The sequence below is a fragment of the Variovorax pasteuri genome (assembly GCF_051216435.1).
Lineage (GTDB): Bacteria > Pseudomonadota > Gammaproteobacteria > Burkholderiales > Burkholderiaceae_C > Variovorax.
Genome location: NZ_JBPJZS010000008.1, coordinates 1 through 110,169, shown reverse-complemented (window position 1 = coordinate 110,169; position 110,169 = coordinate 1). Strand labels below are relative to the sequence as shown.

Below are 110,169 nucleotides of genomic sequence, written 5' to 3'. Positions count from 1 at the left end.
TGGGCGACGAGGCCCGCAGCATCTTCCTTTGCATCGCGCCGTACTACCTGCTGCGCACCTACACCATCCACCACGAGATGGTGCTGTCGCTGAAGACCTCGATGGGCTCGCTCGGCCGCTGGGCGCTGCTGGAGGTGGCGCTGCGCTTCCTCTCGTACGCCGTGGTGATCGTGCTGTTTCCCGGCAAGCCGCACTACGTGTTCCTGCTGGCCTGCGTGTCCGACTTCGTGCTGTACGAGACGCGCATGCGCCTTGTGTTCGGCTTCTTTCCCATTCAACGCCTGCTGCGCGCGAGGTCACTCAAGTGAAAATTCTTCTCTACTCGATGAACTTCACTCCCGAGCTGGCCGGCATCGGCAAGTACTCGGGAGAAATGGCGCAGTGGCTGCACGCGCGCGGGCACGACGTGCGCGTGATCGCCGCGCCGCCCTTCTTTCCGCAGTGGTCGGTGTTCGACGGCTACTCGGCCTGGCGCTACCGCAAGACGGTGTGGAACGGCATCACGGTGTGGCGCGCGCCCACCTGGGTGCCGAAGAAGCCGCGCACGCTGGCGCGCATGGCGCACCTGTTCTCGTTCATGCTGTCGAGCATTCCGCTGCTGTTCGCGCAGATGCGCTGGAAGCCCGACGTGGTGTTCGTGGTGGAGCCGCCGCTGTTCTGCGCGCCCTCGGTGCTGTTCTTCTCCAAGATGGCGGGCATCAAGTCGTGGCTGCACATCCAGGACTACGAGGTGGACGCCGCCTTCGGCCTGGGTTTGCTCAGCGGCGAGCGGGTGCAGCGCTTCGCGCGCTCGGCCGAGCACTGGCTGCTGGGCAAGTTCAGCCGGGTGTCCACCATTTCCGCCGCCATGGTCGACAAGGCCCGCGGCAAGGGCGTGGCCGACAGCCGCGTGGTGCTGTTTCCCAACTGGGTGGATGTGAAGTCCATCCACCCCACGCCGGCCAACACCTCGCCCGACGGCTACCGCGCCGCGCTGGGCATTCCGCAGGACGCGGTGGTGGTGCTGTATTCGGGCAGCCTGGGCAGCAAGCAGGGCATCGAACTGCTGGCCGAGGCGGCGCAGTTGCTGGCGTGCTCGCACGACATCCACTTCGTGTTCTGCGGCAACGGCCCGAGCCGCGAGTCGCTGAAGGACGCGTGCGTGCGCCTGGCCAACGTGCACTTCCTCGACCTGCAGCCGGCCGAGCGGCTCAACGAGCTGCTGGGCATGGCCGACATCCACGTGCTGCCGCAGCGCGCCGACGCCGCCGACCTCGTCATGCCCTCCAAGCTGGGCGGCATGCTGGCCAGCGGGCGCGCCGTGATCGTCACCGCGCATGCCGGCACCGAGCTGAGCAACGTGGTGTCGGGCCGCGGCATGGTGGTGCCGCCCGGCGACGCGGCGGCGCTGGCCGACGCCATCGAGCAGCTCGCCATGTCGCGCCAGACGCGCGAGGAAATGGGCGCGGCGGGCCGGCGTTTCGCCGAGTCCGCACTTGACCAGGACGCCATCCTGCAGCGGCTCGAACGCGAGCTGCAGCGCTGCGTGGCCGTCGGCTGACCCACCCCAACTCCTGGAGCACCGACCATGCGCCTTCGCGACAAGATCCTGGTAACCGGCGGCGCCGGCTTCATCGGCAGCCACACCTGCGTGGCGCTGATCGAGGCGGGCTACCAGCCGGTGGTACTCGACTCGCTCGTCAACAGCGACGCGCGTTCGCTGCAGCGGGTGGCCTGCATCACCGGCGTGGCGCCGCTGCTGGTGCGCGGCGACGTGCGCGACACGGCCCTGCTCGGCCGCGTGCTCGCGGACCCGGCGATCCGCGCGGTGGTGCACCTCGCGGGCCTGAAGGCAGTGGGCGAATCGGTGGCCGACCCGGTGAGCTACTACGACGTCAACCTGGCCGGCACGCTGACGCTGGTGCAGGCCATGGCGCGCGCCGGCGTGCGCACGCTGGTGTTCTCTTCGTCCGCCACGGTCTACGGCGACGCGCAGCACTCCCCCATTCCAGAGAGCGCGCCTTGCGCTGCCGTCAACCCCTACGGCCGCACCAAGGCCATGGTGGAAAGCGTGCTGGCCGACCTGGCCCACGCCGACCCGCGCTGGGGCGTGGCCTGCCTGCGCTACTTCAACCCCGTGGGCGCGCATGAAAGCGGCCTGCTCGGCGAGCGCCCGCACGGCCCGCCCGCCAACCTCATGCCCTACATCTCGCAGGTGGCCGTGGGCGAGCGCGACTACCTGCTGGTGCACGGCACCGACTACGACACCGTCGACGGCACCGGTGTGCGCGACTACGTGCACGTGATGGACGTGGCCGAAGGCCATGTGGCGGCACTGCGCCACGCCGTGCACAGCCCGGGCCTGCTGACGAGCAACCTCGGCACCGGCCGCGGCGCCTCCGTGCTGGAGGTGGTCGCCGCGTTCGAACGCGCAAGCGGCCGGCGCATCGCCATGCGCCTGGGCCCGCGCCGCGCCGGCGACGCACCGTCCTACTGGGCCGACGCGCGGGGCGCGCGCGAGGTGCTCGGCTGGCACGCACAGCGCGACCTCGACCAGATGTGCGCCGACAGCTGGCGCTGGCAGGCCACCAACCCGCACGGCTTCGACGACCCGGTGCCGCCGCAGATACAGCCCGCCTGGGCACCCGATGCCGGGGCCGTCCCCGTCTTCGCCGCGGACATGCCGCGCTTCCATACATCCAACCTGGGGCACTCCAATGTCTGACAACGCATCGCAATCCTTTGGTGAGCAGACCGACGGTCGTTCGGGGTATCCGCCAGGCATCCTGCCGCCGGCGGCGCCCCTGTGGCCCGGCTTCCTGACCGGACAGCAGGACTCGCCCGTGCGCGTGCTGCTGGTCGACGACGACGAGTTCATGCGCCGAGTGATCGCGCAGGAACTGCTGTCGGACCTGCGCATCCAGCTCGAAGGCCAGGCCGGCACCCTGCGCGACGGGCGCCGGCTGATCGCCACCCACGAGTTCGACGTGCTCATGGTCGACCTGCGGCTGGGCGACGGCACCGGCTTCGACCTGATCCGCGAGGCCCGCAAGCTCAACAGCACCGCCGAGGTCATCGTCATCACCGCGCTGGAGGACGAAGCCCACGTGCTGCAGGCCTTCGAGCTCGGAGCCACCGGCTACCTGCTGAAGGACGCGTGGCTGCAGAGCTTTGCGCAGGCCGTGCTGCAGGTGGTGAACGGCGGCGCGGCCATCACGCCGCGGCTGGCGCGCCGGCTGCTTGCACGGCTGAGCCACCGGCCCGGCGGCGCGCCGCCCTCGGCGGAGGCGCCCCAGCGCGAGGCCACGCTCACGGCGCGCGAATGCGAGGTGCTGCGCTTCGTGGCACGCGGCCATGTCACCGAGGAAATCGGCACCCAGCTGGGCATTTCGGGGCAGACCGTCAACGCCCACATCAAGAACATCTACAAGAAATTGCACGTGCATTCGCGCGCGCAGGCCGTGAGCTATGCGGCGTACTCCGGGCTGATCTGAGCACGTCTCCTTCCCCTACACCCACACCCCCGTACTTCCACAGCAGGCGACCATGAACAACACCCCCATCCACCCCGTGGTTCTTTGCGGCGGCAGCGGCACGCGCCTGTGGCCGTTGTCCCGCAAGGCGCTGCCCAAGCAGTTCGCGCCGCTCATCGGCGGCAAGAGCCTGCTGCAGATGACGCTGGAGCGCCTGAGCGCGCTGAACCCCGACATCACCTGCATCGCGGCGGAAGACCACCGCTTCATGGTGAAGGAAACGGTCGAGGCGGCGCACACCACGGGCCGGCAGATCCTGGAGCCGGTGGCGCGCAACACGGCCGCGGCCATGGCCTGCGCCGCGCTGCTGGCCTCGCCGCAAGACCTGCTGCTGTTCGCGCCGTCGGACCACCACATCCCCGATGCGGCGCTGTTCGCGCGCACCGTGCGCGCCGGCGTCGATGCGGCGCTGGCCGGAAAAATCGTCACCTTCGGCGTGGTGCCGAGTTTTCCGAGCACGGCCTACGGCTACATCGAGGCCGGCCAGCCGTCGGGCGACGGGCGCAGCCAGGCCGTGGTGCGCTTCGTGGAAAAGCCCACCGCCGACGTCGCGCAAACCCTGCTGCTGCATGGCGGCTACAGCTGGAACGCGGGCATTTTCCTGGTGCAGGCGCGCACGCTGATCGCGGCGCTGCGCGGGCATTCGCCCGACATCCTGCTCGCCTGCGAGCGCGCCACGGCGGCGGTGTCCACCGACGGCAGCTTCCTGCGGCTGGACAGCGCGGCCTTCCAGGCCTGCCGCAGCGACAGCATCGACTACGCCGTGCTCGAAAAGCACAAGGACATTGCCGTGGTGAAGTTCGAAGGCATGTGGAGCGACGTCGGCAGCTGGAACGCGGTGGCCACGCTGCACGCGGCCGACGAGTCGGGCAACCGCCTGAGCGGCAAGGCCCGCGCGCTGAACTCGCGCAACACCTTCATCCATGCGCCGCACCGCCAGGTGGTGGCGCTGGGCACCGACGGCCTGATCATCGTGGACACCCCCGACGCCGTGCTGGTGGCCGGCGCGGGCTGCGCCGAGCAGGTGGCCGACGTGGTGCGCAAGCTCTCGCTGGACGGCTGCGCCGAGGCGACCGAACACCGCCGCGTGGTGCGGCCCTGGGGCGCGTACGACAGCGTGGACAACGGCGAGCGCTTCCAGGTCAAGCGCCTGACCGTCAAGCCCGGCGCCAAGCTGTCGCTGCAGATGCACCACCACCGCGCCGAACACTGGATCGTGGTGCAGGGCACGGCCAGGGCCACCTGCGACGGCGTGGTGACGCTGGTGCGCGAGAACGAATCGATCTACCTGCCCTCGGGCGCCGTGCACCGGCTGGAGAACCCGGGCAAGACGACGCTGGAGGTCATCGAGGTGCAGACCGGCGGCTACCTGGGCGAGGACGACATCGTGCGCTTCGACGACACCTATGGGCGCTGCGCGCCGGTGCACACGCTGGCGGATGTGGCGCCGCTTGTGGCGCCACATGTGGCGGCGGTGGCACCCGCCGGGTCGGCGGGTTCAGGGGCGAATGCGGTGCTGCATGCGCCCCTGGAGCACTGAGCCTCGGGTTCGCCCTGGGCCGATCAGGCGCCGCCTGGCCCCATCGACCGCACGGCCTCGTCCCAGGCCTCGAGCAGCTCGGGGCGGCGAAGCCGCTTCGCCGCCTGCCGCAGGTGCGGGTGGTTCGCCAGGCGCGTGAGCAGTTGCAGCTTCTGGCGGGGCGTGAGGCCGCTGGCCAGGATCGGCGCCAGCCACTGCCGGGCCGCCTCCGCCGCCGTGTCGCGGACCACCTTGGCCGCGCCCGCGACCTGAAGGCCCAGTTCGTTGCAGAACGCCTGCAGCCGCGCGGGGCTCAGGATGGCGTCTTCATGCTGCTTTCCGGCGCTCGGTGCGAGCCGCAGCGCATGGCCGCGGGCTCCGTTGTAGAGCACGGTCGCGGTGATGTCGTAGGCCGGCGCGAGCTCGGCGTGGTGCCGGTCGCGGTAGAGCAGCCCGATGTTCTTCAGGTGCATGTCGGCATTGCCGAGCAGCTCGTTGACCTCGATGCGGCGCAGCAGTTCGTGCACCGCCGCCTCTGCGCATTCGGGCAGGCTCAGCAGCACCGCTGCAATCGCCAGGTAGGACTCGGTGTACTTCTGCTCCGGCGGCACGCCGAAGACCTGCGCGAAGTCTTCGAAGTGGACCTTGGCGCGCCGGTCGGCCACGTCGCGGTCGAAGCGGGTCACGGCCAGGAACTGGCCGTCCACCTCGTCGCCCAGGTCGTAGCGGTGCGGTGCGGCCAGCGCCGACATGGGCACCAGCTCGAAGCTGCACACATCGACCCCGGCCAGCCCCGCCAGCGTCATGGCCAGGTTCTCGAGCTGCGGCATGCGCGCGTACTCGGACGACGGCAGCTTGGCGATGATGGCGGCGTCGCCCTGGGACGTGCGGCCCACGAAGCGGCCCTCGGCGTTCTTGTTGACGCCGATCTTGGGCTGCACGCCAGAGATCGACAGCGCGTCCTGGAACGGCTCGGCCCACACCGAGGCCTCGAGCGCGTCCTGGTTCTGCGTGACCAGGCGCTGCAGCGTGGCACGCGAGATGTCTTCCCACTCCGCGGTGACCGCGCCCGGCATGTTCTTGCCGCAGGCCGCGATCATGCCCATGTGGTCCAGCGGATCGATGTCGGCCTCCTCGGCCACGAAGCGGCGGAACACGCCTTCGGGCAGCAGGTTCTGGAAGAACGGCGGCAGCTGGTAGTCGCCCTTGCCGCCCAGCACCGTGTTGAATTCGGGCCGGGTCACGTCGAGCCAGAACGATTGCTGCTGCGCCGGGTCGGCCGCGCGCATGGACTCCGAGAGCACATCGGCGTCGTCCCACGCAAGCCGGGCGTAGCTCTCGTCGGCGACGAAACGCATGACGGGCGGCGAGGCGGGCTGCGCGTACTTGAACAGGCAGCCGATGCGCCGGCCGTACAGCTTGATCACGAGAACGGGCACGTTCATGGGCGGCCCTTTCGCGCGGCGGGAGCCGCAGCGCCCTCCTTCAGGCTGGCCAGCCGCCGCTGCACCGCCGACAGCACATGCGACGAAGTGCCAGCGGGCGCCACGGGCACGGCGCCGGCCTTGCCCGGAGGCGAAGCCGCATCGGAAAGGTCGAGTTCCGGGAGCCCGCGCTTGAGCGCCCTGGGCACGGTCGCCAGATCGAGCTGCAGCACCTCCATCACGGCCAGAAGGGTCGACACCTGCACGTCGTTGCCCTTGAACAGCCGGTAGACGGCCTGGCGGCTGACGCCGGCCTGCTCGGTGAGCTGCTGGCGCGTCAAACCGCTGGCGAGCCGGGCGGCTTCCAGGCGTTGCGCGAGTTCGAGGGAGGTGCTCATGGCGTTGCGTATTCAGTCTTTGTATGAATAACTTATCGTATTTGCAACAATCAAGCAAGTTGCGTATTCGATAAGTTATTGGAACTTTATCGTATTCGATACAAGGAGACCAAAAGACGTTGCGCACGCCGGTCAGCGGATCTTCAGCACCGCGCTCAAACGCTCGACCAGCACACTCACCTTCGCCAGCGACTGCCGGCTGCGCAGCCACACCAGGCTGAGCGGAAGTCCGTCGGTCGACGCCTCGGGCAGCAACTCGACCAACGCGCCGCTGGCCAATTCATCCGTGATGAGCCACGTGGCCAGTTGCCCGATGCCCCAGCCCGCCGTCACGGCCGACGCCAATGCCTCGCCATGCCCCACCACCAGCCGTGCGTCGACCGCGCGCTGCTCGACGGGCTGGCCCGGCGTGGAGAACAGCCACGGGCTGATGCGGCCGTCGCCCCGGCCGTACACGACCAGGTCGTGCCCGGCCAGATCGTCCAGGCTCGCAGGCGTGCCGCGCGCGGCCAGGTACGAGGGCGCCGCACAGAAGATCAGCCGCTCCAGCCCGAGTTGCCTGTAGCCCAGCGCCGCCGCCGCGGGCACCGGGCCGCCGATGCGCACGGCAATGTCGACGTTGTCTTCCGCCAGGTCCACGAACCGGTCGGAGAACGACAGGTGCGGGCGCAGCTGGGCATAGCGCTCCACCATCGGGCGCAGCAAGGGAAGCACCCGCAGCCGCCCGAACGAGACCGGCAGCTCGAGCCGGATCTTGCCCGCGGGCTCGCTCTGGCGCTCGGTCGCCAGCACGATCTCGGCCGCCTCGAGCTCGCCGAGCACCATCGCGCAGGTCTGGTAATAGACCTTGCCGGCCTCGGTGAGCGCGAGGCTGCGCGTGGTGCGCTCGAACAGCCGCGCGCCCAGGCGTTGCTCCAGCCGCGCCACGCCCTTGCTGACGGCCGAGGCGGTCAGGTGCAGCCGCTGCGCCGCACCCACGAAACTGCCCGCGTCGGCGGTGCAGACGAAGGCTTCGATGCCCTTGAGGCGTTCGGTGGGGTTCATGGGCTTTATTCAGGAATCTGAGGAAGTAATAGCTGGAAATCTTATCGCCAACGATCTCTTCCATCGCGAATAAGCTCAGGGTTTACCAGAACCCGCATGCCGATACAGCCCTCCTCCCCTTCCCTCGGCCCATCGCCGCAGCGCACCGGCGCGGCCGCCCAGAAAGCGGGCGGCATGCTGTCGATCGTGATCCTGGCCATCGCGGCCTTCGTGATCGTGTCGACCGAATTCCTGATCGTCGGTCTGCTGCCGGCCATGGCGGCCGACCTCGGCGTGTCGGTGCCGCTGGCCGGCCAGCTGGTCACGCTGTTCGCGTTCACCGTGATGCTGTTCGGCCCGCCGCTCACCCTGCTGCTGTCGCACCTGGACCGCAAGCGGCTGTTCATCGCGATCATTGGGGTCTTCGCCTTCGCCAACGCGCTGGCGGCGATGGCGCCGAACCTGTGGGTGCTCGGCATCGCGCGCTTCATTCCCGCGCTGCTGCTGCCGGTGTTCTGGGGCACGGCGAGCGAAACGGCCACGCGGCTGGTGAAGCCGGCCATGGCCGGCACGGCGGTCGCCCGGGTCTACCTGGGCATCACGGCGGCGTTGCTCTTCGGCATTCCCCTTGGCACGCTGGCCGCGGGCACCATCGGCTGGCGCGGCGCGTTCTGGGCCTTTGCGCTGCTCTCGCTGCTGACGGCCGTGTTGCTGGCCGCCTGCATGCCGGCGCAGGCCCGGCCCGAGCGCATGCGCATCGGCCAGCAGATGCGCATCCTGCGGGAGCCTGCGTTCCAGTGGCATGTGGCGCTGTCGGTGGTCGTGTTCACGGCCATGTTCACCGCCTACACCTACCTGGCCGAAACCCTCGAGAAGCGCGCGGGCGTCGCCCCGGCGCAGGTGGGCTGGTGGCTGATGGCTTTCGGCGCGGTGGGCCTGGTGGGCAATGCGCTGGCCGGAAAGATGATGGACCGCTCGCCCTTGCGCGCGACCGTCTTCTTCACCGTGCTGCTGGGGCTGGGCATGGCGGGTGCGGCCGCAGCGGCGGGCGGCACCTTCGTCTGGCTGGTCGTGGCCCTGGCGGCATGGGGCATTGCGTACACCGCGCTGTTTCCGGTCAACCAGGTGCGCGTGATGAAGGCCGCACCCCAGGCGCAGGCCTTCGCGGGAACCATGAACGTGTCGGCCGCCAACGCGGGCATCGGCCTGGGCGCGGTCGTCGGCGGCCTGGCGATCCGGCACCTGGGGCTGGCCAGCCTGGGCTACGCGGCGGCGGGCATTGCCGCACTGGCTGTGCTCATGGCGCTGGCGACGGGCCGCATGGCGCGGCGGGAGCGGGCTTCAACCGCGCGCTGAGTCGACGGCCGGTGGCGGGCCGCTTCACCACCCGTGGAACCGCCCCCAGGTCTGCAGCCCGCCGTCCTCAGAGAGCGCGTGGTACTCCGGAAACTGCGCTCCCGTCGCGCACGCATGGTTCGGCAAGATGCGCAGCCGCGTGCCGATCGGAAAGCGCGCGGCAATGTCCGTGTCCGCCGCAGCCTCGTGCGACAGGATGCCGTGCTCCTGGTTCGCTCCGCTGAGCACATAGCCTGGCAGCACCGCACCGTCGAGCGTGCACACCTGCCCGTAGCCGAAGTCGCGCTTCTGCTTCTGCGTGCCCCGGTCGCGGCTCATGGCCATCCAGCCGGCATCGACGATGGCCCAGCCCTTCTCGGCCTGGTGGCCGATCACGGTGGTGAGCACGCTCAGGGCCACGTCTTCTTCGGTGCACACGCCCACGTTGCGCATCACGAGGTCGAAGAACACGTACACGCCCGCGCGCACCTCCGTCACGCCTTCGAGCGCCTCGGCCATCAGCGCGGTGGGCGTGGAGCCCACGCTGACCACGGGGCATGGCAGGCCCGCATCGCGCAGCCGTTGCGCGGCGAGCACGCAGCCCGCGCGCTCCTGCTCGGCCATGGCGCGCAGGGCTTCGGGCGTGTCGAGCTCGTAGCTGGAGCCGGCGTGCGTCATCACGCCGCCCAGGCGCATGCCGCCCTCGTGCAGGGCGCGCGCGACGTCGAGCAGCGCGTCTTCTTCCGGCCGGATGCCGGAGCGGTGCCCGTCGGTGTCGACCTCGATCAGCACCTCGAACACCTCGCCGTTCGCGCGGCCGAACGCGGCGATGGCGCGGGCCGACTCGACGCCGTCCGTGATGATGACCAGCGCGCAGCCGCGCCGGCGCAGTTCCATCGCATGCGGCAGCCGGTGCGGCGCCATGCCGACGGCGTAGAGGATGTCGGTGAAGCCGCCGGCAAAGAACTGCTCGGCCTCCTTCAGCGTGGACACGGTGATCCCCTGCGCGCCCGCCTCGCGCTGCGCCTTGGCCACGTCGATGCACTTGGTGGTCTTCACATGCGGGCGAAAGCGCACGCCCAGCGCGTTCATGCGCTGCTGCATGCGTTCGATGTTGCGCTGCATGCGCGTGCGCTCGATGAGCGCAGCGGGGGTGTCGAGGGTCTCTAGGGTGTTCATGAAGTCGTCCATCAGTCCAGGTACTCGCCCTTGGCCTTGAGCGCGGGCACATCGTCGCGCAAGCCGCGCGCAATGAGCGCCGACACGGCCGCGGGCTGCAGCGCATCGGCGCTGGGCAGGTCCACGCCCACGGCCTGCATCTGCTTGCGGAATTCTGGGTCGGCGGCGGCGCCGGCCAGCGCGGCGCGCAGCTTCTGCAGCGCGGGCTCGGGCGTGCCGCGCGGCGCGAAGACGGCGTTCCAGGCGCGCACGTCGAGCGCGAAGCCCGCCTCGGCGGCCGTGCCCACGTTCGGCAGCTGCGGCAGCCGCGTGGAAGCCAGCACGGCCAGCGCCTTGATCTTGCCGCCGGCCACCTGCGGCAGCGCGGTGGTGGTCTGGTCGCACATGAAGTCGGTCTGCCCGCCCATCAGGTCGTTCATGGCCGGGGCCACGCCCTTGTAGGGAATGTGGGCCACGTTCTGCTTCAGCGACGACAGCAGCAGCACGCAGCCGTAGTGCGAGATCGACCCCACGCCCGCGCTGCCGAACGAGGCCTTCGCCTTGTTCGTGCCCAGCCAGGCAACGAATTCCTTCAGGTTGCTGGCCGGCAGGTCGGCGCGCGCCAGCAGCAGCATGGGCGCCGAACCCGCGAGGCCCACGGGCACGAAGTCGGTCTCGGGGTTGTAGGGCAGCTTCTTGTACAGCGCCACGTTGGCCACGTGCGTGCCGATGGTGCCGAAGCCCAGCGTGTAGCCGTCGGGCGCGGCCTTCACCACCTTGGTGAGGCCGATGGTGCCGCCCGCGCCCGCCACGTTCTCGATGATGACGGCCTGCCCCAGCTGCTTGCCCATGTGCAGCGCGAAGCCGCGCGCCAGCGCGTCGCTCGGGCCGCCCGGCGGGAAGGGAACGATCAACGTCACGGGGTGCTGCGGGAAGGCATTGGGCTGCGCCAATACCGGCGCGTGCAACGCAAGCGCGGCCGTCAGCGCGAGCAGGCCGCGTAGAAGCGCGGCCCGCTTCAAGCCTTGCTCCCGAACGACTGCAGCCACGGCAGCGCCGGTGCGAGCGTGTCGCCTTGCAGCTCGGGCGACGGCGCGCCCTGCGGCAGCGACAGGCCCACGCGGTTGTGCCAGTAGGTGCGCAGGCCGACCGCCGAGGTGCCGAACATGTCGTAGCCCGAACCGGCGACGAAGGCCGCGTCCGCGGCTTTCACGCCCAGTTGGTCGAGCGCCATTTGGTAGGGGCGCGGGTCGGGCTTGTAGAAGCCGGCCTCCTCCGAGGTGACGACCACGTCCCAGTCGATGTCCAGCCGCGCCGCCGCCAGGTGGCCGAGCCGCTTCGAGCAGTTGGTGACCACCGCCAGCTTGCAGTGCGGCTTGAGCGCCAGCAGCAGTGCGCGGGCGCCGTCCCACACGGGCAGCGTGTGCCACCGGGCTTCGAGCGCGTCGGGCGCCGAATCGGCCATGCCGGTGTTGCGCGCGGCGTCTTTCACCAACTGCTCGTAGGGCACGTAGGCGCCGCAGCCGTAGGTCAGGCGCAGGTACTCGGCGCGCCAGGCGCGGCCTTTCTCTTCGGAGCCGGCGGCGGCGTTCCACACGGTCCAGGAATCGAGCAGCGCGGTGAGCAGGTCGAACAGCACGGCGCGGGGGTATGACGCGTGGCTGTGCGGGCGGTCTTGCATGGCGGTGGGTGTGTGCATGAGCACGGACTGTACGTTTCAAGACCCTGGTTGTGCTTCAATGCGCGCTCATCAATCGTTAAGCACAAGTTAATGATCCAGATCGAAGACATGCAGCTTGCGGCGGCCCTGCTGCGCGAGCCTTCTCTCAGCGCCGCGGCCCGTGCGCTCGACGTCACGCCGCCCGCGCTGTCGATGCGGCTGCGCAAGCTGGAGGCCACGCTGGGCCTCTCGCTGGCCAGCCGCACCTCGCGGCGCCTGGCCCTCACGCCCGAGGGCGAACGCTTCGCGCGCGAAGCCGCCGCGCTGCTCGGCCAGATCGAAGGCCTGCGCGAATCGATGCAGCGCGACGACCAGCGCCTGACCGGCACGCTGCGCATCGCCGCGCCCTTCGGCTACGGCCGGCAGTACATCGCGCCGATGCTGGTGCGCTTCGCCCGCCTGCACCCCGGCCTGCACATGCAGCTGGACCTGCGCGAAACACCCTGGCCCGACCGGCACGACGCCGATGCGGTGATCCACATCGGCGCGGTGCGCGACTCGTCATGGGTGGCGCGCACGCTGAGCGCCAACGAGCGCTGGCTGTGCGCCAGCTCCGAGTACCTGCGGTTGCACGGCACGCCCCGCGCCCCGCGCGACGTGATGGGGCACGACTGCATCTGCATCCGCGAGAACGACGAAGACGTGACGCTGTGGCACCTGCGTGCGGTGAAAGCCAAGGCGGCTGTCCGTTCGGCCAGAGGCGCCGGCCAAGCCACGGCCAAACGCGCGGCCGCCCGGGAGACGCTGCGCATCGCGCCCGCCTACGTGACCAACGACGGCGCCGTGGCCCGCCAGTGGGCCGAGCAAGGCATGGGCCTGGTGCTGCGCTCCGAATGGGACGCGGCCGACGCGGTGGCGCGCGGCACGCTGGTGCGCGTGCTGGCCGACTGGCAGTTCGACAGTGCCCCGGTCACGCTGCTGGTTCCCAGCCGCAAGGGCCGCACGGCGCGCGTGCAGGCCGTGGTCGCATTCCTGGTCGAGAGCTTCGGCGCCGCCGAAAAGTAGCTGCGCGCATATCCATAGCCGGATTCATTCGTTGTTGGCGCGGGGAGGCGCGCCAACACTGCGGGCTTCCAATATTCCCGGTGGAGAAGCTCCGATGAACGTTCCCTTCGATCACTTGCCGCCCTCGCGCCGCAACGTGCCGCAGGCCGCTGGCAGCCGCGTGCCGCTGGACGTGCCCGCATGACCACAGCCGAACAGGTGCTTGATGCGCCCTTGGGCCGGCACACCGAGGCGCCGACCGCGCCACGCCCGCAACGCGCACCCGCTGCCTCTCCCCAGGCCGCAGACAACGTCGTGCTGCGCCCCGCCACCCGCACCGGCATCTGGGCCACCGGCCTGATCGCCTCCGCTGCATGGCTCGCGCTGGGCCTGCTCACGCTGCTGTGGCCGAACAAGGCGGTCGGTTTCAGCGACTGGGCCTTCACCGAAGAATTCGGCATTGCCACGCTGGTGGTGGCGGCCCTGCTGCTGGCCATCGGCCTGCTCGGTTCGCGCGCGGGCAAGGTGACGCAAACGCTGCGCCCGGCCGGCCAATGGCTGGTCGCGCTGGCCGTGGCGTTCGCCGTGTGGGAGGCCGCCACCGCCAAGCTCGGCGTGCTGCCCTCGCCCTTCTTCGCGCCGCCGCAGAGCCTGATCGACGTGGTCAACGAAGACTGGCAGCGCCTGGGCCTGTCGACCGCGCATTCGCTGCGCCTGCTGGCCAACGGCTTCGTGCTGGGGGCGCTGGTCGGCTTCGTCACCGGCGTGCTGATCGGCTGGTCGCGCATCGCGGGGTACTGGGTGCATCCGCTGCTGCGCTTCCTGGGGCCGGTGCCCGCCTCGGCCCTGCTGCCGCTGGCCTTTTTCTTCGCACCGTCGAGCTACGTGGCGGCCGTGTTCCTGGTGGCGCTGGCCACCTTCTTCCCGGTGGCGGTGCTCACCTGGTCGGGCGTGGCCTCGGTCAACAAGAGCTACTACGACGTGGCGCGCACGCTGGGCGCGTCGGAGCGCTTCCTGGTGCTGCGCGTGGCTGTTCCGGCCGCCCTGCCGCAGGTGTTCGTCGGCCTGTTCATGGGCCTGGGCGCCTCGTTCTCGGTGCTGATCACGGCCGAGATGATGGGCGTGAAAGCGGGCTTGGGCTGGTACCTGCAGTGGGCCCAGGGCTGGGCCGCCTACGCCAACATGTACGCGGCGCTGCTCGTCATGGCCGCGTTGTGCTCGGGCCTGATCACGTTGCTGTTCAAGGTGCGCGACCGCGTGCTGTCGTGGCAGAAAGGAACCGTCAAATGGTGAACGCCGTGCTTCCCCCCGCGCCTGCGCCGACCGCCACCGCGGCAACCGCCGTCCAAGGCGCCCACATCGACATTCGCGGCGTCAGCCACTGGTTCGAGGTGTCCGGCGGCGTGCTGCAGGTGCTCGACGGCATCGACCTGCAGGTGCAGCCCGGCGAGTTCGTGGCGCTGCTGGGGCCCAGTGGCTGCGGCAAGTCGACGCTGCTGCGCCTGGTGGCCGGGCTGGAGCCCGCCACCACCGGCACCATCACGCAGGACGGCCAGACCATCACCCGCCCCGACCCGTCGCGCATCGTCGTGTTCCAGGATCCGACGCTCTACCCCTGGCGCAGCGTGTGGGACAACGTGGCGCTGGGCCTGCAGGCGCGCGGCGTGCTCAAGGCGCAGCGCGGCCGTGTCGACGAGGCGCTCAAGCGCGTGGGCCTGACAGATTTCGCCAAGGCATTCCCGCACCACCTGTCGGGCGGCATGGCGCAGCGCGTGGCGCTGGCGCGTGCCTTGGTGAACGACCCGCAACTGCTGGTGCTCGACGAGCCGCTGGGCAAGCTCGACTCGCTCACCCGCATCGCCATGCAGAGCGAGCTGGTCAACCTGTGGCAGCGCGCGGGCTTCTCGGCGCTGCTGGTGACGCACGACGTGGAAGAGGCACTGTTCCTGGCCAACCGCGTGATCGTGCTGAGCGACCGGCCGGCGCGCATTGCGGCGGAGATCGTGGTCGACCTGCCCTACCCGCGCCACCGCGGCGACGCGCGCCTGGCTGCGCTTCGGCACGAGGCGCTGAAGCACCTCGGGCTCGACGCCACCTGGTGAGATGAGCGGCGTTCCCGAGGCCGATTGGCTCAACCTGCTGATCGGCCTGCTGCAGGGGGCGCAACTGCAACTGCTGCGCGTGCTCGATGCGCTGGGCCTGGTCGTGCAGGCGCACGGCCAGCCGGCCTGGCCGTGGGCGCACCGGCTGTCGGGCGAGAACCTGCTGATCGACCTGGGCCAGGCGCGCCGGCTCGGCATCACAGTCGTGGTGCTTGCCGCGGCCTTGCTTGTGTTGCTGCTCGCGCTCGTCTGGCGTCGCCGTCGCCTGTGGCTGGTGGCGCTGACCACGCTGCTCGTGGTGCTCGCGCCCTGGCCCGAGGCCCACGTGGTGCTGGTGACCGCGTACCCGACGAGTTTTCAGCAATCGCCAACAGGCTTCACCGCCGCCAGCATCGAAAGGGGCCGCACGCTGTATGCCGCGCAGTGCGCGGCCTGCCACGGCACCGACGGCAAGGGCCAGGGGCCGCTGGCGTCCGCGCAGCCCGTGTGGCCGCCCAACCTGGCCGGCCCGCTGCTGTGGCGGCGCGCCGACGGCGACGTGCTGTGGCACGTGCTGAACGGCGTGCGCGACCGGCGCGGCGCCCTCACCATGCCCGGCTTCGGCGCCACCTTGCGCGACGCGGACGCCTGGGCGCTGATCGATTTCATGAAGGCCCAGGGCGCCGGTGAAAGCCTGCGCGCCGCCGGCCTCTGGACCCAGCCCATCGGGCCGCCCGACGTGGCCGTGCAGTGCAAGGGCAAGCCGCCACGCATGCTGAGCAGTTGGCGCGGTCAGCGCCTGCGCATCGTGGCGGCCGGCGGCGAGCCGCCGCTTGAAGACCCGCGCATGGTCACCGTGTTCCTGCAGCCGAACGCGCGGGCCGGCGATGCGCAAGCCGGCGATTGCGTGGCCGACGCGCCGGCCGCGTGGTCGGCTTTCTCGCTCATCGCCGCCACCGACAGGCTCGCCGGCACCCAGCTCATCGTCGACCGCGACGGCTGGCTGCGCGCGCGCGGCCAGCCCGGAACACGCGGCAAGAACGAATGGAGCGACGACGACCTGCTGTGCCGCACCGACTCACCGGCGCGCGTCGATTCAAAACCCCTGCCCCTGCCGCCCGATGGACTCGGCGCACTCATCGCCCGCATGGACGCCGAGCCGGTGCGCTTCGTCAAGGGCGGGTTCGTGCACTGAGGCGCGCAAAGGCAGCGACAGGACTACGATGTTTTCCGGGCCCCCGGGCCCATCAACCCTGAAGGAGACCCCTCTCATGTCCAACCACGTCTACAAGACCCTCGAACTCACCGGCTCTTCACCCACCGGCATCGAAGACGCCGTGCAGACCGCGATTGCCAAGGCGCACGAAACGGTGCGCAACATCCAGTGGTTCACCGTCACCGAGACGCGCGGGCATGTGGTCGAAGGCAAGGTGGCGCACTGGCAGGTGTCTCTGAAGATCGGGTTCACGCTGGAGTGAGAGACGCAGGCGGCCGGACCTGAAGCCGGTCGGTGCGGTTCACCTCGACAGGACGATCTTGTTCGGCGACAGCCCGGCCGCCACTGTCAGCCCCGCCTGTGGATTCAGCACGCCAGACACCGCATCGATGCTGTAGATCGACACGTTGTTGTCCGTGTTGTCGGCCACATAGGCGAACTTGCCGCTCGCCTCTATCGCGACCGAGGCGGGACGATTGCCTGTAGGGATGGTCGGCGTCACCGCCGGCGTCAGCGCACCGGTCGAGGCGTTCAAGCTGTAGGCCGACACATTGCGGCTGTCCAGGTTCGCCACATAGGCAAAGCGCCCCTTCGGATCCACGGTGATGCTGAAGGGGGCGCCACCTGTCGCTGGCGGTGTGGTTGCGACCGGTGCCAGCGCACCCGACACGGGGTCGATGGTGTACGCCACGACGTTCCGGCTGCCCTGGTTCATCACGTAGGCGAAGCGACCCGACGGGTCCACCGCAATGTCGTGAGGCCCCGACCCGGTTGCCACCGTGGGAGCAGCCGCCATGGGACTCAACGCGCCCGATGCAGCATCGATGTTGAAGGCCGACACGGTGGCATCGTTGATGTTCACCACATAGGCAAAGCGGCCCGTGGGGTCCAGGGCAATGCCATAGGGCGAGCTGCCGGTCGCCACGGCCGGCACCGCCATGGGACTCAGCGCCCCCGTATCGGCGTCGATGTTGAAAGCCAGCACGCTGTTGCCCGCCAGGTTCACGAAGTAGGCGAAGCGGCCGGTGGGGTCCACGGCCATTCCCGCCGAAGTGCCTCCCGTTGCCACGCCCGGCGCGGCAATGGCACGCAGGTCGCCCGTGTTGCGGTCGATGGCGTATGCCGTCACCCCGTTGCCCGAAGTGCTCGACACATAGACGAAGCGGCCCGAGGGGTCGACGGTCATGGCGTACGGCTGCGGCACCGACAGCGTTGCGCCCGGCCGCAGCGCGCCGGTCGTCGAATCGATGGCATAGGCGGACACGCTGTCGCCGTTGCCGTTCGACACATAGGCGAAGCGCGAAGGAGGCTCGGCGCAGACGACCTGCACGTCGCTCACCGCGGCGGCCGCGATCGTTCCGCTGCTGTTGTCCACGGTGCAGACGCGCGTCAGGATCTTCGGCTGTGCCTTGATCGACACCGCATAGCTCGCACCGCCGGCCAGCGGCGTCGCAAAGCTGAAGCGGCCATCGGCGGCAATGGGCAGGTCGTCGCCTGCTTTGTTCTGCAGTACCAGGCCGGTGCCCAGCAGGCCACTGACCGTGCCGGTGACCGCATAGCTCGGTGCCGGGGTTTCCGGCGGCGTGGCCGGTGCAGGTGTTTCCGGCGTGGCCGGTGTCGCCGGTGAGGGCTGCGCGGCTTCAGGGGCAGGCGAAGGTGTGGCGGACGAGGCGAAACCCGGGAAGAACCCAGACCCGCCGCTCCCTCCTCCTCCACCGCACGCGCCAAGCGCAAGCGTGACGGTTGCGGCCAGGAGGTGGGCGCTCCAGGAACGCGAGGGCAACGCCGGCGAGCGGCGCGAAAAGTCAGAAAGCTGGGGCATTGGAATGGTCGAAGAACGAAACGCCTCATGGCGAGCGCGCAGACTATCCACGGACGGCCTTCAAATCCATCCCCGAGAACAAGTAGATCGCTACGGGGGGCGACCGGCCCACCGCCGCCCAACTCGACGCCCCGGCCCGTGAATCAGCGCGCCAGCAACTGGTTGAGCTTCTGCTGCGCGTATTCCTCGTTCGTGGTGCCGTCCGGTGCCTTGGCGCCCCAGAAATCGGCGTTCCACTTGATGGCCTTCTTCTCCACTTCGGGGCTGTTGGTCCAGTAGTCGCGCAGCTTGGGGTCGGCCGCCGCATACACGCGCGGCGACGGCAGCGCCACGCTGGTGGCCTCGGCCACGCGGGCGGCGCGCTCGGCGTCCAGGCGGTACGACAGCAGCTTGAGGGCGGCGTCGTGATGCGGCGCGTCCTTCGGGATCGAGAAGAAGTCGTAGTAGGTAAAGGCCTGGTCCCAGGTCAGCTCCAGCGGCGCGTTGGCGTCTTCCTTCTTCAGGCGCGCCACCGGGCCGGTGTACGACAGGCAGGCAGAAGCTTCACCGTCGAGCAGCAGTTGCGGCGCCTGCGAATTGGTCAGCCACCACTTGACCACGTGCGGCTTGATCTCCGCGATCTTGCGCAGCGCGCGGTCGAAATCCACCGGGTAGATCTTGTCGGCCGGCACGCCGTCGGCCAGCAGCGCCGACTCGAACACGAAGCGCGACCACTGCGGCAGGCAGCGCTTGCCCGGAAAGTCCTTCACGTTCCAGAAGTCGGCCCAGGTCCTGGGGTACTTCTTCGACGGGAACGCTTCCTTGTTGTAGACCAGCGCCACGCCGATCACCTGCAGCGCCACGCCCTTGGGCCGCACGGCCTCCTTGGGCAGCGACGCCACGGTCTTCTGCGCCTCGGGCGAGAGTTTCCTGTAGTCGATCTCGGCCAGGTAGGGGTCGAGCTGGCGCACCTCCTGGTCGAAGATGAAGCTCAGGTCCCACTCGGTGCGCCTGGCCTCCACCTGCGCCTTGACGCGCGGGCCGCCGCGCGCCTCCTGCACGGTCAGCACCTTGATGCCGGTGTCCTTGGTGAAGGGGTCGTACACCAGGCGGCGCAGGTTCTCGCCGTAGGTGCCGCCCGGGTCCTGCGTGACGACTTCCTTGGCCTGGCTCCAGGCCGGGCCGACGCCGCAGGCGCTGCCCAAGGCGATCGCCAGGGCAAGCAGGGTCTGCAACCGGCGGGGATTCGATGGCTTCATGCGGATGCTTTCTTTCTTCGGATGACAAAAGGAAATGGGAAGGCGAAGGCGCTCGGCGCCTCAACTGCGCTGGCGCGCGGCCCAGGCCGAACGCGCGAGGAACAGGCCGACAACGATCAGCGCCACCTCGAAGGTGGCCACCACCGCCGGCACGGGGTCGAGCTTGTAATTGACGTTGCCCCACAGCCGCAGCGGCAGCGTGGTCATGCGCGCGCCGCTCAGGAACATGGACAGCACGAGGTCGTCGAACGAATGCAGGAACGCGAAGAACGACGCCGCCAGCACGCCCGGACGAATGGCCGGCAGCGTGACGAACCAGAACACCCGCAGCGGCGACGCACCGTGCACGGCCGCGGCCTGCTCCTGCCGCAGGTCCACCGCCTGCAGGCTGGCCGCGACGATCACCAGCACCAGCGGAATGCCGCCGATGGCATGCGCCGCCGCCAGCCCGGGAATGCTGCCCGCGAGACCGGCGCGAAGGAACAGGCTGTACAGCGACAGGCCGAGCACCACGCCCGGCACGATCAGCGGGCTGACGAGGAAGGTCATCCATGCCGTCTTGCCCGGCAGTGACGAGCGCACCAGGCCGAACGCGGCCGCCGTGCCGAGCACCACCGAGATGACGGTGGCCAGCAGCCCGACCGCCACCGAGGTGCCCAGCGAGGACATCCACACCGGGTCGGACAGGAACTTCTCGTACCAGCGCAGCGAATACGCGGGCGGCGGAAAGCGCATGTAGGCCGAGTCGCTGAACGAGATGAGCGCGGCCATGGCGATGGGCAGCAGCAAGGTCAGGAAGGCCACGGCCGCCAGCGCGCCCGACACTCCCCGCCCGAGCCACGCCGGCACCGCGCCGAGCGCGCGCAGCAGCGGCCAGCCGAACAGGTCGGCGGCGCGGTCGAGCACGGCGCGCCGCCATGAAGCGACGGCGCCTTGCGTTGCTCCACGGCTGGGCCTGCTCGCCCGCTGCCCGCCCCAGATGAACTCCAGCCCCAGAAAGCGCGCCGCCACCGCGACCACCAGCAAGGTCACCGCCAGCAGCACGGCGGCCAGCGATTGCAAAAAACCGCCGCTCGCCAGAAAGTCCGCCTGCTGCGTGATGTGCATCGCGAACATCTGGTCGGCCGGACCGCCGAGCAGCGACGGCGTGATGAAGAAGCCCAGCGCCGAGATGAACACCAGCAGCACGCCCGCCAGCAGCCCCGGCAGCGTCTGCGGGAACAGCACGCGCCAGAACACCGCCAGCGGCCCTGCCCCGCTGGCCGTGCCCGCGCGCTGCACCAGCGGATCGATGCGCGCCAGGCTGCCGCCCACGGTGAGCACCATCAGCGGCAGCAGCACCGCGCCGATGGAGATGAGCACCGACGCGCGGTTGAAGATGAGCGGCAGCGGCGCTTCGACGATGCCGAGCCCGACCAGCAACTTGTTGAGGGGCCCGTTGCGCCCGAGCAGCACCATCCACGAGTAGGTGCGGATCAGCACCGAAATGAAGTACGGCAGCACCACGGCGGCCGTCAGCACCAGCTTCCAGCTGCCGCGTGCGCGGTGGATGAGCAGCGCGGTCGGGTAGCCGAACAGCGCGCACAGCGCCGCCACCGCCGCCGCGATGCCGAAGGTGCGCACCAGCGACTCCCAGTACAGCGGCACCTCGAACACGCGGGCGTAGTACGAGAGTCCGGCCTCTCCCGCCACGCTCAGGTGGAGCAGGTCGGCCAGCGGCAGCACGTAGAAGAAGGCGAAGAACAGCAACGCGGGCGCGAGCAGCCACGCAGGGTTGCGCAGGTTGACGCGGGCCGTCCAGCGCGGGCCCGCGCTCGCGGCTGCAGTGCTCACGCCAGCACCCATGCATCGCCGGCCTGCCAGGCCAGGTGCACGGTTTCTCCGATGGCGGGCGGGCGAGCGTTGCGCGGGTCGAGGCAACGCACCTGCACCTTGCCGCCACCGGGCAAGGCGGCGTCGATGCGCAGGATCTCGCCGAGGAACACGGTCGATTCCACCGTGGCCGCCAATGCGCCCGCAGTGCCAGGGGTCACCAGAGACACGCGCTCCGGCCGCACCAGCACCTTCACCTGCCGGCTCGCGGCCAACGGTGTGCCGCCATGCCTTGCCTCGAAGCTGTGGGCTTCGCCGGCCTGCAGCACAGCCGCACCGCCTTCCACGCGCAGCACCCGTGCATCGAGCACATTCGACTCGCCCACGAAGCGCGCCACGAACTCGTTGCCGGGCTCGCGGTACAGCGCACCCGGTGTGCCAACCTGCACGATGCGCCCCTTGTCCAGCACGGCGATGCGATCGCTCAGCGCCAGCGCCTCGCCCTGGTCGTGGGTGACGAAGACGATGGTGGTGCCCAGCGTGCGGTGCAGCGCGCGAATCTCGATCTGGATGGCCTCGCGCAGCCGCCGGTCGAGCGCGCTCAGCGGTTCGTCCATCAGCACCACGCGCGGGCGGCGCACGATGGCGCGCGCAATGGCCACGCGCTGCTGCTGTCCGCCGCTGAGCTGCGCGGGCAGCCGCCCGGCGTACTCGCCCAGGTGCAGCAGCTCCAATGTTTCGCCGATGCGGCGCGCGCTCTGGTCGCGGCCCAGGCCCGCCATGCGCAGCGGAAAGCCGACGTTCTGCGCCACCGTCATGTGCGGAAACAGCGCGTAGTGCTGGAACACCATGCCGAAGCCGCGCTTGTGCGGCGGCACGCCGCGCAGCGAGCGGCCGTCCACCAGGATGTCGCCCTCGTCCACCGCCGCGAAGCCCGCAATGGCGCCCAGCAGCGTGGTCTTGCCGCTGCCGCTCGGGCCGAGCAGCGTGACGAATTCGCCGGGCTCGATCTGCAGGTCGACGTTGTCCACCGCGGTGAAGCGGCCGAAGCGGCGGCTCAGGCCGCGAATGGCGATGCGGCTGCCGATGGATGAAGACGACGCGGCGCTGCGCACACCGGCTGGGGCGCGCAGGGCGTGCGCGCCCAGGGGAATGTCGGTGCCGATGGAACTCATGGAAGAACAGGCTCGGCAAGGGGCTGGCCCTGCACCACGCGGCCGCCGGCCAGGGTCGGCTCGGCCAGACCGAGGCCGGACTGGCGGCGGTCGAGGGAATTCGAGGAGGTCATGCGGGTATCCGGAGAGCGAGGAAATAAAGCGGTGTGACAGCAGCCGTCAGCCGTAGCCGTACGGGTTGGGCACGTCGCCGGCCAGCAGCCATGCACCGATGCTCTGGTGCCGGTAGTCCAGCGGGTCGTGCAGCGTGTGCACGCGCACGTTGCGCCAGTAGCGGTCGAAGCCGTGGCGCGACGCGGTGGCGCGCGCGCCGATCAGCTCGAAGATCTGCGAGGTCACGTGCAGCGCGGTGCGCGCCGCCTGCGTGCGGGCCGAGGCCACGTCGATGGCGAGCGCTGCGCGCTCTTCGGCGGTCAATTCGGCGCCGCGCTCCCAGGCCTGCTGGAAGCGCGCGCTGGTGTGGTTCGACAGCGCCGTGGCGGCCTGCAGGCCGGACCACATTTCGCCGGCGCGCAGTTGCAGCATCCGGTCGTCCTGCGAGCGCTCCACGCCGGCCTGCGGCCAGGGCTGGGTCTGCGTGCGCAGGTGGTCGATGGCCGCGCGCAATGCGCCCAGCGCGTTGCCCAGGTAGATCTCGGTGAGCACGACCTGACCGATGAGATTGCGCAGGGTGGCGCGCGCGCTCGAGGCCACGCCGGGCGGGCCGAGCACTTCGTCGTGCGCAATGCGCACATGGTCGAAGGACACGCTGCCGCTGTCGGTCTGGCGCTGGCCCATGTTGTCCCAGTCGTCGTTCACGCGGATGCCCGCGCGCGACGTAGGCACCACGGCGAACACGCGGTCGGTGGGCTCGGGGCCGAGCACGACCGACACGTTGAGCACGTCGGAATCCGTGGCGCCGGAGCAGAAGGCCTTCACGCCGTCGATGTCCAGCCCGTCGGGCGTGCGCACGGCGTTCAGGCGCGTGTCGCGCGCGTTCACGGCGTTGCCCCAGAACCAGCGGTGTTCCACCGCCTGGCCCAGGTAGCGGGCCTGCTGTGCCTCGGAGCCGAACAGCAGCACGCTCGCCACCTGCAGGTGCTGGAAGCCGAAGAGGTGTGCCAGCGAACTGTCGGCCTGTGCCAGGCGACGCAGGATGCGAAAGATCAGCGGCCACGCCGCCTGTTGTCCACCGTGCGCGGAAGGAATGGCCAGCGTCAGCAGGCCGCTCTGGCGCAGCAGCTGGCGCTCGGCCCGTGCGGTGCCGCCGGCACGGTCGCGTTCCGCCGCGGTGGCGGCCAGCGATTCTGCAAGCGCGTTGACCGCGGAGGTGAATTCACCGAAGTCTTCGGCGAACGGGTCCGACGAAGCAGCGAAAGACAAGGGGGAGGAAGGCAGAGATGACAAGGCGATTCCGGCAAGCCGCAGAGGGAGCGAGGAAGCCGCTCGACGATGAAGCCACGGAGTCTAGAAACGGAAGTGCTCACCCGGAACGAAGAAAAGCGCATGAACAAATGCGAACTTCGTTGCGGCCGGGCGTGCGCGCCCGGCCGCCTTGCGATGCGCTCAGGTCGCGGGTGCGTTTTCCTGCGGCTCGCCCAGCGACAGCATCAGACGGTTGGCCCAGTTGAAGAACGCCGCGCCATGGATCACGTCGGCAATCGCCAGGTCGTCCAGGCCCTGCGCGCGCAGGCTGTCGATGTGCGTGCCGTCGAAGGTCGAAGGCGTGGACGACAGCGCGACCGACGCGGCGACGATCGCGTTCCAGCGCTCGCCCAGTTCGGCCAACTCGCCGTTCACGGCATTCACGCCTTCGTCGAGCAGCCGCTGCACATCGTCGGTGCGGTGCGAGAAATGCGAGGCGAAGCGCGCATGCACCGACGCGCAGTAGATGCACCCGTTGTAGCGCGAGGCCGCGGCGGCCGACAGCTCGCGCTCGGCGCGCGGCAGGCCGGCCTCGGGGTTGTAGAAGATGTCCTTGTCGGTGCGCGTGCGCGCGCCCAGGATGTCGGGGTCGCGCGCCAGCAGGCGGAAGTACGGCGACTTGGCACGCGCGGCGTCCACCAGGCCCGCGAAGTGGCGTTCTGTCAGCTCGGCCTCGGGCAGCGGCGCCAGCCAGGGCAGCCATTCGAGCTGCGCCTGCGTGAAGGCCGTGGGGTGCGTGTTGCCGGCGTGGGTCAGGGTCGATTCGGTCGTCATGGGGTTCAATCGATGTGGACTGCGGGACGTTGTGACAGCGCCTTCAAACCGGTGACGACACGGATCTGGAACGCGAGGAAGGCGACAAGCTGCGACAGGGTCACGATCTCGGTGCTGCGCCAGCCGGCATCGAGCAAGGTCTGCAACGCGGCAGGGCTCGCATCGCGCGGATGAAAGACCAGCAGGTGCGCATGCACCAAGGCCGCCGAGAGCCGGGCGCCGAGCACTTCACGGTGCGCATCGCTCACCTTGTACGACGGGCCTGCCGTGTCTTCGGCGCTGAGCCGGCCGGCCGGATAGCGGCCATAGGGCCCTTGCGTGGCACCGAGCTTCACCTCGGCGGCAATGGCATCGGCCACGCCGGCGCGTGCGCCCTGCCCGGCCAATTGCTCGGCGTAGAAACGCGCCACGTCGGCCTGGCCATGCAGGCCGGTCACGAAGACAGCAACCGCGAACCGGTCCGCAATGTCGAAATGCCCGAACACCGGCGGCGTGGGCGCGAACAGCGACAGGTAGCTCTGCTGGGCGTTGATGCGCGCCTGCTCGCGCTGCACGCGAAGCTGGTCGATGGCATCGCCGGGCGCGATGCCGACCAGCTGGTCGATCACGTCGGGAACGGGAATGGATGCAACGGCGTTCATGCGGTCTCGAGGAGTGAAACGGGTTGGGGGTCTGCCGCCTTTGCAGCCCCGGGCACCCAGCCCAGGGCCGGCGCGACCACGGTGGCGGTCAGTTCGATGGAGCGCAGGATCGCGGCGTGCGGCGGATCGACCGAGTGCACCTGGCACACCAGGTCGGTCACCCGCGCGAGCGTGCTGTCGGCGCGCAGCGAGGCGATCACCTCGTCGGGGGAGCCGACGTGCACGTCGTACGCGGCAATCAGTTGTTCGAGCGTGGCGTCGGGCCCGGCGCGGTCCGCGAGGCCCGCCTGTCCGGACGCGGCGAAGCGCGCGGCCGAGCGGCGCAGGCCGATGTCGGCCAGGCGCAGCGCTTCTTGCCGGGTGTCGGCCACGAACACGCTGCGCGAGCCCACGATGCGCGGTGCCCTGCCGGCCGGCAGCGCGGCCAGGTAGGCATCGACGATCGGGTTCTGGATGTCGGCGAGCGTGGCGTCGAGCGCATCGACGGGGCGCGGCTGGGTGCGCGACAGCATCAGCCCGTCGCCCGCCTGCCCGGCCCGCGTGCCGCCGCCCACCGAGAAGGTGGCTTGCCAGATGCGCTCGAGCAGCTGCGAGCCCGCGGGGTACAGCGTGTCGCCGCCGGCGAGCGGCCGGCCGGCCCAGGCGGCGCGCACCGCGTCGAGCTGCCGCGCGAAGAGCGCCGAGCGGTCGTTGCCGTCGAGCCCGAAGGCCGCGAACGATTCGGGCGTGCCGCCCGTGCCCACGCCCACGTCGAGCCGGCCGCCCGAGAGCAGGTCGAGCACGATGGCGTCCTCGGCCACGCGCACCGCGTTCTCCAGCGGCAGCGTGACGATGCCGGTGCCCAGGCGGATGCGCCGCGTGCGCGAGGCCACGTACGAAAGAAACACGAACGGCGACGGCAGGCCGCCTTCGTGTTCATGGAAATGATGCTGCGCGACCCAGGCGGAATCGAAGCCGAAGGCCTCGGCATGGGCGATCTGCGCGGCCACGAGGCGGTAGCGCTCGGCCGCGCTGGTGTCGTCGAGCAGGCGGCTGAAGAAGCCGAGGCGCAAGGGAGGTCGTTGGATGGCGGACAAGGTGCGGCGCAAAGCGAAGGAAAGCGCCGATTGGGCGTGCAACGCCGCGCATGCGGAACGCCGGATTTCGCGTTTGTTTATCCGTTTTTCGTTGCCCCGGCCTCGGGGTGCCGGTACGCCGGCCGGTGTCCGGCGACGCGGCTGCCCGGCCGCCTGGCGTTTGCGGGTACTGGTACATTTCCCCGGCCTCAGAAACCAAAGGGATATCGGTGTCACTCGCAGCGGCCTTGGCCGGTCTTTCCATCCTCGTCATCGGGGACAGCCACCTCGCACAACCCAGCTACCTGATGTCGTCGCTGCATGACGAACTGCAGCGCCAGGGCGCGCAGGTGCATTCGATCGGCGTGTGCGGCGTGCTGCCCTACGACTGGACCGTGTCCAAGCCCGGCACCTGCGGCAGCGCGGAGCGCATCGGCAACCGCGCGCCCACCACCAGCAGCACCGGCCGGACCACGGCGGTGGCGCAGCTCGTGAAGGCGGAGCACCCCGACCTGGTGCTGGTCGTGCTCGGAGACACCATGGCGGCCTACAAGCAGCCCGACTTTCCGATGAACTGGGTGTGGCAGCAGGTGAGCACGCTCACCGGCGCCATCGCCGCAACGGGCACCCGCTGCGCGTGGGTCGGCCCCGCCTGGGGACAGGAAGGCGGCAAGTACGGCAAGACCTATGCGCGCGCCGAGCTCATGAGCCGCTTCCTCGCGACCAACGTGGGGCCCTGCACGTACATCGATTCGCTGGAGATGTCCACGCGCGGCCAGTGGCCGACCGTTGACGGGCAGCACTTCAGCTCGAACGGCTACCGCGCCTGGGGCAACGGCATCGCCAAGGCGGTGATGCGGCTGCCGCTGCCGAACGCCAACGCTGCCGGCGCTGCGCGCCCATGAGCCGCGGGCCCCGCCTGCCGCTGCTGGCCGCCTTGTGCGCCTTGCTGCCCTTCGCGTCCGGTGCGGCGGCGCCCCGGCTGTACGACACAGGCCCCTCGCAAGACCTCGCGCTGGTGCGCTTCGTCAACGCGGGCACGCAGCCGCTCACGGTGCAAAGCGGCGGTGCCGGCAAGGCCAGCCTCGCCGTGCAGCCCTCGGCCCCCGTCACCGACTACCTGCCCGCGCGCTCCGACGCGCCCGTCACCGGCCAATGGCAGCTCGGCGGCAAGAAGCTGCCCATCTCGCTGCGCTTGACTGCCGGTGGCTCTGCATCGGCGGTGGCATGGCCCGAGGCCGACGGCACCCTGGCCGGTGCGAGTTTCACGGAAGCGCCCGCGCAGTTCGACCCGCTGCGGGCCTCCCTGGCCTTCTACAACGCCGACGCGCGCTGCACCGCGGGCCTGCTGGCCGCCAGCCAGGCTGGCGCGGCCATCTTCGAGAACCAGGCTGCGCTTGCCAGCGCGCGCCGCGCCGTCAACCCGGTGAAGCTGGTGGTGCAGGCCACCTGCAACGGCCGTGCGGTGGAGGGCACGGTGGACCTGGGCTCGCTGCAGGCCGGCCAGCGCTACAGCGTCTTTCTTGTTCCCGCCGGCAAGGATAGCCGGCTGATGGGCCTGCAGGACCGCGTGGCGCGCTGACCGGCCGTGGTCTTTGCGTCGCTCGAGTTCCTCTCGGTCTTCTTTCCGGCGTTCCTGCTGCTGTATGCGCTGACGCCGGCGCGCGCGAAAAACACCTTGCTGCTGCTGGCCAGCTGGCTGTTCTACGGATGGTGGAGCCCGCTGTTCCTGCTGCTCTTCATGGGCCTGACGGCGCTGGCCTGGGCGGGCGGGCTGCTCGTGGAGCGGGCCGGGCCGCATCGCAAGGCGGCAATGGTCGGGCTGATTGCCCTCAACCTGGGCGTGCTCGCGTGGTTCAAGTACGCCAACATCGTGGTCGAGACCTTCAGCGCGGCCCTTGTGCACACAGGCGCCATGCCCATCGAATGGCAGCGCATCGCCCTGCCCATCGGGCTGTCGTTCACCGTGCTGCAGGCGATTTCGTACTTCGTCGACATCTACCGCGGCAAGTTTCCGGCCGAGCGCCGCCCCATCGATTTCGCGACCTACCTGGCGATGTTCGGCCACCTGGTCGCGGGGCCGATCATTCGCTACGACTGGATCCGCCAGCGGCTCGCGCACCGGTCGATGCGGTGGTCGGGCTTTGCCAAGGGCGCGCGCCGCTTCATGATCGGCATGGCGATGAAGGTGCTGGTGGCGGACACGCTCGCGCCGGTGGTCGAGCAGGTGTTCGCGTCGGCGCAGCCCAGCTTCGTCGATGCATGGCTGGGCTGCCTGGCCTACACGCTGCAGCTGTTCTTCGACTTCGCGGGCTACAGCGCGATGGCGATCGGCATCGGGGCGATGCTGGGGTTTCGCTTTCCGGAGAACTTCCACGCGCCGTACCTCGCGCGCAACGTCGCCGACTTCTGGCGCCGCTGGCACATCTCGCTGTCGTCGTGGCTGCGCGACTACCTCTATGTGCCGCTGGGCGGCAGCCGGCGCGGCAACGGCCGCACGGTGGCGAACCTGATGCTCACCATGGGCATCGGCGGGCTCTGGCACGGCGCGGACAGCTGGAACTTCCTGTACTGGGGGCTGGCCCATGGCGCGGCGCTGAGCGTGGTGCACCTGTGGCGCGGCCGCGGGCCGCACCTGCCCGCGCCGCTGGCGCATGCCGCCACGCTGCTGTTCGTGATGCTCGGCTGGACGCTGTTCCGCTCGCCCGACCTCGCGACGGCGGGCGCCATGCTGGGCGGGCAGTTCGGGCTGCACGGCATGGCGCTGGGCCCGGCGCTGTCGAACATGCTGCGCGCGCCGGTGGTGCTGGCCTATGTGCTGGGCATCGCGTGGGTCGTGGCCCCGGCGCTCGTCACGCGTCGCCGCCCGGCGGGCAGCGTGCGCGCCGTGGCGGCCACGTTCCTGCCCGTCGCCGGGTTCCTGTTGTCGCTGGCGCTGGTGGCGAGCCGCGGCACGGTGCCCTTCCTTTATTTCCAGTTCTGACGATGGCGCGCCCTTCCCGACCCTCCGGACGTTTGCGAGCCTTCCTGCGCTGGACCAGCGCAGCGATGCTGCTCGCGGCGCTGGGCGCAGCCTTCGTCGCAACCTGGCCGAACATGGGCGGCGTTCTGCACCGCGTGAACGCCTCGCTGCTCGACGACGCCGCCGCCCGCCGCGAACTGACCCGCACGCTCGTGACCACGCCGCTCACCGACGCCCTCGCGCGCTGGCAGCGCCAGGCCAACTGGCTGGTGCTGCGAGACCTGGGGCCGGAGGTGAAACGGGGCGACGACAACTGGCTGTTCCTGGACGAGGAACTGCGGGTTCACCGCGATCGCGCGGCCCACGCGGCGGTGCGCGCCAAGGCGGTGTCGGACATCGCCCGCGCCCTCGACCGCAGGCACATCGCGCTGCTCGTGGTCGTGGTGCCGGACAAGAGCCGCATCGAAAGCGCGCACCTCGGCGCGCTGCCCCGCCCGAGCGAGCTGGACGCCCGGGTGCGCGACTGGACCGCGAAGCTGCAGGCCTCGGGCGTCGAAGCGCTCGACCTGTCGCCCGTGCTGGCGGGTGCGTCGCCCTCGCCTTTCCTGCGCACCGACACGCACTGGAGCGAGCACGGCAGCTGGCTCGCCGCGCATGCCGTGGCACAGCGCCTGCAAGGCATGCATGCCCTCGAAGGCGACCCCGTTCCCTCGGTCGTCATGTCGCGTCAGAGCCATACAGCCTGGGGCGACCTGGTGCACCTGGCCGGCATCGACGGCCTGCCCGCGTCGCTGCGGCCCGCGCCCGATACCGACACGCAGTCGGTGGTGGAAACACGCAACGACAGCACCGACCTGTTCGGCGCCGCGGCGGTGCCGTCCACGGTGCTGATCGGCACGTCGTTTTCGAGGCGAGGCAACTTTCTGCCGTTCCTGCAGCTGGCCAGCCGCGCGCTGGCGGCCGACTTCGCGGTGGACGGCGGCGACTTCGCGGGCGCCGCGCAGCGCTACTTCGCGAGCGAGGCCTTCGTGAAGAACCCGCCGCGCACCGTCGTCTGGGAAGTACCCGAGCGCGCCATCGAAGCGCCCGTCGGCGACACCGAAGCGCGCTGGCTGCGCCGGCTTTTCACACCGCGGTGATGCCGTGCTGAAGCCGCGCTGAAGCCGGCTACCGCAGGTAGCCCAGGTCCCGCACGTCGGAGCGCACCGCCGCGCGGTCTCCGCCGTGCAGCGGCAGGCTCACCAGCAGTTCGAGCCGGCGCCGCAGCGAATACAGCAGCTGGACCGCGTCGTGCGCGAGCTTCCCGGGGTCGTCGCCGGCGGCCACGTCCGGGTAGGCCCACAGCGCGGCGTCGGGCTGGCCGGGCCATGGGGGCTGGCGCGCCTCGGTGGCCGCGTCCAGCGTGATGATGAAGTCCGCCTTGGGGCTGCTCGAACGCGCCAGCTCATCCCAGCTGCGGGGTGCGTGAACGGGAACCGGAATGCCCGCGCTGTGCAAGGCGCCGAGGGCTGCGGGATGAAACTCCTGCCTCACATGGCCGGGCTGCCCGCAGGAAGATGCCGAGAACCGCTTCGGGTCGAGGTGCGAGAGACACGCTTCGGCAAGGATGCTGCGCAATGAATTTCGCCGGGAGACGAAGATCACGCCTATACGTTTTTGCATGGAAGCTTCACTATAGCCAAGCCCGGTGTGTTCGTCATGACAGACGCCACCATTCGCCGAGGGACGTGCCGGCCTGCACAGCGCCGGCCGAACGGTGCAGACTTGGGGGATGGACAAGCATTTTCTGAATCCGCTTTTCGCGCCCGCTTCCGTCGTGGCCTTCGTCGGCCATGCCGACGATCCGGCCGGCCAGACGCCCGCAGGCCGCACCCTGCGCGAGGCCTTTCGCGCCGACCGCTTCAACGGCACCCTTCGCTTCCTGGACGTGCGCACCAAGGGCACGCTGGAGGAACTCTCGCAGACCCATGCTGACCTGGCGCTGATCGCGCTGGCACCGCGCGACGTGGCGGCCGCGCTGGAAATTGCGGGCCGCATCGGCTGCACCGCGGCGGTGGTCATCTCCAGCGGCATCGGCGCCGACCAGGCGGCACAGTGGCGCAAGATCGCGCGGCGCGAAGGCGTGCACCTGCTGGGACCGAATTCGCTGGGGTTTCAGCGCCCCCTGCTGCACCTGAACGCCAGCGTGGCCGGACCGCTGGCCAAGTCCGGGCCGCTGGCGCTGGTGTCGCAATCGGGCGCGCTCACAGCCTCCATGCTCGACTGGGCGCGCCAGAACGGCGTGGGCTTCTCAAGCGTGGTGTCGCTCGGGCCGCACACCTCGGTCGACATTGCGCAGGTGCTCGACTTCCTGGCCAACGACCGGGACACGCACAGCATCATCCTGTACCTCGAAGGCATCGACGACGCGCGCCGCTTCATGAGCGCGCTGCGCTCGGCCTCGCATGCCAAGCCGGTGGTGGTGCTCAAGGCCGGGCGCAAGCCCGCGGGCAACGAGGCCGCGCAAACGCACAGCGCCGCCATCGTGGGCAGCGACGACGTGTTCGACTCGGCCCTGCGCCGCGCGGGCGCGGTGCGGGTGCGCTCCTTCGTCGAGCTGTTCTCCGCCGCCAAGTGCCTGGCCTCGCGCTACCGGCCGGTGGGCAAGCGGCTGGCCGTGGTCACCAACGGCGGCGGGCCGGGCGTGCTGGCGGCCGACTGGATCAACGAGATCGGGCTCGACCTGGGCAAGCTCTCCGCGCCCGCGCAGAAGCTGCTGCTGCCCACCCTGCCGCCGCTGGCGTCTCTCGCCGACCTGATCGACCTGTCGGAAGACGCCCTGCCCGCGCACTACCGTGCCGCCATCGACGCGGCCTCGGCCGACAGCCAGGTCGACGGCGTGCTCGCCATCTTCTCGCCCAAGCCCGGCGCCGATGCGGGCGCGGTGGCCAAGGCGCTGGCCGACATTCCGCGGCCCATGAACAAGCCGCTGCTGGCGTGCTGGATGGGCGACTCGTCGGTGGGCCAGGCGCGCGCCGTGCTGGCCGACGCGACCATCCCCAGCTTTCGCACGCCGGAGGCCGCGGTGGGCGCCTTCGGCAACATCGCGGCCTTCTACCAGAACCAGCAGTTGCTGCAGCAGACGCCCCCGCCGCTGTCGGCGCTGGCCAAGCCCGACATCGAAGGTGCGCGCCTGCTGATCGAAAGCGTGCTGGCCGAGCGGCGCAATGTGCTCACGGAGATGGAGTCGAAGACGCTGCTGTCGTCGTTCCACATTCCCATCACGCGCACGCTGCTCGCGCGCAGCGCCAACGAGGCCATGATGATCGCCACGCAGCTGGGCTTTCCGGTGGCGCTGAAGATCGATTCGCCCGACATCGCGCACAAGTCCGACGTGGAAGGCGTGGCGCTCAACGTGCTGAACGGCACCGGCGCGCGCGACACCTTCATCGAGATGATGGAGCGCGTGGCACGGCTCGCGCCCGATGCGCGCATCAACGGCGTGACCGTGCAGAAGATGGTGCGCGCGCGGCGCGGGCGCGAGATCTACGTGGGCATGGTGACCGATGAACCCTTCGGCCCGGTCATCGTGTTCGGCGCGGGCGGCACCATGATCGAGCTGCTGAACGACCGCGCCATGGAGCTGCCGCCGCTCAACCAGTTTTTGGCGCGCCGGCTCATCGAGCGTTCGCGCGTGGCGCAGACGCTGGGCGAATGGCGCGGCGCCCATGCGGTGGACATGGAGGCGCTCGAGGACGTGCTGCTGCGCGTGTCGGAAATGGTGTGCGAGCTGCCCGAGCTGCGCGAGATGGACATCAACCCCATCATCGTGGACGAGAACGGCGCCGTGTCGGTCGATGCGCGCATCGTGGTGGCCAGCAGCACGCAGGCGGTGGCGGGCAACACGGGTTATGCGGGCGGTTCCGGGAGCTCGGGCAACGGTTACCAGCACCTGGCCATCATGCCGTACCCCGCGCGCTACCGGCGCGAGTGGCCGATGTCGGGCGGCGGCACCTACATCGTGCGGCCGGTGCATCCGAACGACGCGCAGATGCTGCAGGCGCTGGTGCAGGGCCTGTCGCCCGAGAGCCGGTGGTTTCGCTTCGTCTCGCGTTTCCACGAGCTGCCGCCGTCGATGCTGTCGCGCTTCACGCTGATCGACTACGACCGCGAGATGGCGCTGGTGGCCGTGGTGCTGGAGCGCAGCGTGTCGCCCGAGGGCACGGTGCTGGAAAGCGAACGCATCGTGGGCGTGTCGCGCTACATCACCAACCCCGACCAGACCAGCTGCGAGTTCTCGCTGGTGGTGGCCGACGAGTTCAGCGGCAAGGGCATCGGCTCGCGGCTGATGGAAAGCATCATCGACGTGGCGCGCGACAAGGGCCTGGCCGAGATGGACGGCCTGGTGCTGGCCACCAACCCCGACATGCTGAAGCTGGTGCGCAGGCTGGGGTTCACGGTGAAGTCCTTTGCGGAAGACCCGGACTTCAAGCTCGTGACCTACATGCTGTAGGGCGTCAGGCCCCGGGCATTCCGTCGCTGCCGCTGCCGCACAGGACCACGGCGATCTTCTCGTCGTCGCGCCGCGCGAAGCAGCGCCGGCTCACGGCTGCCAGCGCGGTGGCCGCGCCCAGCTCGATGGCCAGGCCCGCGTGCTGCCAGGCCGAACGCGCCGCGTCCTCGATGACCTCTTCGTCGACCAGCACGATGTCGTCGACGTAGCGCTCGATCAGCTCGAAGTTCAAGGGTTCGGTCGAACGCGCGGCCAGGATGGGCACGCGCGTCTTCACGTTCTCCAGCTTCACGATGCGGCCTTGCTGGCGGCAGGTGTGCAGCGTGGGGCACCCTGCGGCTTCCACGCCGATGACACGGATCGAGGGCTTGAGCAGCTTAGCTGCCTGTGCAATGCCCGCGAGCAGGCCGCCGCCGCCGATCGACACGACCAGCGTCTCGACCTCGGGCCATTCGTCGATGATCTCGAGCGCGGTCGTGCCCTGCCCGATCACCACGTCGCGGTCCGCATACGGGTGCAGCAGCGCGCCGCCGTGTTCGGCTACGTTGGCGCCGGCGGCATCCCAGCTCTGGTCCCAGAAATCGCCGTGCACGGTGAGCCTGGCGCCGTGGCTCTCGATGCGCGCGCGCGTGATCGGCGTGCTGGTGTTCATCACGAACACGTTGGCCGGCAGGCCCAGCGTCTTGCCGACGTACGCCACGGCCGCGCCGAAGTTGCCGCCGGACGCGGTGGCCAGGCCCTGCCTGCGCACCTCGTCGGACAGGTTCAGCACGCGATTGAATGCGCCGCGCGCCTTGAACGAGCCGGTGACCTGGTGGCACTCGGCCTTGAATCGCACCTGCGCCGCGCCGCCCGGCACCCAGGGGTGGGCGGCGACCAGCGGCGTCCGACGGATGTAGGGCTTCACGCGGGCATGCGCCGCGCGGTAGTCGTCGAGGGTGATGGGCATCGTGGTTTCGTTCATGCGGTGGCACCTTGCTCGTCCTCGACCAGCACGCACAGGTTGTTGCCCTGCTTCACGATGCCGAAGGTGCGTTGCGAGTACACCGTGCCGCCCTTGGCAAAGCGCACTTCGCGCGGCACGAGCGTGGGTTCGGTCAACAGGTGCAGGTAGCCCGCGACCTCGCCGGCCTCGACCGTGTCGCCCAGTGCGTGCAGCGGCTCGAAGTAGCCGTCGCCCGGTGACAGCAGGTTGCCGCCATGGGGCACGATGTGCACGCGGCGGCTCGGCGGCGGTGCGTCGGGCAGCGCGCCCGGCACCACGCCCAGCCGCGCGAGCACGCGCGCCAGGCATTCGCGCGTGCGCTTCACGCCCTGGGGCGACACGCTGCCGTTCTCGCCCATTTCGGCCGCGATGGCCGCCAGGCCCAGGTGCGCCGCGGCGCCGCAGCTGGTGCGTGGATCGCCCATGTTGTCGGTGATGACGGTGAACTTCGCGCCGAACCAGCGCGCCATGTCCTCGGCGCGCTCGCGCACCGCGGGCGCCAGTGCCGGCGTGACCACGACCTGCGCGCTCTCTTCGATGAACAGCGAGCTGCCGCCCGCATGCAGGTCCACATAGGCGTCGCACCTGGGAAACAGCACGTCGTGGATGAAAGCGGCAATCTGCTCCGTCGGCGTGCCGAACGGGTTTCCGGGGAACACCCGCGCGAGGTTCTTGCCGTCCAGCGGGCTCACGCGCGAGGCCGCGCGCAGTGCCGGCGCATTGGCCGCCGGCATCAGGATCAGGCGGCCCTTCACCTGCGAGGCGTCGAGCGAGCGGATCAGCTCGTTGATGACGATCGGGCCTTCGTACTCGTCGCCGTGGATGGCGCCAGTGACCAGCACGGTCGGGCCGTTGCCGTCCCCGATGACGGCGAGCGGCAATGCCACCGCGCCCCATGCATCGTCATGCCCCGAATGCGGCAGCCACGCATGGCCGACCTGCTTGCCATGGCGCGCCCAGTCAATGTCCGTGAAAACGGTGGAGGGACGCTGCGGGCTCACTTCACGTCCTTCTGTTCGTCCTTGAACCACTTCAGGCGCAGCGCGGCCAGGCTGCCGTCGGCGGCCTTGGCGTCGATGATCCTGTTCATCTCCGCCAGCAGCGCGGTTTCGCTCGGCTGCACGGCCATGTAGGCGGGGCTGATGCGGATCAGCGACTTCATCTCGATGCCCTTGGCCGGGTTCTCGTCGGCCACCTTCTGCGCGATGAAGTTGTTCTCCGCGAAGAGCAGCGCCTGGCCCGACAGGAACGCCGAGATGGTCGAGGCCGTGTCTTCCAGGCGGATCAGCTTGGCACCGGGCGCCAGTTCGCTCAGCGACAGGTCGGGCGTGGAGCCCTTGGGCACCGCGACGGTCTGGCCCGCGAGGTCGGCCAGCTTGGCGAACTTGGGGCTGCCCTTGCCGCCGTACACGCCCAGGTACACCGCAGCGTAGGGCTTGGAGAAGGCCACCTGCTTCGCGCGCTCGGGCGAGCTGCCCAGCGCCGCGATCACCACGTCGACCTTGTTGGACAGCAGGTACGGAATGCGGTTGGCGCCGGTCACCTGTTGCAGGTCGAGCTTCACGCCCAGGGCCTTGGCCACGTTCTCGGCCAGTTCGACGTCCAGGCCCGTGGGCTTGCCTGCCCCGTCCGTGAAGCCCCAGGGAGCGGCGTCGATGGTGGTGGCGATGCGGATCGTGCCCTTGGCCTTGATGTCCGCGAGCTTGTCGGCGTGCGCGAGCAGGGGCGCGGCGCAGACCAGTGCGGCGGCGAACAGGGTTTTCATCTTGAACATGGAAGCTCCTTGAAGGCAAAAAACGAAGACGTGGGGGAAGGTGAAAGAAGCCGGCCCGGCCTAGACGACCGACTGGACGAACTGCTGGAATTCGGGGGTCTGCGGGCTGCCGAACATGCGCTCGGGCGTGCCGCGCTCCCAGATGCGGCCCTGGTTCATGAAGAGCACCTCGGAGGCGACGCGGCGCGCAAAGGCCATCTCGTGCGTGACGACCATCATGGTCATGCCGTCGCGCGCCAGGTCCTCCATCACGCGCAGCACCTCGCCGACCAGCTCGGGGTCGAGCGCGGAGGTGGCTTCGTCGAACAGCATGAGCTGCGGCGACATGGCCAGCGCCCGCGCGATGGCCACGCGCTGCTGCTGTCCGCCCGACAGCTGCGAAGGCATGGCGTCGAGCTTGTGGCCCAGGCCCACGCGCTCCAGCATGCGCATGGCGAGCTCGCGCGCCTCGCCCTTGGCGATCTTCTGCGTCAGCACCGGCGCCAGCGTCACGTTGGCGGCGGCCGACAGGTGCGGAAACAGGTTGAAGCTCTGGAACACCATGCCGACGCGGCGGCGCAGCAGCGCCAGGTCGGTATCGGGCGAATGCACGTCGACGCCGTCGACCACGATGCGCCCCGCGCCGATAGTTTCCAGCCCGTTCACGCAGCGCAGCAAGGTGCTCTTGCCCGAGCCGCTGCGACCCACGAGCGCCACGATGTCGCCCTTGGCGACTTGCGTGGACACGCCGCGCAGCACATGGTTGTCGCCAAAGTGCTTTTCGACCGAATCAATGAGCACGAGCGACATTCATGCGTCCTTCCAGTGAGAGTGCCAGGCGTGCCAGCGGGTAGCAGATGGCGAAGTAGCACAGGGCCACGCCGCAGAAGACAGGCAGGTGCGCGAGCGTGGAACCCGCGACGATCTGGCCCGAGCGCGTGAGCTCCACCAGCCCGACGAGCGCGGCCAGCGACGTGTTCTTGATGAGCTGCACCAGGTAGCTCACGGTCGGCCCCAGTGCCACGCGAAAGGCCTGCGGCCACACCACGTGCCGCATGGCGTGCCAGCGGCGCAGGCCCACGCAGGAAGCGGCTTCCCACTGGCCCTTGGGCACCGATTCGATGGCGCCGCGCCAGATTTCGCCGAGGAAGGCACCGGCCGACAGCGAGAACGCAGCGGCCGCGGCCGCGAAGGCATTGATCTCGATGCCCAGCAGCATCGGCACCCCGAAGTACAGCAGGAACAGCACGCCCAGCAGCGGCGTGCCCTGCACCAGCTCCACATAGATGCGCGCCAGCACGCGCAGCCACCGCAGGCGCGAGGTGCGCGCCACCGCCACGCCGAGCGCGATGACGCTGCCGATGACGAAGGCGGTCAATGCGAGGGCCGCGGTCCAGCGGATCGCGCCGAGGATGAGCCAGAAATCGGCTATGGACAGTCCGCGCATCTCAGTTCTCCTTGCCGAACAGGCGACGCTGCACGAAGCCCAGCAGCACGCGCAGGGCCTGCACCGAGACGAAGTACATCGCGCAGATGACCAGGTAGACCTCGAAGCTGCGGAAGGTGCGCGAGTCGATGAAGCTGCCGGCATGGAAGATGTCTTCCACGCCGATCTGCGAGATGAGGCTGGTGCCGATCAGCGTGAGCACCATCTGGCTGGCCAGCGACGGAAACACGTTGCGCAACGCCGGCACGAACAGCACGTGCACGAGCACCTGCCGGGGCCGCAGCCCGAGGGCCGCGCCGGCTTCCGACAGCCCGCGCGGCACCGACAGCAGCCCCGAGCGGAATACCTCGACCATGTAGGCGCCGCAGTACAGCGCCAGCGAGATGACGCCCGCCACCGGCGCATCCAGCCGGATGCCCAGGTTGGGCAGCCCGAAGTAGATGAGAAAGAGCTGCACCAGCGCGGGCGTGTTGCGGAAGAACTCCACGTACACCCGTGTCACGCCGCGCAGCGGCTTGCCGCCATAGATCAGCGCCAGCGAGCCCGCCACGCCGATGGCCATGCCCAGCACGATGCTCGAGGCCGCGTAGCCCAGGGTGTGCAGGAGGCCTTCCACCAGTTGCCCGGTGTAGGGCGCGAGCGCTTCGAACTGGAACTGGTAGGCCATGGCTCAGTCCACTTCCAGGATGGCCTCGACCTCGACGGTCTGGTGGCCCGGCAGCGACCCCGCGCCGATGGCCGAGCGCGCGCCCCGCCCCACTTCGTCGCCGAACACCTCGACGAACAGGTCGGAGCAGCCGTTGATGACCTGCGGGTGGTGCGCAAAGCCCGGCGACGCGTTCACGAAGGCCAGCAGCTTCACCACGCTGCGCACGCGCCTCAGGTCGCCCAGCGCTGCCTTGGCCACGGCCAGCAGGTTCAGCCCGGTGAGGCGCGCATGGACGTAGGCCGCCTCGATGCTCACTTCTTCGCCGACGCGGCCCACATGCAGGTGCCCGTCGGCTTCCAGCGGGCCTTGCCCCGAGAGGTACAGCAACGGGCCGGAGCGGCGCCAGGCCACGAAGTTGGCAACGGGCGCCGGAGCGGGCGGCAGGGTCAGGCCGAGCGCGGCGAGCCGCTCTTCGGGGCCGAGGCCCGTGGCGGGCGTTGCCGTGTTGGAATCCAGGATCATTGAGAACACATCACCTCGGCGCTGCGGGGGCAGCTCCGGGTCAACCTTTCGACGAAAATCAACCGACTCGGAAGGATTGGTCAACCAATCCTGAACCAGACAACGCAGCCTTGTGTGACTGCGTAATGAATTCATTCTAAGATTCCTAATTGTGATTGGTCAACCATTTTGGCGAACTCTACAACCATGAGTGCAAAGCCTCTTTCGCAGCCTCGGGCGGCGTTGCAGCCGCCGCAACCCCTGCAGCCGCTGATCGAGGTGACCGACCTCTCGGGCCGCATCGCCGCGCAGGACAAGGCGACCGCCTCGAAGGTCTACCGCGCCATCCTCCAGTCGATTCGCGACGGCGTGCTCAAGCCTGGCGACAAGCTGCCCAACGAGCGCGACCTGTCGGAGCAATTCAAGACCTCGCGCAGCACCGTGCGCCATGCGCTCGCCATGATGAGCGCCCAGGGCCTGCTGGAACGCAAGGTCGGCAGCGGCACCTTCCTGGCCGAAGGCCTGATGCAACTGCTCAGCGAGTCCGACCTCCCCGTGGCCGCGCACCACCGCGACGTGCCGACGTACACCGAGATCCTCGAAGGCCGGCTGCTGTTCGAGCCGGCCATGATGGCGCTGTCCGCCCAGCGCGCCGATGCCGAAGACTTCGCGCTCATGCGCCACCACCTGGGCGTGGTACGCGACGCCGACCAGTGGCTGCAGTTCAAGGAAGGCATCTACGGCGTGCACCAGGCGATCTTTCGCGCCACGCGCAACCGCTTCCTGATGCAGGTGTTCGACGCCGTGGTGGCCGACCGGCGCGCGGTGCAGTACGACGGGCGCTCCAACCTCAACGGCCCGGTGGGCGCCGTCGTGCGCGAGCAGACGCTGCGCGAGCTCACGGCCATCGTCGACGCCATCGAGGCGCGCGACGCCAAGGCGGCAACGGGCCTGGCGGACGCGTACTTCACACGCATCCTCGCGTCCCTGAGCGTGTACGGCTGAGGGCCCCGGCATTCCGATGATCCGTACGATTCTCCGCATCTGCGGCCGCGCCGTGCTGTCGCTGGCCGTGCTGCTGACCTCGCTGTGGGCCTGCCTTGCGCTCTGGTACCAATTGCCCGGCCCCGTCGCCGTGAAGGTCGGCGCAGGCGTGCTGTGGGCTGCCTTCGGCCTGGCCGCCATCGCGCTGCTGTGGCGCGGCCGGGCCCCGCGCGCCCTGCTCTCCTACGCCGTCGGCTTTGCGCTGCTGCTGGGCTGGTGGGGCACCATCCTGCCGTCGCAGAACCGCGTGTGGGCCGACGATGTGGCGCGGCAGGTGAGCTCGCGCGTCGACGGCAGCGTGGTCACCCTGGACAACGTGCGCAACTTCGACTGGCGCAGCGACACCGACTACACCGCACGCTGGGAAACGCGCCGCTACGACCTCGACCGCCTGCGCTCGGTGGACGTGGCGCTGTCCTACTGGACCGGCCCCGCCATCGCCCACACGCTGGTGTCCTTCGGCTTCGACGACGGCCGGTTCCTGACCTTCTCCATCGAGATCCGCAAGGAACGCGGCGAGAGTTTCTCGTCCATCGGCGGCTTCTTCAAGCAGTTCGAGACCAGCCTGGTGGCGGCCGACGAGCACGACATCGTTCGCGTTCGAACCAACGTGCGCGGCGAAGACGTCTACATGTACCGCGTGCGCCTGCCGCAGGCGGAAATGCGCTCGCTGTTCCTGGCCTACCTGGACGAAGGCGCGTCGCTGGTGCGCGCGCCCAGCTTCTACAACACGCTCACCGCCAACTGCACCACCATCGTGTACGCCCTGGCAAAACGCATCGTGCCCGGCCTGCCGATGGACTACCGCCTGCTGGCGTCGGGCTACCTGCCCGACTACCTCTACGACGTGGGCGGCCTCACGCCGGGCTACAGCCTGGAGGCGCTGCGCAAGGCCGGCCGCGTCACCGACCGTGCCATCGCCGCCGACAAGGCGCCGGCCGCGAACTTCTCGCAGGCGATCCGCCAGGGGTTGCCCGGCGCAGCTGCCGACCCCAAGGCCACGCCATGAACCCCGTGCGCGCCTTCTCGCTGCCAGCGCTGGTGTGCGCCGCCGTGCTGCTGGCCGGCTGCGCGGGCGTGAAGGTGGGCTCCATCTCGCCGGCCGAGTACCTTGCGCAGCGCCGCGGCGACGTGCTCACCACCGGCACGCTCAGCACCTCGGCGCAGGAGGTGCTGCGCGTGATCGGCACCGACGCCGACCTCTGCCGCAAGGACGGCCCGGCCTGCCGCAACGCGCTGGCCGGCTCGCCCGGCCTGAGCGACGAGCAACGCCTGTCGGCCCTGTCGGAAGTGTGGCTGCAGGTGGCGCTGGCCGCGGACAAGGGCGGCACCGCGGCCGCGCCCGCATCGGCCGACGCCGCCATCGAGGCCTGGCTCGAAACCGCCCGCCACGCCTACGCCTACCTGTTCTTCACGGCCCGCAAGCCGCGCGACCGTGCGTTCGAAGACCGCCAGACGCAGGTGCGCGACTACTACAACTACGCGGTGCAGCAGGCCATCACCGGGCTGTACCGCAGCTACCAGCGCGCCGGCGCTCCCGGCCCTGCGGGCTCTCCGGGCTCCAACGACCCCACGCAGCCGCAGGTGCCGCAGGTCGGCAACTGGCACATCGGCACCGACATGACGGCCATGCGCCTGCCCGCCGACGCGGCCCTGCCCGACGAGCTGATTCCCGCCGCATCGCTGACCTTCTCGGGCCTGCGCAACACCTACCGGCGCGACGGCTTCGGGGCCGAGCTGGTGGCGGCCGCCAGCAAGCGGACCTACGAAGAGCAGAAGGCGCCGGCCGACGCGAACGACAGGCGCCCGCCCCCGCCGCCCTACCGCGAAACCCCGTTCCCCGCCGTTACCGCGCTGCTGCTGTTCGACGGCAACACGCTGGACGAGATCCTGCACACGCGAACGCTGCGCATCGCGGCCTACGACCCGTACCGCACCGCCACCCTGCAGCTGGCCGGGCAGGAGGTGCCGCTGGCGGCCAACTTCACCTCGGGCTACGGCCTGTGGCTGGCCCGCTCCGACTTCGCGCTGCAGGCGCTGCGCAGCCTGTTCGGCAGCCCCGACGGGCTCACGCAGCCGCGCATCTACCTGATGCAGCCCTACGACCCCGACCGCCGCACCATCGTCATGCTGCACGGCCTGGCCAGCAGCCCCGAGGCGTGGATCAACGTGGCCAACGAGGTGCTGGGCGACGAGACGCTGCGCCGCCACTACCAGGTCTGGCAGGTGTACTACCCGACCAACGCGCCGCTGCCGCTGAACAACCTGGCGATCCGCCAGGCGCTGGAGCAGACGCTCGCGCACTTCGACCCCACGGGCAAGGCCGTGGCCTCGAACGGCATCACGCTGATCGGCCACAGCATGGGCGGCGTGCTGTCGCGGCTCATGGTGTCCTCGTCGGAGGACAGGCTGTGGGACGCCCTGCTCGACAGCTACCCCATGAAGGCGGCGCAGCAGGAGCGCGTGGAGGCGCGGCTGTCGCCCTACCTGCGCTTCGAGCCCTTGCCGCAGGTGAGCGACGCCATCTTCATCGCCGCGCCGCACCGCGGCACGCCGTTCGCCAACAACCGCATCGCGCGCTGGGTGGCCAACCTCATCACGCTGCCCGTCACCATGCTGGGCCAGCTGGGCGACATCTCGCGCGAGCTGATCCGCATCGCGCCCGGCAAGCAGGAAACCGGGCCGCTGCGCATTCCCAACAGCATCGACAACCTGAGCGACCGCGACCCCTTCGTGCGGCTGTCGTCGGGGCTGCCGATGAACCCGCGCGTGCGCTTTCATTCGATCATCGGCAACGACACGCCGGGCCTGGCGCAGGCGCTCTCGAGCGACGGCATCGTTCCCTACGAAAGCGCGCACCTGGACGGCGCCGCGTCGGAGCTGGTGATTGCGTCGCCGCACAGCGTGCAGGAGAACCCGCTGGCGATCCTGGAGATTCGCCGCATCCTGCGCGAGCAGCTGGGTTCGCAGGCCGCGCCGGCGCGCTGAGCGCCAGCGTGCCGGCACGCATCGACTAACATCCTGCCCGCGGTCCAAGCCGCGCCCGGGCCCGCGGGAAGGGTTGAACCCACTTGGCTTCCTTGTGACGATCCACCGCCTTTTGTGCAGCCGGATTTGCGGGTCATCGGCGTCTGATGCACGGAGGTTTTCATGAAGCGCATTCCCGCCCGGCCCGACATCGGCCACCTGAAGAAACAAGCCAAGGAACTGCTGGCGCTTTACCGCAGCCACGACCCCGCGGCCCTCGCCCGCTTTCGCGATGCCCTGCCGGCAGCGGTGGGCAAGAACCCCATCGCCATCGCAGCCCTTGGCCTGCGCCTGCACGACGCACAGTCTTGCGTGGCGCGCGAACACGGCTTCGCGTCGTGGGCCGACCTGCAGGGCTTCGTGCTCGCGCGCAGGGCGCAGGCAGACGACCCGGCCCGCGCGGTGCTGCACTGGCTGCGCCTCGTGTATGCGGGCGACATCGCCGGCGGCAACCACCGCGCGCGGCCTGCAGTGGCGGCGCGCATGCTCGAAGACGACCCGGCCCTGCCCGGCAGCGACCCCTGGCTGGCCTGCGCGATCGGCGACGAGGCCGCGCTGCGCCGGGCCACCGCGCAGGACCCCGGCTGGATACACCGCGCGGGCGGCCCGCTGAACCTGCCGCCGCTCGTGGCCGTGACGCACTCGGGCCTGCTGCGCCTGCCGGGCTTTCGCGATCGCCTGCGTGCGTGTGCCCGTTACCTGCTCGAGGCCGGCGCCGATGCCAACCAGTCGGCCGGCAACCGCTGGCCGCCGGCCTCGCTGGCCGCGCCGTCCGACATCGAACGCCTCAGCGCGCTGTACGGTGCCGCCGGCCAGAACCACGACCCTGTGCTCACGCAGCAGCTGCTCGGCGCGGGCGCCGACCCGAACGACGGCGAGTCGCTCTATCACTCGCTGGCGCAGCCTGCTTGCACACGGTTGCTGCTGCAGGCCGGCGCGCGTGTCACCGGCTCGAATGCGCTGTACCGCGAGCTCGACTTCGACGACGCAGCCACGCTGCGGCTGCTGCTCGCGCACGGCGGCGACGCGAACGAGCCGGCGCCGGGTCCACCGTCTTCGGACTGGGGCACGCCGCTGTTGTGGGCAATTCGCCGCCGCCGCTCGCCTGCGCACATCGAGGCCTTGCTGGCCGCGGGCGCCGATCCGGCCGCCACCCTGCCGGACGGCACGCCCGCCCGCCTGGTGGCCCTGCGCTTCGGCCTGACCGAGGTGGCGCGGCTGCTGGAGTCCGCGGTCGGCGACCACACACCGCTGCCGCCAGACGAAGCCTTCGTCGCCGCCTGCGCGCGCGCCGACGAAGCGGCGGCGCGGCAAATCCAGGCGCAACACCCCGGCCTGATCGCCACGCTAGGCGACGCCCGCCTGAAGCTGCTGCCTGAGCTGGCGGCCCAGGGCTGCGGCGACGCGGTGAAGACGATGGTCGCGCTCGGCTGGCCGCTCGAAGTACGCGGCGGCGACATCGACGGCTCGGCGCTGAACCAGGCGGTGTTCCGCGGCAATGCGGCGCTCGCGCGCTTCCTGCTTGAACACGGCGCCGACTGGCGCACGCTGCATGGCTTCGACGATGACGCCCGCGGCACGCTGTCGTGGGCATCGCTGAACGAGCCTGAGCTAGAGGGCGACTGGCTCGGCTGCGCGCAGGCGCTCGTGGCGCATGGCATGCCGGGCGCGCGGCCGGACCCGCAGGCGCCCGACAGCGTGCTCGTCGGCGGCCAGCGCTACTGGTTCTCCGAAGAGGTCACGGACTTCCTGCTCGGCGTGTCCCCGGTGCAGGGCTGATCCAAAAAAAAGCGGGCCCCAGGGGGCCCGCCAAAGATCGCCGATCGCGCGGCGCGAACGCTGCGCGATGCCGACCCACCTCGAACTCAACCTCCTCCTCGGTTCAAAGCGCCCGCCAGCCCAGCTCCGGCGCAATGCGCCCGGACAGGTCGGTCAATATCTGTTCGTAGTCCTCGCCGCTGAAGTTGTAGGGCAACTCCACGCGCAGTTCTTCCACGTGCGGCAGCACCGGGTCTTGCCGCAGGCGCTCCAGGATCTCGTCCGACGTGCCCACCAGGTCGCCCGCGAACAGCGTGCGGCGCTCGCCCTGCGGCGCCAGCGTGCGCTCGACACGGCCGGCCGCGAAGGCGCGGTAGCGCTTGCGCGTGGCGGCGTCGGCGCCGTCCAGCGGCACGATCACGCGGCCCAGCGCCACCCTGCCCTTGTGCGCACCGGTCTCGCTGGCGCGGTAGCGCTCGACAAGACCCAGCTGCGCCGCCAGGAAGTCGTCGGTGGTCTCGCCCGACAGCACGTTGCCCTGCAGCAGGTGGAAGCCGTTGCGCCCCGCCCACTCGGCCGAACGCAGCGAGCCGCCGCCGTACCAGAGCCGGTTGGCCAGGCCCGGTGCATGCGGCTGCACCTGCGGACGCACGCGCCCGCCGGCCGACTCGATGAAGGTTGCTTCGTCGCCCAGCGGCGTGGGCGCCAGGTTGGCCTTCAGCCGGCCGACGCGCTTGTGCGTGTAGTCGACGGTGTTCGGTGCCGTGTCGTAGAAGCGGCTTCCCAGCAGCGCGCCATGCAGCGGCACGCCCGCGCTCAGCCCCACCTGCAGCCGGCCGCGCGCCAGGATGTCGACCGTGGCCAGGTCTTCGGCGAGGCGAAACGGGTTCTCGTAGCCCATCTGGATCACGGCCGCGCCCAGCTCGATGCGGCGCGTGCGCTGCGTCGCGGCGGCCAGAAAGGTCGCGGCCGACGACACGCCGCGCTCCAGGTGGCGCTGGCGCACCCACGCTCCGTTGAAGCCCAGCTTCTCGCCGAACTCGAACAGTTTCAGCGCGGCTTCGAGGCCCGCGAAGGGGTCGGCCTCGGCGAAATTGCCGGGCGTGAGGAAGGCGAGATGACGGATGCTCACGGCGCAAACTTCGGCAGGCCCGGCGGGTTGGTCTCCGACCTGGGCAGCGCCTCTTCCGCGAGGCTCCAGCGCGCGAGCGTCTTGCCGTAGGTGCCGTTGCGAATCAGGTTGTTGGCCGCCGTGGTCAGCGCCACGGCCAGGCCGCTGCCCTTGCGCGTGGCAATGGCCACGTCGGACTTCAGCGGCCAGCCCGCGTTCACCGTGCCGACCAGGCGGATCTGCCCGTTCTTCGCGGCCTCGTAGGCCTGCGGTGCATTGGGGTTGAAGTTGGCGTCGACCCGCCGGGTGACCACCGCCAGCGTGCGTGTCACATCGTCGTCGTAGTACTGGAGCGTGGCGGGCTTCAGCCCGGCCGCCGCGTTCTGCCGGTTCCATTCGAGCAGGATGCGTTCCTGGTTCGTGCCCGCGCCGGTCGTCAGCTTCAGGCCCGCGATGTCCTTCGGCTCCTGAATGCGCTTGATGGGGCTGTCGGCCTTCACGTAGAAGCCGTGCAGGCCCAGGCGGTAGGTCGAGAAGTCGAACTTCTCCTTGCGCTGCTCGGTCACGCCCACGTTGGAGATCACCGCGTCGTACTTGCCCGAGCTCAGGCCCAGCGGCCAGTCGGCCCAGGCGATGGGCTGCAGGTCGAGCTTCAGGCCCAGGGCGTCGGCCACGAGCAGCGCGAAGTCGGCGTCGAAGCCGACCACCGTCTTCGCGTCGGTGGCGTAGGTCGAGATGGGCGGCGCGAACGGCGCGATGGCGATGGTGAGCACGCCCTCTTTCACGAACTTGAAGTTCGGCGGAATCGCGTTCACGGCCTCGGCGTCCTTGGCCGCGCGTGGCCGGCCCTGCTGCTCGGGGCTGAAGTCGAATTTGTCGGCGGCGTGCGCCGCACCGGTGAAGAGCGCGAGCGCCACGAGGCTGCGCGAGATCCACGCGCCGGGTGTGTTCCTGAAGGTCATGGTCATCAGTTCTTCGGCAGGCCGGGCGGGTTGGTGCGCGAGGTCTGGATGGCCTCGGAGTCCAGGTTCCAGCGCGCGAGCGCCTTGGCGTAGTTGCCGTTCCTGATCTGCGTGTTCAGCGCCAGCGTCACGGCCTCGGCAATGCCCGAGCCCTTGCGCGAGGTGACGGCGATTTCGGCGTCCAGCGGCCAGCCGCCCGAGAACACGCCCGCCAGCCGCGTCTTGCCGTCGCGCGCCTCGTAGGCCGCAATGGCATTCGGCCCCACGTAGGCATCGGCGCGGCCCGACTGGATGGCCAGGCGCTGCACCACATCGTCGTCGTAGTACTGGATCTCCACCGGCTTCAGCCCGGCCGCCAGGTTCTGCTTGTTCCAGCGCAGCACGATCTGCTCCTGGTTGGTGCTGGCCTGCACGATGAGCTTCAGCCCTGCGATGTCCTTCGGCTCCTTGACGGCGCCCAGCTTGCTGTCGGACTTCACGTAGACGCCGATCTGGTCGTTGCGGTAGGTCGAGAAGTCGAACTTCTCCTTGCGCTCTTCCGTCACGGTCACGTTGGACACCACCACGTCGAACTTGCCCGACTGCAGGCCCAGCGGCCAGTCGGCCCAGGCGGTGGACACCAGCTCGAGCTTGCGCCCCAGGCTGTCGGCCACCAGTTGCGCGACATCGGGCGCGTTGCCCACGGGTGTCTTCGTATCGGTGGCGTAGGCAGCGAACGGCAGGCGCCCGGTGGTCGTGCCGACGACGAGCACGCCCTCCTTCTGGAACTTGAAGCCCTTGGCGAGCGCGACGGCCTCGTCGATCTTCTGCGCGCGCGGCCGGCCGGCCTGTTCCGGGCTCAGGTCGGGCGCCGGCTGCGCGGAGGCGGCCAGCGGCACCAGCAGCGCAGCCAGGGAAACGGACCAAAGAGCGGACAGGATGTTTCGTCGGTAGGTCATGAAGTGCGATGCAGTGAAAAGAAAAGACATGAAAGATCAAAGAACCTTGGCCAGGAACTCGGCCGTGCGCGCATGCACCGGCGCGTTGAACACCTGCTCGGGCGTGCCGGTCTCCAGGATGCGGCCGCGCTCCATGAAGACGATGGTGTCGGCCACCTCGCGCGCAAAGCCGATCTCGTGCGTGACGATGAGCAGCGTGGTGCCCGAGCGCGCCAATTGCTTGATGACGGCCAGCACCTCGCCCACCAGCTCGGGGTCGAGCGCGGAGGTGGGCTCGTCGAACAGCAGCACCTTGGGCCGGAGCGCCAGCGCGCGCGCAATGGCCACGCGCTGCTGCTGGCCGCCGGAGAGCTGGCGCGGGTAGGCGTGCGTCTTGTCGGCCAGGCCCACGCGCACCAGCAGCTCGGAGGCCAGCGCCTCGGCGTCGGGGCGCGACAGGCCGCGCACGGAAATGGGTGCCTCGACGATGTTCTCCAGCACCGTGAGGTGCGGGAACAGGTTGAAGTTCTGGAACACCATGCCCACGTCGACGCGGCGCTTGAGAATTTCCTTCTCGTGCAGCTCGTAGAGTGTGTGCGCGTCGCGCCGGTAGCCGATGAGCTCGCCGTCGATGGCGATGAAGCCGTCGTCCACGCGCTCCAGGTGGTTGATGGCGCGCAGCAGCGTCGACTTGCCCGAGCCCGACTGCCCGAGGATGACCGTCACGCTGCCCTGCGGCACGGTGAGCGTCACGTCGTCGAGCACCTTGAGCGCACCGAAGCTCTTGGACACGCCGTGGATGGTGACCTCGCCGCCCTGCGTGAGCGGATCGGTCCAGCGCGGCACCTGCGCGGGCGCATCGGCGGCGGGAGGCTCGGCCACGGGCGCAACGGCCGGTGCCTTCGAACGCCACAGCCCGCGCACCACGCCGCCGATCCACGAACGCGGCGGATTGCGCAGCGCCCCGCGCGAAAAGTGCCGCTCCACATAGTGCTGCACCACCGACAGCGCCGTGAGGATGACGAGGTACCACACGGTTGCCACCATCAGCAGCGGAATCACTTCCAGGTTGCGCCGGTAGATGATCTGGATCGTGTAGAACAGCTCGGGCAGCGCCAGGATGTAGAGGTTCGACGTGCCCTTGGCCAGCCCGATGATGTCGTTGAAGGCCGTGGGCAAGATGGTGCGCATTGCCTGCGGCAGCACGATGCGAAACGACTGCCTGCCGCGCGACAGCCCCAGCGCCGCTGCCGCCTCCAGCTGCCCCTGCTCCACCGAAAGAATGCCCCCGCGCACGATCTCCGACGCAAAGGCCGCCTGGTTCAACGTGAGGCCCAGCAGCGCCGCCACGAAGGGGCTGATCAGCTGCGTGGTCGGGTACCAGAAGAAGGTGACGTCGGTGCCCGGAATGCCCAGCGTCACCGTCTCGTACAGGTAGCCGAGGTTGTTGATGATCAGCAGCAGCACGATCACCGGGATCGAGCGGAAGACCCAGGTGAACACCCACGACAGCCGCGCCAGCAGCGGCGAGCGGGATACCCGCGCCAGCGCCAGCGCGGTGCCGAAGAAGAAACCGAGCACCGCGCCCAGCGCCGTCAGCAGCAGCGTGCGGCCCAGGCCTTCGAGCACGGGCTCGGCGAAGAACCATTGCGCGAACACGCTCCAGCCCCAGCGCGGGTTGGTGAAGGTCGAATACAGCACCACCGCGATGACCAGCACCGCGAAGACGGTGCCGGCCGTGCGCGCCGGGTAGCGGGCCGGGACGATGCGGAAGTGGGAGTAGTCGCCCTTGGCGAGTTCGGCAGGGGCGGCACGTTGCGGCTGCGGTTGCAGCACGCGAGCGGGTGCGGGATCGCGCGGCTCGGCGCTGGCGTCAAGCACGGTCGTGTTCATCGCTGCACCGCCTCGGCCTGTGGCGACGCAGCGCGGTCTTGACGGCGCGCCACGTTCAAGAGTTTTTCGAAAGGCAGCTTGCGCGGCGTTTCCGGGTCGACGGCCGGTTCGAACAGCGCCGTGTAGCCATGGCCCAGGTACAGGCCCACGGCCTCCGGCTGGCGAAAGCCCGTGGTCAGGCAGATGCGCTCGTAGCCCTGGCGCAGCACCTGCGCCTCGAGTTCGAGCAGCACCTTCTTCGCGAGGCCCTGGCGCCGCAGGTCGCTGTGCGTCCACACGCGCTTGAGCTCGGCCGTGCGCGCGTCGTGGCGCATGAACGCGCCGCCGCCCACCGCCACGCCATCGCGCAGCAACAGCACGAAGTTGCCATGCGGCGGCGCGAACAGGTGCGCCGGGTAGCGGTCGATTTCGCGCGGCTGGCCGGGCTCGCGCAGCACGTCGCCGTAGCGGCTGTCGTACTCGAAGGCCAGGCCTTCGAGCAGCGGCGCGGCGCGCGGATCGAGCGGCGTGGTGTAGACGAACTGTTCGCTCATCAGGCAGCCCTCTGCGTCAGCGGCTGGTCGAGCGTCGCCGCATACCGGCTCGCCTTGCGCGGCAGGCCGAGGTGGTCGCGCAGCGTCTGCCCCGGCAGCTCGCGGCTGTAGCGCCCGCGCGCCTCCAGCACCGGAATGACGAACTCGATGAAGTCGTCCAGCCCCGGCCCCAGCACCGGGAACCCGAGGATGAAGCCGTCGGCCGCGCCCTCGTCCACCCAGCGGATGATCTCGTCGGCAATGCGCTCGCCGGTGCCGACGAACTGCGTGCGCGGCGTGGCCACTTCGAGCGCCACTTCGCGCAAGCTCAGGCCCTTGGCTTTGGCATTGGCCTTGATGCGGTCCGTGGTCGAGCGGAAGCTGTTGCGGCCCAGCTCGCCCAGCTCGGGAAAAGGCGCGTCCAGCGCGTACTGGCTGAAGTCGTGGTGGTCGAAGAAGCGGCCCAGGTAGGCCAGCGCCTCCTCCACGGTCAGCAGCTCGCGGATCAGCCGGTACTTGGCCTCGGCCTCTTCCTCGGTGGCCGCGACCACGGGGCCGATGCCGGGAAAGATCTTCACGTCGTCCGCCCGGCGGCCCTGCGCCACCGCGCTGGCCTTCACCTGGCGCAGGAAGCTGCGCGTGTCGTCCAGCGACGGTGAATGGGTGAACACCGCATCGGCGTACTTGCCTGCCAGGCCGATGCCCGCGTCCGACGAGCCGGCCTGGAAGATCACCGGCTGGCCCTGCGGCGAGCGCTGGATGTTCAGCGGCCCCGCCACCTCGAAGAAGCGCCCCTTGTGGTCGAGCGTGTGCAGCTTGTCGCGGTCGAAGAACCGGCCGCTCTCGCGGTCGCGCACGAAGGCGCCGTCGTCCCAGCTGTCCCACAGGCCCTGCGTCACGGCCAGGTACTCGTCGGCAATTTCGTAGCGCTGCGCATGCTCGGGGTGCGTGCGGCTGTAGTTCTTCGCGCTGCCTTCCAGCGGTGTGGTCACCACGTTCCAGCCCGCGCGGCCGCCGCTGATGAGGTCGAGCGAGGCGAACTGGCGCGCCACGGTGAACGGGTCGCTGTACGAACTCGACACCGTGCCCGCCAGGCCGATCTTCGAGGTGACCGTGGCCAGCGCCGAAAGAATGGAGATCGGCTCGAAGCGGTTGAGAAAGTGCGGTATCGACTTCTCGTTGATGTAGAGGCCGTCGGCCACGAACGCGAAGGCGATGCCGGCCGCTTCCGCCTTCTGCGCGGTGCGCACGAAGAAGCCGAGGTTCACGCTGGCATCGGCCGGCCCGTCCGGGTGCTTCCAGGCGTTCATGTGGCTGCCGGCGCCCTGCAGCATGACGCCGAACTTGATGTTGCTCATGCGGTCGTTCCTTGTGTCTCGTCGTTGGGGGGAGAAAAAGCTCAGGCCGGCACGCGATCGCGCGCCGTGGCCAGCAACTCGACCGACGCGTGGCGCGCCGCGAAGTCGGCCACCGGAATGTCGATGACGAACTCCTCGATGCCATGGCGCGCGCTCAGCGCGTCGAGCGCATCGCGCACTTCTTCGCCGGTGCCCGCGATGACGTGCGGGCGCCGCTCCTCGGTGCGGTAGTCGCTCACGCCGGCCTGCCGAGCGAACTCCGCCGCGGCGTCGAGGCTCGGCAGGTTGACGGTCTGGCCGGTGGGCAGGTACACGCGGAAACTGCGCAGCGCACCGACCCGTTCGGCCGCCTCCTCGCTCGTGTGCGCGGCAAAGGCGAAGAGCGCGAGCCAGGGCGCGCGGCCTGTCTCGGCGCGGTAGGCCTCGACTGATTGCGCGAGGTTCACCGGGTCGCCGTTGAAATGCCCGGCATAGACGAACTGCCAGCCGAGGCGCGCCGCGAGCACCGCGCTTTCAGGGCTGCCGCCTAGCAGCACGCGCTGCGGCAACTGCGGCGGGTTGGGCGTCGCGACCGCACCGGCCAGTGCGTGGCCCGGGGCGACCCCGTCGTGCAAAAAGGCATCGAGCTCGGCCAGCCGCAAGCCGAAGTCTTCGCTGCTTTTTTTCTCGGGGTCGTGCAGCCACTGCAGCGCCTTGCTGGTGAGCGGCAGGCCGCCCGGCGCCTTGCCGATGCCCAGGTCCACCCGGCCCGGCGCCAGCGCCGCGAGCACGCGGAAGGTCTCGGCCACCTTGAACGGGCTGTAGTGCTGCAGCATCACGCCGCCGGTGCCCACGCGGATGCGCGAGGTCTTCGCGAGCACATGGGCGGCCAGCACTTCGGGTGCCGAGCCTGCGTAGGTCTTGTTGCCGTGGTGCTCGGCCAGCCAGTAGCGCCGGTACCCCAGCCGCTCCGCGCTTTGCGCGAGCGCAATGGTGTGCTGGAACGCCTGTGCGGCGTCGGCGCCTTCAGGGATCAGGCTCTTGTCTAGCAGGGACAGCGAATAGGACACGGTGTGCGGCGAAGACGCCCTCGAGAAGAATTGCTGCGAATTCTCTTGGGCATCGCGCGCAGCTGTTGCGCTGAATTCCTCTATCGATAGTTGGGGATCGCGGGTTGGCTCAGGGTGCGCTTCGACGCGCTACATTCGGCGCACGGCAGCCGCTCCCCGCATCTGCAGTTTCGTTTCCTGAAACGAGTACCAAAGCATGTTCTTGCGAATCCTCAAGCTGGTCTTCATGATCGCGGCGACCTTCGCCCTGGGTGCCTTCGCCTTCCTGCATGGCTTCACGGCATGGCGCGCCGGACAAGTGACCGTCCGGCGAAGGGGAGCCGAGCCTTTTGTCGCAGCCGCCGATGGGCCGTTTCCCCTCACGTTCGCCACGGAAGTCTGGGGGTTGATGATCATCGGGGCAGCCGTTGTGCTGCTCGGCGTGGCAATGATCGTCAGTCTCCTCATCGCCACCCCGGCCGAGCGGCGAGCGAGGCTGGACCGCATCGGTGCCGCACGGCATCGCGCGTCCAGTGACATGGACATGTCTTGGAAGACGGCGCTGGCCATCATCGGCGCGGTGGTGGCCCTTGTCTTCTATCTGGCATTCCGCATTCATGCGCAATAGCTTTTCCCGGACCGCCGGTTCATACCCTTGATTTTTCCGACAGAGGACGGTTCCTTGATTTCAGTGCAGCCAGCGCAACCCGACCAATGGATGACCTACCGCGACGTGCGCCTTCGGGCCCTGCGTGACGCTCCCGATGCCTTCGGCAGCACCTATGCGGCGGAAGCGCAAAGAACCGATGCGATGTGGGCAGACCGGATTGCCGCGGCAACTTCCTCCGGCAAGGACCGCGTGCTTCTTGCGTTCGATCGCCAGGACGCTTGCGGTCTGGTGTGGTGCAAGTTGTCCTCCGGTGAGCCGGCCGTGGCCGACCTGTTTCAGATGTGGGTCGATCCTGCGTCGCGCGGCGCGGGAGCCGGCCGTGCCTTGCTCGAAGAAGCCATTGCCTGGGCCGAACGCGCCGGAGCGAGCCGCGTTCGCCTGGGTGTCACTGCTGCGGAAACGCCGGCGATGCGCTTGTATGTGGCTTGCGGCTTCCGCCCTGTCGGTGTGCTGGAGCCGCTGCGTGAAGACTCGCGTCTCATGGTGCAGCCGATGAGCTTGGCATTGGGACAACGCCGAATCCTCGCCTTTTACCCAGGACAAAAACCATGACAAAGTCGCAAGCGATCCAGGACCCGCCCGCATCGGAACTCATCTCGAAAAAAATCGCCGACCTCGGCGACTGGCGCGGGGACACGCTCGGCAGAATGCGCAAGCTCGTGCACGAGGCGGACCCGGACGTTGTCGAGGAGTGGAAGTGGATGGGCACGCCGGTGTGGTCGCACGACGGCATCCTCTGCACGGGCGAGACTTACAAGAAGGTCGTGAAGCTCACCTTCGCCAAGGGCGCTTCCCTGAAGGACCCGGCCGGCCTCTTCAATTCAAGTCTCGACGGAAACACCCGCCGCGCGATCGACATCCACGAAGGGGAAGAAGTGAATGCGGCCGCCTTCAAGGCGCTCGTTCGCGAGGCGATTGCGCTCAACAAATCCGGCAAGTCGAAGCCTTCGAAGAAGGCCTCGTCCTAAGCGGCATCGCCGCTGAACGGGTACGACGCCGTGGTTGCGGACGCGTCGTTCCGCACCCGGGCGACGATGGCGTGCGCCGCATAGTGTGCGCTGACCGCAGCCGTGTCGATCACAAGGCGCTGCGTGGTCCACGGCAAGTAATCATGCTGCTGAACGGACGCCCAGGTCGGCGGCACAAGGCCCGGTACATCGACAACTCTCTGCTCGACGCGACGCCGATGCTCGTCGGCATCCGAGCAAACGACTTCGACCTCCAGGATCTGCGAAGCAGCCTCCACCGCCACGGCCCGCCAGGCCTCCCGCGTCACCGGCAACGGATTGACGCAGTCGGCCACCACGTGCTGCCCCAACGCAAGGTTCGAGCGAGCCAGTGCATACGCCACCACATAGCCCGCAGGCCCGACGTCGCCGGCCAGCACGCCGGACGCGCGCAGCGACTGCTCGATGGTGTCGATGCGCAGGAAAGTGGCAGGCAGCAGCGCGACGATTTCGCGCGCGATGGTGGTCTTGCCGGTGCCGGGCAAGCCGCCAAGAACAATCAGCATCAGTTGGTATCTCCAGGTTCGGTGTTCGACCACCTGGAGACGAGTTCACCATGAATGCGGCAACAAGGCCAGCACGGCAGCGGCGTGCAGCCTGCGCATCGCGCGCACCGGCACATAGCCGTGCGGCGCCCGGCGGGCCACCGCGCGCGGCGAGCTTTGCGGAATGTGCCAGGCCTTGGCCGTCAGCGCCAGAACTTGGCGCGCCTGCGCCGCCGGGGAAACTTGAAGGGTGCGAAATAACATGGCAGTGATCGAATGAACGCTTCTGCCGATTCTGCGCAGCACCGCCCTCTTTGCCAAAGACGGATTCCAAGTTTCCTGATGCGCTCAGTGAGCTGAACGCGTCACGCGAAATCGGTCGACGGCTTCTCCCACAGGTTGACGCCGCCTTCCACCGCGTACTTGTCGATCTCGGCCAGTTCCTCGGCGCTCAAGGGCGCATGCGACAGCGCCGCGACGTTGTCTACGATCTGCTCGGGCCGGCTGGCGCCGATGAGCGCCGAGCTCACGCGCGGGTCGCGCAGCGTCCACGTCAGCGCGAGCTGCGCCAGCGTCTGGCCGCGGCGTTGCGCGATCTTGTTGAGCGCGCGGGCACGCTCCACGTTGGCCTCGGACAGGTGCTCCTGCTTGAGCGAGCCGCCGCCGGGCCGGTTGATGCGTGCGTCGTCGGGAATCCCGTTCAGGTACTTGTCGGTCAGCAGGCCTTGCGCCAGCGGCGTGAAGGCGATCACGCCCGCGCCCAGTTCGTCGGTGGCGGCCAGCAGGTCTTTCTCGATCCAGCGGTTGAACAGGTTGTAGGCCGGCTGGTGAATCAGGAGCGGCACCTTCCACTCGCGCAGCAGCGCGGCGATTTCGCGCGTCTTGCCGGCCGAGTAAGACGAGATGCCGATGTACAGCGCCTTGCCCTGCTGCACGGCCTGGGCCAGCGCGGAGGCGGTTTCTTCCAGCGGGGTGTCGGGATCGAAGCGGTGCGAATAGAAGATGTCGACATAGTCCAGGCCCAGCCGCTGCAGGCTCTGGTCGAGGCTGGCGAGCACGTATTTGCGCGAGCCGCCGCCCTTGCCATAGGGGCCGGGCCACATGTCCCAGCCGGCCTTGCTCGAGATGATGAGCTCGTCGCGATAGGCCTTGAAATCTTCGCGCAGCAGGCGGCCGAAGTTGGTCTCGGCGCTGCCGTAGGGCGGGCCGTAGTTGTTGGCCAGGTCGAAGTGGTTGATGCCCAGGTCGAAGGCCGTGCGCAGCAGCTGGCGCTGCGTGGCGAGGGAGGTGGTGTCACCGAAGTTGTGCCAGAGCCCGAGCGAAATCGCAGGCAGCACGAGCCCGCTGCGCCCGACGCGGCGGTAGGGAATGGCGTCGTAGCGCTTGGAGTCGGCGTGATAGGTCATGGGTGTGTCTTGTCTTGACGAGGGATGAATGAGAAAGGCCGCATGCCGGGGGTAGCACGGGACGTTCGAGAATGCCCGCGCCTGCGCGGGGCTGCAAGCATGCCCACGCCGCGAGCGCGTGCTTGACGGCACTGCGATGCAGGCCGGCCGATGTTCAGGCTTCCATCGGCCCCGACAGAACCTGCCCCTCGAAATCTCTCGCGCCCATGGTCGATTGCCCCGTGATGCAAAGAGAGCGACCGTAGCAACGCAGGGCGCGGGGCACAAAGAAGGAAAGCGTGGATCGATATGCGCTGACGTCAGGAGCCAAGCAGATGCCGAAGAATTGCCTTCTGAACAGGCAGAAGAAGCCTCTTTTGCCCGTAGCCTGGAAAACGCGGGTACCCAGTCGGGTCGAACGCAAGTTCACGACCGATGGAAAACGGCGGCGTCGGCAACAGCACCGGGTTGCCCATGCGGGCCAGGTCGTCTTCCGTCAACGATCTGCCTGTTGCGCCGCCGTCGCTCGGCCAACCATCGGTGATGACGACATCTGCCTTGTGCACAGGCATATCCGTCACATGCTGCAGCGAAAAGCCCAGCACCCGGGAGAGTTCGTGCCAGGAACGAAACACGTTGGTCATCGGACCCCAAAGGCAGACCCTTGCGCGCTCGATCGGTACGAGCTCGGTGTCAATGAAATACGCATCAGTGAGCACTTCACAGGGATGCCCCTGACTGGACATCGCATTCACCACTGGCCGCTGGGAGGCCTCGGCGAACTCGATCAGTCGGGCATGGTTCGAATTGCGAACCACATAGATGTCGTAGAACGGGTCGAGGTAGCCGGCGAGATCGCATGCCCGCTCCACCGTCTGCAACAGGTTCGGAAGCTCGACGAACGACAACCCGAGCTCACGAAATGCCTGCAGGAAGGTCGTTCGCGTGCGAATGCCATTGCCTTCGAACGACCATGCAACGCGGCCTGGCGTGGTTGCTTCAGGATCAACCGCGAGGCGCCAGATGGCGCGGACGTCGTCTGAGGTGCAATCAGCAAGAGAAACAAGGTTCATGCGAGAAGCGTCCTGTCGCGGTGGACGGCAAGTGTCGCAAAATCGCGGCCCGCATTGAAATCCCAAGGCCCATGGACGAACTTATCGGACTTCTCGCTGCCTTGCTGTTCTGGCGCGCCGTGCTTGCCGGCGTTCTAGGGCTCTCGGCCGCCTTGCTGCTGGCCATGGTCTTCCCGGCGTTCGGAGTCGGCCCGGTGGCGCTGGTCACCTTGTTGTCTTTCACTGCCGGCATGGTGTGGCATGCGGCGGCAGCCTCGCCAACTCCGCCGCCGGGCACGAAAGCGCCCGAAGAGAAGCCGGTCTCGCGGCCGCTCGCGTTCGTGGGCATCGCGGTGATGGGCGTGATGTGGGGCAGCGTGGCGCACTACCTCTTGGATTCGAGGATCATCGCCCTCCTGCTGCTGGTCGCGGCACCGTTCGCGTTCGGCCCCCTGGCCGGCGTGGCGACACGCAGGCCCGTCTACCTGAACGACCTTCTGTTCACGTCGGCGGCCCTCGGGGCCGGCTTCTTCACGCCATGGGCCATTGCCAAGCTCTTTTCCTGATGACCCACAACATCACCTTCTCGACCCCGACGCCCGAGCAACTCCGCTCCGGCGAGCTCGGCCGCAAGCTGCGCCACTTCAACTACGGCGCGGTCGGCGAGTACCCGGAGCAGCAGTACATCCGCATCGATGCCCGCGACGAGAACGACCGCCTGCTGGGCGGCATTCGCGGTTTCGTGTTTCTGTACTGGCTGAACGTGGAAGTGCTGTTCGTCGAGGAGGACGTGCGCGGCGCGCGCCTGGGCAGCCGCCTGCTCGTCGAGGCCGAGCGCCAGGCCATCGCGCTGGGCGCGAAGCACGCCAGGCTCGACACCTTCGAATGGCAGGCGCGCGGCTTCTACCTGAAGCACGGCTACGAGGAGTACGCCCGCATCGACGACTACGCGCCCGGCTTCTACCTGGCGTACATGAAGAAATCGCTGGCAGGCTGAAGCTGCGCCAAAGGCTTACTTCGGCGCCGCCTTCCCCGCGTTCCCGGCCCCGACCGCGTGGCTCTCCAGCCCTTCCTTGGGCAGCAGCAGCGCCAGCACCACCACGCCCAGGCTCACGACCAGCATCGTCACGAAGGTGAGATGCAGCGAGCCGCCCAGCGCCAGGCGAATGCCCGCGTCGGTGGCCGCCGAGGAGTGCGAGCCCTGCAGCAGCAGGCGCAGTTGGTCGTCGGTGAAGGCCATGGCGCCGTCGCCGCGCGTCAGCCCGAAGTTGAAGACCGCGCCGAAGAAGGTCGCGCCCAGCGCGCTGCCCAGGTTGCGCGAGAACACGTTCGACGCGGTGGCCACGCCGCGCTGCGCCACGTCCACAGCCTCCTGGATGAGGATGAGCGAGGCCAGGCTCATCACGCCCATGCCCAGGCCCATGATGAAGGAGCCGACCGCCGCCAGCGCCGGCGTGCTGTCGGACGACAGCAGCGCGAACGCCGCCGTGCCCACCGGAATCAGCGCCGCGCCGACCACCACCATGCGCCACAGGCCGATGCGGTGCCAGGTGCGCGACGTCAGCGTCGCGCCGATGGGCCAGCCCAGCATCACCATGGTGAGCGTGAGGCCTGCCGTGACCGACGAGCGCTGCAGCACCACCTGCACGTACATCGGCAGGAAGGTGGTGATGCCGATCAGCACCATGCCGCCCAGCATGGCCGCGCCGTTCACGGTGGCGATGATGGGCGCACCCCAGAGCTTGAGCGACACCATCGGGTCGGCGGCGCGGCGCTCCTGCAGCACGAACAGCACCAGCGTGACGGCGAACACCGCCGTCCACAGGCCCGCACTGCCCAGGTCGCCGATGCCGAAGTCGGTGAGCGCGATCATCAGCGCCGCGATGCCGACGGTGAACAGCACCGCGCCCACGATGTCGATGGACGAGCGGCGCACGGTCGGCGCCTCGTGCAGGTAGCGCCAGAACAGCGCGGCGGCGGCCAGTCCGATGGGCACGTTCATCCAGAAGATCCAGCCCCACGCGAGCTTCTGCACGATGAGCGCGCCGATCATCGGCCCCACCACCGCCGACACGGCCCACACGCTGGCCAGGTAGCCCTGCACCTTGCCGCGCTCGCGCGCCGGGTACAGGTCGCCCACGATGGTGAGCGACACCGGCTGGATGGCACCCGCGCCGATGCCCTGGATCAGCCGGAAGCAGATCATGGCCGGCATCGACCACGCGAAGCCCGCGAGCACCGAGCCGAGGAGAAAGATCGCGATGCCCACGAACATGATGGGCTTGCGCCCGTACAGGTCGCAGAGCTTGCCGAACACCACCGTCATGGCGGTCTGCGCGAGCAGGAAGGACGCGAAAACCCAGCTGTACAGGTGCAGCCCGCCCAGCTCGGAGGCGATCTGCGGCATCACGGTGGAAACGATGGTCGCCTCGATGGCCACCATGGCCATGGAAGCCATGATCGCGGCGATGACCAGGGGGCGTCTCGTTGTTTTGGTTGTGGAGGTCATGAGCGGGCCATGCTATCCAAGGCGCGAGCCCTTGTCTGCCGCTCAAGCTCTCGGAGCTCTCGCCGCCACCGGGCCGCGCTCAAGACGCGCTCAGCGCGGAGGTGCCTTCGTAGATGTACCGGCGCGACCACGGCAGCGTCTTCGCCGCCCTGCCCGCCTTGCGCCCGACGATCTGGTAGATCGCCACGTCGTCGTTCTCGAAGGCGTAGGCACAGCCGGCCAGGTACACGCGCCAGATGCGGAACTTCTCCTCGTCGACGAGCGTGTGCAGCTTCTGCGCGTTGGCTTCGTAGGCGTCGCTCCAGCAGCGCAGGGTCTGCGCGTAGTGGCGGCGCAGGTTCTCCACGTCGAAGGCCTCCAGGCCGCCCTGCTGCATGGCCTGCAGCGCCAGGCTGATGTGCGGCAACTCGCCGTTGGGGAACACGTAGCGGTCGATGAAGTCGCCGCCGCCGTACGACACGCCGCCGCCTTCGGGGTCGGACGAGGTGATGCCGTGGTTCATCACCACGCCGTCGTCGGCCAGCAGCTGCTGCACGCGCCTGAAGTACTCGGGCAGGTTCTTGCGCCCCACATGCTCGAACATGCCGACGCTGGTGATGCGGTCGAACTGGCCGGTCACGTCGCGGTAGTCCTGCAGGCGGATCTCGATGCGGTCCTGCAGGCCGGCGGCGCGCACGCGCTCGGTCGCCAGGTCGAACTGGTTCTGTGACAGCGTCACGCCCACGCAGCGTGCGCCGAACTTCTGCGCCGCGCGGATCACCAGCGCGCCCCAGCCGCAGCCGATGTCCAGCAGGGTCTGGCCCGGCCTGAGTTCGATCTTGGTGAGGATGTGGTCGATCTTCTTCAACTGCGCGGTGGCCAGGTCTTCGTCGCCGTTCTCGAAGTAGGCGCACGAATAGACCATGTTCGAGTCGAGAAAGAGTTGGTAGAACTCGTTGGACACGTCGTAGTGGTACTCGATCGATTTCCTGTCCGACGCCTTGGTGTGCGCGAAGTAGCGCGCCATGTTCTGCAGCGCGCCGCCGGGCTTGTCGATCGAGGTCCTGGCCAGCCCGTAGGCGATGTCGATCACGTCGCTGAGCTTGCCTTCGATGTCGATCTTGCTCTTGACGTAGGCCTCGCCGAGGTTGTCGAGCGTGGGCTGCAGCATCAGCGACAGCGCCGCGGGCGTCTTCACGTGCAGCGTGACCGCAGGGGCCGAGGGGCCGCTGAATTCGCCGAAGTCATAGGACTTGCCGTCCCACAAGGTGAGCCGCGCCGGCAGGTTCGCACGAGCGCGCACACCGGCACTCCATTGCGCCAGCTTGTTTTCCCAAAGCATGCTTACTCCGTATGTTTTCCGTGTTTTTCGGGTTCCGCCTCTCGTGAGGCGGGCGTGCTGCAGCGGAAGAAACAATAGCGAAATTCTGTAAAACCTGCATGGTCGAGTCGACGCAAGAAATCGCCGAAAGTGCTAGTGCGCGCGCGTGCCGATGTCGCTCATGTCGTCGGGCCGTGGGTCGCGCCGTGCGCCGCCACTTCGATGGCGGGCGCGTCGCTGGCCTCGATGAACAGGCACTTGATCATCGGGAAACGCGCGCGCACCTGCTTTTCGATGGCGGCGATGGCGCGCGCCGCTTCGCCCGTGTCGGTGTCGTCGTGAAAGTTGACGTCGACCACCACCAGCACGTCGTCGGGTCCGACGTACATCGACAGCACATGGCCGACCTCCTCGACGCTGGGCTGCGCCATCGCCATCTCGCGGATCGCGCGTGCCGTCTCGGGGCGAATGCCCTCGCCGATCAGCAGCCCGTGCGCCTGGCGGATCAGCGCCACGGCCACGCCGGCCAGCAGCAGCCCGATGACCACCGACGCGGCCCCGTCGAGCTCCGGCATGTTCAGGCGATGGCTGAAGTAGATGCCCAGGCCCGCCACCAGGAGGCCGGCCAGCGCCGCCGAATCTTCGGCCAGCACGGTGTAGGTGGACGGGTCCTTGCTGCGGTCCAGCGCCTGCCAGAACGGCGTGTCGCCGGCCTGCTTCAGGAACTGCCGCAGCGCGATGAAGAAGCTCGTGCCCTCGAACACCATGGCGGCTGCGAGCACGACGTAGTTCCACGTCGGGTCGCGCATCGGCTCGGGCTCGCGGATGTGCTGCACGCCTTCGAAGAAGGACACGCCGCCGCCCAGCCCGAAGATCAGCACGGCGACGATCAGGCTCCAGAAGTACAGCTCCTTACCGTGCCCGAAGGGGTGTTCGGCGCTGGGCGGTCTCTTGCTCTGGCGAATGCCCACCAGCAGCAGCACCCCGTTGAAGGTGTCGACCGCCGAGTGGATGCCTTCGGACAGCATCGCGGAGCTGCCCGTGATGCCGGCCACGATGAACTTGGTGACGGCGATGGCGACATTGGCGCCTATGGCGCCGTAGATGGCGACTTTGGATTCGGCCATGGCCTGTGCAGTGGGGGAAAACCGCAGTGTCGCCACGCCGTGCCCGCTCGCCGCCGGACACGCGCGCGACCCGTTGCAGGACGCGCGCGCACTTCGAACTTGCCGGCGGAACCCGGAGAACCCGCTACGCCGCTTCCATCGATGCCGCGCCCAGCGCGTCGTTGCCCGCCTCGCCGAGCCAGCGGCGCTTGTCGCGCAGCGGCGGCGCACCGAACATGCGGCCGTACTCGCGCGCGAACTGCGAAGGGCTTTCGTAGCCCACGCTGTGCGCGGCGGAGGCCACGTCGGCGCCCGTGAGCAGCATCTGGCGGCGCGCCTCCTGCAGGCGCAGCTGCTTCTGGTACTGCAGCGGGCTCATCGCGGTCACGGCCTTGAAGTGGTGGTGGAACGACGACACGCTCATGTGCACCGCGCGCGCCATGTCCTCCACCCGCAGCGACTGCGCGTAGTTGACGCGCAGCGCGCTGATGGCCTTGGTGATGCGCTGGGTGTGGCTGTCCTGCAGTGCAATCTGGCGCAGCCGCGCGCCCTCGCCGTTGACCAGCAGGCGGTAGAGAATCTCGCGCTTGATGAGCGGCGCGACGATGGGCACGTCTTCCGGCGTGTCGAGCAGCCGCAGCAGGCGCAGCACCGGCTCCAGCACCGGCATGGCGATGCGGTTGACGTACAGGCCGCGCGACGCGGGCGCGTTGCTGGCCTTGGCGGGCAGCTTCTCGTCGCCGATGAGCTCGCCGATCTCGTCCACGGCCAGCTCCAGCCGCACGCCCAGGTAGGGCTCGTGCTCGCTGGTGAGGCGCACGTGGCCGCACACCGGCAGGTCGACCGAGGTCACCAGGTAGTGCATGGGGTCGTACACGTAGATGTCGTCGCCCACGATGATGCGCTTGGAGCCCTGCGCAATGAGCCCCAGCGCCGGGCTGGCGAAGGCATGCTTGGGGCCGTCGGGCTTGCTGATGCGAAACACCTGCAGGCCGGGCACGGCGGTGACGATGGTGCCGTCCTGCCCCTGCGTGATGTGGTTGAGCAGCTGCACCAGCTCCTTGCGGGCTTCGTCCAGCTCGGGGTCCAGCGGCATCGGTTCGGCGATGCCGACGCCGAGCGCGGAGATTTCGGTTGTTTCTTCTGGCATGTCCAGGGCCTTGTCATGGAGGGCGCCACCGGGTGGCCGCCATGGAGGATCGAGCGTTTGCAGCTTAGCGCCGCTCCCGCGCCAGCGCACGCGCTGCGGGCGTCATCTGGAGAAATAGGCAAAGACTTTGCAGGAACGCGCTCGCCGTCCGCCGGTTGGCGGCCGGATACTTTGCCGGCAACGCCTCGCCATACCTCCCCCAAGCAAAGGAATCTCTCCATGCAATACCGCAAATTCGGCCGCACCGGCCTCCTCGTGTCGGAACTGTGCCTCGGCACCATGACCTTCGGCGGCTCCACGGGCATCTGGGGCCAGATCGGCAACCTGCAGCAGTCCGAGGCCGAGGGCCTGATCGGCAAGGCGATGGACGCCGGCATCAACTTCATCGACACGGCGGACGTGTACTCCGATGGGCAGTCCGAAATCATCACCGGCCAGGCGCTGAAGAACCTGAAGGCGCCGCGCGACAGCTTCGTGCTGGCCACCAAGGTGCTGGGCGAAACCGGCAGCAAGGGCCTGAACTCGGCCGGTGCCTCGCGCTTTCACATCATGGACGGCGTGAAGGCCAGCCTGAAGCGCCTGCAGCTCGATCACATCGACCTGTACCAGATCCACGGCTTCGACCCGCTCACGCCCATCGAGGAGACCGTGCACGCGCTGGACACCCTGGTGCGCCACGGCCATGTGCGCTACGTGGGCGTGTCGAACTGGGCCGCCTGGCAGATCACCAAGGCGCTGGGCATCGCGGAGCGCGACAAGCTGGCGCGCTTCGAGTCGCTGCAGGCCTACTACACCATCGCCGGGCGCGACCTGGAGCGCGAGCTGGCACCCATGCTGCGCAGCGAGAACGTGGGCCTGATGGTGTGGAGCCCGCTGGCCGGCGGCCTGCTGAGCGGCAAGTTCGGCCGTGACATCGAGGCCGAAAAAGGCAGCCGCCGCGCCACCTTCGACTTTCCGCCCGTGAACGTGGAGCGCGCCTACGACTGCATCGACGTGATGCGCCAGCTGGCCGATGCGCGCAAGGTGTCGGTGGCGCAGATCGCGCTGGCCTGGCTGCTGCACCAGCCGGTGGTGACCAGCGTGATCATCGGCGCCAAGCGCGTCGAGCAGCTGGACGACAACATCGCGGCCACCGCCATCCAGCTGACCGGCGACGAGCTGGCCGCGCTGGACAAGGTGAGCGCCCTGCCCGCCGAGTACCCGGGCTGGATGCTCGAGCGCCAAGGCGGCGCTCGGGCCAAGCGGCTGGCGGAATCAGGCCAGCGCGGCTGACAGCGCCTGCGCGCGGCGGACGGCATGAACCGCCGTGCCGCGCAAGGCCCGCAGGTCGATGTGGCGGGCCGCCTGCGCCGCGTCGGGCTGCTGCAGGTGCGGCACCACGCCGAGCAGCGGTGCGCCGAGCCGGGCGCGGAGCGTCTGCAGGTTGGCCTGCGGCGCCAGCATCGACGGATCGACCACGCTGGCCACCCAGCCCGCCAGCACGAGGCCACGCGCACGAACGGCCTCGGCCGTCAGCAGTGCATGGTTGAGGCAGCCCAGCCGCAGCCCGACCGCGAGCACCACGGGCAGGCCCAGCGCCACGGCCAGGTCAGCGCTGTCGAGGTCGTCGCCGAAGGGCACGCAGAAGCCGCCCACGCCCTCGACCACCACCGCGTCGGCGCGCGCCGCGAGCTGCGCGAAGGCCGACAGCATCGGCGGCAAGGCGATGCGCACGCCCTCTTCCTTCGCCGCCAGGTGCGGCGACATCGACGCGCGCAGCAGGTACGGGCAGCGCAGGGCCAGCGGCGCGTCGACGTTGCCGGCCGCGGCCAGCCGTTCCACGTCTTCGTTGCGCCACGCGCCATCGATGTCTTCCAGCCCTGCGGCCACGGGCTTCATGCCGACCGCGCGCAGGCCCGAGCCGGCCAGCAGGTGCAGCATGGCGCTGCTGACCAGCGTCTTGCCGATGCCGGTGTCGGTGCCGGTCACGAACCAGTGGCGGCGTGTCATGCGGGCTCCTGTTCCACGTAAGACTGCGTGTGCGAAAGCTGCGCGAGCGCCTCGCCCAGCGCATCGACCAGCCGCGCGACATCGGCCTCGCTGTGGCTGGCCGACAGCGCGATGCGCAGCCGCGCGGTGCCGGCGGGCACGGTCGGCGGGCGGATCGCGCCCACGCGCAGGCCGCCTGCGTCGAGCTGCGCCATGACCTGCATCGCACGCGCGTTGCCGCCCAGCATCAGCGGCTGGATCGCCGTGGGCGACGGTGCCAGCCACGCGCTGCCGTCCGAAGGCAACACGGCCTGCAGGCCCTGGCGCAGTTGCGCGATGCGTGCCTGCAGCCGCGCCCGGCGCCGCATGCCCTCCTCGCCCTCGATCAGTGCCAGGCTCGCCAGCAGCGCATGCGCCACGGCCGGCGGCGCGGCCGTGGTGAAGATGTACGGCCGCGCGCGCTGCACCAGGTAGTCGATGACGGTGCGGTGCGCCGCCACGAACGCACCCGACACCCCCGCCGCCTTGCCCAGCGTGCCCACCAGCACCAGCCGCTCGGAACGCAGGCCCAGTGCCTGCAGCACGCCGCGCCCCGTGGCGCCCAGCACGCCGAAACCGTGCGCATCGTCGAGCACCAGCCAGGCGTCGTGCCGCTCGGCCAGGGCGAGCAACTCTGTCACCGGCGCGATGTGGCCGTCCATGCTGAACACCGCGTCGCTCACGATGAGCTTCACGGGCGCATCGCAGGCAGAAAGCTGCGCGTCCAGCGCGGCCACATCGCAGTGCGGGTAGCGTTCCACCCGTGCCTTGGCCAGCCGCGCACCGTCGATCAGCGAGGCGTGGTTGAGCGACTCCGAGAAGATCGCCGCCTGGGCCCCGCCCAGCGCCGACAGCACCGCCAGGTTGGCCATGTAGCCGGTGCAGAAGAACAGGCTCTGCGCTTCGGGAATGAAGGGCGCCATCCAGCCGGCGAGCTTTTCCTCCAACGACGCATGCGCACGCGAATGGCCCAGGATGAGGTGCGAACCGCCGCTGCCCGTGCCGTACAGCGCCGCGCCTTCGGCCCAGGCATCGGCCAGCGCGGGGTGCGCGGCCAGGCCCAGGTAGTCGTTGCTGCTGAAGCACAGCATGGTGCGCGAGGCCGTGGCGCCGGCCAGCGTCAGCGTCTGCTGGGGCGCGCAGGCGGTCTCGGCGACATGCCGGCGGCGGCGCAGCGACTGTGCATCGAGCGCGGCCATTTCGCCTTGCAGGCGGTCAAGCAAGCGCGACATCGCAGGCTCCTTGTTTGTCGCGCGTGGCCGTCACCGTCTTCAGCGTGGCCAGGGTGCCGTCGACCAGCCGGTCGACCTCGTCGTCGCCGATCACGTAGGGCGGCATCAGGTAGACGGTGGGGCCGATCGGGCGCATCAGCAGGCCGTGCGCGCGCGCCGCCATGTGAAAGCGTTCGGCAAAGCGCGCGCCGGGTTCGCGCACGTCGAAGGCGGTGATCATTCCGCGCTGGCGCAGGTGGTCGACCGCCTGCCCTTCGAGCCCCTCGCGCAAGCGCGCCAGCAGCCGCGCCGAGCGGCCTGCGTTGCGCTGCAAGGCGCATTCGCTGTCGAACAGGTCCAGCGTGGCCACCGCCGCGCGGCAGGCCAGCGCATTGCCGGTGTACGAATGCGAATGCAGAAAGCTGCGCGCCACGTCGTCGTCGACGAAGCTTTCGAAGATGGCGTCGCGCGTCATCACCAGCGCCAGCGGCAGGTAGCCGCCGCTGATGCCCTTCGACAGGCACAGGAAGTCGGGCCAGATGCCGGCCTGCTCGCACGCGAAGAAGGTGCCGGTGCGCCCGCAGCCCACTGCGATCTCGTCGGCGATCAGGTGCACGCCGTAGCGGTCGCACAGGGCGCGCACGCGGCGCAGGTAGGCGGGGTCGTGCATCGCCATGCCGGTGGCGCACTGCACCAGCGGCTCGACGATGACGGCGGCAATGGTCTCGTGCCGGTCGGCCAGCAAGGCTTCGAGTTCACCGGCGGCGCGGTGCGCCACGGCGGCGGCGTCCTCGCCCGGCCGCGCATGCCGCGCGTCCGGCGAGGCGACGAGGTGCGCCTGCGCGAGCAGCGGCGCATACGCATCGCGGAACACCGGCACGTCGGTCACGTGCAGGGCGCCGAGCGTCTCGCCGTGGTAGCCCTGCCTCAACGCCACGAAGCGCTGCTTGCCGCGAAGGCCCGCGTTGCGCCAGGCATGGAAGCTCATCTTCAACGCGATCTCCACCGCCGAAGCCCCGTCCGACGCATAGAAGCAATGGCCCAGCGAATGCCCCGTCAGCGCGGACAGGCGTTCGGCCAGTTCCACGGCCGGCGCGTGCGTGCAGCCCGCGAGCATCACGTGGGACAGCCGGTCGAGCTGGTCTTTGAGCGCGGCGTTGAGTGCCGGGTGCGCATGGCCGAAGAGGTTGACCCACCACGAGCTGGTGGCGTCCATGTAGCGGCGCCCCTCGGCGTCGAACAGCCAGACGCCCTGCCCGCGCGCGATCGGCAGGGGCGGCGCGGCGTCGAGGCGGATGCTCTGGGTGCAGGGGTGCCAGACGTGGCGCCGGCTGCGCTGCTGCCAGCCGGCATTGGATTCAGGGGAAAAAGCAGTCGTTGGAGGCACCCGCGCAGTCCTTTTTTCAGGGGCAAGGCGCGGGATCGTATCGGTGCATCCGGAGCGCGGCAAACGCCGGAAACCGCGGCGGAATCAAGGTCGGTTGAGCGACGTTTGCGGGCGTAGCGCCCGCGTTCGGCACCACCTCGCCGAAGAAGCGCGTTGGCTGGTTTCGGCCGGCCTTGGCGGGAAAACGCAAGTTGTCCGGCTGACGTCAGAAACAGGTCACGAATGTCCGGTTTTAACGATGTTGGCGCGATGAACCTGCTTTTCGGACATGCGCCGTGGCGTGTTTCAACCGCGCGTTCAGCGCGGACTCTTGTTGACCAGCGCGCGGATGTATTCACGCAGCGTCACCACGCCGCGCTCCGGCTTGTCGGGCAACGCGTAGCGCTGTTCCAGCGTGATGCGCGTCATGGCCATGTACGACTTGGCCGCGGCGTCCGAGAAGCCCAGCGCCTTGAACGCCTGCGCCCATTGCGCGGGTGGCGTCTCTTGCACAGTGACCGGACGCCCGAGCGCTTTGGAGAAAGCTTGGGCCACATCCGCCGCCGAATAGCGTTCCGGCCCTTCGACATAGTGCGGCCCCGAAGGCGCCGGCGGGCCCAGCATCAGCTTGGCGGCGAACTGCCCCAGGTCGTGCGGCGCCACCATCGGCAGCTTGAAGTCGGACGGGTACATGCTGTGCACCTTGCCTTCGTCGCGCGCCGTTTTCAGCGAGGCGTCCCAGTTGCTCATGTAGTAGGCCGCGCGAATGGCGCTGAACGGTGTGGTGCCCGCACCGAGCGCCCGCTCCATGTCGTACAGCACGCCCAGGTCGCCCACGGCCTCGCCGGGCTGCGCGCCGTAGGTCGATTCGCCGACGATCTGCTCGAGCTTGCAGCCTTCGAGCGCCGCCAGGATGGCCTGCAGGCTCCTGCGCTCTTCGGCGACCGTGTCGGTCGACGGGGCGGCCGGCGGGTTGAGCACGAAGAGCCGGGTGCCGCCGAGGAACACGTGGTGCAGCGCTGCCGTGTCGAGCACGTCGACCACGGCCACGCGCGCGCCCTTGGTCTGCAGCGCCTGCGTCTTGCGGGCGTCGCGCGTGACCACGGTCACGGGTTCGTTGTGGCCCAGCAGCGCCTGGGCCAGTGCCGAGCCCACATGGCCGGTGGCGCCGAGAACGATGTGCATCGAATCTCCTGCCTCAGCCGCGTCAGCCGCGGGTCTCGGCGTTGCGCTTGCGCGTGGCGGCGCCCTTCTTCGCGGAGGCCGAGCGTTCGGCCGCCGTGCGCTTCGCCGCGGCGGCGCCGCCCAGGTGGCCGCCCTTGCGTGCCGGCGCGTGGTTCTCGGCCTTGCCGCGGCCGGAGCCGCTCTTCTTGCCACCGCCGGTCTCGGCGTTCACCGTCGCCCACGCGCGGCGTTCGGCCTCGCCCTTGCCGACACCGCGTTGCTCGTAGCCCTTCTCGATGTGCCGGGCCTCGCGTTTCTGCTTGTCCGTGTAGGACGACTTGTCGCCTCCTGGCATGGCATGGCTTCTGATGGTTGGAAAACCTCATGCTGCGAGCGCGGCGCGCCCCGCGGGTAAGAAGACGCACGCGTTGCGCGTCAGCCTTGTCCGGCGCGCGCGTCAGTTGGCAAGGGCGGCTCGATTACGGCAGCGCGCGCCCGACCGTGAGCAAGGGCACCGGCACCGGTGCCAGCGAGGCCACCATGGCGAGCAGCGTGTCGCCGAAGCCGCCGCGGGCGCGCGCGTCGGTGCGGGCACTGGTGGTGACGCGAGGGCCGGCGCTCCAGGCAATGCGCGCGCCGATGGCCGACAGCGACTCCACCAGCGCCACGTCTTCGCTGCAGGCCAGCGGCGCGAAGCCGCCGGCGCGGCGGTAGGCCTCCGCCGCGACGCCCAGGTTGGCGCCGTGCACATGGCGGTGGCCGTCGGCGTGCGTGTAGCGGCTGTCGAAATGCGAGCGCACGCGCTCGCCTTCGGCGCCGTGCGCTTGCCAGCCTTCCACGTCCACGCAGCCGCATACCGCGTCGGCCTGCTCCGCCAGTTGCATCACCAGCCAGTCGGGCGAGACCACGGTGTCGGCGTCGGTGAAGGCGAGCCAGCGCGCGCCGGCGTCGATGCACAGCTCGGCCCCGCGTGCACGGGCAATGCCCACGTTGCGCGCGGCCAGCGACAGGCGTGCCACGCCGTGCGCCAGCACCACGTCTTCGGTGGCGTCGCTGCAGCTGTCGAGCACGACCACCACTTCCACCGCTTCGCCGGCCAGCGCCGGGTGCGCCGCCGCCAGCCGCACGGCCGCCAGCGCGGCGCCGATGCGCTCGCACTCGTTGTGCGCGGGAATGACGACGCCGATCACCGGATGCCCTCCCGCTGCGCCACCGAGCGCGCGTCGCGCGACCACAGCTGCAGCACGAAGTCGTCTTCCTCGTGCAGCACGAGGCGCGCGAGGCCCAGCTCGGCGAGGATGCCGTGCACGTCGTTGGTGGACAGGCTGCGCTGCGCGAAGTCGGGCCGCCAGTCGCAGGCTACGAGCGTGCCGCCGTCGTCCAGCGAGAGCGCGCAGCACTCGGCCACGCGCTGCATGTCGCTGCGCTGCAAAAAGTAGCCCACCTCGCTGAGCACGATCAGGTCGAAGCCGCCGGCGTCGTGCGGCCAGTCGGCCGGCAGCGTGTGGCGCGCGACCTGCACTTGGGGCAGCGCCTTGGTGCGCTCGCGGGCCAGCGCAACGGCCTGCGCCGTGAAGTCGCTGGCCAGCAGCGCGTCGCAGCGCGGCGCGAGCGCGAGCGTGAGTTCGCCGATGCCGCAACCCGGTTCGTAGGCCCGGCGAAAGCGCGCCTGCGGCAAGGCGGCCAGCAGCACGGCCCGTTTGCGGGCCTCGTACCAGCGCTGGCGCGAGACATAGGGGTCGTCGCTGGCGGCGTAGAGGGCGTCGAAGTACGGCCGCTGTCCCTGTCCCTGGTCCTGTTCGGCGTTGGTGCTCACAGGAACACCACTTCGTAAGGACGCGCGGCGCGCTCGACCGTGGTGGCGCGCAGTACGGGTCCGGAGCCGGTGGACGCGTCGCGCTGCAGCTGGCTGGTAAAGGCCTGCACGGCCGCGCGCTTGCGGCGCACCGCCTCGTCGCTCAACGGCAGGCGAAAGGCGCTCTTCCATGGCATGCGGCTGTCGCCGGGGCGGGACCAGTGCCAGCCCCACACGGGCACCTCGACCAGGCGCGCCCCGGTGCTGGCCGTGGCCAGCGCGCAGGCCTCCCCGGTGACCTCATGGTCCGGGTGGCCGTCTTGCCGCCAGGTAGTGAAGACGACATCGCCCGGTCGCAGCAGCGACACGAGCTGCGCCGCCAGCAAGGCACGCATGTCCTTCAGGCCGCCATCCGGCAGGCCCAGCCGCGCGGGCTCGATGGCGAGGCCCAGCCGGCGCAGGGCGCGCAGGCTTTCACGCGGGCGGGCCTGGGCCAGCCGCTCGGCAGACCACTCGGTGGAGCCGCTGTGGCTGGCCGTGCCGTCGGTGACGGCGATCACTTCAACCGGCGTGCCGTTGTCGGCCAGCTGCGCCAGCAGGCCGCCGACCGAGAGCACCTCGTCGTCGGGGTGCGGCGCGACGACCACCGCGCGCGAACCCTCGGGCACCAGCGAACGCAGGTCGATGGCCGGCAACTGGGCCAGGCCCGGCCAGCCGTGCCATTCGGCTTCGGTGGTGCCTTCGCCCCGGATGGCTCGGCGCTCTACAGGGTCCATGACCGAGTCTCCTCATCGTTGTCTTGAATGGCTTGAACGGCCAACTGGCCCAGCGCCGCGAGGTCGCGCTCGGCATGGCTCTGACGCAGGAACACGGGCAGGTCGGCCATGGCCTGCGCAAACTGCGGGTCGCGGCACAGCGGGCCGGCACCGACCGCGCGGCCGGCGTGGTGCATCACCTCGAGCGCGGCCTGCTCGACGGCCGGGCGAGCGCGCATCGCGACGCGCTGGGCGTCGTCCTGCGGGTGGCGGTCGATCCACTCGGCGGCTTCGCGCAACAGCGCCGCAGCGCCGCCGAGCGCCACCTCGATGGCGCCGAGGTGCGCGAGCCGGTGGGCGTCGGCCTTGGGACCGGTGCCCTTGCGCACCTGGCGCGCGATGCCCAGTGCGCCACCGAACCAGCACGCGGCAATGCCGGCGCCGCCCTGCCAGAAACCGGGCCGGCGCACATAGTCGCCGGGCTGGCCGATCTGCACGGCGCGCGCGCCGTCGAAGCGCACATCGACGCTCGCACTGCCCGCCATGCCGACGGCATGCCAGCCTTCGCCGGTGACGCGCACGCCGGGCTCGGTCATGGACACGGCGGCCAGGCAGGGCTCGCCGGCCGCGTTCCAGCCACTGACGACCGCGTGGGTGACGCTGGCCGCGCCGGAACACCAGGCCTTGGTGCCGTGCATGCGGATGCCCTGCCCTGCATCGTCCGGCTCGAACACGACCTTCGCGTTGGGCGGCTCGGCGCACCACGTGCCCCAGCGCGCGCCGGTCGGCGTGAGGGGGGCACCGCCGAGCTCGGCCAGGATGGCGAGCGCATCGGTGTGCCCTTCGAAAAGCTTGACCAGCGACAGGTCGTGCGCAGCCACGGCGGCCAGCACGCGCCAGCGCGCCAAGGTGCGGCCCGAGCCGGGGCGCGGCAGCACATCGATGCCCGCTTCGACGAGGTGGCTGAGCGACAGCGCGCGGCCATGCCGAAGCATCAGGGGTGTGAGGACGTCGGCGGGGTCGGGATCGAACATGATCTGAAGTTAGGCATGCCGTCCAGGCGCGCTCGTCGGCAGTCAGCGTCGCGCCTTGTAGGAGCCGAGCCGCCACGCGCCCTGGACGACACGCAGGGTCGGCCCACTCCCACAGGCGGCGAGCGTGAGCGGTCGCAGCCGTGATGGCGCGGCCGCGAGAACGCGCTGCTTTGCGGCCTGAGCACGGCACTGTGCCGGCGCTGTGCCGAGGTATGAATAACGCGGCAGGCGCCGCATGCACAAGACGCCCGGCGCAGCGCGAGGAGGTGTATGACGCCTGGCTCAGGGATCAGTCGGCGGCCGCGGAGGTGTTCCGGCCGCCAGGACCATGGGCGCGCCAGAAGCGTCGGAAGCGCGCCCGCCCGCCCGCCGATTCATCCGCGCGGACCGCGTCCGCAGCGTGATCGAGTAGCGCAGGCCCTCGGTGGGCGCAATGGCGTGCTGCCATGCCCAGCGCGCCGGCCCGCGCAGCACATACACCGAGCGCGGCTCGATCAGGAACTCGAGCGTGGGCGGCCCCGAGGCTGCGGCGCCCGGCAGGTACGGCCTGAACTGCATCACCGCATCGCCGTGCAGCGAGACGCCGACGATGTGCTCGAAGTCCGGCACGTCGCGGTGCCAGCCCAGCGGCGTGCCTGGGCGGTACTCGGCGATGAGCGCGTGCGTGAGGTCTTCGGGCGCGATGCCGGCCCAGGCGGCCGCCTTGTCGCGCAGCGGGTGCAACCGCTCGGGCAACGGCGCGCCGGGCTTGAGCTGGTGGGTGTCGAAGTCGTAGCTGGCGCCAAAGCCGATGCCGCGCCGCCGGGCGGTGTAGTCCTTGTAGCGCATCTCCTTCATCGGCAGGCCCTGCACGATGCGCAGCAGCTCGGTTTCTTCTTCGCGCGACAGGAAGCCGTTTTCGTAGCGCAGCCCTTCGATGGCTGCGACAGGCGACTGGCCGAACAGGTCGGGCTGCCCGGCATGTTCGAGGCGTCTGGCGGCGCGCGCGGTCATGCGCCTCCCGCCAGCTGCACGTGCCACCAGCGCGGCAGCAGTTCGCGGATCTCGGCGCGCGCGAAGCGGTCGTCCAGCAGGTGCAGCACGCCCCGGTCTTCCTCGGTGCGGATCACGCGGCCGGCGGCCTGCACCACCTTCTGCAGGCCGGGGTAGAGGTAGGTGTACTCGTAGCCCTTGCCGAAGCGCGTCTGCATGCGCTCGCGCGTGATCTCGTTGAGCGCGTTGTACTGCGGCAGCCCCAGGCTGGCCACGAAGGCGCCGATGAGCCGGCTGCCCGGCAGGTCGATGCCTTCGCCGAACGCGCCGCCGAGCACCGCGAAGCCGATGCCCTGTCCGCCCTCTTCGAAGCGCGCGATGAAGCCGTGGCGGTCGTCCTCGCGCATGCCGCGCGTCTGTGTCCACACCGGCACGCCGGGGTGCCGCTGCGAGAAGGCGGCGCAGGCCTTGTCGAGGTAGTCGAAGCTGCTGAAGAAGGCCAGGTAGTTGCCGGGCGTGCGCTCGAACTGCGCGCCGATGATGTCCGCCACGTGGCGCAGCGACCCCGCGCGGTCGCGAAAGCGCGTGGACACGTGCATGGCCACCTCCACGCGCAGCTGCTGGCTGGTGAAGGGCGAGGCCACGTCGAGCAAGGCGGTGTCCTCGGGCAGGCCGAGCGCGTCGCGGTAGAACCCGAAGGGCGACAGCGTGCCCGAGAAGCAGGTGACCGACACCGCGTCGCCGAAGCGCGCGGCCAGGAACGGCGCGGGCACGAGGTTGCGGATGGCCAGGGTGCGGTCCTGCTGCGCGGCGCCCAGGGTGCGCTCGAACACCGAGTGGTCGCCGAAGGCCTCGGCCAGCCGGGCGAAGTGCAGCGCGTCGAAGAAAAAGCGCTGCAGCGGGCCCTGCGACGCGTCGGGCGTTTCCGCGAAGTACTCGGCCATGGCGGTGTTGGCGGCCTGCAGGGTGCGCAGGAAGCGCTCGGGAATCTCGTCGCCGGTTTCGTAGTCGGCCTGCTGGGGCTGCTGCACGGTGTCCCACTCGCGGAACAGCCGGGCCAGCGGGCCGCGCAAGGCGGCGGGCGCCACGCGGTGGGCCTCCTCGAGCGCGGCGCCTTCGAGCGCCGCGGTGTACATGCCCCGCGCGCGCTCCAGCAGGTTGTGGGCCTCGTCCACCAGCACGGCCACGCGCCAGTCGGCGTCGCGCATGGTGGCGTAGAGGAAGGCGCTGCTGTCGAAGTAGTAGTTGTAGTCGCCCACCACGGCGTCGGCCCAGTGGGTCATTTCCTGCGCGAGGAAATACGGGCAGACCGCGTGCGCCAGCGCGATGTCGCGCAGCGCCTGCCGGTCGAGCCAGGCCACCTGCACGGCCTGCTCGCGCGCGGCCGGCAGGCGGTCGTAGAAGCCCTTGGCCAGCGGGCAGGCGTCGCCGTGGCAGGCGCGGTCGGGGTATTCGCAGACCTTTTCGCGGGCCGCGAGTTCGAGCACGCGCAGCCGGCCGGCCCCCTTTTCGTCGTGCTGCCCCTTGTCGAGCACGCGCAACGCATCGAGCGCCACCGGGCGGCCGGAGGTCTTGGCGGTGAGGAAGAAGATCTTGTCGATCTTTCCCGCGGCCCGCGCCTTGAGCAGCGGGAAGATGGTGGCCAGCGTCTTGCCGATGCCGGTGGGCGCCTGCGTCATGAGGCAGCGGCTGTTCACGGCCGCGCGGTAGACGGCCTCGGCCAGTTCGCGCTGGCCGGTGCGAAATGCGCGGTAGGGAAATTCGAGCCGGGCCAGGGCCTGGTCGAGCGCGCCGCGGTGCCCGGCTTCGCCGGCAGCCCATGCGCTGTACCGGTCGCACAGCAACTCGAAGTGTGCGCGCAAGGCGTCGCGGGTGTGGTGCTCCTCGAGCACGGTTTCGTCGCCGCTGGCCAGGTCGAGGTAGACCAGCGCCACGGTCATTTCTTCGTGGCCGTGCAGTTCGCACAGCATCCAGCCATAGGTGCGGGCCTGCGCCCAGTGCAGGGCGCGGTGGTTGCCGCGGATCGCGTCGAAGTCGCCGCGGAAGGTCTTGATTTCCTCGACCCGGGCCGCTTGCCCCCTGCGCACCTCGTAGCCGTCGGCCCGCCCGCGCACCCGCAGCGTGCCGCAGGTGGTGTCGAGCCCGACCTCGCTTTCGTACCCGTCGCCGCGCCGGTTCTGCACCAGCGCATGGCCGGCCATGCCTTCCTGCGCGCTGGGCGCGGGCACGAAGCGCAGGTCGAGGTCGCCCGCCTTCGCGCCGAAGGCGCACAGGGCCTTGACGGAAACGACGTGCGCAACAGGGGGTGCCGCGGCTGGCGGGCTGGAGGGTACGGGGCCCATCTCGTTGGAGCTGTATGGATTTACAGTATAGCGAGGCATGCCTCAGACTCGGACCCCACCCACCTTCTTGCCCTGACGGGGCTTTCTCCGACAGGGTGACCTGATTTTTTCGGCAAGACTTGACAAGTTTTGCTTACAAATGCGTCCGATGAATACTCCCACCGCGATCGACCCCGAAGACTTTGAACGGCTGCTGGGCCGCAACATCAAGCTGCCGCTGATCGGCGGCGTGTTCGGCGCCGTGGTGTTCGTCGGGCTGATCCTGTTCCTGCTCAACACCATCGGCTGGGTCGAGCACACCGACCGCGTCACCCGCGCCGCCAGCGAACTGCAACGCCAGAGCATCGACATGGAAACCGGCATGCGCGGCTTCCTGATCACCGGCGACGAAAGCTTCCTGGAGCCGTACCAGAGCGCGCTACCCCGCATCAAGGGCGACACGGCCGCGCTGCGCGAGCTGGTGTCCGACAACCGCCAGCAGGTGGAGCGCGTCGACCGCATCGCGGGCATCCAGGCCACCTGGCTGGAGTTCGCGCGCAGCCTGATCGCCGCCCGCCGCGCCGGCGAAGACGCCCAGGCCCAGGTGCGCCTGGGCCGTGGCAAGCGGCTGACCGACGACATGCGCGCGGAGTTCACCGCGTTCATGGACACCGAGAAGACATTGCGCTTCCAGCGCAACAACGACGCCAACCGCACCGCGTGGTGGACGGTCGGCTTGTTCCTGCTGTTCACGGTGGGCTTCACCGGGCTGGTGGCCTACTTCGGCCGGCGGCAGCTGGTGCGGCTGTCCGACAGCTACGACGTGGTGCTGAAGGAACAGGCCGCCCATGCGGAGCGGCTCGCCCACGAGGCCTGGCTGCGCAGCGCGCAGACCGAGCTGGTGGGCGACCTGGTCGGCGAGCTGACCGCCCCGGACATGGGCCGCAAGGTGCTCGCGTTCTTCTCGCGCTACATGGGCAGCGCGGTCGGGGCGCTGTACGTGCGCGAGCGCCACGGCCCGCTGCGCCGGGCGGCGAGCTACGGGTTCTCGAGCGCGTCCGAGGCCACGCCGCAAGTGTTCTCCCCCACCGAGAGCCTGATCGGCCAGGCCGCGGCCGAGCGGCGCCGCATGCTCATCGATCCGGTCGATGCCGACTACCTGAAGGTCAACTCCGGCCTCGGCCACATGTCGCCCAAGGCCGTGCTGCTGCTGCCGGTGTCGAACGGCGGCGCGGTCAACGGCGTGATCGAGCTCGGCCTGCCGGGCCCGCTGGACGATCGCTGCAACCAGCTGCTGGACGTGGTGGCCGACGACATCGGCACCTCGCTGGCGGCGGCGCGCTACCGCGAGCAGCTGCAGGACGTGCTGGCCGAGACCCAGCAGCTCAACGAGGAGCTGCAGGTGCAGCAGGAAGAGCTGCGCACCGCTAACGAAGAACTCGAGGAACAGTCGCGCGCCCTGCGCGCCTCGCAGGCCATGCTCGAAAACCAGCAGGCCGAACTGGAGCAGACCAACAGCCAGCTCTCGGAACGCACCGAGGCGCTCGACCAGCGCAACACCGCGCTGCGCCGCGTGCAGCGCGACCTGGAAGACCGTGCCGACGAGCTGCAGCGCTCCAGCCGCTACAAGTCGGAGTTCCTGGCGAACATGTCGCACGAACTGCGCACGCCGCTCAACAGCGCGCTCATCCTGGCCAAGCTGCTGGGCGACAACCCGCAGGGCAACCTCACGGCGGAGCAGGTGAAGTTCGCGGATTCGATCTACTCGTCGGGCAATGACCTGCTGGTGCTGATCAACGACATCCTGGACATCGCGAAGGTCGAGGCCGGCAAGCTCGAGGTGGTGACCGAAGACGTGTCGCTCGCCCGGCTGGCGCAGAGCCTGGAGAGCACCTTCAGCCCGCTGTCGATGCAAAAGAACCTCGGCTTTCGCCTGGAGATCCGGCCCGACGCGCCGGCCACGCTGGTCACCGACCGCCAGCGCGTGGAGCAGATCCTGAAGAACCTGCTGTCGAACGCGCTGAAGTTCACCGACCGCGGCGAAGTGGCGCTGGAGGTGTCGCCGACCGCGGACGGCGGCGCGGCTTTTTCCGTGTCCGACTCGGGCATCGGCATCGATCCGCAGCAGCACGAGCTGATCTTCGAGGCCTTCCGCCAGGCCGACGGCACCACCAGCCGCCGCTACGGCGGCACCGGACTGGGCCTGTCGATTTCACGCGACCTCACGCAGCTGCTGGGCGGCACGCTCACCGTGCGCAGCACGCCGGGCCAGGGCAGCACCTTCGTGCTCGAATTGCCGGCCAGGGCACCGCAGGCGGACGCCGCGTCGCCTTCTTTGTCGTCTTCTTTGCCGTCTTCTTCTGCCTCCTCGCATTCGTCCTTCGCGCCCTCACCCGGCTCGGCCGTCTACTCGCCCAGGGCCATGGCCGTACCCGCCGCACCGCAGGCGCCCAAGCCCACGCCCGTGCCCGCGCCCCAGTTCGCCGACGACCGCACGCTTCCGCGCGACCAGGTGCGCCGCGTGCTGGTGATCGAGGACGAGCCGCAGTTCGCGCACATCCTCTATGACCTGGCCCACGAACTGGGCTACCGCTGCCTGGTGGCGCACGGCGCGAACGACGGCTTCGAGCTGGCCACGCAGTTCCTGCCCGACGCGATATTGCTCGACATGCGCCTGCCCGACAGCACCGGCCTCGACGTGCTGCAACGCCTGAAGGACTCGCCGCACACGCGCCACATTCCCATCCACGTGGTGTCGGCCGCCGAAAACGCCCAGGGCGCCGCGCTGCAGATGGGCGCCATCGGCTATGCGCTGAAGCCCGCCACGCGCGACGAACTGATGAAGGTGTTCGGCCGGCTCGAGGAGAAGCTCACGCAGAAGGTCAAGGTCGTGCTGCTGGTGGAAGACGACGCGCTGCAGCGCGAGAGCGTGATCCGGCTGATCGGCGACGACGACATCGAGATCGTGGCGGTCGGCTCGGGCGAAGAGGCGCTGGAGCTGCTGCGCACCCGCGTGTTCGACTGCATGATCACCGACCTGAAGCTGCCCGACATGCAGGGCAGCGAGCTGCTCAAGGCCATGGCGGCGGAGGAGATCGTGTCGTTCCCGCCGGTCATCGTCTACACCGGGCGCAACCTCACGCGCGACGAGGAAACCGAGCTGCAGCGCTACTCGCGCTCGATCATCATCAAGGGCGCGCGCTCGCCCGAGCGCCTGCTCGACGAAGTGACGCTGTTCCTGCACAAGGTGGAGGCCGAACTGTCCACCGAGCGCCAGGGCATGCTGAAGACGGTGCGCGGACGCGACCGCATCTTCGAGGGCCGCACCATCCTGCTGGTGGACGACGACGTGCGCAACATCTTCGCGCTGACCAGCGCGCTGGAGGCGCGCGGCGCCATGGTCGAGATCGGCCGCAACGGCCGCGAGGCGCTGGAGAAGCTCGACCAGGTCAGCGAGATCGACCTGGTGCTGATGGACGTGATGATGCCGGAGATGGACGGCCTGGAGGCCACGCGCCGGCTGCGCGCCAACTCGCGCTTCGAGAAGATGCCGGTGATCGCCATCACCGCGAAGGCCACCAAGGACGACCGCGAGCAGTGCCTGGCCGCCGGCGCCAACGACTACCTGGCCAAGCCGGTGGACCTGGAGCGCCTGTTCTCGATGCTGCGCGTGTGGATGCCGAAGATGGAGCGCCTGTGACACAACCGCCCTTGCCCCCTTCCCCCGGCTCGTCCACGCCGCAGCTGCACCCCCTCAGCGACACCGAGATCGAGCTGCGCCTGCTGATGGAGGCGATCTACCTCAAGTACAGCTACGACTTCCGCAACTACACCGTGGCCTCGCAGAAGCGCCGCGTGCTGCATGCGCTCGACCAGCTCGGGCTGCCCAGCATCTCGGCGCTGCAGGACAAGGTGCTGCGCGACCCGGGCCTGTTCGGGCGGCTGCTGCAGTTCCTGACCATTCCGGTGAGCGAGATGTTCCGCGACCCGCCGTACTTTCTGGCGCTGCGCCAGCACGTGGTGCCGATCCTGCACACCTACCCTTCGGTGAAGGTGTGGGTGGCGGGCTGCAGCACCGGCGAGGAGGTGTTCTCGCTGGCGATCCTGCTGCGCGAGGAAGGCCTGCTGGCGCGCACGCAGATCTACGCCACCGACATCAACCCGGCCTCGCTGGAGAAGGCGCGCCAGGGCATCTTTCCGCTGGAGGCGATCCGCGGCTACACCACCAACTACCAGCGCGCGGGCGGGCGCAGCTCGTTCTCGGACTACTACACCGCCGCCTACGAAGCCGCGCGCTTCGACCCCTCGCTGTGCGCCGACGTGATCTTTGCCGACCACAGCCTGGCCACCGACAGCGTGTTCGCGGAAACGCAACTGGTGTCGTGCCGCAACGTGCTGATCTATTTCAACCGGCAGCTGCAGGACCGGGCGCTGGGCCTGTTCCACGAGTCGCTGTCGCACCGCGGCTTTCTCGGGCTGGGTTCCAAGGAAAGCATCGACTTCTCGGGCTACGCGGACCGCTTCGAGACGCACGCCCGTGCCGAGCGCATCTACCGCAAGCTCGCATGAGAAAACAGCTGCGCTCATCCATTCAGAAGCGCGTGGACGCCGTGGTGCTGGGCGCCTCGGCCGGCGGCATCGATGCGCTGTCCACGCTGCTGCACGACCTGCCCGCCACCTGGCAACTGCCGATGGCGGTGGTGCTGCACCTGCCCGAGGACCACGACAGCCACCTGGCCGAGATCTTCGCGCAGCGCCTGCCCTTCGCCGTGCGCGAGGCGGCCGACAAGATGCCGCTCGCCGGCGGCAGCCTGTATTTCGCGCCGCCGGGCTACCACCTGTCGATCGAACGCGAGCGCACGTTCTCGCTGAGCTGCGAGCCGCCCGTGCTGTTCTCGCGGCCGTCGATCGACGTGCTGATGAGCTCCGCCGCCGATGCCTACGGCCCCGCCCTCGCGGGCTTTTTGCTGACCGGCGCCAACTACGACGGAGCCGAAGGCCTCCAACGCATTCACCTGGCCGGCGGACTCACCGCCGTGCAGGAACCGAAAGAAGCCCAGATTTCCACCATGCCCCAAGCCGCCATCGCGCGCCACGCCCCCGACTACGTGCTCCCCTTGCGTCAACTGCGCGAGCTGCTGCTCCAACTGGAGGCCGCCCATGAACATTGACATCGAAAGCAAGCTGCTGATCGTCGATGACCTGCCGGAGAACCTGCTGGCGCTGGAGGCGCTCATTCGTGCGCCGGGCCGCGTGGTGTACCGCTCGGCCTCGGCCGAGGCCGCGCTGGCGCTGCTGCTGGAGCATGAATTCGCGCTGGCCATCGTCGACGTGCAGATGCCGGGCATGAACGGCTTCGAGCTGGCCGAGCTGATGCGCGGCACCGAGCGCACGCGGCACATTCCCATCATCTTCGTGAGCGCCGCCGGGCGCGAGCTGAACTACGCGTTCCAGGGCTACGAGAGCGGCGCGGTCGACTTCCTGCACAAGCCGCTGGACCCGCACGCGGTGGTCAGCAAGGTGAACGTGTTCGTCGACCTGTACCGGCACCGCAAGGCCCTGCGCCACGAAATGGAGTCGCTGGCCGCCGCGCACCGCAAGCAGGAAGAGCTGGTTGCGCAGCTGCAGCACACGCAGCAAGAGCTGGAGCGGGCCGTGCGCATGCGCGACGACTTCATGTCGATGGTGTCGCACGAGCTGCGCACGCCGCTGAACACGCTGTACCTCGAAGCGCAACTGCGGCAGTTGCACCTGTCCAAGGGCAACCTGGCCAACTTTGCGCCGGACCGCCTGCCCGCGATGATCGAGCGCGACCAGCGGCAGATCCGCAACATGGTGCGGCTGATCGACGACATGCTCGACGTGACCCGCATGCGCCGCGACGCGCTGTCGATCCAGACCAAGCCGGTGGACCTGGCCGTGCTGGCGCGTGCCGTGGTCGAGAACCTGCGCCAGCAGGCCGAAGCCGCCGGCGCGGTCATCACGCTGGACGCGCCGGCCGAGCTGCACGGCGTCTGGGACGAGTTCCGCATCGAACAGGTGCTGACCAACCTGCTGACCAACGCGCTGCGCTACGGCGGCGGCAAGCCGGTGCAGATGGTGGTGCGCGAGGTCGACGGCACCGCCCAGGTGGCCGTGCGCGACCAGGGCATCGGCATCGCGAGCGAGGACCAGGGGCGCATCTTCGAGCAGTTCGAGCGCACCGCCGACAGCCGCAAGCATGCGGCCGGGCTGGGCCTGGGGCTCTACATCACGCGCAAGATCGTGGACCTGCACGGCGGGCACATCGGCGTGGAGAGCGCGCCGGGCGAAGGCTCGCGCTTCGTGGTCGACCTGCCGCTGCACGCAAAGGACGCCGAAAACAGCACCCTGCCGTAGGCATGCGCCTACGGCGGGGCGCGTGCAGGGCCGCGATACTGCCCCATTCGACTTACTTCAAAGAGAGCCTTTTTGTGAATGTGCTGATCGTCGACGACAACGAAGCCGCGGCCGACCTGCTGCAGGAATTGCTGAGCTTGCAGCAGCACACGGCGCGCTGCACCTACACGGCGCAACAGGCGCTGGACGCAGCGGCCACCGAGAGCTTCGACGCCGCGCTGATCGACCTCACGCTGCCCGACTTTCCGGGCACCGAGGTGGCCAGGCGGCTTCGCGCCAGCACGGCGCAAGGCACGCCGAAACTGCTGGTCGCCATCTCGGGCTTCTCGGCACAGGACAGCGGCGGCCAGGCGGCCGCAGGGCTGTTCGACCACCATCTGCAAAAGCCGATCGACATCGACACGCTGGAGCAGATTTTGGGCGGGACGCCCTAGCAGCTCGCCGGCCGGTCGGGGCCGGCATGCGCCCTTTTTTCTCTCTCGCTTTTTTTTCGCTGAACAGAGCGACGCAGGCCGGCGCAGCGCGAGCCTGCGTGCGCCGCGCGCAATGGCGTCGGCTACTGGTAAACCAGAGGCCCTGAATTGGTGAACCACTTTTAAACTGGCTCACCAATCATGGCAACGACCACCGACCTCCCCCTCGCCCAGGCCACCGAGCCGGAATCCGATCGCTCCTACCAGAAGCTGGCCGCGCGCATTGCAGCGCTCGTCGCTGGCGGCGAATTCAAGGTGGGCGACCGCCTGCCGTCGGAACGGGCACTGGCCGAGCGCTTCAACGTCAGCCGCACGCTGGTGCGCGAGGCCATCATCGTCCTGGAGATCCAGGGCGCGGTCGAGGTGCGCGGCGGCTCGGGCATCTACATCAGCGCGCCGGTTGCGGGCGCCGTTCCCGCTGTGTCGGCCTACACGCTGTCGCCCGGTCCGGGACCGTTCGAGCTGCTGCGCGCGCGCAGCCTGATCGAAGCCGAGATTGCCTCGGTCGCTGCCGAGAACCGCAAGGACAGCGACATCGACCGCATCTACGCCGCGCTGGCCGCGATGCGCGAGCACATGCAGGACAAGGCGGCCAACGAGGCGGCCGACCGGCTCTTTCACCTGCGCATTGCCGAGTCGACCGGCAACAGCGTGCTGCTGCAGATGGTGACCGGCCTGTGGGACCACACCAAGGCGCCGATCTGGTCGCAGATGGAGGCGCACTTCCACACGCCCGAACTGCGCCGCGCTTCGCAGGACGACCACCAGCGCGTGTTCAACGCACTGCTCGAACGCAACCCCGCCGAGGCCCGCGCCGCGATGCGCGCGCACATCGACCGCGTGATCGCCGAGTTCGCGCAGGCCTGGCGCTGAGCGCCCCTGCAACCTGCGCAGCCGCCCCTTTTTCCTGTGTTTTCCCTCCGCCCGAACCGGGTGATACCTAGAACTGGAGACTGAAGATGACGACTACGAAGACCCTGCTCGCCGCCTTGCTGGCCGCGGCGTTCGTCGGCCAGGCCGCCGCGCAGAACGTGCCGCTGCCGGCCCCCGGCACCAGCGCGCGCATCGACGCCATCAAGAAGGCCGGTGTGCTGCGTGCGGCCGTGCTGTCGAACCCGCCGTGGCTCATCGAGAACACCACCGGTTCGGGCGATGCCTGGGCGGGCCCGGCATGGCTGCTGGCGAATGAGGTGGCACGGCAGCTCGGCGTGAAGCTGCAGGCGCTGCCGGTCTCGCACGAGACCAAGGTGCCGGTGCTCGCCTCGAACCAGGCCGACATGACGATTTCGCCTCTTTCGGTGACGCCCGAGCGCCTGAAGGTGGTCGACTTCGTGACCTACTCGCGCACCGCGCTGTGCGTGTTCGGCCGCGCCGACAACCCGAAGGTGGCCAACGCCAAGTCGATCGACGAGTTCAACAGCCCGAACATCACGGTGGCCTACTTCACCGGCGGCGGCGAAGAAAACTGGGTGAAGAAGCGCTTCCCCAATGCCAAGCTGCGCGGCGTGTCCACCGCCGGCACGGCAGCGCCGGTGGAAGAAATCATGGCCAGGCGCGCCGACGTGACGCCCATCAACCGCGTGCCGTGGCAGGCGCTCAACCGCAAGGTCAAGGGCCTGAAGGTGCTGCCCGAGGGCAACAACTGCCAGGACTCGGCCGAGATGGCCACGCCCATCGGCCTGGCCATCGACAAGAACCAGCCCGAGTACCTGAACTGGCTCAAGGCGGTGAACGACCAGATGAAGCCCAAGCTGGACGCGGACGAGGTCCGGATCATCAACGCGATGTGAGCTTCGGCTTCGGCCGCAACGCACCGACTTCACCGACCTCATGGAGCTCGACTTCTCCCCCCTGCTCGACAGCTGGCAGTACCTGCTCGGCGGGCTGGGCATCACGCTGCTGCTGTCGGTGCTGACCGGCATCGGCGCGCTGGTGCTCGGCACCGCGCTGGGCCTGGGCCGCGTCTATGGCGCGGCATGGCTGCGCATTCCCATCGTTTTCTACATCGACACCCAGCGCGCCATTCCGGTGCTGGTGATCCTGGTGTGGTTCTATTTCGCGGTGCCCATCCTCACGGGCATCAGCTTCCATCCGTTCTGGGCCGCGCTGATGGCGCTCACGCTGCACATTGCCGCCTACGTGGCGGAGATCGTGCGCGCGGGCATCGAGTCGATCCGGCCCGGGCAGATCCGCGCGGCGCTGGCGCTCGGCATGTCGCGCGCCCAGATCGTGCGCAAGGTGGTGCTGCCGCAGGCGCTGGTGCGCATGCTGCCGGCCTTCGGATCGATTCTCTCGATCACCATCAAGGACACGGCCATTGCCACGGTGATCGCGGTGCCTGAACTCATGAAGCGCGCCGAGACCATCGCCGAGCAGAGCTACCGGCCGATCGAGGTGTTCACGGTGGTGATGGTCATCTACTTCATCATCCTGTTCCCCGGGACACGGCTGATCGATGCGCTCTACAAGCGCGTTGCGCACCTGGGGAGGTCGTGATGAATCTGGACTGGAACATTGTCTGGGACCACCGCGCCGAGTTGCTGCACGGCGCGATGCTGACCGTGGTGCTGACGGTGCTGACCATGGTGGTGGCGGTGCCCGCGGGCATCGTGCTGGCGCTGATGCGACTGTCGAAATCGAAGGTGCTGTCCGGCGCGAGCCAGGTGTTCGTGGAGTTCTTCCGCAACCTGCCGCTGATCCTGGTCGTGTACTGGGCGTTCTACGTGATGCCGGTGTTGCTGCACATCGAGTTCTCGGCCTTCACTACCGGGCTGGTGGCGCTGTGCCTGAACGTGGCGGCCTACAACGCGGAGACCTTCCGCGCCGGCATCAACTCGATCCGCAAGGGCCAGATGGAGGCCGCCATCGCGGTGGGCATGAGCCGCTGGCAGGCGATGCGCAAGGTGGTGATTCCCCAGGCCTGGCGGCGTGTGCTGCCGGTGCTGGCGAGCACCTGGGTGTCGCTCTTCAAGGACACCTCGCTGGTATCGGTGATCGCGGTGGGCGAGCTGGCGCACGTGGCGCTGCAGATCCGCTCGTCGAGCTTCCGCGTGCTGGAGATGCTCACGGCCATGGCCGTCATCTACTGGCTCATGGGCTACCCGCAGGCCAAGCTGGTCGACTGGATACAGAAGAAATTCGAGGTCAAGGAATGATGAACGGCGAACGCAAATCGGCAAGCCAGGCGCCGGTGGTGGTGTACGACAAGGTGCGCAAGCTGTACGGCAGCTTCGTGGCGCTCGACGGCGTGTCGGTGCAGGTCAACAAGGGCGAGGTGATGTGCCTCATCGGGCCGTCGGGTTCGGGCAAGTCGACCCTGCTTCGTTGCACCAACGCGCTGGAAACCATCGACGGCGGGCGCGTGCTGATCGACGGCGTGCCGCTGCCCACCGACGAGCGCGAGGCGCGCAAGGTGCGCCAGCGCATGGGCATGGTGTTCCAGAACTTCGAGCTGTTCCCGCACAAGAACGCGCTGGACAACGTGGCCATCGGCCCGGTCACCGTGCTGGGCATGAGCGAGGCGAAGGCGCGCGAGCGCGCCATGAAGCTGCTCGAGAAGGTGGGCCTGGCCGACAAGGCGCACAACTTCCCCAGCGGCCTCTCGGGCGGCCAGCAGCAGCGCGTGGCCATTGCCCGCGCGCTGGCCATGGAGCCCGAGGTGATGCTGTTCGACGAGCCCACCTCCGCGCTCGACCCCGAGACCATCGGCGAAGTGCTCAACGTGATGAAGAAGCTGGCCGACGAAGGCATGACCATGGTCGTGGTCACGCACGAGATGGCCTTTGCCCGCAGCGTGGCCGACTGGGTCGTCGTGTTCGACCACGGCAAGGTGGTCGAGCAAGGCCCGCCCAGGCAGATCTTCGAGGCCCCTACGGCCGAGCGCACGCGCGACTTCCTGGGTCACCTCGGCTGGCACGGCTGATACGCCGGCAAGGCACGCGCCCTTCCCCACACAACGACACGCACAGACATACACCATGAAAATCACCAACGCCCGCGTCATCGTCTGCAGCCCGGGCCGCAACTTCGTCACCCTGAAGATCGAAACCGACGAGGGCCTCACCGGCATCGGCGACGCCACGCTCAACGGGCGCGAGCTCTCGGTGGCGGCCTACCTCACCGAGCACGTCATTCCCTGCCTGATCGGGCGCGACGCGCACCAGATCGAGGACATCTGGCAGTACCTCTACAAGGGTGCCTACTGGCGCCGCGGCCCGGTCACCATGACGGCCATTGCCGCGGTCGACACCGCGCTGTGGGACATCAAGGCCAAGGCCGCCAACATGCCGCTCTACCAATTGCTCGGCGGCAAGAGCCGCACCGGCGTGATGGTGTACGGCCACGCCAACGGCCGCGACATCGAGCAGACCGTGGACGAGGTGCTGCGCTACAAGGAAGAAGGCTACCTGGCCATTCGCGCGCAGAGCGGCGTGCCGGGCCTGGAGAAGGTGTACGGCGTCGGCCGAGGAACCATGTTCTACGAGCCGGCCGATGCCGACCTGCCGAGCGAGCACGACTGGTCGACCGCCAAATACCTGGAGCACACGCCCAGGCTGTTCGACGCGGTGCGCAGCGCCGTGGGCCCCGACGTGCACCTGCTGCACGATGTGCACCACCGCCTCACGCCCATCGAGGCCGGCCGCCTGGGCAAGTCGCTCGAACCCTTCAACCTGTTCTGGATGGAAGACGCCACGCCGGCCGAGAACCAGGAAGCCTTCAAGCTCATTCGCCAGCACACGACCACGCCGCTGGCGGTCGGCGAAATCTTCAACAGCATCTGGGACTGCAAGGACCTCATCGAGAACCAGCTGATCGACTTCATCCGTACCACGGTGGTCCACGCGGGCGGCATCACGCAGCTGCGCCGCATTGCCGACCTGGCCTCGCTCTACCAGGTGCGCACGGGCTGCCACGGCGCGACCGACCTGTCGCCGGCCTGCATGGGCGCGGCGCTGCACTTCGACCTGTGGGTGCCCAACTTCGGCATCCAGGAGTACATGCGCCACACCGACGAAACCGATGCAGTGTTCCCGCATTCGTACAGCTTCGCGAACGGCATGCTGCACCCGGGCGAGGCGCCGGGCCATGGCGTGGACATCGACGAAACGCTGGCGGCCAAATACCCTTACCAGCGCGCGTACCTGCCGGTGAACCGCCTGCAGCACGACGGCACGCTGTGGAACTGGTGAGCGCACGAGCCATGCCACGTTTGCATCCGGACACCCTGCCCCACCTGCCCGCCGACGTCGCGCGGCCGCGCTATCGGCGCGACGCGCTGCAGGCCGGCATCGTTCACCTGGGCGTGGGCGCGTTCCATCGCGCGCACATTGCGGTGGTCAACGAAGCCGCGCTGCATGCGAGCAGCGACCTGCGCTGGGGCACGGTGGGCGTGTCGCTGCGCGCGGCCGACACGCGCGACGCGCTGCGCCCGCAGGGCGGGCTCTACACACTGGCCTTGCGCGACGCGGCGGACGACGGCACCCCGCGGGAGGTGCTGCAGGTCGTAGGCAACCTGCTCGACGTGCGGGTCGCGCCCGAAGACCCGCGGACTGTGCTCGAACGCATCGCCCACCCGGACACGCGCATCGTGAGCCTCACGATCACCGAGAAGGGCTACCACCACGACCCGGCCACCGGCGCGCTGCGGCTGGACGCGCCCGACATCGTTCACGACCTCGCGCACCCCGCGTCGCCGCGCACCATGCCCGGCTTCGTGGTGCACGCGCTGGCCTTGCGCCGCGCGCGCGGGCTGGCACCGATCACGGTGCTGTCTTGCGACAACCTGCCCGCCAACGGCGACACGACGCGGGGCATCGTGCTGGCGTTCGCGCAGGCGGTCGATGCCGGCCTGCGCGACTGGATCGACACGCGCTGCACGTTCCCGAATTCGATGGTCGACCGCATCGTGCCGCGCACCACCGACGCGGACCGCGAGCGCATTTCCACGCGGCTCGGCGTGGAGGACGCATGGCCGGTGATCGGCGAGCCCTTTCTCGAATGGGTGGTCGAAGACCGCTTCGCCAACGGCCGCCCCGACTGGACGAAGGGCGGAGCGCGCTTCGTCGAGCACGCCGAGCCCTTCGAACGGCTGAAGTTGCGCATGGTCAACGGCAGCCACTCGGCGCTGGCCTACCTGGGCGCGATGGCAGGCCTTCGCACGGTGGATCGCGCAATGGCCGAGCCGGCGCTGCGCAACTTCATCGACGTGTTGATGCGCGATGAGATCGCACCCACGCTGCCTGCCATGGAGGGCCTCGACCTCGACAGCTACCGTGCTCGGCTGCTGGAGCGCTTCTCGAATCCCGCGCTGCAGCACCAGACGAAGCAGATCGCGATGGACGGTTCACAGAAGCTGCCGCAGCGGCTGCTCGGCACGGTGCGCGACCGGCTGGCCGCGGGACTGCCGATCGACCGGCTTGCGCTCGCCGTCGCCGGATGGCTCTACTACCTGCGCGGTGTCGACGAGACCGGCACCGCGCACGACATACAAGACCCACTCGCCTGCGCACTGGCCCAGCGGCTCGAGCAAGCCAAGGCAAACGCGAATGCGCCGTCGTCGACGCAGGAGCGCGTGGCCTTCTTCACCGGTTTCGTGCCGGTGTTCGGCGAACTCGGTAGCGAACCGCGCTTCGTGGCCGCGGTGGCGCATCAGCTGCACGCACTGGAAACGCACGGCATCGTCTCCACACTGGTGCACGCATAGCACCGCCTCGGTGAGCGCCTCGCTGCACGGCGAGGCGCACCGCACTTTTTCCACACCTGCATTCCCCCAGGGCCGCGCGTCCTCGTAGGGGATTTCCCTTGCCGCCTGGCCCGGAGCTTGCATAGGTCGCCTTGATGGTTGAAACTTTCAACTATTGAAGATTTCTCCTATTCGAGCATGCATAAACCTCTTCAACTCAAGACCGACTACCTCAACGTTCTGCTCGACGTGGCATCCGAGCGAACGCGTGATCGCGGCTCCCGCGTGTACGAGATCGAACTCGGCCTGTCGATTCGCGACGTGCGGCTGCTGCGCATGATCGGCGGCGCACCGGGCATCACCATGGGCCAGCTGGTGCAGAGCTGCGGCATCGAGAAGACGCTGGTCTCCAAGCTCGTGGGCTCCCTGGTGCAGCGCGCGCTGGTTCAGCGCCGCATCGGCACCGAGGACGCGCGGCAGATTCACCTGGAACTGACCGATGGCGGCGTCGAGCTGGTGCTGCGCGCGGAGCCGATCGGCCGCGAAATGGAGGCACGCTTTCTCGATTGCCTGAGCGCCTCCGAGGTACAGACACTGCACCGCATTCTTCAAAAGATCATCGATGCGGAAGCCGGCTCGCGCGACATGTTCGAGGTGTTCCTCGCGATGTTGCGCGACAGCAAGGAGGGCGATGCATCTCCCTCGTCCACATCCCAATCTCCCTCCTCCTCCCCTCGAAAGAAGTAAGGCTCCATGGCAACCATCTTCTCGCCGCGCCGCGCGTTCGCGGTCGCTCTTTCCACGCTGGCCCTGTCGTTCGCAAGCGCTGCGCCGGCGCAGACCGTGCTGCGCACCGTCCCTTCGTCGGACCTGAAGATCCTCGACCCGATCTGGACCACCGCCAACATCACGCGCAACCACGGCTTCATGATCTACGACACCCTGTTCGGCATGGACGAAAAGGGCGCGATCAAGCCGCAGATGGTCGACAAGTACAGCGCCAGCGCAGACAACAAGGTGTGGACGTTCACCCTGCGCCCGGGCCTGAAGTTCCATGACGGCGCACCCGTCACCTCGCAGGACGTGATCGCCTCGCTCGCGCGCTGGGCCAAGCGCGACACGCTGGGCCAGAAGATGTACGAAGCCATGGACAGCATCGTTGCCGACGGCCCCAACGGCTTTCGCATGACCTTCAGGCAGCCCTTCGGCGTGGTGCTCGATGCGCTCGGAAAGCCCAGCCCGCTGGTGCCTTTCATCATGCCCAAGCGCGTGGCAGACACGCCCGCGGACAAGCAGATCGAGGACATGACCGGCTCCGGCCCCTTCACGCTGGCGAAGGAAGACTTTCGCCCCGGCGACCGCATCGTCTACCGCAAGAACACCGCTTACGTGCCGCGCAAGGAACCCGCCTCGGGCCTGGCCGGCGGCAAGGTGGTGCACGTGGACCGCGTCGAATGGGTGCTGCTGCGCGACTCGCAGACGCAGGCCAATGCGCTGCTCAACGGCGAGGTCGACATGATCGAGACGGTGCCGGCCGCAGGCTACGCCGACATGCGTACCAACGAGAAGATCGAGCTGGTCGACGTGATGCCAGCGGGCCCCTTCACCGTCATCTACAACCACAAGGTGCCGCCCTTCGACAACCCGAAGGCGTTGAAGGCCGCAATGCTCGCCATCAACCAGGAAGCGATGCTGCGCGCCCAGGCCACCTTCCGCGACTTCTACAAGCCCTGCGCATCGATCTACCTGTGCGGCTCCGTGTACGCGAGCGACAAGACGGGCTTCTACACCGGCAAGCCGCAATTCGAAGCGGCGCGCAAGCTGCTGAAGGAATCGGGCTACGACGGCAAGCCGGTGGTCATCATGCTGCCGGGCGATTCGCCCGCCCTGAACAAGCTGCCGGCGGTGTACGGCCAGCTGCTCAAGCAGGTCGGCTTCAACGTCGACGTGCAGACCACCGACTGGGCCACGCTGGTGACGCGCCGGACAAAGAAAGACCCGGTGGAGAACGGCGGCTGGAACGCCTTCATCACCTTCTGGGGCGGCGTGGACGCCAGCAGCCCGCTCACCTACAGCCCGCTCACGGGCAACGGCGACCAGGGCTATTTCGGCTGGCCGGTCGACCCCGAGCTGGAGAAGCTGAAGTCGCGCTTCATCGAGACAGCCGACCTCGCGCAGCGCAAGGACATTGCCACCCAGATCCAGCTGCGCGTGCTCGAGGGCGGCGTGATCGCACCGCTGGGTGAAGGCAAGGCGCCGACGGCCGTGCGCCGCGGCGTGGTGAGCGGGCTGCTGAAGTCGCCCGCTGTTCTGTACTGGAACGTGCAGAAGAAGTAGCCGCTCCCGGCCGGCTTCGGCCGGCGCCCTCCCCGCTTATCTACCGCCAGCCGTCACTTGGCCGTTTGCTCGTGCAGCAACCGGTCGGGGACTTCCCTTGCCCGCGCTTTCACGCCTTGGTGCATTTCCTGTTCGCACTGGACCTCTTCACATGCTCAACTTCCTGTTGCGGCGCGGCCTGGCCACCGTGCCCGTGCTGATGATCGTCGCCGTCATCGTCTTCCTGCTGCTGCGCATGACGCCCGGCGACCCTGCGGCGGCCATCGCGGGCGACTCGGCCAGCGCGCTGGACATCGAGCGCATCCGCGCGCAGCTCGGGCTGAACGACTCCATCGTGAGCCAGTTCGTCACGTGGCTGGGCCATGTGCTGCGAGGCGACCTGGGCTATTCCTTCTTCTACAAGATGAGCGTGACCCAACTCATCGGCCAGCGGCTGGAGCCGACGCTCTCGGTGGCCGCGGTGACGGTGGTGCTCACGGTGCTCATCGCGGTGCCGCTGGGCGTGCTGGCGGCCGCCAGGCGCGGCGGCTGGCTCGACCGTTTCATCATGGGTGCGTCGGTGCTCGGCTTCTCGGTGCCGGTGTTCGTGGCGGGCTACCTGATGATCTGGCTGTTCTCCATGCAGCTGGGCTGGCTGCCCTCGCAGGGCTACAGCCGCATCGCCGACGGCGTGGGCCCGTGGCTGCGCAACCTGGTGCTGCCGTGCGTCACGCTGGCGGTGACGTACGCTGCGCTCATCGCGCGGGTCACACGCGCCGCGGCGTCCGAGGCGCTGACCGAAGACTACGTGCGAACCGCGCGCGCCAAGGGCATTTCGGAGTGGCGCATGCTGATGCGCCATGCGCTGGCCAACGCGGCCGTTCCCATCGCCACCATCGTCGGGCTGAGCGTGGCGGGCCTGATCGGCGGCGTGGTGGTCACCGAGACCATCTATGCCATTCCGGGGCTGGGCCAGCTCACGGTAGACGCCGTGCTGTCGCGCGACTACCCGCTCATCCAGGGCATCACCCTGTTCTTCTCGCTCGTGTACGTGGTGGTCAACCTGCTGGTGGACCTGAGCTACCTGCTGCTCGATCCGCGCATCCGCTACTGAGCCGCCCCGCCCTTTGTCGAAAGCCTCATCCATGACGTCGATTTCCACGACTCCCATTCACGCGGCAGATGCGACCACCGCGCCCCGTGCGCGCAAGCGCTCGTTGCTGCGCCGCATCTTCTCCAACGGCGCGGTGCGCCTGGGCAGCGCGCTGCTGTGCCTCATGCTGCTCATTGCGGTGGCCGCGCCCTGGCTCTACACCATCGACCCCAACACCATGGACCCGGCCAGCGCGCACCTGTCGCCCGGCACGCGGGCGGAGTTCGTCACGCTGGGTGGCGACTCGTTCGTGCGCGTGTTTCCGCTGGGCACCGACAGCATGGGCCGCGACATCTGGAGCCGCACGGCCTACGGCGCGCGCGTGTCGCTGTCGGTGGGCGCGGCGGTGGCGCTGGCATCCGTTGCGCTCGGGCTGGTGGTGGGCATGGTGGCAGGCTACTTTCGCCGGGTCGACGGCGTGATCATGCGGGTGATGGACGGGGTCATGGCCATTCCCGGCATCCTGTTCGCCATCGTGCTGGTGGCCGTGTGGCGGCCCAGCATCTGGACCGTGATACTGGCCATCATGGTGCCCGAGACGCCGCGCGTGGCGCGCCTGGTGCGCTCGGTGGTACTGTCGGTGCGCGAGGAACCGTACGTGGAGGCAGCCATTGCGCTGGACACCCCCACCTGGCGGCTCATGCTGCGCCACATCCTGCCCAACACCGTCGCGCCGCTGATCGTGCAGGGCACATTCATCTGCGCAGCGGCCATGCTGGTGGAGGCTGTGATGTCGTTCCTGGGCATCGGCCTTCCTTCGGACGTGCCGACCTGGGGAAACCTCATGTCGGAAGGCCGCGCGTACTTCAGCTCGCATCCGTCGACGGTGCTGTTGCCGGGCGCGTTCCTCGCGACCACGGTGCTGGCGGTAAACATGCTGGGCGATGGCCTGCGTGACGCGCTCGACCCCAAGTTCAACCAGCGCGGAGGCTGAGATGGCGCACACCCCTTCCACTCAACTCACCGGCCAGGGACCTTGCCTTGCGGTGCGCAACCTGCGCATCGACCTGCCCTCGGGCGCCGACCGCGCGCATGCGGTGCACGACATTTCATTCGACGTGATGCCCGGCCAGGTCATGTGCCTGCTGGGCGAGTCGGGCTCGGGCAAGTCAGTGATCGCGCAGGCCGTGATGGGCCTGCTGCCGCCTTCGCTCGTGCCCTCGGGCGGGCGCATCGAGGTGCAGGGCGAGAACGTGCTCGAGGCCGACCGCAACCGCTTGCGCGCGCTTCGCGGCGTGCGCATGGCCATGGTGTTCCAGGAACCCATGACCGCGCTGAACCCGGTGATGCGCTGCGGCGACCAGGTCGACGAGATGCTGGCCGAGCACACGGCGCTGGGCAAGGCCGAGCGCCGGCAGAAGGTGCTGGCGATCTTCGCGCGCGTGAAGCTGCCCGACCCCGAGCGCATCTACGACGCCTACCCGCACCAACTGTCGGGCGGGCAGCGCCAGCGCATCGTGATCGCCATCGCGCTGATCTTGCGGCCCGCGCTGCTGATCTGCGACGAGCCGACCACCGCGCTGGACGTGACGACGCAAGCCGAGATCCTTTCGCTCATCCGCGAGATGCAGCAGGAGAACGGCACGGCGGTGCTGTTCATCACGCATGACTTCGGGGTGGTGGCGGACATCGCAGACCAGGTGGTGGTGCTGCAGCTCGGACGCCAGGTCGAGAGCGGCGACAAGGATGAAGTGCTGCGCCGCCCGAAGGAGCCCTACACCCGGATGCTGCTGGACGCCGTGCCGCGGCTGGAGCCCGCGCAACGCCCGCCCGTGGCCGATGCCCCGCCGCTGCTCGATGCGCGCAGCGTCACCAAGACCTACCGCTCCGGCTCCTGGCCGGGCAAGCGCCGCACGGTGCATGCGGCCACCGATGTGTCCCTGCGGCTGCACGCCGGCGAAACCGTGGGCATCGTGGGTGAGTCGGGTTCGGGCAAGTCGACGGTGGCGCGCTGCATCGCGCGGCTCATCGAGCCGACCGAGGGCGAGGTGCGCATGCCAGGCATGGAAACCCACGACTCGGCACGCGGACGGCTGTCGGCCTTCAGGCGCACCGTGCAGGTGGTGTTCCAGGACCCGAACCGCTCGCTGAACCCGCGCCGCACGGTGGGGCAATCGATCGTCGAGGGGCCGGTGAACTTCGGCATGGCGCCGGCCGCCGCATGGCAGCGCGCCGAAGAATTGATGGCGCTCGTGCGCCTGAAGCCCGAGGTGCTGCACCGCTACCCGAGCGAGTTTTCCGGCGGCCAGCGCCAGCGCCTGTGCATTGCGCGCGCTTTGGCCTGCGAACCGCAGGTGCTGATTGCCGACGAGGCCGTGTCCGCGCTCGACGTGTCGGTGCAGGACCAGATCCTGAAGCTGCTCGCGGAAATCCAGCAGCGACTTTCCATCGGCATTCTTTTCATCACGCACGACCTGCGCGTGGCCAGCCAGGTGTGCGACCGGCTGATCGTCATGCACAAGGGACGCATCGTCGAGGAAGGCTCCGCGCGCGAGGTGCTGCTGTCGCCTCGCGAGGCCTACACGCGCTCGCTGCTGGCCGCGGCGCCGGGCCAGGGCTACGCGTTCGGGCAGGGCTGATGCCCCGCGAGTCTTCGGCCTCAAGCCCAGCCATGGCCGGGTTCCGGTCGACTCGGTGAGCGGCTTGCTGCGCGCGTCGGCTCGACTCTGTTGAAACGTGCGAAAGAAGCATCACGGCCCCTCCTTCCGCCTTTCCTCTCCAACCCCCAACCCCCAACCAACGACAAGACACATGACAACACCCTTGTACGAACTCAGCGCCGTCCGGCTTTTGGAGCAATACCGCGACCGCGTGCTCTCCCCCGTCGACGTGACCCGGGCCGTGCTGGACCGCATTGCGCAATGGGAACCACACATCCAGGCCACCTACGGCCTGGACGCCGAGGCGGCCCTGGCATCGGCAAAGGTCTCGGAAGCGCGTTGGGCCAAAGGCGCACCGCAGGGCGAACTCGACGGCGTGCCGGTCACGCTGAAGGAGAACATCGCCACGCGCGGCACGCCCACGCCGCTGGGCAGCGCGGCCACGGTGCTCGCACCGGCCACCGCCGATGCACCCGCCGCCGCGCGCCTGCGAGAAGCGGGCGCGGTGATCGTCACCAAGACCACGATGCCCGACTTCGGCTTTCTGGGCGCGGCACCGTCGAGCTTTCACCCGCTCACGCGCAACCCGTGGGACCTGAGCAGGAACACCGGCGGGTCCAGTTCCGGCGCGGGCGCCGCGGCAGCTGCGGGCTACGGCCCCTTGCACCTGGGCACCGACATCGGCGGCTCAGTGCGCATTCCCGCCAGCTTCTGCGGGGTGTTCGGCCTGAAGCCCAGCCATGGTCGCATTCCGGTCGATCCGCCGGCGGCCGCCCGCGTGATCGGGCCGATGACACGCACGGTCGCGGACGCCGCGCTGCTGATGCGGGTCGTCTCCCGCCCGGACCCGCGCGATTACATGAGCCTGCCGGCGCAGGACATCGCCTGGCGGCACCTGGAACGCGACATGAAGGGGGTTCGCATCGGCCTGTGGACCGAGCCTTCCGGTGGCTGGCCGCTCGACCCGGAAGTGAGGGAGGCTGTGCTCGCGGCTGCGCGATTGTTCGAGCAGGCCGGCGCCATCGTCGAGCCGCTCGCCGACTGGACCACGACGGACATGCGCATGGGCATGGCCCATTTCTTCACCATGCGTTGCCGTGTGGACCTGGCCAACATGCCGCCGGACCGCGCCGCGCTGGCGGCGCCCTACATCCATGCGGCGGCGGAGTTTGCGGGCTCGCTCACGCCCGAAGACACCTTCCGCGCCTTCGCGCGCATGCAGGTGCTGCGCGCAGCCACCGTGGCCGCCACGCAGCCGTACGACTACGTGCTGTCCCCGGTGTCGCCCGGGCTGCCGTTCGCGGCGCACGCCATCAACAGCGGCGCGGACACCCCGATGAAGGACTCGCACTTCACCTCGGTGTTCAACCAGTCGGAGCAGCCCGCGGCATCGATCAACTGCGGCTACGCCAAGAGCGGCCTGCCCATCGGGCTGCAGATTGCGGGGCGCCGCTTCGACGACCTGGGCGTGCTGCAGATGGCCGCGTTCTACGAAGGCGCGCGGCCCGCGCAGGCGCCGTGGCCGGAACCGGCCGGGCAAGCCTGAGCAGGCCGCCGCCGGGAACCTCAGCGCTTCTTGCTGCGCTTGGCGTAGTTGCGCATCGCTTCGTAGCGGTACACGCGAAACCCGTCCCGCTGCATGAAGCTGAGCGGCTCCCAGCCGCGTGCCAGCGCACAGTCGGTGATCTGCGCCATCTGTACGCCGAGGTAGTCCTGCAGGCTGTCGGCCACCGCGAGCTCGAACTTCCTGAGTTCGCGGTCCAGCGATTCGATCGCGGCGATCGCGGCTTCGACGGTGGTGAAGGGACGCACATGCGTCACCGCGTTGCTGCGCACCAGGGTGCGCGGCTGCGGACGGCTGTCCGCGCCGAAGTTCACGCTGGCCCCGCCGTCCATGCCGTTGAGGCCGCCGATGCTCATTGCGTTCATGCCATGAATCCCATGTGTCGCTCCTCCTGCGCTTCAACGCAGGTGAACGACTCAAGGCAAGCGGCATGCCTTGCGCAAACCTGTGGGAAACGGCGTGCCAGAGGCGTCGAAGCGACCGCAAAGCCACACAAATGTGAATTGATGTGACTTTTTCGTCGCATCCTGAAACAAATATGGCATGCCAGCTGGCATGCCATATTTCAGAAAACCTTCAGCCGCCGGGACGGCTGCAAGGCGGGCCGACGCTCAATCGCGCTCGTCGTACCACCCGTTCGGCGGACGGTAGGGATAGCCGGGTCCGTAGTAGACCCGACCGGGCGGCGGCGCGTAGACGGGCGCCGGGCGGTAGTACACGGGCGGCGGCGGCCGGTAATAGACCGGCGGCGGCGCTTCGTAGTAGATGGGCGCCGGATACGGATAGACCGGCGGCGGCGCGTAGTACGGTGCCGGGTAGGCCACGCCAGGCGTGCCGATCTGAACCGACCAGCTGCCGCGCGCGCTGGCCCCGCCCGCTGCCAGCAACGCAACGGCCGCTACGGCGCCGACGGCGGCCCATTTGAAAACAGAAGATTGAGGTTTGGAATTCACAGGGGCTCCGGGGCCAAGGGCGGACGGTGTCCGGGTGCCCAGACAACGCCGCAACCCGTGCCACGGTGCACCGGGCGGCGCAAAAGCGGGTTGCCAAAGGCGAGCAACCCGCAGCGTCCGCGGTTCAATGCGGATCAGCGCGCAATTTCGCGGCGCGAGAGCATCACGTCGCCGCCGGTCGTGTTGAAGGCGATGGTGGGCGCGCTGAAATCGCTCAAGGGGGCACCCAGGCCGATTTCGCCGCTGCCGTGCAGCACGCACTCTTCGCGGCGCAGGGCGATCTCGGTGCTCGGGCCGCCGTTGCCGTGAAAGCGCACCCAGGTGCCGTAGGTGCTGACGTCGATCAGCACGCAACTGCCCTGGCGCATCTCGATGCGCGCATGCAGCCGCGACACGCGCGGGTCGTTCACCACGAACTGCGCGTCGTCGACACGGCCCAGGTGGATCGGCAGCTGTTCGATGCGGAACATCGAGCGCACGTCGAGCCAGGCCAGCTCGATCTGCCCGAACGAGGAGTCGGCCATGCGCGACGGTGCGAGCGAGGCGGGCACCGTGAGAAAGGAGGTCACCTCTTCCTGCCAGTCGATGCGATGCACGACCGGCATCTCGTTGCGACCGCGGATGTTGATGTGGCCCAGGTCCCGGTGCTGCACCGACCCCTCGTGCAACTGCGAGATGACCGCATCGGTCACCCAGATCTGGCCGGGTCCCGCCAGGTCGCTGAGCCGCGAGGCCAGGTTGACGGCGTCGCCGTAGCAGTCGCCCTCGACCTCGACCACCTCGCCACTCGCCACGCCGATCTGCAACGCCATGCGCAACGGCTCCGGCCACACGAGCAGGCGCTTCTGGTGATAGCGCTGCAGTTCGATGACGGCATGCGTGGCGGCGGCACCCGTCGAAAAAATGGCGAACACGCCGTCGCCGAGCGACTTCACGACACGGCCGCCGTGCGTCTGGCATACGCCGCCGATCCATTGCGTCAGCCGCGTGACGGTTTCCGTGGCTCGCGCATTCCCCATGGCCTCGAAGACCCTGGTACTTCCCGTCAAGTCCGCGAATACGACTGTGGAATTGACACCCATGTTCTTGTGATTCTCGTTTTCAGATCGCTGTTGGTAAATGGCCGAGTCCCCACGTTACCCTGCAAACCATTTCCGTTGCTTGTGTGCATTGCCGCAAAAAGTGGACCGGCTTGCACGCCATATTTGTTGACGTTACATGTATACGCAACTTGCAACAGATCAGATGGGAGACAGTCATTCTTTGATATGTAGTACTTTAGAAAACAAAACCAGACATCAGAAAAGATCTCTAAGTAAAGCGTGTTGTTTACAAACAAGGAACACTGTTCCGGATCTTGTGCAATCGTGAACTGACGCTTAAGGTATCGAACGTCACTGCTCCCAGCAATACGCTTTTTGTCCCATGCTCTTTCGTCGCATTCTTCGCCTGCTGAAGCTGCCCGGCTTTGGTTCCCGTCAGGCTGCAGAGAGCCAATTGGGGCGCATCCGCACCGCAATGCTCTCGGTGCTCCAGGACCATGGCGGCAATTCGGTACAGCGCGTGAGCCAGCGGGTGCGCTTTGCGGCCGATGTCGAGTCGCTTTGGTATCTGCGCCAGGACGTGATGATTGCGCTGAGCGCGATCGACGGCGAAACCGCCGCGCGCCACCAGATGAAAACCATCAACAGCATGTTCAAGGGCGGCCTGCCCGGCTCGATGGGCCCCAGGGCCCACCAGCGCTTCACGCACGACGCCTGACCTGACCCACGCGTCAAGCAGCAACGGCCCTTCGGGGCCGCTTCTTTTTTCAATGCGCGTGGTGGTGATGGTCGTGCCCGTGGTGATCGTGATCGCCGGCCTCGTGCCGGTGACCCCAGACCAGAAACACGTCGCGCCCCTCGGCGGCCATCGACACTTTGGCGCCAACCGGAAGTAGTACTTTTGTCGCAACGTGCCCGAACGGCAAGCCAGCCAGCACGGGCACCTTGAGGGAGGCACGCAGCCGGTCGATCACGGTGTTGATGCCAAAGCCGCGGTCATAGCCCGGCACCTTGCGCACACCCGTGAACTGGCCGAACACGATGGCACGTTGACGCGCGAGCACGCCGGCCATCTTCAACTGGTCGAGCATGCGTTCGACGCGGTACGGGTGTTCGTTGGTGTCCTCGATGAAGAGCACACCCTTGTCGATGGCTGGAAAGTACGGCGTGCCGAGCAGGCTGGCCAGCACGCAGAGGTTGCCGCCCCACAGCACCGCGTCCTGCACGGCCTTGAACTTCAGGTCGGCGTCGCGCGCGGGCATGCGCCAGCCGGTGCCTTCGCCCTGCCCGCTCACGAGGTCGTCGAAGCAGGCTTCCATGATGTCGTCGGGGCCGGCTTCGGCGCCGAAGTCTTCGCCGACCGCAGGACCGGCCCACGTGACGGCGCCGGTCTTGGCGAGCAAGGCGTTCTGCAGCGCGGTGAAGTCGCTGCAGCCGACGAACTCGGTGCCCTTGCCGATCGCCTTGGCAATGGCCTTGTAAGGCAGCGCATCGAGGATGCGCGTGAGGCCGTAGCCGCCGCGCGCGATGAGCGCCACGTCGGCACCGCTGGCCGCGGCGCGCGAAATTGCCGCGAGCCGCGTGGCGTCGTCGCCTGCAAAACGCTGGTGCACCGAGAGTGCCGCGTCGTCGACTTCGACCTCGTGGCCCAGCGCCTTGAGCCGCTTCACGCCGCGTCGGAAGGCGGCCTTGTCGCGAATGGCACTGGAGGGGGAATAGATGTAGATGTGTTTGGTCACGTGGTCGAGTATCCCATTGCGTTGCGCACTTCAAGAGCGAGCGCCCGTGCCTGCGCCAACGTCGGCCCCGAGGAGGATGCGATGGGCCCGAGCGCGCGCAGTGCGGCTTCGTAGCCACGGTCGGGGTACGGCGCGCGCCATGCATCCTCGATGCGCTCATCGCCCTCGGGTGCGACGAGCGTCGCGACGAAAAGCTCAGGCACGAGGGCCTGCAACAGCGCGGCGAGTTCGGTGGCGGCCGCACTGTGCACCAGCACCAGCGGGCCCGCCTGCACGCCCGCGAGCCATTCACGCAGCACTTCACCATGCCACGCCAGCGTGTGCATGGTCTCGCGCTTGGGCTTGTCGCTCCGCCCGAAGCCGACCAGGTCGGGCACCAGCGTGCGCAGGCCCGGCAGGCCCACGAGGTGACGGAAGAAGTAGCCCCATTCGCCCGGGCCGTGCAGGCACAGGCAGGCTGCGAGCCTCTCACCTTCACTGCCTTCACTGCTTTCACCGCTTTCATCGACGTAGTGCATGCGCCAGCCGTGCAGCGCCGGCAGGTCCTGCATGCGACGCGGTGCGAAGGTGTAGTTCTCCAGCGCGGCAAAGCGTTCGGCCGGCGTGCGCAGCGCGTCGTCACGCAAGGGCTCGGCCTGCGCGCGCGCGGCGCTTCGGCGTTGCTGGAAGAAGGCCTGCAGCACCGCGGCGCATTCGTCGGCCAGCACCCCGCCCTGCACCTGCGTGCGGTGGTTCAGCCGCGGCTCGGCAAAAAGATCGAGCACCGAACCGGCCGCGCCGGTCTTCGGATCGGTCGCGCCGAACACCACGCGCGCCAGGCGCGAATGCAGCATGGCGCCCGAACACATGGCGCACGGCTCGAGCGTGACGAACAGCTCGCAGCCGTCGAGCCGGTAGTTGCCCAGGGCCGCGGCACCGGCGCGCAGCGCGTTGATTTCCGCGTGCGCACTCGGGTCGTGCTGCGCCACGGGGGTGTTGCGGCCGGTCGCGAGGAGCCGGCCGTTCTTCACCAGCACCGCGCCGACGGGCACCTCGCCCGCCGCAGCCGCCAGGCGCGCCTCGGCCAGCGCCAGCGACATCCAGTGCACGTCGCTCGGCGAGCTTGCTGGGGCGGCCTCAGTTGTCATCCGGCATCTGGCGCGTCTTGGCCGCGGCGTCGAGCGCGTCCTTGACCTGCTGCTGAACGCGCTGCGCCTGGTCGTGGGCAGTGCCGCTCGACTCCCCGGCAACCGGCGGCACGCCCACGGGTGCAGCCACGCTGGTCATCTGCTTCTTCGCGACCAGCCCTACGATCAGCAGGGCCAGCACGAGGCCGATCAATCCGAGTCCGCGCATCTCAGCGGCCTTCGGTCGCGGGCATGCCGAGGCGGTCCATCCACGCGGCCAATGCCTGCTCGTCCGGCGTGCCCGCGCTGTACATGGCGTGCATGGCGGCATGCGATTCGCGCCGGTGCTGGTTGAGCTTGACCTTGCATTGCAGCGCCGTCACGCGCAGCTCGAAACCGACGATGCCTGCCAGCATCTTGAGCTGGAACTCCTCGCCCAGGTCTCGCCATTGCTGCGCATACGCCGGCTCGTGGTCGCCGATGAGTTTCTTCAACAGCACGTCCTTCGCGCCTGGCTCCTCGACCAGGCGCGCCTCGACCGTGCAATGCACGGCGAGGTAGTTCCACGTCGGCACGCGCGCCAGGTCGGGATAGACCGACGGCGACAGGTAGGCGTGCGGACCGAGAAAGGTGACGGTCGCCCTGGGCCGCGCCTGCAGGTAGCGCCAGTGCGGATTGGGCTTGGCGCAATGGCCCCACAGAACCAGATCGTCGCCCTCTCGCTGTTCGGCCACCAACGGCAGGTTCGAGACGTAGGGCAGGCCGTCGTCGTCGTTCGAAATAAGGCTCGCGAACGGATGCGAGCGCATCAGCTCCAGCGCGATGGCCGGGTCCTTGGCGTTGAACTGCGGGGGCATGTACATGGGGCGGTTTCCTCGTGGGGCGAGGTCCGATTGTCCCCGAGCCGACCTATCTTGCGCGCGTTGCGCGCGGTTCTTCCAGCAGTTTCACCATGGCCGTGTAGCCACGCGCCTTCGCCAACTGCAGCGGCGTGTTGCCTTGGCGGTCCGCCAGCGCGAGGCTGGCGCCGGCACCGACCAGCGCGGCCAGCGTACGCTGGTGGCGCGGGCCGCCGTCGCCGAGCACGATGGACTCGATCACCGCCGTCCAGTGCAGGTTGTTGACATGGTCCAGCGGCGCGCCGGCCGCGATCAGCCGGCGCACCACCTCGTCGTTCCCGAGGTGCGCGGCCGCAATGAGCGCGGTGCCGTCGTAGCGGCTCGTGGTCTGCCCGGCACTGGCGCCGAGCGACAGCAAAACAGAGAGCGTGGCGGCATCGTCGGCCACCGACGCGATGGTGACCGCGTCGTAGCGGTCGTCCTCGAGCAGGTCGAGATTGGCGCCGGCCCTGGCCAGCAGCTTGACGGCCTCGCGCTGCCGCGCATGCGTGGCGACCTGCAGCGGCGTGCGGCCGCGCGTGTCGCGCGCATCGAGGTTCGCGCCCGAGGCGATCAGGCTCCTGAGCTTCGCCAGGTCGCCGTGCCACGCAGCCTGGTGCAGACCGTCATAGGCCTGCACCTCGGCCGCGAGCGGCGGCACCTGGGCGCACGCGACCGTCGACACGCCCAACCCGAGCGCGGCGACCAGCATGCCCGACCAGATACCGCGCGCGAACATCAGAGCAGGCCCTTGACCTTGTCGATGGCCGTGTTGGCGCATTGCTCGTCGAGGTGGCCGCCGGGCGCGCCGCCCACGCCGACCGCGCCGATCACCTCGTTGCCCGACTTGACCGGCACGCCGCCGCCCAGCAGCAGCACGCCCGGCAGGTACACCAGGTTGGCGCCGCCGGGGTTCTTCTGCGAGCCTTCCATCATGGCTTGCGTGGGCGCCTTCGACGAAGCCGAGGTCCAGGCCTTGCGCTCGCTCGAAGCCAGCGTGTGCGGGCCTGCGTTGTCGGCGCGCTGCACGGCACGCACGGTGCCGGCGCGATCGACCACGGTGGCCGCCACGTTGTAGCCGTTGGCCGCGCAGGCTGCCACGGCTTCAGACGCGAGCTGGTTGGCCAGCGCGAGCGACATGTTCCTTTCCGTGCGGACCGCAGCTGCGGGGGTCTGGGCTTGCGCGACCGAAGCGGCGAGCAGGACGGCGAGGCTGCCGAGGCGAAGGATGGTTTGCATTGTTCGTTTTCTCCAGTGGATTCGGGTGTTCGCGCCGGCTGTTGCCGACGGCTGCGCCACTGTAGAAAACAACGCGCGCGCCAGCCATTCGTACGGCTACGCGCGCCGCTCCGTAGAACTACGCAGCCCTGTCCACCAGCACGGCATAGCGCCGGATCAGCTGGGCCAGCGAATCACAACCGAGCTTGGCGAACAGGTTGGCGCGATGCGTCTCGACCGTGCGCGGCGACAGCGCCAGTTCGCGCGCGATCTCCTTGTTGGTGAGCCCCTGCACGATGAAGCCCAGCACCTCGCGCTCACGCTCCGACAGCTGCGCCACCTGCTCGCGCGCCGCGTTGTCGGCCTGCGAACGCTCGCGCGAGCGAACATGCTGGCGCACCGCGTGCTGCAACGCTTCGAGCAACTGCTCGTCGTCCACCGGCTTTTCGAGGAACTCGGCCGCGCCGGCCTTGAAGGCACGGCGGCACATCTCGACCGTGCCGTGGCCGGTCAGCATGATCACGGGCTGGTCGACCCCCTGCGCCACCAGCCGGTCGAGCACCGTGAGCCCGCTGATGCCGGGCATGCGCACGTCCAGCACGATGGCGCCCACGCTCGCGCGGTCGAAGCCGTCGATGAAGGCCTGCGGGTCGGCCCAGGCCTGCACCCGCAGGCCGACCGTGCCGATCAGCAGCGACAGGCCGTCGCGCACCGCCTGGTCGTCGTCGATCAGGTGGATGAGCGGCGACTGTGGCTGGTGGGGAGCGGGGGTGTTCATGACGAACGCTCCGCGGTGGGTGCGACGAGCGGCAGCAGCAAGGTGAAGCGCGCGCCGCGCGGCGACACGTTGGCCGCGCCCAGGCTGCCGCCCATGCCGCTGGCCAGCGTTTCACTGAGGCTCAGGCCCAGGCCCAGCCCGCCTTCGCGCGTGCTGAAGAACGGCTCGAACAGGCGCGGCAGCGCCTCCGGCGCAATGCCGCGGCCGTTGTCGGTCACGGTCAGCACGCCCTCCTGCCCATTGCGCCCGACCGACACCACGAGCCGGCGCTCGGCGGCGGGCACCAGCTCGAGCGCCTGCAGCGCATTCATCAGCAGGTTGTGAACGATCTGCTCCAGCGCCACCGCCTCGGCCTGCACGCGCACCGGCGCCTGCGCGGCGGCGTCGAACTGCGCGGCCACGGTGCGCTGCGCGAACTCGGGCGCCAGCAGGTGCATGGCGCTGCGCACCACCTCCTGCAGCACCAGCGGCTTCACGTCGCCGCCGGCTTCGGGCCGCTCGATCACGCGGCGCAGGCGCCCCACCACGCCGGCCGCGCGGCGGGCCTGCTCCACGGCCTGCCCCATCGCGTCGCGCGCGGTGGCCAGGTCCGGCGGATCGTCGTCGAGCAGGCGGCGCGCAGCCTGCGCGTTGGCCAGCACCGCCGTCAGCGGCTGGTTGAGTTCGTGCGCCAGGCCGGCCGAGAGCTCCCCCAGTGCATTGAGCCGCGCGACCTGCCCCAGGCGCAGCAGTTCTTCGGCACGCCGCCGCGCGATGCGCTGGCGCTGCGCGGCCCACAGCCCCGCCAGCAGCGCGGCCATGGCAGCCGCCCACGCGGCAATGCCGCGCCACGGCAACTCGCCCCAGCCCACCTGCCGTTCGGCCACCACGTCGAAAGGCTGGCTCGGAGACGCCAGCGCCTTGGTCAGCCCGAAGCGCCAGCCGTTGGCCGCCGGCACGCCCGGCTGCAGCACCAGTTGCTGACCGTCGCGCTGCAGGCTCAGGCGCACCGGGCTGCGCTGCGGGTTCATCGGCCAGTCGCGCCACGGCACGGAGCCGGCCAGGTCGATGTCCAGCGCGTAGCTGAACGGCGTGGCGCCCATCACGAGCACATAGCGGCCGTGGGCCAGGTCGAGGGTGGCGAGCTCGGCGCGGCGCTGGTCGCGCGAGCGCGCTTCCGCCGCCGCCAGCGCCTGCGCGGTGGTGCCCATCTGCGGGGTGTCGGTCCAGGGCTCGTCGCGCTCGCGCCGCTGCACGCGCAGGATCGAGGAGTACACGGACGGCAGGCGCTGCTCCGGATGGTCCGCGCCGGTGCTGGGCTCCAGCAACGCGAGCGTGGCCAGCACGGCGTCGTACTGCACCATCTGCTGGCTCAGCAGGCGGTGCGCAATGCGCACGTCGGTCTCGAAGTCCTGGTGCATCTGCGCGAGCTCGGCGCGCGCGATCCACACCGCGCCCACGGCGGTGAGCGCCAGCCATGCCAGCCACCAACCGCCCTGCGTACGCAACCACTGTTTCATGGCGCGGATTGTGCCCGCCACGCCAGGCCTGATCGATGTGGGCCGAGAATGCGGCCCAAGACATGGTTGAAGTACAGGACTCTCTTTTTCCCGAGCTGCCGCGCCCCGAAGAGGCGCCCGTGGCCGCGTCCGCGCCTTCCGAGGCCGAAGCGCCCGCCAGGAAGAAGTCGCGCACCGGCACCGTCGAGCCCGCGCCTGCAGACCCCGCACTCATCGAACTGGCGGCCGCGCTGCCGCCCAACCTGCGGCTGGGCACCTCGTCGTGGAGCTACCCCGGCTGGGCCGACCTGGTGTGGGACGGCGAATACGCCGAGAGCGTGCTGTCGAAGCACGGCCTGCACGCACTCGCCAAGCACCCGCTGTTTCGCACCGTGAGCCTGGACCGCAACTTCTACCGCGCCCTCACCGCGAGCCAGTACGCCCGCTACGCGGCCATGGTGCCCGACGACTTCCGCTTCATGGTGAAGGCGCCGAGCCTGGTGAGCGACGCCACCGTGCGCGACGAAAGCGGGCGCGGCATGCAGGCCAACCCGGTGTTCCTGAGCCCCGATATCGCGCGGCAGGAGTTCGTGCTGCCCGCGCTCGAAGGGCTGGGCCATCGCATCGGCGTGCTGGTGTTCCAGCTGAGCCCGATTCCGGGGCACATCCTGGCCGACCAGCCTGCGCTGCTCGCGCGCATCGCCGAAATGCTCGATGCCTTGCCCGGCCTGAAGCAGGTCGCGCCCGACGCGGTGTTCGCCGTCGAGGTGCGCGACCCGCAGTTGCTGAACCCCGCCTTCGCCGCGATGCTGCGCAGCGTGGGCGCCACCTTCTGCATGGGCCTGCACGCCAAGATGCCGCCCATCGAAGACCAGTTGCCGATGCTGCGCGCGCTGTGGCCCGGGCCGCTGGTGTGCCGCTGGAACCTGCACCGGCGCCACGGCCGCTTCGGCTATGAGGATGCGGAAAAACTCTACGGCCCGTTCGACAGGATCGTCGACCCCGACCCCGAAACCCGCGCCGCGCTGGCCAAGGTGATTGCCGGCACCACCCGTGCGGGCCAGAACGCCTTCGTCACCGTGAGCAACAACGCCGAAGGCTGCGCGCCGCTGACCATTGCGCAACTGGCGCGCGACCTCACCGGCCTGGCGTCGCCTTAGCCGATGTTCTGCTTGGCGGCGACGGTCATCTCGACCTCGACCGTCGCGTTCTTCGGCAGCGCATAGACACCGACCGCCGTGCGCACATGCACGCCGGCGTCGCCGAACACGCGGTGCAGCAGGTCCGACGCGGCATCGGCCACCTCGCTTTGCTGCGTGAAGTCGGCCGTGCACTGCACGAACACACCCACGCGCAACACCTTCTCGACCGCATCGAGCGAGCCGAGCGCCCGGCGCAGCAGCGTGAGGCTGCGCAGCGTGCAGATCTGCGCGCCCTCCTGGGCCCTGGCCAGCGACACCGCGTCGCCGACGCGGCCGGTGACCACCACCGTGGTGCCCACGCGCGGCACCTGCCCGCTGAGGTAGACCGTGCGGCCGTCGCGCACCAGGGGCACGTAGTGGCCGCCGGCAATGATCTCGCCGTCGAAGCTGTGACCCAGCTCGGCGGCAATCTGGTCGGCGGTCTGGTCTCGGGTCTTGTCTGTCATGGCTGTTCCGTGAAAGGGAGCGTCATTGTCGCCATCCCCTTCGCCGCGGAACAGATACAGACGATGCGGATCGAGGGCGGAACAGACAGGGCGACCAGGTGCCGGCTTGGGCCGACCTGCAGACCTGCGGCGGGGCGCTCGTTCGTGTCAGGCGAGCGCTGTGTCCAGGTGGGCGTCGGGCCACCGGCCGAGCACCTCGTGCACGCCCTCGCCCACGTGGCTGTCGATCAGCACGAGCGAGCCTGCGGTCCACTTGACGGGCGCTTCGAGCGCGTGCTTCTCCAGCTTGCGCCGAGCATAGGCCAGCGTCATGTGCGGCGTGAAGGCGCGCGAGGGCTTGAGGCCCGCATCGGCCAGCGCTTCGCCCAGGCGCTGCCGGAAAGCCATGAGGGCCGTGGTGTTCTTTTCGTCGTCGGCGCACAGCACCAGCGCGCCTTTGGTGTAGCTCATGGCCTTGTCGAAGACGATGTCGAATGCCGGGGCCGCGACCGCGGCGGCCGCGCTCGAGGCCTGCGCCACCGTGTCGGGTGGCACCTGCGCGTAGCCGCCCAGGTCGAACAACGTGACATGCAGGCGATGCGCCTGGACCGGTGTTCCCTTCAATGCGTGTTGCGAGTTCATGCGTTCGCCGAGCGCCTCGATCGACGTGGCGTCTTGCGCGTGGGGAAGCAGTGCAAAAAAGAGCGAGTGCGGCAGCACTTGCTTGCTGCGCGCCTTGCTTCGGGGGCGCGGCAGGGGCCGCGGCGGGGGATCGATACCGGGAAGAAGAAACTGTTCTGACATGCCTCGATCATCGCCCATGGACCTGCGCGCTTCATGCGCCCTTCAGCAAGTGCCAAGCAGGTCTTCAGGCTGGTTTTTGAGAATCGATGCACACGGGCGGACAGGCTCCATCGCCGTCTGCCTGTGACACAGATCCCAACGACTCCAACCAGGAATTTCATCTTGAAGCATTCGCCAGCCTGCACCCTCACCTTCTTCACGGCACTTCTTCTGGGCACGGCTGCGCACGCCGCCGGCCCCGAACAGGACACCGGCTTCTATGCGGGCGGCGCCATCGGCCGTTCGAGCTTCAGCCTCTCGTCGTCCAGCAACGCGCCCGCGCCGTGGGGTGGCGAAAAAAGCAGCAAGGCCGGCACGGCCTACAAGCTGTACGGCGGCTACCGGCTGACGGAGCACTTCGGCGTGGAAGCCGGCTATGCACGGCTCGGCCGCGTGAGCCAGTGGCGCTCGGCCTACGGTGCTTCGACGCTGCAGAGCGGCTCGGGCCAGGCCTTCTATGCGGCGGCCACCGCAAGACTGCCGCTGGGCGACGCCTTCGCCGTCAACGGGCGTCTCGGCATTGCGCGCGGGCGTATTTCCGGTGGCGACAACGGCGCACCTGGCGACCGGCGCTTCTCGGGCAGCGCCAACGGCGTCATGGCAGGCTTCGGCGCCGAATATCGGGTGACGCAGAACCTGGCGATCACTGCGGACTACGACTACTTCGGCAAGCTGTCGAAGCAGGCCAAGGGCGGCATGCTGACGGTGGGCCTGAAGGCGAGCTTCTAGACCCCCGATGCATGCCGGGGCACAACGCCGTCGTCCATCGCCTTCCAGGAGGCCGCATACAAGCGCGGCTGACCCTGTATCGGATTCAGTTCCGTCCTGCGATAGAAGCTTTACCTGTCAGGGCTTCACGAACCGATAGGCGAAACGATCGGTCTCGCCCTTGATCGAGGGATCGAACACCTTGACCGAGTGCGTATCGTCCTTGTCCGCCAGCAAGGTGCTCTCCGCGTCGAGTACGAAGCCGGCCGCCTCCACTTCCTCGCGAACGGATACCGGCTCGATCCGATGCAGCGACGGAGCGACGTTGGTTCCTGCGCCGGCGGCAGCGGCGTGGTCGACGACGACGTAGAACCCGCCGGGCTTCAGCCGTTCGAATACAGCTTGATTGAAGAGGGCCGCCGTCGCACCCCTGGCCTGGGCCAGCGCGGTGTGGAGGTCGTGATAGAACAGGTGCAGCCACACGACGTCCGCTGGTTGCGTTGCCTCCGGCAGCGCCACGAGGTCTGAGGAGACGACTTCGACGTTCTCCCGGCCCGGCTCCTTCGCAAGCGCTCGCATGCGGCCGACCGGATCGTTGCTGAAGTGGGCGACCTCGGCCGGCACGAAGCTGTAGACCCGCCCTTCGGGTCCCA

At 69.1% G+C, this 110,169-nt stretch carries 109 protein-coding genes (1 of these 109 only partly in view); 47 read left to right on the top strand and 62 right to left on the bottom strand.

Annotated features, from left to right (window positions below; translation table 11 throughout):
* The 5 genes in view from ACSFBM_RS25530 to ACSFBM_RS25510 are tightly spaced (at most 52 nt apart) and all read left to right on the top strand, a layout consistent with a single transcriptional unit that may run on beyond the window.
* Positions 1–308 carry the 3' portion of a polysaccharide biosynthesis protein gene (locus tag ACSFBM_RS25530; RefSeq protein WP_435486897.1) on the top strand. The gene continues 970 nt to the left of window position 1, outside the view, so only the last 308 of its 1,278 coding nucleotides appear in the window; its start codon lies beyond the left edge, outside the window; it ends in the stop codon at positions 306–308.
* Complete coding sequence (locus ACSFBM_RS25525) at positions 305–1,540, top strand: glycosyltransferase WbuB (protein WP_435486896.1); 1,236 nt, start codon at positions 305–307, stop codon at positions 1,538–1,540. The genes ACSFBM_RS25530 and ACSFBM_RS25525 overlap by 4 nt, the downstream gene beginning before the upstream one ends.
* Positions 1,541–1,567: 27 nt before the next feature.
* On the top strand, positions 1,568–2,704 hold the full coding sequence (gene galE / locus ACSFBM_RS25520; protein ID WP_435486895.1) for a UDP-glucose 4-epimerase GalE: 1,137 nt from the start codon (positions 1,568–1,570) through the stop codon (positions 2,702–2,704).
* Positions 2,697–3,473, top strand: a complete 777-nt coding sequence (locus tag ACSFBM_RS25515; RefSeq protein ID WP_435438396.1) for a LuxR C-terminal-related transcriptional regulator — start codon at positions 2,697–2,699, stop codon at positions 3,471–3,473. Before galE ends, ACSFBM_RS25515 begins: the two co-directional genes overlap by 8 nt.
* Before the next feature lie 52 nt (positions 3,474–3,525).
* On the top strand, positions 3,526–5,052 hold the full coding sequence (locus ACSFBM_RS25510; protein ID WP_435486894.1) for a mannose-1-phosphate guanylyltransferase/mannose-6-phosphate isomerase: 1,527 nt from the start codon (positions 3,526–3,528) through the stop codon (positions 5,050–5,052).
* A gap of 23 nt (positions 5,053–5,075) precedes the next feature.
* Here the strand turns inward: ACSFBM_RS25510 and ACSFBM_RS25505 are convergent, their stop codons facing one another.
* The 3 genes from ACSFBM_RS25505 to ACSFBM_RS25495 all read right to left on the bottom strand — a co-directional run bounded on the left by ACSFBM_RS25505 (position 5,076) and on the right by ACSFBM_RS25495 (position 7,897).
* Complete coding sequence (locus ACSFBM_RS25505; RefSeq protein WP_435486893.1) at positions 5,076–6,476, bottom strand: type II toxin-antitoxin system HipA family toxin; 1,401 nt, start codon at positions 6,474–6,476, stop codon at positions 5,076–5,078.
* On the bottom strand, positions 6,473–6,853 hold the full coding sequence (locus tag ACSFBM_RS25500) for a helix-turn-helix domain-containing protein (protein WP_435486892.1): 381 nt from the start codon (positions 6,851–6,853) through the stop codon (positions 6,473–6,475). The genes ACSFBM_RS25505 and ACSFBM_RS25500 overlap by 4 nt, the downstream gene beginning before the upstream one ends.
* 132 nt (positions 6,854–6,985) lie before the next feature.
* A complete protein-coding gene (locus tag ACSFBM_RS25495) occupies positions 6,986–7,897 on the bottom strand; it encodes a LysR family transcriptional regulator (protein ID WP_435486891.1) in 912 nt (303 codons plus the stop codon).
* Between the two features lie 96 nt (positions 7,898–7,993).
* On the opposite strand from ACSFBM_RS25495, the gene ACSFBM_RS25490 reads away from it, so the two are divergent.
* Entirely contained in the window at positions 7,994–9,232 is a 1,239-nt protein-coding gene (locus ACSFBM_RS25490) for an MFS transporter (protein ID WP_435486890.1), read from the top strand.
* A gap of 24 nt (positions 9,233–9,256) precedes the next feature.
* Here the strand turns inward: ACSFBM_RS25490 and ACSFBM_RS25485 are convergent, their stop codons facing one another.
* The 3 genes from ACSFBM_RS25485 to ACSFBM_RS25475 are packed head-to-tail and all read right to left on the bottom strand — an operon-like array spanning position 9,257 to position 12,068.
* A complete protein-coding gene (locus tag ACSFBM_RS25485) occupies positions 9,257–10,390 on the bottom strand; it encodes a DSD1 family PLP-dependent enzyme (RefSeq protein ID WP_435486889.1) in 1,134 nt (377 codons plus the stop codon).
* An 11-nt stretch (positions 10,391–10,401) separates the two neighbouring features.
* Positions 10,402–11,391: a tripartite tricarboxylate transporter substrate-binding protein gene (locus ACSFBM_RS25480; protein ID WP_435486888.1), complete on the bottom strand. Its 990-nt coding sequence runs from the start codon at positions 11,389–11,391 to the stop codon at positions 10,402–10,404.
* On the bottom strand, positions 11,388–12,068 hold the full coding sequence (locus ACSFBM_RS25475) for an HAD family hydrolase (protein WP_435486887.1): 681 nt from the start codon (positions 12,066–12,068) through the stop codon (positions 11,388–11,390). Before ACSFBM_RS25475 ends, ACSFBM_RS25480 begins: the two co-directional genes overlap by 4 nt.
* 72 nt (positions 12,069–12,140) lie before the next feature.
* Here ACSFBM_RS25475 and ACSFBM_RS25470 point away from each other — a divergent pair, with 72 nt between their 5' ends.
* The 5 genes from ACSFBM_RS25470 to ACSFBM_RS25450 all read left to right on the top strand — a co-directional run bounded on the left by ACSFBM_RS25470 (position 12,141) and on the right by ACSFBM_RS25450 (position 16,632).
* Entirely contained in the window at positions 12,141–13,094 is a 954-nt protein-coding gene (locus tag ACSFBM_RS25470; RefSeq protein ID WP_435486886.1) for a LysR family transcriptional regulator, read from the top strand.
* A 180-nt stretch (positions 13,095–13,274) separates the two neighbouring features.
* Complete coding sequence (locus tag ACSFBM_RS25465) at positions 13,275–14,366, top strand: ABC transporter permease (protein ID WP_435486885.1); 1,092 nt, start codon at positions 13,275–13,277, stop codon at positions 14,364–14,366.
* Positions 14,360–15,175 (top strand): ABC transporter ATP-binding protein, encoded by an 816-nt coding sequence (locus ACSFBM_RS25460; RefSeq protein WP_435486884.1) that lies wholly within the window; start codon positions 14,360–14,362, stop codon positions 15,173–15,175. Before ACSFBM_RS25465 ends, ACSFBM_RS25460 begins: the two co-directional genes overlap by 7 nt.
* Before the next feature lies 1 nt (position 15,176).
* Positions 15,177–16,349 carry a c-type cytochrome gene (locus ACSFBM_RS25455; RefSeq protein WP_435486883.1) on the top strand — a complete coding sequence of 391 codons (1,173 nt, stop codon included), beginning with the start codon at positions 15,177–15,179 and terminating at the stop codon, positions 16,347–16,349.
* Between the two features lie 76 nt (positions 16,350–16,425).
* Entirely contained in the window at positions 16,426–16,632 is a 207-nt protein-coding gene (locus tag ACSFBM_RS25450) for a dodecin (RefSeq protein WP_339090707.1), read from the top strand.
* Between the two features lie 39 nt (positions 16,633–16,671).
* Here ACSFBM_RS25450 and ACSFBM_RS25445 read toward each other — a convergent pair whose 3' ends face one another.
* The 8 genes from ACSFBM_RS25445 to ACSFBM_RS25410 all read right to left on the bottom strand — a co-directional run bounded on the left by ACSFBM_RS25445 (position 16,672) and on the right by ACSFBM_RS25410 (position 26,312).
* Positions 16,672–18,192, bottom strand: coding sequence for a lactonase family protein (locus ACSFBM_RS25445; protein ID WP_435486882.1), 1,521 nt, complete (start codon positions 18,190–18,192; stop codon positions 16,672–16,674).
* Between the two features lie 143 nt (positions 18,193–18,335).
* Positions 18,336–19,430, bottom strand: coding sequence for an ABC transporter substrate-binding protein (locus ACSFBM_RS25440; protein WP_435486881.1), 1,095 nt, complete (start codon positions 19,428–19,430; stop codon positions 18,336–18,338).
* 60 nt (positions 19,431–19,490) lie between these two features.
* Positions 19,491–21,263 (bottom strand): ABC transporter permease subunit, encoded by a 1,773-nt coding sequence (locus tag ACSFBM_RS25435; RefSeq protein WP_435486880.1) that lies wholly within the window; start codon positions 21,261–21,263, stop codon positions 19,491–19,493.
* A complete protein-coding gene (locus ACSFBM_RS25430; RefSeq protein ID WP_435486879.1) occupies positions 21,260–22,417 on the bottom strand; it encodes an ABC transporter ATP-binding protein in 1,158 nt (385 codons plus the stop codon). The genes ACSFBM_RS25435 and ACSFBM_RS25430 overlap by 4 nt, the downstream gene beginning before the upstream one ends.
* A 159-nt stretch (positions 22,418–22,576) precedes the next feature.
* Positions 22,577–23,779 (bottom strand): acyl-CoA dehydrogenase family protein, encoded by a 1,203-nt coding sequence (locus ACSFBM_RS25425; protein ID WP_435486878.1) that lies wholly within the window; start codon positions 23,777–23,779, stop codon positions 22,577–22,579.
* A gap of 183 nt (positions 23,780–23,962) precedes the next feature.
* Complete coding sequence (locus ACSFBM_RS25420; protein WP_435486877.1) at positions 23,963–24,595, bottom strand: alkylhydroperoxidase domain protein; 633 nt, start codon at positions 24,593–24,595, stop codon at positions 23,963–23,965.
* Between the two features lie 5 nt (positions 24,596–24,600).
* Complete coding sequence (locus ACSFBM_RS25415) at positions 24,601–25,236, bottom strand: CMD domain protein (protein ID WP_435486876.1); 636 nt, start codon at positions 25,234–25,236, stop codon at positions 24,601–24,603.
* Positions 25,233–26,312, bottom strand: coding sequence for a putative FMN-dependent luciferase-like monooxygenase (locus tag ACSFBM_RS25410; RefSeq protein ID WP_435486875.1), 1,080 nt, complete (start codon positions 26,310–26,312; stop codon positions 25,233–25,235). The genes ACSFBM_RS25415 and ACSFBM_RS25410 overlap by 4 nt, the downstream gene beginning before the upstream one ends.
* Before the next feature lie 209 nt (positions 26,313–26,521).
* On the opposite strand from ACSFBM_RS25410, the gene ACSFBM_RS25405 reads away from it, so the two are divergent.
* Genes ACSFBM_RS25405 through ACSFBM_RS25390 form a run of 4 tightly spaced genes read left to right on the top strand, consistent with a single transcriptional unit; the run spans position 26,522 to position 30,392 of the window.
* Positions 26,522–27,196, top strand: a complete 675-nt coding sequence (locus ACSFBM_RS25405; RefSeq protein ID WP_435438383.1) for an SGNH/GDSL hydrolase family protein — start codon at positions 26,522–26,524, stop codon at positions 27,194–27,196.
* Positions 27,193–27,873 (top strand): cell division protein FtsQ, encoded by a 681-nt coding sequence (locus tag ACSFBM_RS25400; RefSeq protein ID WP_435486874.1) that lies wholly within the window; start codon positions 27,193–27,195, stop codon positions 27,871–27,873. The genes ACSFBM_RS25405 and ACSFBM_RS25400 overlap by 4 nt, the downstream gene beginning before the upstream one ends.
* Before the next feature lie 6 nt (positions 27,874–27,879).
* Complete coding sequence (locus ACSFBM_RS25395) at positions 27,880–29,274, top strand: MBOAT family O-acyltransferase (RefSeq protein WP_435486873.1); 1,395 nt, start codon at positions 27,880–27,882, stop codon at positions 29,272–29,274.
* A gap of 2 nt (positions 29,275–29,276) precedes the next feature.
* Complete coding sequence (locus ACSFBM_RS25390; protein WP_435486872.1) at positions 29,277–30,392, top strand: alginate O-acetyltransferase AlgX-related protein; 1,116 nt, start codon at positions 29,277–29,279, stop codon at positions 30,390–30,392.
* A 28-nt stretch (positions 30,393–30,420) separates the two neighbouring features.
* On the opposite strand, the gene ACSFBM_RS25385 is transcribed toward ACSFBM_RS25390, so the two are convergent.
* Positions 30,421–30,915: an arsenate-mycothiol transferase ArsC gene (locus tag ACSFBM_RS25385; RefSeq protein WP_435486871.1), complete on the bottom strand. Its 495-nt coding sequence runs from the start codon at positions 30,913–30,915 to the stop codon at positions 30,421–30,423.
* A 109-nt stretch (positions 30,916–31,024) separates the two neighbouring features.
* Between ACSFBM_RS25385 and ACSFBM_RS25380 the strand changes: the two genes are divergently transcribed.
* On the top strand, positions 31,025–33,745 hold the full coding sequence (locus ACSFBM_RS25380; protein WP_435486870.1) for a bifunctional acetate--CoA ligase family protein/GNAT family N-acetyltransferase: 2,721 nt from the start codon (positions 31,025–31,027) through the stop codon (positions 33,743–33,745).
* Positions 33,746–33,749: 4 nt separating this feature from the next.
* On the opposite strand, the gene ACSFBM_RS25375 is transcribed toward ACSFBM_RS25380, so the two are convergent.
* Genes ACSFBM_RS25375 through ACSFBM_RS25345 form a run of 7 tightly spaced genes read right to left on the bottom strand, consistent with a single transcriptional unit; the run spans position 33,750 to position 39,101 of the window.
* The gene (locus tag ACSFBM_RS25375; RefSeq protein ID WP_435486869.1) at positions 33,750–34,709 is read right to left on the bottom strand and encodes a threonine ammonia-lyase; all 960 of its coding nucleotides are present in this window, start codon (positions 34,707–34,709) and stop codon (positions 33,750–33,752) included.
* Entirely contained in the window at positions 34,706–35,731 is a 1,026-nt protein-coding gene (locus ACSFBM_RS25370) for a succinylglutamate desuccinylase/aspartoacylase family protein (RefSeq protein WP_435486868.1), read from the bottom strand. Before ACSFBM_RS25370 ends, ACSFBM_RS25375 begins: the two co-directional genes overlap by 4 nt.
* Positions 35,728–36,504: a transporter substrate-binding domain-containing protein gene (locus tag ACSFBM_RS25365; protein WP_435486867.1), complete on the bottom strand. Its 777-nt coding sequence runs from the start codon at positions 36,502–36,504 to the stop codon at positions 35,728–35,730. The genes ACSFBM_RS25370 and ACSFBM_RS25365 overlap by 4 nt, the downstream gene beginning before the upstream one ends.
* A gap of 60 nt (positions 36,505–36,564) precedes the next feature.
* On the bottom strand, positions 36,565–37,293 hold the full coding sequence (locus ACSFBM_RS25360) for an amino acid ABC transporter ATP-binding protein (protein ID WP_435486866.1): 729 nt from the start codon (positions 37,291–37,293) through the stop codon (positions 36,565–36,567).
* Positions 37,274–37,930 carry an amino acid ABC transporter permease gene (locus ACSFBM_RS25355; protein ID WP_435486865.1) on the bottom strand — a complete coding sequence of 219 codons (657 nt, stop codon included), beginning with the start codon at positions 37,928–37,930 and terminating at the stop codon, positions 37,274–37,276. The genes ACSFBM_RS25360 and ACSFBM_RS25355 overlap by 20 nt, the downstream gene beginning before the upstream one ends.
* A 1-nt stretch (position 37,931) precedes the next feature.
* Positions 37,932–38,597, bottom strand: a complete 666-nt coding sequence (locus ACSFBM_RS25350; protein ID WP_435486864.1) for an amino acid ABC transporter permease — start codon at positions 38,595–38,597, stop codon at positions 37,932–37,934.
* Between the two features lie 3 nt (positions 38,598–38,600).
* Positions 38,601–39,101 (bottom strand): RidA family protein, encoded by a 501-nt coding sequence (locus ACSFBM_RS25345; RefSeq protein WP_435486863.1) that lies wholly within the window; start codon positions 39,099–39,101, stop codon positions 38,601–38,603.
* Between the two features lie 186 nt (positions 39,102–39,287).
* Between ACSFBM_RS25345 and ACSFBM_RS25340 the strand changes: the two genes are divergently transcribed.
* The 4 genes from ACSFBM_RS25340 to ACSFBM_RS25325 all read left to right on the top strand — a co-directional run bounded on the left by ACSFBM_RS25340 (position 39,288) and on the right by ACSFBM_RS25325 (position 44,930).
* The gene (locus tag ACSFBM_RS25340) at positions 39,288–40,085 is read left to right on the top strand and encodes a FadR/GntR family transcriptional regulator (RefSeq protein ID WP_435486862.1); all 798 of its coding nucleotides are present in this window, start codon (positions 39,288–39,290) and stop codon (positions 40,083–40,085) included.
* A gap of 16 nt (positions 40,086–40,101) precedes the next feature.
* Positions 40,102–41,133: an Lnb N-terminal periplasmic domain-containing protein gene (locus tag ACSFBM_RS25335; RefSeq protein ID WP_435486861.1), complete on the top strand. Its 1,032-nt coding sequence runs from the start codon at positions 40,102–40,104 to the stop codon at positions 41,131–41,133.
* Positions 41,130–43,112, top strand: a complete 1,983-nt coding sequence (locus ACSFBM_RS25330) for an esterase/lipase family protein (protein WP_435486860.1) — start codon at positions 41,130–41,132, stop codon at positions 43,110–43,112. The genes ACSFBM_RS25335 and ACSFBM_RS25330 overlap by 4 nt, the downstream gene beginning before the upstream one ends.
* 162 nt (positions 43,113–43,274) lie before the next feature.
* The gene (locus ACSFBM_RS25325; RefSeq protein WP_435486859.1) at positions 43,275–44,930 is read left to right on the top strand and encodes an ankyrin repeat domain-containing protein; all 1,656 of its coding nucleotides are present in this window, start codon (positions 43,275–43,277) and stop codon (positions 44,928–44,930) included.
* A gap of 103 nt (positions 44,931–45,033) precedes the next feature.
* Here ACSFBM_RS25325 and ACSFBM_RS25320 read toward each other — a convergent pair whose 3' ends face one another.
* Genes ACSFBM_RS25320 through ACSFBM_RS25290 form a run of 7 tightly spaced genes read right to left on the bottom strand, consistent with a single transcriptional unit; the run spans position 45,034 to position 52,711 of the window.
* Positions 45,034–46,041: an LLM class flavin-dependent oxidoreductase gene (locus ACSFBM_RS25320; RefSeq protein WP_435486858.1), complete on the bottom strand. Its 1,008-nt coding sequence runs from the start codon at positions 46,039–46,041 to the stop codon at positions 45,034–45,036.
* Entirely contained in the window at positions 46,038–46,982 is a 945-nt protein-coding gene (locus tag ACSFBM_RS25315) for an ABC transporter substrate-binding protein (RefSeq protein WP_435486857.1), read from the bottom strand. The genes ACSFBM_RS25320 and ACSFBM_RS25315 overlap by 4 nt, the downstream gene beginning before the upstream one ends.
* Before the next feature lie 5 nt (positions 46,983–46,987).
* Positions 46,988–47,920, bottom strand: a complete 933-nt coding sequence (locus ACSFBM_RS25310; protein WP_435486856.1) for an ABC transporter substrate-binding protein — start codon at positions 47,918–47,920, stop codon at positions 46,988–46,990.
* Between the two features lie 36 nt (positions 47,921–47,956).
* A complete protein-coding gene (locus tag ACSFBM_RS25305; RefSeq protein WP_435486855.1) occupies positions 47,957–49,792 on the bottom strand; it encodes an amino acid ABC transporter permease/ATP-binding protein in 1,836 nt (611 codons plus the stop codon).
* Complete coding sequence (locus ACSFBM_RS25300) at positions 49,789–50,325, bottom strand: GNAT family N-acetyltransferase (protein ID WP_435486854.1); 537 nt, start codon at positions 50,323–50,325, stop codon at positions 49,789–49,791. The genes ACSFBM_RS25305 and ACSFBM_RS25300 overlap by 4 nt, the downstream gene beginning before the upstream one ends.
* Positions 50,325–51,662: an LLM class flavin-dependent oxidoreductase gene (locus ACSFBM_RS25295; RefSeq protein WP_435486853.1), complete on the bottom strand. Its 1,338-nt coding sequence runs from the start codon at positions 51,660–51,662 to the stop codon at positions 50,325–50,327. The genes ACSFBM_RS25300 and ACSFBM_RS25295 overlap by 1 nt, the downstream gene beginning before the upstream one ends.
* Before the next feature lie 41 nt (positions 51,663–51,703).
* Positions 51,704–52,711 carry an LLM class flavin-dependent oxidoreductase gene (locus ACSFBM_RS25290; protein ID WP_435486852.1) on the bottom strand — a complete coding sequence of 336 codons (1,008 nt, stop codon included), beginning with the start codon at positions 52,709–52,711 and terminating at the stop codon, positions 51,704–51,706.
* A gap of 196 nt (positions 52,712–52,907) precedes the next feature.
* On the opposite strand from ACSFBM_RS25290, the gene ACSFBM_RS25285 reads away from it, so the two are divergent.
* From ACSFBM_RS25285 to ACSFBM_RS25275, 3 genes are all read left to right on the top strand, one after another.
* The gene (locus tag ACSFBM_RS25285) at positions 52,908–53,318 is read left to right on the top strand and encodes a hypothetical protein (protein WP_435486851.1); all 411 of its coding nucleotides are present in this window, start codon (positions 52,908–52,910) and stop codon (positions 53,316–53,318) included.
* 90 nt (positions 53,319–53,408) lie between these two features.
* Positions 53,409–53,912 (top strand): GNAT family N-acetyltransferase, encoded by a 504-nt coding sequence (locus tag ACSFBM_RS25280; protein ID WP_435486850.1) that lies wholly within the window; start codon positions 53,409–53,411, stop codon positions 53,910–53,912.
* Entirely contained in the window at positions 53,909–54,328 is a 420-nt protein-coding gene (locus tag ACSFBM_RS25275; protein WP_435438372.1) for a DUF1801 domain-containing protein, read from the top strand. Before ACSFBM_RS25280 ends, ACSFBM_RS25275 begins: the two co-directional genes overlap by 4 nt.
* On the opposite strand, the gene ACSFBM_RS25270 is transcribed toward ACSFBM_RS25275, so the two are convergent.
* The 4 genes from ACSFBM_RS25270 to ACSFBM_RS25255 form a co-directional block, all read right to left on the bottom strand.
* Positions 54,325–54,873 carry a P-loop nucleotide/nucleoside kinase family protein gene (locus ACSFBM_RS25270; protein WP_435486849.1) on the bottom strand — a complete coding sequence of 183 codons (549 nt, stop codon included), beginning with the start codon at positions 54,871–54,873 and terminating at the stop codon, positions 54,325–54,327. The two genes, ACSFBM_RS25275 and ACSFBM_RS25270, sit on opposite strands and share 4 nt — an antisense overlap.
* Positions 54,874–54,918: 45 nt before the next feature.
* Positions 54,919–55,116, bottom strand: a complete 198-nt coding sequence (locus ACSFBM_RS25265; RefSeq protein ID WP_435486848.1) for a hypothetical protein — start codon at positions 55,114–55,116, stop codon at positions 54,919–54,921.
* Between the two features lie 101 nt (positions 55,117–55,217).
* Positions 55,218–56,258 carry an L-glyceraldehyde 3-phosphate reductase gene (mgrA, locus tag ACSFBM_RS25260; RefSeq protein ID WP_435486847.1) on the bottom strand — a complete coding sequence of 347 codons (1,041 nt, stop codon included), beginning with the start codon at positions 56,256–56,258 and terminating at the stop codon, positions 55,218–55,220.
* Between the two features lie 299 nt (positions 56,259–56,557).
* Complete coding sequence (locus tag ACSFBM_RS25255; RefSeq protein ID WP_435486846.1) at positions 56,558–57,310, bottom strand: ornithine carbamoyltransferase; 753 nt, start codon at positions 57,308–57,310, stop codon at positions 56,558–56,560.
* Positions 57,311–57,411: 101 nt separating this feature from the next.
* Here ACSFBM_RS25255 and ACSFBM_RS25250 point away from each other — a divergent pair, with 101 nt between their 5' ends.
* Positions 57,412–57,855, top strand: a complete 444-nt coding sequence (locus ACSFBM_RS25250) for a hypothetical protein (protein ID WP_435486845.1) — start codon at positions 57,412–57,414, stop codon at positions 57,853–57,855.
* A complete protein-coding gene (locus ACSFBM_RS25245; protein ID WP_435486844.1) occupies positions 57,855–58,286 on the top strand; it encodes a GNAT family N-acetyltransferase in 432 nt (143 codons plus the stop codon). Before ACSFBM_RS25250 ends, ACSFBM_RS25245 begins: the two co-directional genes overlap by 1 nt.
* A 15-nt stretch (positions 58,287–58,301) precedes the next feature.
* Here ACSFBM_RS25245 and ACSFBM_RS25240 read toward each other — a convergent pair whose 3' ends face one another.
* The 4 genes from ACSFBM_RS25240 to ACSFBM_RS25225 all read right to left on the bottom strand — a co-directional run bounded on the left by ACSFBM_RS25240 (position 58,302) and on the right by ACSFBM_RS25225 (position 63,354).
* Positions 58,302–59,798, bottom strand: a complete 1,497-nt coding sequence (locus tag ACSFBM_RS25240) for an MDR family MFS transporter (protein WP_435486843.1) — start codon at positions 59,796–59,798, stop codon at positions 58,302–58,304.
* Positions 59,799–59,877: 79 nt separating this feature from the next.
* Entirely contained in the window at positions 59,878–61,119 is a 1,242-nt protein-coding gene (locus ACSFBM_RS25235; protein ID WP_435486842.1) for a class I SAM-dependent methyltransferase, read from the bottom strand.
* 158 nt (positions 61,120–61,277) lie between these two features.
* Positions 61,278–62,225: a cation diffusion facilitator family transporter gene (locus ACSFBM_RS25230; protein WP_435486841.1), complete on the bottom strand. Its 948-nt coding sequence runs from the start codon at positions 62,223–62,225 to the stop codon at positions 61,278–61,280.
* A gap of 124 nt (positions 62,226–62,349) precedes the next feature.
* A complete protein-coding gene (locus tag ACSFBM_RS25225; RefSeq protein ID WP_435486840.1) occupies positions 62,350–63,354 on the bottom strand; it encodes an AraC family transcriptional regulator in 1,005 nt (334 codons plus the stop codon).
* Positions 63,355–63,573: 219 nt separating this feature from the next.
* Between ACSFBM_RS25225 and ACSFBM_RS25220 the strand changes: the two genes are divergently transcribed.
* The gene (locus ACSFBM_RS25220; RefSeq protein WP_435486839.1) at positions 63,574–64,626 is read left to right on the top strand and encodes an aldo/keto reductase; all 1,053 of its coding nucleotides are present in this window, start codon (positions 63,574–63,576) and stop codon (positions 64,624–64,626) included.
* Here ACSFBM_RS25220 and bioD read toward each other — a convergent pair.
* The 11 genes from bioD to ACSFBM_RS25165 all read right to left on the bottom strand — a co-directional run bounded on the left by bioD (position 64,609) and on the right by ACSFBM_RS25165 (position 76,000).
* Complete coding sequence (bioD, locus tag ACSFBM_RS25215) at positions 64,609–65,343, bottom strand: dethiobiotin synthase (RefSeq protein WP_435486838.1); 735 nt, start codon at positions 65,341–65,343, stop codon at positions 64,609–64,611. The genes ACSFBM_RS25220 and bioD overlap by 18 nt on opposite strands.
* Positions 65,340–66,593 carry an 8-amino-7-oxononanoate synthase gene (gene bioF / locus ACSFBM_RS25210; protein ID WP_435486837.1) on the bottom strand — a complete coding sequence of 418 codons (1,254 nt, stop codon included), beginning with the start codon at positions 66,591–66,593 and terminating at the stop codon, positions 65,340–65,342. Before bioF ends, bioD begins: the two co-directional genes overlap by 4 nt.
* Positions 66,577–67,959, bottom strand: a complete 1,383-nt coding sequence (bioA, locus tag ACSFBM_RS25205) for an adenosylmethionine--8-amino-7-oxononanoate transaminase (RefSeq protein ID WP_435486836.1) — start codon at positions 67,957–67,959, stop codon at positions 66,577–66,579. Before bioA ends, bioF begins: the two co-directional genes overlap by 17 nt.
* Positions 67,960–68,256: 297 nt before the next feature.
* On the bottom strand, positions 68,257–69,123 hold the full coding sequence (locus ACSFBM_RS25200; RefSeq protein ID WP_435486835.1) for an NmrA family NAD(P)-binding protein: 867 nt from the start codon (positions 69,121–69,123) through the stop codon (positions 68,257–68,259).
* 22 nt (positions 69,124–69,145) lie between these two features.
* Positions 69,146–69,457 carry a plasmid stabilization protein gene (locus ACSFBM_RS25195; protein WP_435486834.1) on the bottom strand — a complete coding sequence of 104 codons (312 nt, stop codon included), beginning with the start codon at positions 69,455–69,457 and terminating at the stop codon, positions 69,146–69,148.
* Between the two features lie 124 nt (positions 69,458–69,581).
* On the bottom strand, positions 69,582–70,292 hold the full coding sequence (locus tag ACSFBM_RS25190; RefSeq protein WP_435486833.1) for a glycosyltransferase family 2 protein: 711 nt from the start codon (positions 70,290–70,292) through the stop codon (positions 69,582–69,584).
* Positions 70,289–70,918 carry a class I SAM-dependent DNA methyltransferase gene (locus ACSFBM_RS25185; protein WP_435486832.1) on the bottom strand — a complete coding sequence of 210 codons (630 nt, stop codon included), beginning with the start codon at positions 70,916–70,918 and terminating at the stop codon, positions 70,289–70,291. Before ACSFBM_RS25185 ends, ACSFBM_RS25190 begins: the two co-directional genes overlap by 4 nt.
* Positions 70,915–71,673: a PIG-L deacetylase family protein gene (locus ACSFBM_RS25180; protein ID WP_435486831.1), complete on the bottom strand. Its 759-nt coding sequence runs from the start codon at positions 71,671–71,673 to the stop codon at positions 70,915–70,917. The genes ACSFBM_RS25185 and ACSFBM_RS25180 overlap by 4 nt, the downstream gene beginning before the upstream one ends.
* On the bottom strand, positions 71,661–72,686 hold the full coding sequence (locus ACSFBM_RS25175) for an acyl-CoA dehydrogenase family protein (RefSeq protein WP_435486830.1): 1,026 nt from the start codon (positions 72,684–72,686) through the stop codon (positions 71,661–71,663). Before ACSFBM_RS25175 ends, ACSFBM_RS25180 begins: the two co-directional genes overlap by 13 nt.
* A gap of 282 nt (positions 72,687–72,968) precedes the next feature.
* Positions 72,969–73,679 (bottom strand): alpha-ketoglutarate-dependent dioxygenase AlkB, encoded by a 711-nt coding sequence (locus ACSFBM_RS25170; protein WP_435486829.1) that lies wholly within the window; start codon positions 73,677–73,679, stop codon positions 72,969–72,971.
* Complete coding sequence (locus ACSFBM_RS25165; RefSeq protein WP_435486828.1) at positions 73,676–76,000, bottom strand: helicase C-terminal domain-containing protein; 2,325 nt, start codon at positions 75,998–76,000, stop codon at positions 73,676–73,678. The genes ACSFBM_RS25170 and ACSFBM_RS25165 overlap by 4 nt, the downstream gene beginning before the upstream one ends.
* A 148-nt stretch (positions 76,001–76,148) precedes the next feature.
* Between ACSFBM_RS25165 and ACSFBM_RS25160 the strand changes: the two genes are divergently transcribed.
* From ACSFBM_RS25160 to ACSFBM_RS25075, 18 genes are all read left to right on the top strand, one after another.
* The gene (locus tag ACSFBM_RS25160) at positions 76,149–79,679 is read left to right on the top strand and encodes a response regulator (protein ID WP_435486827.1); all 3,531 of its coding nucleotides are present in this window, start codon (positions 76,149–76,151) and stop codon (positions 79,677–79,679) included.
* 11 nt (positions 79,680–79,690) lie between these two features.
* Positions 79,691–80,548, top strand: a complete 858-nt coding sequence (locus ACSFBM_RS25155) for a CheR family methyltransferase (protein ID WP_435486826.1) — start codon at positions 79,691–79,693, stop codon at positions 80,546–80,548.
* Positions 80,545–81,150 carry a chemotaxis protein CheB gene (locus ACSFBM_RS25150; RefSeq protein ID WP_435486825.1) on the top strand — a complete coding sequence of 202 codons (606 nt, stop codon included), beginning with the start codon at positions 80,545–80,547 and terminating at the stop codon, positions 81,148–81,150. The genes ACSFBM_RS25155 and ACSFBM_RS25150 overlap by 4 nt, the downstream gene beginning before the upstream one ends.
* Positions 81,140–82,357, top strand: a complete 1,218-nt coding sequence (locus ACSFBM_RS25145; protein ID WP_435486824.1) for a hybrid sensor histidine kinase/response regulator — start codon at positions 81,140–81,142, stop codon at positions 82,355–82,357. The genes ACSFBM_RS25150 and ACSFBM_RS25145 overlap by 11 nt, the downstream gene beginning before the upstream one ends.
* A 74-nt stretch (positions 82,358–82,431) precedes the next feature.
* Positions 82,432–82,791 (top strand): response regulator, encoded by a 360-nt coding sequence (locus tag ACSFBM_RS25140; RefSeq protein WP_435486823.1) that lies wholly within the window; start codon positions 82,432–82,434, stop codon positions 82,789–82,791.
* A 180-nt stretch (positions 82,792–82,971) separates the two neighbouring features.
* Positions 82,972–83,703 (top strand): FadR/GntR family transcriptional regulator, encoded by a 732-nt coding sequence (locus tag ACSFBM_RS25135; protein ID WP_435486822.1) that lies wholly within the window; start codon positions 82,972–82,974, stop codon positions 83,701–83,703.
* Positions 83,704–83,789: 86 nt separating this feature from the next.
* Positions 83,790–84,620: a substrate-binding periplasmic protein gene (locus ACSFBM_RS25130; RefSeq protein WP_435486821.1), complete on the top strand. Its 831-nt coding sequence runs from the start codon at positions 83,790–83,792 to the stop codon at positions 84,618–84,620.
* A gap of 40 nt (positions 84,621–84,660) precedes the next feature.
* Entirely contained in the window at positions 84,661–85,326 is a 666-nt protein-coding gene (locus ACSFBM_RS25125) for an amino acid ABC transporter permease (protein WP_435486820.1), read from the top strand.
* Positions 85,326–85,985, top strand: a complete 660-nt coding sequence (locus ACSFBM_RS25120) for an amino acid ABC transporter permease (RefSeq protein WP_435486819.1) — start codon at positions 85,326–85,328, stop codon at positions 85,983–85,985. Before ACSFBM_RS25125 ends, ACSFBM_RS25120 begins: the two co-directional genes overlap by 1 nt.
* Positions 85,985–86,752 (top strand): amino acid ABC transporter ATP-binding protein, encoded by a 768-nt coding sequence (locus ACSFBM_RS25115; RefSeq protein WP_435486818.1) that lies wholly within the window; start codon positions 85,985–85,987, stop codon positions 86,750–86,752. Before ACSFBM_RS25120 ends, ACSFBM_RS25115 begins: the two co-directional genes overlap by 1 nt.
* Positions 86,753–86,807: 55 nt before the next feature.
* Positions 86,808–88,019: a D-mannonate dehydratase ManD gene (gene manD, locus ACSFBM_RS25110; RefSeq protein WP_435486817.1), complete on the top strand. Its 1,212-nt coding sequence runs from the start codon at positions 86,808–86,810 to the stop codon at positions 88,017–88,019.
* Between the two features lie 11 nt (positions 88,020–88,030).
* The gene (locus ACSFBM_RS25105) at positions 88,031–89,533 is read left to right on the top strand and encodes a mannitol dehydrogenase family protein (protein ID WP_435486816.1); all 1,503 of its coding nucleotides are present in this window, start codon (positions 88,031–88,033) and stop codon (positions 89,531–89,533) included.
* 177 nt (positions 89,534–89,710) lie between these two features.
* Positions 89,711–90,259, top strand: a complete 549-nt coding sequence (locus ACSFBM_RS25100) for a MarR family winged helix-turn-helix transcriptional regulator (protein ID WP_435486815.1) — start codon at positions 89,711–89,713, stop codon at positions 90,257–90,259.
* Positions 90,260–90,265: 6 nt separating this feature from the next.
* Complete coding sequence (locus tag ACSFBM_RS25095; protein WP_435486814.1) at positions 90,266–91,849, top strand: ABC transporter substrate-binding protein; 1,584 nt, start codon at positions 90,266–90,268, stop codon at positions 91,847–91,849.
* 151 nt (positions 91,850–92,000) lie between these two features.
* A complete protein-coding gene (locus ACSFBM_RS25090) occupies positions 92,001–92,942 on the top strand; it encodes an ABC transporter permease (protein WP_435486813.1) in 942 nt (313 codons plus the stop codon).
* 31 nt (positions 92,943–92,973) lie between these two features.
* Positions 92,974–93,915: an ABC transporter permease gene (locus tag ACSFBM_RS25085; RefSeq protein WP_435486812.1), complete on the top strand. Its 942-nt coding sequence runs from the start codon at positions 92,974–92,976 to the stop codon at positions 93,913–93,915.
* A 1-nt stretch (position 93,916) separates the two neighbouring features.
* Entirely contained in the window at positions 93,917–95,560 is a 1,644-nt protein-coding gene (locus ACSFBM_RS25080; protein ID WP_435486811.1) for a dipeptide ABC transporter ATP-binding protein, read from the top strand.
* Positions 95,561–95,732: 172 nt separating this feature from the next.
* On the top strand, positions 95,733–97,127 hold the full coding sequence (locus ACSFBM_RS25075) for an amidase (RefSeq protein WP_435486810.1): 1,395 nt from the start codon (positions 95,733–95,735) through the stop codon (positions 97,125–97,127).
* 20 nt (positions 97,128–97,147) lie between these two features.
* Here the strand turns inward: ACSFBM_RS25075 and ACSFBM_RS25070 are convergent, their stop codons facing one another.
* The 3 genes from ACSFBM_RS25070 to ACSFBM_RS25060 form a co-directional block, all read right to left on the bottom strand.
* Positions 97,148–97,501: a hypothetical protein gene (locus ACSFBM_RS25070; RefSeq protein WP_435486809.1), complete on the bottom strand. Its 354-nt coding sequence runs from the start codon at positions 97,499–97,501 to the stop codon at positions 97,148–97,150.
* Positions 97,502–97,756: 255 nt separating this feature from the next.
* Positions 97,757–98,098: a hypothetical protein gene (locus ACSFBM_RS25065; protein WP_435486808.1), complete on the bottom strand. Its 342-nt coding sequence runs from the start codon at positions 98,096–98,098 to the stop codon at positions 97,757–97,759.
* Positions 98,099–98,232: 134 nt separating this feature from the next.
* The gene (locus ACSFBM_RS25060) at positions 98,233–99,180 is read right to left on the bottom strand and encodes an adenylate/guanylate cyclase domain-containing protein (protein ID WP_435486807.1); all 948 of its coding nucleotides are present in this window, start codon (positions 99,178–99,180) and stop codon (positions 98,233–98,235) included.
* 343 nt (positions 99,181–99,523) lie between these two features.
* Between ACSFBM_RS25060 and ACSFBM_RS25055 the strand changes: the two genes are divergently transcribed.
* Complete coding sequence (locus ACSFBM_RS25055) at positions 99,524–99,859, top strand: hypothetical protein (protein ID WP_435486806.1); 336 nt, start codon at positions 99,524–99,526, stop codon at positions 99,857–99,859.
* A gap of 49 nt (positions 99,860–99,908) precedes the next feature.
* On the opposite strand, the gene ACSFBM_RS25050 is transcribed toward ACSFBM_RS25055, so the two are convergent.
* The 8 genes from ACSFBM_RS25050 to ACSFBM_RS25015 all read right to left on the bottom strand — a co-directional run bounded on the left by ACSFBM_RS25050 (position 99,909) and on the right by ACSFBM_RS25015 (position 106,359).
* A complete protein-coding gene (locus ACSFBM_RS25050) occupies positions 99,909–100,880 on the bottom strand; it encodes an LD-carboxypeptidase (protein ID WP_435486805.1) in 972 nt (323 codons plus the stop codon).
* Entirely contained in the window at positions 100,877–102,007 is a 1,131-nt protein-coding gene (gene tadA / locus ACSFBM_RS25045) for a tRNA adenosine(34) deaminase TadA (protein WP_435486804.1), read from the bottom strand. Before tadA ends, ACSFBM_RS25050 begins: the two co-directional genes overlap by 4 nt.
* Positions 101,997–102,215 (bottom strand): hypothetical protein, encoded by a 219-nt coding sequence (locus ACSFBM_RS25040; RefSeq protein WP_435486803.1) that lies wholly within the window; start codon positions 102,213–102,215, stop codon positions 101,997–101,999. The genes tadA and ACSFBM_RS25040 overlap by 11 nt, the downstream gene beginning before the upstream one ends.
* A 1-nt stretch (position 102,216) precedes the next feature.
* On the bottom strand, positions 102,217–102,849 hold the full coding sequence (locus ACSFBM_RS25035) for an FMN-binding negative transcriptional regulator (RefSeq protein WP_435486802.1): 633 nt from the start codon (positions 102,847–102,849) through the stop codon (positions 102,217–102,219).
* Between the two features lie 46 nt (positions 102,850–102,895).
* Positions 102,896–103,603, bottom strand: coding sequence for an ankyrin repeat domain-containing protein (locus ACSFBM_RS25030; RefSeq protein WP_435486801.1), 708 nt, complete (start codon positions 103,601–103,603; stop codon positions 102,896–102,898).
* Positions 103,603–104,103: a GlcG/HbpS family heme-binding protein gene (locus ACSFBM_RS25025; protein ID WP_435486800.1), complete on the bottom strand. Its 501-nt coding sequence runs from the start codon at positions 104,101–104,103 to the stop codon at positions 103,603–103,605. The genes ACSFBM_RS25030 and ACSFBM_RS25025 overlap by 1 nt, the downstream gene beginning before the upstream one ends.
* A 118-nt stretch (positions 104,104–104,221) precedes the next feature.
* The gene (locus tag ACSFBM_RS25020) at positions 104,222–104,860 is read right to left on the bottom strand and encodes a response regulator transcription factor (protein ID WP_435486799.1); all 639 of its coding nucleotides are present in this window, start codon (positions 104,858–104,860) and stop codon (positions 104,222–104,224) included.
* Entirely contained in the window at positions 104,857–106,359 is a 1,503-nt protein-coding gene (locus ACSFBM_RS25015; protein WP_435486798.1) for a sensor histidine kinase, read from the bottom strand. Before ACSFBM_RS25015 ends, ACSFBM_RS25020 begins: the two co-directional genes overlap by 4 nt.
* 62 nt (positions 106,360–106,421) lie before the next feature.
* On the opposite strand from ACSFBM_RS25015, the gene ACSFBM_RS25010 reads away from it, so the two are divergent.
* Positions 106,422–107,498: a DUF72 domain-containing protein gene (locus ACSFBM_RS25010; protein ID WP_435486797.1), complete on the top strand. Its 1,077-nt coding sequence runs from the start codon at positions 106,422–106,424 to the stop codon at positions 107,496–107,498.
* Here ACSFBM_RS25010 and ACSFBM_RS25005 read toward each other — a convergent pair.
* Both ACSFBM_RS25005 and ACSFBM_RS25000 read right to left on the bottom strand, forming a co-directional pair.
* The gene (locus tag ACSFBM_RS25005) at positions 107,495–107,986 is read right to left on the bottom strand and encodes a RidA family protein (RefSeq protein WP_435486796.1); all 492 of its coding nucleotides are present in this window, start codon (positions 107,984–107,986) and stop codon (positions 107,495–107,497) included. The genes ACSFBM_RS25010 and ACSFBM_RS25005 overlap by 4 nt on opposite strands.
* Before the next feature lie 147 nt (positions 107,987–108,133).
* Entirely contained in the window at positions 108,134–108,607 is a 474-nt protein-coding gene (locus ACSFBM_RS25000) for a 2'-5' RNA ligase family protein (RefSeq protein ID WP_435486795.1), read from the bottom strand.
* A 324-nt stretch (positions 108,608–108,931) separates the two neighbouring features.
* Here ACSFBM_RS25000 and ACSFBM_RS24995 point away from each other — a divergent pair, with 324 nt between their 5' ends.
* On the top strand, positions 108,932–109,537 hold the full coding sequence (locus tag ACSFBM_RS24995) for a porin family protein (protein WP_435486794.1): 606 nt from the start codon (positions 108,932–108,934) through the stop codon (positions 109,535–109,537).
* Between the two features lie 117 nt (positions 109,538–109,654).
* Here ACSFBM_RS24995 and ACSFBM_RS24990 read toward each other — a convergent pair.
* On the bottom strand, positions 109,655–110,169 hold a 515-nt coding region (locus tag ACSFBM_RS24990; protein ID WP_435486793.1), incomplete at its 5' end, for a class I SAM-dependent methyltransferase.

Bases quoted from the DNA above. Each gene is read 5' to 3' on its own strand.
- galE (WP_435486895.1), top strand. From the start codon at position 1,568: ATGCGCCTTCGCGACAAGATCCTGGTAACCGGCGGCGCCGGCTTCATC.
- ACSFBM_RS25515 (WP_435438396.1), top strand. From the start codon at position 2,697: ATGTCTGACAACGCATCGCAATCCTTTGGTGAGCAGACCGACGGTCGT.
- ACSFBM_RS25510 (WP_435486894.1), top strand. From the start codon at position 3,526: ATGAACAACACCCCCATCCACCCCGTGGTTCTTTGCGGCGGCAGCGGC.
- ACSFBM_RS25505 (WP_435486893.1), bottom strand. From the start codon at position 6,476: ATGAACGTGCCCGTTCTCGTGATCAAGCTGTACGGCCGGCGCATCGGC.
- ACSFBM_RS25500 (WP_435486892.1), bottom strand. From the start codon at position 6,853: ATGAGCACCTCCCTCGAACTCGCGCAACGCCTGGAAGCCGCCCGGCTC.
- ACSFBM_RS25495 (WP_435486891.1), bottom strand. From the start codon at position 7,897: ATGAACCCCACCGAACGCCTCAAGGGCATCGAAGCCTTCGTCTGCACC.
- ACSFBM_RS25490 (WP_435486890.1), top strand. From the start codon at position 7,994: ATGCCGATACAGCCCTCCTCCCCTTCCCTCGGCCCATCGCCGCAGCGC.
- ACSFBM_RS25485 (WP_435486889.1), bottom strand. From the start codon at position 10,390: ATGAACACCCTAGAGACCCTCGACACCCCCGCTGCGCTCATCGAGCGC.
- ACSFBM_RS25475 (WP_435486887.1), bottom strand. From the start codon at position 12,068: ATGCACACACCCACCGCCATGCAAGACCGCCCGCACAGCCACGCGTCA.
- ACSFBM_RS25470 (WP_435486886.1), top strand. From the start codon at position 12,141: ATGATCCAGATCGAAGACATGCAGCTTGCGGCGGCCCTGCTGCGCGAG.
- ACSFBM_RS25465 (WP_435486885.1), top strand. From the start codon at position 13,275: ATGACCACAGCCGAACAGGTGCTTGATGCGCCCTTGGGCCGGCACACC.
- ACSFBM_RS25460 (WP_435486884.1), top strand. From the start codon at position 14,360: ATGGTGAACGCCGTGCTTCCCCCCGCGCCTGCGCCGACCGCCACCGCG.
- ACSFBM_RS25455 (WP_435486883.1), top strand. From the start codon at position 15,177: ATGAGCGGCGTTCCCGAGGCCGATTGGCTCAACCTGCTGATCGGCCTG.
- ACSFBM_RS25450 (WP_339090707.1), top strand. From the start codon at position 16,426: ATGTCCAACCACGTCTACAAGACCCTCGAACTCACCGGCTCTTCACCC.
- ACSFBM_RS25445 (WP_435486882.1), bottom strand. From the start codon at position 18,192: ATGCCCCAGCTTTCTGACTTTTCGCGCCGCTCGCCGGCGTTGCCCTCG.
- ACSFBM_RS25440 (WP_435486881.1), bottom strand. From the start codon at position 19,430: ATGAAGCCATCGAATCCCCGCCGGTTGCAGACCCTGCTTGCCCTGGCG.
- ACSFBM_RS25430 (WP_435486879.1), bottom strand. From the start codon at position 22,417: ATGAGTTCCATCGGCACCGACATTCCCCTGGGCGCGCACGCCCTGCGC.
- ACSFBM_RS25420 (WP_435486877.1), bottom strand. From the start codon at position 24,595: ATGACGACCGAATCGACCCTGACCCACGCCGGCAACACGCACCCCACG.
- ACSFBM_RS25415 (WP_435486876.1), bottom strand. From the start codon at position 25,236: ATGAACGCCGTTGCATCCATTCCCGTTCCCGACGTGATCGACCAGCTG.
- ACSFBM_RS25400 (WP_435486874.1), top strand. From the start codon at position 27,193: ATGAGCCGCGGGCCCCGCCTGCCGCTGCTGGCCGCCTTGTGCGCCTTG.
- ACSFBM_RS25390 (WP_435486872.1), top strand. From the start codon at position 29,277: ATGGCGCGCCCTTCCCGACCCTCCGGACGTTTGCGAGCCTTCCTGCGC.
- ACSFBM_RS25385 (WP_435486871.1), bottom strand. From the start codon at position 30,915: ATGCAAAAACGTATAGGCGTGATCTTCGTCTCCCGGCGAAATTCATTG.
- ACSFBM_RS25380 (WP_435486870.1), top strand. From the start codon at position 31,025: ATGGACAAGCATTTTCTGAATCCGCTTTTCGCGCCCGCTTCCGTCGTG.
- ACSFBM_RS25375 (WP_435486869.1), bottom strand. From the start codon at position 34,709: ATGAACGAAACCACGATGCCCATCACCCTCGACGACTACCGCGCGGCG.
- ACSFBM_RS25365 (WP_435486867.1), bottom strand. From the start codon at position 36,504: ATGTTCAAGATGAAAACCCTGTTCGCCGCCGCACTGGTCTGCGCCGCG.
- ACSFBM_RS25360 (WP_435486866.1), bottom strand. From the start codon at position 37,293: ATGTCGCTCGTGCTCATTGATTCGGTCGAAAAGCACTTTGGCGACAAC.
- ACSFBM_RS25355 (WP_435486865.1), bottom strand. From the start codon at position 37,930: ATGCGCGGACTGTCCATAGCCGATTTCTGGCTCATCCTCGGCGCGATC.
- ACSFBM_RS25350 (WP_435486864.1), bottom strand. From the start codon at position 38,597: ATGGCCTACCAGTTCCAGTTCGAAGCGCTCGCGCCCTACACCGGGCAA.
- ACSFBM_RS25345 (WP_435486863.1), bottom strand. From the start codon at position 39,101: ATGATCCTGGATTCCAACACGGCAACGCCCGCCACGGGCCTCGGCCCC.
- ACSFBM_RS25340 (WP_435486862.1), top strand. From the start codon at position 39,288: ATGAGTGCAAAGCCTCTTTCGCAGCCTCGGGCGGCGTTGCAGCCGCCG.
- ACSFBM_RS25335 (WP_435486861.1), top strand. From the start codon at position 40,102: ATGATCCGTACGATTCTCCGCATCTGCGGCCGCGCCGTGCTGTCGCTG.
- ACSFBM_RS25330 (WP_435486860.1), top strand. From the start codon at position 41,130: ATGAACCCCGTGCGCGCCTTCTCGCTGCCAGCGCTGGTGTGCGCCGCC.
- ACSFBM_RS25325 (WP_435486859.1), top strand. From the start codon at position 43,275: ATGAAGCGCATTCCCGCCCGGCCCGACATCGGCCACCTGAAGAAACAA.
- ACSFBM_RS25315 (WP_435486857.1), bottom strand. From the start codon at position 46,982: ATGACCTTCAGGAACACACCCGGCGCGTGGATCTCGCGCAGCCTCGTG.
- ACSFBM_RS25310 (WP_435486856.1), bottom strand. From the start codon at position 47,920: ATGACCTACCGACGAAACATCCTGTCCGCTCTTTGGTCCGTTTCCCTG.
- ACSFBM_RS25305 (WP_435486855.1), bottom strand. From the start codon at position 49,792: ATGAACACGACCGTGCTTGACGCCAGCGCCGAGCCGCGCGATCCCGCA.
- ACSFBM_RS25300 (WP_435486854.1), bottom strand. From the start codon at position 50,325: ATGAGCGAACAGTTCGTCTACACCACGCCGCTCGATCCGCGCGCCGCG.
- ACSFBM_RS25295 (WP_435486853.1), bottom strand. From the start codon at position 51,662: ATGAGCAACATCAAGTTCGGCGTCATGCTGCAGGGCGCCGGCAGCCAC.
- ACSFBM_RS25285 (WP_435486851.1), top strand. From the start codon at position 52,908: ATGTTCTTGCGAATCCTCAAGCTGGTCTTCATGATCGCGGCGACCTTC.
- ACSFBM_RS25280 (WP_435486850.1), top strand. From the start codon at position 53,409: ATGACCTACCGCGACGTGCGCCTTCGGGCCCTGCGTGACGCTCCCGAT.
- ACSFBM_RS25275 (WP_435438372.1), top strand. From the start codon at position 53,909: ATGACAAAGTCGCAAGCGATCCAGGACCCGCCCGCATCGGAACTCATC.
- ACSFBM_RS25270 (WP_435486849.1), bottom strand. From the start codon at position 54,873: ATGCTGATTGTTCTTGGCGGCTTGCCCGGCACCGGCAAGACCACCATC.
- ACSFBM_RS25265 (WP_435486848.1), bottom strand. From the start codon at position 55,116: ATGTTATTTCGCACCCTTCAAGTTTCCCCGGCGGCGCAGGCGCGCCAA.
- mgrA (WP_435486847.1), bottom strand. From the start codon at position 56,258: ATGACCTATCACGCCGACTCCAAGCGCTACGACGCCATTCCCTACCGC.
- ACSFBM_RS25255 (WP_435486846.1), bottom strand. From the start codon at position 57,310: ATGAACCTTGTTTCTCTTGCTGATTGCACCTCAGACGACGTCCGCGCC.
- ACSFBM_RS25245 (WP_435486844.1), top strand. From the start codon at position 57,855: ATGACCCACAACATCACCTTCTCGACCCCGACGCCCGAGCAACTCCGC.
- ACSFBM_RS25240 (WP_435486843.1), bottom strand. From the start codon at position 59,798: ATGACCTCCACAACCAAAACAACGAGACGCCCCCTGGTCATCGCCGCG.
- ACSFBM_RS25235 (WP_435486842.1), bottom strand. From the start codon at position 61,119: ATGCTTTGGGAAAACAAGCTGGCGCAATGGAGTGCCGGTGTGCGCGCT.
- ACSFBM_RS25230 (WP_435486841.1), bottom strand. From the start codon at position 62,225: ATGGCCGAATCCAAAGTCGCCATCTACGGCGCCATAGGCGCCAATGTC.
- ACSFBM_RS25225 (WP_435486840.1), bottom strand. From the start codon at position 63,354: ATGCCAGAAGAAACAACCGAAATCTCCGCGCTCGGCGTCGGCATCGCC.
- ACSFBM_RS25220 (WP_435486839.1), top strand. From the start codon at position 63,574: ATGCAATACCGCAAATTCGGCCGCACCGGCCTCCTCGTGTCGGAACTG.
- bioD (WP_435486838.1), bottom strand. From the start codon at position 65,343: ATGACACGCCGCCACTGGTTCGTGACCGGCACCGACACCGGCATCGGC.
- bioF (WP_435486837.1), bottom strand. From the start codon at position 66,593: ATGTCGCGCTTGCTTGACCGCCTGCAAGGCGAAATGGCCGCGCTCGAT.
- ACSFBM_RS25200 (WP_435486835.1), bottom strand. From the start codon at position 69,123: ATGCACATCGTTCTCGGCGCCACCGGCCATGTGGGCTCGGCACTGGCC.
- ACSFBM_RS25195 (WP_435486834.1), bottom strand. From the start codon at position 69,457: ATGCCAGGAGGCGACAAGTCGTCCTACACGGACAAGCAGAAACGCGAG.
- ACSFBM_RS25180 (WP_435486831.1), bottom strand. From the start codon at position 71,673: ATGGACCCTGTAGAGCGCCGAGCCATCCGGGGCGAAGGCACCACCGAA.
- ACSFBM_RS25175 (WP_435486830.1), bottom strand. From the start codon at position 72,686: ATGTTCGATCCCGACCCCGCCGACGTCCTCACACCCCTGATGCTTCGG.
- ACSFBM_RS25170 (WP_435486829.1), bottom strand. From the start codon at position 73,679: ATGACCGCGCGCGCCGCCAGACGCCTCGAACATGCCGGGCAGCCCGAC.
- ACSFBM_RS25165 (WP_435486828.1), bottom strand. From the start codon at position 76,000: ATGGGCCCCGTACCCTCCAGCCCGCCAGCCGCGGCACCCCCTGTTGCG.
- ACSFBM_RS25160 (WP_435486827.1), top strand. From the start codon at position 76,149: ATGAATACTCCCACCGCGATCGACCCCGAAGACTTTGAACGGCTGCTG.
- ACSFBM_RS25150 (WP_435486825.1), top strand. From the start codon at position 80,545: ATGAGAAAACAGCTGCGCTCATCCATTCAGAAGCGCGTGGACGCCGTG.
- ACSFBM_RS25145 (WP_435486824.1), top strand. From the start codon at position 81,140: ATGAACATTGACATCGAAAGCAAGCTGCTGATCGTCGATGACCTGCCG.
- ACSFBM_RS25135 (WP_435486822.1), top strand. From the start codon at position 82,972: ATGGCAACGACCACCGACCTCCCCCTCGCCCAGGCCACCGAGCCGGAA.
- ACSFBM_RS25130 (WP_435486821.1), top strand. From the start codon at position 83,790: ATGACGACTACGAAGACCCTGCTCGCCGCCTTGCTGGCCGCGGCGTTC.
- ACSFBM_RS25125 (WP_435486820.1), top strand. From the start codon at position 84,661: ATGGAGCTCGACTTCTCCCCCCTGCTCGACAGCTGGCAGTACCTGCTC.
- ACSFBM_RS25120 (WP_435486819.1), top strand. From the start codon at position 85,326: ATGAATCTGGACTGGAACATTGTCTGGGACCACCGCGCCGAGTTGCTG.
- ACSFBM_RS25115 (WP_435486818.1), top strand. From the start codon at position 85,985: ATGAACGGCGAACGCAAATCGGCAAGCCAGGCGCCGGTGGTGGTGTAC.
- manD (WP_435486817.1), top strand. From the start codon at position 86,808: ATGAAAATCACCAACGCCCGCGTCATCGTCTGCAGCCCGGGCCGCAAC.
- ACSFBM_RS25105 (WP_435486816.1), top strand. From the start codon at position 88,031: ATGCCACGTTTGCATCCGGACACCCTGCCCCACCTGCCCGCCGACGTC.
- ACSFBM_RS25100 (WP_435486815.1), top strand. From the start codon at position 89,711: ATGCATAAACCTCTTCAACTCAAGACCGACTACCTCAACGTTCTGCTC.
- ACSFBM_RS25095 (WP_435486814.1), top strand. From the start codon at position 90,266: ATGGCAACCATCTTCTCGCCGCGCCGCGCGTTCGCGGTCGCTCTTTCC.
- ACSFBM_RS25090 (WP_435486813.1), top strand. From the start codon at position 92,001: ATGCTCAACTTCCTGTTGCGGCGCGGCCTGGCCACCGTGCCCGTGCTG.
- ACSFBM_RS25085 (WP_435486812.1), top strand. From the start codon at position 92,974: ATGACGTCGATTTCCACGACTCCCATTCACGCGGCAGATGCGACCACC.
- ACSFBM_RS25080 (WP_435486811.1), top strand. From the start codon at position 93,917: ATGGCGCACACCCCTTCCACTCAACTCACCGGCCAGGGACCTTGCCTT.
- ACSFBM_RS25075 (WP_435486810.1), top strand. From the start codon at position 95,733: ATGACAACACCCTTGTACGAACTCAGCGCCGTCCGGCTTTTGGAGCAA.
- ACSFBM_RS25070 (WP_435486809.1), bottom strand. From the start codon at position 97,501: ATGAGCATCGGCGGCCTCAACGGCATGGACGGCGGGGCCAGCGTGAAC.
- ACSFBM_RS25060 (WP_435486807.1), bottom strand. From the start codon at position 99,180: ATGGGTGTCAATTCCACAGTCGTATTCGCGGACTTGACGGGAAGTACC.
- ACSFBM_RS25055 (WP_435486806.1), top strand. From the start codon at position 99,524: ATGCTCTTTCGTCGCATTCTTCGCCTGCTGAAGCTGCCCGGCTTTGGT.
- tadA (WP_435486804.1), bottom strand. From the start codon at position 102,007: ATGACAACTGAGGCCGCCCCAGCAAGCTCGCCGAGCGACGTGCACTGG.
- ACSFBM_RS25040 (WP_435486803.1), bottom strand. From the start codon at position 102,215: ATGCGCGGACTCGGATTGATCGGCCTCGTGCTGGCCCTGCTGATCGTA.
- ACSFBM_RS25035 (WP_435486802.1), bottom strand. From the start codon at position 102,849: ATGTACATGCCCCCGCAGTTCAACGCCAAGGACCCGGCCATCGCGCTG.
- ACSFBM_RS25030 (WP_435486801.1), bottom strand. From the start codon at position 103,603: ATGTTCGCGCGCGGTATCTGGTCGGGCATGCTGGTCGCCGCGCTCGGG.
- ACSFBM_RS25025 (WP_435486800.1), bottom strand. From the start codon at position 104,103: ATGCAAACCATCCTTCGCCTCGGCAGCCTCGCCGTCCTGCTCGCCGCT.
- ACSFBM_RS25020 (WP_435486799.1), bottom strand. From the start codon at position 104,860: ATGAACACCCCCGCTCCCCACCAGCCACAGTCGCCGCTCATCCACCTG.
- ACSFBM_RS25015 (WP_435486798.1), bottom strand. From the start codon at position 106,359: ATGAAACAGTGGTTGCGTACGCAGGGCGGTTGGTGGCTGGCATGGCTG.
- ACSFBM_RS25010 (WP_435486797.1), top strand. From the start codon at position 106,422: ATGGTTGAAGTACAGGACTCTCTTTTTCCCGAGCTGCCGCGCCCCGAA.
- ACSFBM_RS25005 (WP_435486796.1), bottom strand. From the start codon at position 107,986: ATGACAGACAAGACCCGAGACCAGACCGCCGACCAGATTGCCGCCGAG.
- ACSFBM_RS25000 (WP_435486795.1), bottom strand. From the start codon at position 108,607: ATGAACTCGCAACACGCATTGAAGGGAACACCGGTCCAGGCGCATCGC.